Below are 115343 nucleotides of genomic sequence, written 5' to 3'. Positions count from 1 at the left end.
GGCGTGTCCGTCAACTGCATCGAGGGCATCGCCAACGGGCGCGACAACGGCTCGATCACGACCGCGCAGCGTGCCGCCAGGGCGGCCGGCGTTTCCGTGGAGCAGCTCCTGGGCGGCCTTGTCGTCGCCGACACCGACCGCTGCCCTGCGTGCGGTGCCCGGCGGGGTGACCCATGAAGCCCCGGCGGAAGGGGGCCGGACGCCCGCCTGCCGCACGACATCCCCGGAAGAAGCCGACGATGGAGGCGATCCTTGCGGAGCGCGGCATCGTCCTGGCGACGCTCGCTGGCATCCCGAAGCGCGACCGCCGCGACGTGGAGGCCGAGGTGTTGCTCAACGCCTGGAACGCCGTCCGTCGGGGGCTCTACAGACCTGACCCTCGGGACAAGCCACGCGACGCGCTGAGGAAGTGGCTCCACGGGATCGCGTGGCGCCTCGCCTCGCACTACGTTCACAGCGCGTACGTGCGCCGCGCCGTGATTCATCCGAGCCCCCTCGGGTTGCTCCGCGAGCCCGTCGGCGTCGACATGCACGCCCAGATCGAGGCGCGCGAGGTGCTGGACGCCATGACCGAGCTCCCGGACTGGCAGCGGGAGGCGCTTCTCTCCGTGGACGACCCCGAGAGCCTCGTCGCGTACGCCAAGCGGCGCCGGATGAACCCGAGCACGGCGGCGTCCAGGCTCCGCATCGCCCGCGAAGCGCTCGCCTTGAAGCTGCGGAGGTGGCGCCGATGAGCGGCCCCGGCTTCAAGAAGCGCGTGCTGAGCGACGACGACCTCTCCCTCATCGCCAGCGAGATCCCCGCCCTGGCCGACTTCCGCGGCGTGCGCCCCTGGAGCCGCGACAAGCTCTGGACCGACGTGCTCGACGCGGTCATCGACGCCAGGACCAAGAACGAGCGCGCAGCCGCCCAGCAGGCACTCGGCGCGATCCAGGCGCTCGACGCCATCGACCGCCTTTTCGTGCAGCACGACAGGTAGGCGGACCACTTCGCGCCGGATGCCGTCGCGACATCCGCGGCAGCGTGCTTGGCATGCCTGTGGAAAACTTGTTCAAAAGATGTTCGTTGCCTGTGCGTAAGTCCGGCTCCGGATGTTTCGTTCAGAAATCACCAGTTCAAACCGTTTCGACCTTGATCCTTCCAGGACGCTCTCGTACACCTCCTCGTACCGCTGAGGTCGTCCATGGGCAGGCGCGAGCAGATCATCCAGGTCGGGGCCAAGATTCAGTCGCTGCGAAGCGAACTGGCCAGGCTGGAGTACGAGCTCGATCTCCTGCTGGAGGCGGACGACGGCCCTGTGTCGCCCAGGCAGGTCCATGATCCCGCCGTGGTCGCAGCGCACGAGGCGGAAGCTAGCGCGGCCCAACGAATTGTCGGTCTGCTCGACGAGTTTTCGGACAGGGAATTCGGCGTCCTGGAGATTGCCAGGCTGCTCCAACTGGAGAACGTGCAGTCGGCTCGCTCCGCTCTTGCGAGACTTGCTCGCGCAGGCAAAATCTCGAAATCTGCTACCCGCGGTCGCTATCGCTCAGCATCGCATCTCCGCATCGCGGAAGAGGTCGACTACGCTGAGGACGACGAGGACGAACTTGGCAAGCTCGAAGGAGCCTCGCACGAGGGGCTAAACGGGGCGCCTTACGCACCGGAGGACGTAGCGGACGAGTAGCCACCCCAAATAGACTTCGGGCCGAAAGGAACGTTCCCGCGTTCCCAACGACCCGGGCCGGTCTCAACAACCGGCTTGCGCAGCACCAACCGGCCCCATGCGGGGAAGGTCAGCGGCACGCCACAACCGCCACCTTACCCGCTTGAAGGGTGCCGCGCAAGCCCCTTTTGGCGACCTTCGCGTCGCAGCGGGGATAGGTGTGCCATGCGATCAAGCGATCGCGTCTATAGAGCGTGAACGGGCGCCGGCGGTAGACACGGCCACGTGTACCGGCAAGCCCACGCACTGCGTCTTGGCGAGCAGGTCCCGCCTCGACGTACCGTGTTCACGTTTTCACAAGGAGGCCGTCATGGCCGTTGAAGAGCCCCGCCCGGGCTACAGGTTTGTGTATGTGGCGAGCTACTGGCACTATGGGCTGAAGCGTCGCGTGTACGCTTCAGAGTTTGGCTACCAGGCTATCCGGCTGGAGGTGAGGATCGACGGTCCCCGCCGCCAGCCGCCTGACCGGCAGCTGAACGCTCCCCGCGCCACCGCCGCCGCGCCGGCCCCGAGGCGGAGAACCAGCAAGACGCCGCGCCGGTAACATCGACGCGCGGCCGCACACCCGGCTGCCCCGTGGGGCCGGGTGTGCGTTTATCCAACGAGGATTCGACCATGTCTGTGCTTCTGATTTCGTACGACCTCAATTCGCCAGGGCAAAGCTACCAAAAGCTGGTCGAATACATTAAGAAATTCCCGTCATGGGCAAAGCTTGGACAGTCTGCCTATGCCGTCCTCACGTCGGAAACGCCAGCATCGGTTAGCGCCGCTATCGCCAGCATTGTAGACAAGAACGACACCTATTACGTGATCACGCTCGCGCGTCAGTATAGCGGATTTGGTCCCCCGGACGTAAACAACTGGCTCGAGAGCAACCTTCCCTACTGAGATCTCGCATTGGGTGGGTCGATCCCTTCAGGAACTGGGGCGCTGTATACTTGGACGCCCTGTCCAACGCAGTGATGCTGCGCGCATAGCGCGAAATCTATCTCGATCTCTTCTTCGCAAGGAACCCTGATAACCAATCCAGGAACCTTGTCGATGCGATTGATTGTGATTCTCACGACGTGTCCGCTCCTCCACCACAGGATGGTCGGAGTGCCTTGGCGCGCTCCGACCATCCGAACCCTTTATCGAACTGCCCCGTAGCGACGGGGACCTGTCTCGCGCGACATCTCCTAGTATGTGCTGCCGCCGATCGACAAACAAGCGGGATCACTCGTTTTCGTCGAACAGGCTCAACTGCCTCATCGGCCTAGGCTTCGGCGCTGGGGGCGGCTCCGGAGCGGGCGTAGGCGCCACAGGCGCAGCCGGCGCGGCACCGACCAGCCGCAGGAACCCGCGCCCGTTCGGCAGCGCCCGCATTGGCGCTGTAGGCGTCCCTGCGGGCGGCTCCGGCAGCTTCAACGCCTTCGGTTGCGGCGGCTCCGTGGGCGCCTCCGCGAGCGCCGCCGCGACGAGCTCGTCGATGCTCCAGATGTGGTCGGTCAGCCCGGCCTCCATGGCGGGCGTGACGCGCAGGGCCTCGTGCGGGCGACAGAAGTTGTAGAACGCCATGTGCAGCGCGACCGCTGCCTTGTGGTGCGGCAGGCGCTTGGAGAAGCCGTTGCAGAGCCGCGTGAACCGGCGGATGTGCATGCGGATCGTGAGGTTCTGCCGCTCGATGTGGCTCGTGCTGGCGCGCTTCATGTCGGGCACGCCGAAGACGGGCGTCTTGGTGATGAACGGATCGCGCGGCGGCTCGTAGCGGTGGTCGTCGTCCTTGCGGCCCTTGCGGCGGTAGTTCTTCACCACCTGGGCGTAGTCGACCGAGCCGGCGAACGACGACCCGACCGCGGCGACGTAGGGCGCCCACCCGTCGCTGTAGAGCTGCGGGACCGTCACCAGCCGCGCCCGCAGATCCTTGATGAACGCGGCGGTGTTCGTCTCGTCGCGCTTCCCCACGCGGTAGGCGATCACGAGCTTCGACGCGCTCGCCATGCCGACGAACACGTACGCCTCGCCGACCTCGGGCGAGTCTCCCGGCTGGACGCGTGCCTGCTTCTTCTGCACGTAGCTCCAGATCTCGTCGACCTGGACCGTCACGCAGTCGACGTCACGCACGAGCCGGTTGTGCAGCCGCTCGCAGCCTTCCCCCATCCGGAGCAGCAGCGACAGGATCGCCGGTTGGCTGACCTCTGTGAGCCGCGACGTGGGCCGGATGCCCGCCCCCTCGACGAGATGCGACACGACCTCGACGCGCTTCGCCATCGGCAGCACGTGTGCCATGCAGGGCCTTGCCTCTCCCCAAGCGGGGGCCCATGCTGCACGTGCGTCGTGCGCAGGGCGGGCCTACCGCTCGGCGTTCCGCAGCCCTGTCTCCGGGGACCAGCCGGGGGCAGGGCGCTTTGCTAAGTACCCTGCAAGATAGCACCGAAAGCCTATGTTTCCCGGCGTTTCGGGCCCGATGGGACAGCGCATGTCCTAGCCGGCGTGCGCGTTTACAGCCTGTTTGACGGCGTTTTCGCGTCGTCGGTCGCCAGCGCCAACGGGCAGCGCGGCGCGCGTGGCGGGGCTGCGAGGCGGGACGGCAGGGCGTGGGGCGGATGAGGGCGGAGGCCGGGCCGATGGCGCGGCTCAGGCATCGGGTCCGGCGTCAAGGTGACCGAGTGACCATTGCTCAAAATTGAGCACTACCCTGGCGACGCCCCTCCCAGCGGACTCGATCCGTTGCGCCCCCCCTGGCGACGGTAGTGCGGCCTTTTGCCTTTGGGTGCAGCACTTTGACTCCGGCCCCGTGCTGACGGGCTAAGTTCGGCCGGAAGTAGTGCAGCCCGCGTCGGCGCCAACCGACCGGGCTGCGTGGCCGAACCCCGTTCCACCCGGAGTCCGACAGTGCAGCTATACCTGATCCCACCCGACGGTGGGCAAGGCGGAGGTGCGCCCAAGCGCCGCCGCCGAACCGCCCCCAGCGTTTCCCTTACCCCGACCCAGCGCATGCGGCTTCGTGCCGCGCTGCGCCACCTTCGCGCCGCGTACGGCTCGTGGCGATGCCTCGCCGCGGTGATGGGCGTGTCCGTCGACTGCATCGAGGGCATCGCCAACGGGCGCGACAACGGCTCGATCGCGACCGCACAGCGCGCCGCCAAGGCGGCCGGCGTCACCGTCGAGCAGCTCCTCGGCGGGCTCGCTGCGGCGGCCGACCGCTGCCCCACGTGCGGCGCTCGGCGGGGTGACCCATGAGCCGCCCGCGGAAGGGGGCAGGACGCCCGCCTGCCGCGCGACACCCCAGGAAGAAGCCGACGATGGAGGCGATCCTTGCCGAGCGCGGCATCGTCCTGGCGACGCTCGCCGGCATCCCGAAGCGCGACCGCCGCGACGTGGAGGCCGAGGTGTTGCTCAACGCCTGGAACGCCGTCCGCCGTGGGATGTACCGGCCGGACCCTCGGGACAAGCCGCGCGACGCGCTGAGGAAGTGGCTCCACGGCATCGCGTGGCGCCTCGCCTCGCACTACGTCAACAGCGCGTGGGCACGCCGTGCCGTGATTCATCCGAGCCCCCTGGGGTTGCTGCACGAGCCCGTCGGCATCGACATGCACGCCCAGATCGAGGCGCGTGAGGTGCTGGACGCCATGGCCAGCCTGCCGGGCTGGCAGGTCGACGCGTTGCTCTCCGTGGACGACCCGGAGAGCCTTGCCGCCTACGCCCGACGCCGCCGCATGAACCCGCACACGGCAGCGTCCAGGCTCCGCATCGCGCGGGAAGCGCTGGCGCTGAGGCTCAAGCGCTGGCGGCGGTAGCCCGTCCCTCGCCGTCCTCATCGCGCCAACCTCTGCTTCGTCCCGCAAGCCACTGAACGCCTGTCGCTGGACGCGCGCATGGTTCCGCGCCGCATATGCCCACGGTAGTGTCCGGGCATGGTCGCCAACAATGATGCCGTGATCAGCCAAATCAACGCCGTTCTCGAGAAATTCCACGACTCGAGCAAGCGCGCTCAGTTTAGAGATCTTTCCGATAGGCCAGTAGACGAAGCGAAGCACGTCGAGACATTGATGTACGCCGCAATCAAGAGGCTCTCTCCCCCAGGCAGCGCGTACATACAGCAAGCAAACTTGATCTTGGATAGTTGTGCTCCACCAACCCCAGCTTATACAGTACTGCACCTGTGCGGCATACTGACTGCGCTGCGAGACGACTACGAATCTGGCAGGCTGATGGGGATCACAGAGCTGATTCATGCTGACCTGTTCTCTGACATGCTTTCCATGGCGCAGTACTTCGTGGAGGACGGCTACAAAGACGCCGCGGCCGTGATAGGCGGAAGCGTCCTCGAAGAGCATCTGCGCAAATTGTGCAACAAGTTCGGGGTGCCGACCGTTGACGCATCTGGCGGCCACAAGAAGGCAATGCTCATCAATGCGGAACTCAGAAAAGCCGAAGCGTACGGGCTCACCGATGATAAGGCGATCACGGCTTGGCTCGACATCAGAAACAACGCTGCGCACGGCAAGTATGATAAGTACGAACTAGGGCAAGTTCGCCTGTTGGTTGATGGTGTCCGCGACTTCATCAGAAGGCACCCGGCCTGACCAGGTTCCGTATGTAGCGGCTCTACTCGAGGCGTCCAGCGCTTGAGCAGCGGCGCCCATCAGCGCGGTCAACTCGGCGACGTTCGGCACCATTGACTCGCTCATCCGAGCAATCGCCATCTCCGCCGCAAGCCTAGCGGCGACAGCGAGCGCCTTGCTCGCATCTCTCGCGTCGCTCGTTGCGCCATCGCGATCGTGCTGAGAGTTACGCTCTACAATTCTACCCATAGCGATCTCCTCCACCGCAAGGTGGTCGGACCGACGCTATGACATACCCCGTCCTGCCGGCATCATTCCCGCACGCTTCCGAGCGGTTTTCCTCGGCAAAATCGCTATAATCAGAGGACCTTAGACGAAAACGCCCCGCTCCCAGCGGCAAACTAGGAGCAGGGCGGCAGAAGCCGAGCGGTGCGACCCGTCCGACGTCCTGGCAGACCGGATCGTGGGCCCTCCGCCGGGGAAAGGCAAGGGTCCCGTGGCGAACGTGCTCCAGGCGGAGAAGCGCCTGCGTGTGCTTGCGGCGCTCGTAGACGGCAACAGCGTGCGCGCGACCGAGCGCATGACGGGCGTCCACCAGCGGACGATCCGCCGCTTCGCGCTGGCCCTGGGGCAGGGCGCGGAGCGGCTCCACAACCGGATGGTGCGAGACCTCCGGTGCATCCTCGTCCAGGTCGACGAGATCTGGGGCTACGTCCAGAAGAAGCAGGCGAGGGTGACGCCTGCTGACCCGCCCGAGGTTGGCGAGGCGTACACCTTCGTGGCCATGGACACGCTGAGCCGTCTCGTGATCGCCTACCGCGTCGGGAAGCGCGACCAGGCCACGACAGACGCCTTCATCAAGGACCTTCGCGCGCGCGTGCTGGTCATGCCGCAGCTGACCAGCGACGGCTTCGCGCCGTACATCAGCGCCGTCGGCGCATCCTTCGGGACGTCGATTGACTACATGCAGACGGTGAAGAACTACCGCTCTGGCAGCCGTGGACGCCGGGACGACCACCGGTACGAGCCGCCCAGGGACCCCTTCATCACGAAGAGCACCATCTACGGGGCTCCGGACCCGGCCAAGGCGTCCACGGCCTACGTGGAGCGCCTGAACGGCACCACGAGGCACCAGAACGGGCGCATGCGGCGCCTGTGCTTGGCCTTCTCCAAGCGCATCGAGCACCACCGCGCGTCGGTCGCTCTGACATACGCCTACTACAACCTCTGCCACGTCGTGAAGACGCTCAGAGTCACCCCGGCGATGCAGGCCGGCTTGACCGACCACGTGTGGACGCTGGACGAGCTCCTGGAGACGCTCACGGCCGAGGAGGAGGCTACCGCCCCCGAGGCGAAGCCGCTCACTCATCGCGAGCCCTCCGCGCCAGCGAGGCCGCTTCCGAACAACCGAGGGTTCCTGCGCCTCGTGACGGAGCCGACGCCCGCGCTGAAGCAGCGGCGCCGCAGCGAGCCGCCTCCGCCGGCATCCCCGGTCCAGGTCGTTCCACCGCCCGCGCCGGATGGCCCGATCCAGTTGTCCCTGTTCGATGAGCCGCCCACCGATGGCTGAGCTTGCGATGGGGTGCGGCACTTTGCTCGCGAGCCGCAGCACTTTGGCCAAAAGGCCGCACCACCCTGGCGACGCCCCTCCCAGCGGACTCGATCCGTGGCGACCCCCCCGGCGACGCCCCTCCCAGCGGACTCGATCCGTTGCGACCCCCCTGGCGACGCCCCTCCCGACGGACTCGATCCGTTGCGACCCCCCTGGCGACGCCCCCTTCCAACGGACTCGATCCGTTGCGACCCCCCCTTCCAACGGATCCGGTCCGCCGCAACCCCCTGGCGACGCCCCCTCCCAACGGATCCAATCCGTTGCTCCCCCCCGGCGGCACCCCCAGGCCGATGGCAAAGTATCTCGGAGAACACGATCTCGACGAGATCGTCGACGATCTCCCCCTTGTGAGTGACATGCTTGTCGAGGGACATGGCCTCGGCGTGCAGGCGCTGGCCGACAGCCCGCATCGTCACGGCGTCGAGGCCGGCCTCATCGGCGAAGCGAAGCACCGCCCGAAACACCCGATCCCGCGACAGAGCGATGCGCGGGTCGGCCCCACCGCCACGCTCCTGCGCATCCATCCATCCATCGACCGAGCCTTGCGCGGCGTCCGTGGCGAGCGCTCCCGGGAGCTCGACCCAAGCCTGCTGGGTATGCCTCCATAACGCCATGACCCCTCCCTGCTTCGCCGTTGACAAGATTACACAACAAACGCATTGTCTATCGCCTCGTCACTCGAAGGCTCACACAACGCCAGCGTGCCTGTCCTTCACCAAGGCTGACGCCGCACCGATCGCCGGCATGACGGCGTTCAAAGGGCTGCACGACGTCGGGGAGAGCCGCGCTGGCGAACGCGTACTCGTAGACGTGCGCGACAAGATCGTCGTCGCCGTCATCGGCTGACGGCTCGGATTGGAGCGAGAACCATGACCATCAACTCGAAGATCCTGATCACGGCGCTAGGGGTGGGAGTACTAGGTTGGGCTTCCGTGGCGCGCGCCGAGGCTCCCTCCGCAGCACCCGAGGCGGATCGCGCTCCGAACGAGTTCGCCCCGGCCCTGCGCCGCGGGGAATGGCTCTCGTCTCTGGGGTTGCACGCTTCGCTCGGCCTCGCCTTCGGCGGCGATGAACTCGCCGAGCTCACGTACTCGGACGGCTCCACGACCGCCGTCCACGCCGGAGAAGGGATCTCCCTCTCCGGTGGACTGACCTGGACGCCTCTCTGGCTCGGAGATCGCGTGGGACTCGGTCTCGGGCTGGACGCCGGGTGGAAGTACAAGAGCACCCTCGTCGACGCCGATGGCTCGATCAAGCTGGAGCGCATCCCATTGATGGCCTCCGTCCGAAGCCTGGTGGCAGTCGACAGCTCGTGGCACGGCGTCCTGGCCGCGGGCGGGATCCTGGAGATCAACCCGCGCCTCTATGGCGACGGCGTCCTCGGCGGCGCCGATGCTCGGTTCGACGACGCCCTGGGCGGCATGCTGGAGCTGGGCGTTCTGTGGGGTCGTCCGAAGGGCTTCGGGTTCGAGATGACCGGGCGCTGGACAATCCTGAGCTACGAGTACATGGGCGAGAGCAGCAACGCCAGCAGCGGGTCCGTCAACCTGACGGTCCACTTCTTCCTCTGAAGAGGAGAGGAAAGCGCCGAGCCCGGATTCGACCGGTTCAGGGCTCCCCGGGGCGCCCCTTCGACCGGCGCTCGATCTCATCCGCGGTCGATTCCAGCGCCGCACGCAGATCGAGCACCGCCCGCTCCAGCTCCTCGACGCGCCGGCGGCTCACCGCGAGCTCCGCTGTAAGCGTCGCCTCCGCCTGCCGTGCGAGCCGATAGGCCACGAGCTGCGGGCGATTCAATCGCAGGCAGTAGACGACGTTCGCCACGTCATCGGTGCCGCCATGCGCGCGCGGGCGATGGTGGTTGACCGTCAGCGTGGCCCCGACCGCATCCTCGTGCACCCCGCAGTAGGCGCAGCGCGCTCGAAAGCCCTCCCGGACCAGCGCGCGTAACTCATCGGCCACGCGACTACGCCCTCAGCGGGCCGGGGCGAGATCGTGCCCCATGAGGCGCCGGTAGTCCTCCGCCAAGGCCGCGTTCTTCTCCCGCAGCTTCTGGAGGTAGGTGGTGGCATCTGCCAGGAGCCCTTCCTGCTCGGCCACGATGCGCGCCAGGGCGTCAGCCTGGGATTCGAGCTGTGCCTTCTGCGCCGCGAGGTGCTCCGCGCGTGCCGCTGCCAGCTCCATCGCCGGGCGCAGGGCGTCGGCCTCTTCCGCGTCGAGATCCTCGAACAGACGAGAGAGCTCCGCGCGCTCGGGGTCCGTCAACGTCCCGCGCGCCTCGGCCGCGCGGAGCGCCTGGAAACGCCGGCTCTTCTCGTCGTTCCACCGCACCCCAGGAGAATGCCACGCCGAGGACGGCGCGCCAACCTGGCTAGTTCCGCCCGGCCCGCGCCCCTCAGCGCTCCTTGTCCTTCTTGCCGCTCCCCTTCTCGCTCTTCTTCTTGGCGTCGTCGCCCTTCTTCTTCTCGTGCTTCTCGCTCTTCTCGGGCTTCGACTTCGACGCCACCTTCTTCGACTCGCCGCGGCCGAGCGAGATCTCCAGGCGATCGCCGCGCGCCTTCGCCTTGTAGGCGGGCACGCCGTCCTTGAACTGCAGGGTGACCTCCGCGCCGTGCGCGGTGTTGACCACGCGCACCGACGCGATGCGCTTGTCCTTGCGGGCGAGGCCGCTGCCCGACGACAGCGCCCGCCGATCGGGCAGCGATACCGTGAAGCCCATCGCGCCGGCCGCGCCGTTCAGCTCCTCGATCGGGCCGTCCATCTTGAGCTTCAGGACGATGGGGTTCCTCACCGACCCCTGCCCCCACTCCCGCGGCCCCTCCTGGTCGCCGTCGTCCGCCGCTTCCACCTCGTCGTCCTCGCCCGGGCCGCCCGGGACCGCCGCGCCCGGCGCGAGCGCGTCGCCGGCCAGCGCGCTCGGCTCCGCCGGCGGCGTCGGCGGCACAGGCTCCGTCGTCGACAGGGGCGTCGCGCCGAACAGCGGGACATTCGCCGTGAGCGCGCCGCCCGGCGCTGCAGCCGGCCCCGCAGCCGCCGCGAGGGCAGGCGCGCCGGAGGACGCCGACGCTGGCAGCGCCGGCGCGCCCGCGGCCGACTCGGCCCCGGCCGAGGGCGCGTCGCCGCCCCGCAGGCCCAAGAGGCGCGCCGCCCCGAACACCACGAGCACCGCCGCCAGCCCAAGGAAGCTGCCGACCGCGGCCGCCTTCTTGTTGAAGCGCGGCGGCTCCCCGCCCTCGCCCGCCGCCTCCTCGGGCTCCTCGCGCACCAGCCGGCGCCCACCGGACTTCAGCGCGCCAGCCGGCGGCGGCGCCGTCTTGCGGCGCGGGCCGCCGTCCTTGCCCGACCCGTCGCCGTCGCCTGCGCGCGCGGCGCGCCGCGCCTTGATCCTCGCCACGAGGCCCGCCATCGCCGTGGCCGCGCGCGCCCCGGCGCCGGCGAGCGCGGGCGCGATCTTGCCCGCCACCGCCTTGCCCGCCATCGCGGCCTTCTCGCCGACCTCGCGCAGCCGGCCCGGCTGCGCGTCGGCAGCCGCCTCGGCGCCCGCGTCCTCGGCCGCGCTCCCCGCGGAGGACGGCGCTCCGTCGTCCGCGGAGGGCGGGGCCGCCTCGGCGCCCGCGCGCGCCTCCCGGGCCGAGAGCGCCGGCGATACGTCGCTGTCGTGGTCGTCGTCCGCGTGGGCCGCCGCGCCGCCGCTCGCGCCCGAGGGGGCGCGCTCGCCCCGAGGCTCGGCCGGCGGCGCCGAGGACGGCCGCGCCGTCGCGCGCTCGCCCTGATGATCGCGCGCCGGAACCGTCGGCGCCGTGGAAGGCCGCGCAGCCGCGCGCTCGCTTTGATGATCGCGCGCCGGGACGGTCGGCGCCGACGACGGTCGCCCAGCCGCGCGCTCGCCCTGCGGCGGCGACGAGGGCGCCCGCGCGCCGGCGTCGTGGGACGATCGCGCCGGGGCCGGGGGAAGCGCCTCGGGCGACGAGGGCCGCGGCCGCGGCGCCCTGGCCGCGCGGGGCGCCTCGTAGGCCAGCGTGACCACGAGCTGCGGCACGCTCGTCGCCGGGTCGACCTCGACCCTCACGTGATCGATGTACGCCTCGCGGCGCGTGCCCTGATCGACCTCCTCCAGCTCGAGGGAGCGGCCCACCTTGAGGAACTCCAGGTTGGAGCCGACCTCCAGGTCGTCGAGCCCGCCGCCGCGCACGCGCGCCTTCATGGGCGAGCCCAGACCCTCGATGTGGAGCCGCACGCGGGAGCCCCGCTGCGCGGCCCCGGGCGACGCGGCCGCGGCCTGGACGGCGAGCGCCGGCGCGGGGCCCGCAGCGCCTGCGCCGCCCGCGTCGATCGACGAGCACATCGCGCGCACCGCCTCCTCCGACCCGGCGTCGAGGCCGGTGAAGCGCAGGCCGAACTCGCCGCCGCGCGCCTGCTCGGCGCGCCAGCAGACCTCGCCCTCGACGACCAGCTCCTTGCCGAGCCCGTCGAACCGGCAGATCAGGGCGTCGCCGACCCGCGGCAGGTACGCCGTGCGCAGGCGCATCCCCTCGGGGGACATGTCGATCGACTCGGCCTCGAAGCCGCCGCCCGACGTCTCGCCGACCGCGACGAGCGCCTCGACGCGGACCCGCTGCCCGGCGCCAGCGCGCCGCTCGCCGCCGCCCTCGCGCTCTCTGTCCAAGGATTCCGGCGCCTTGCGAACGCCCTCTCCCTCTGCGCCTCGACCGTTCATACGCCCATTCCTCCGCCGCGAAGCCGCGTCCGCCGTCGCGGGCCCTCCGCGGTGCAAAGGGCCCATTGGCCGGCAGTACGGCGTAAGCCGCGCGCTGGCCAAGTTTTGGAGGCCCCGGCCACGCGCCATGCGCCACGTGAATACGCGCCGCCGTGATGCGCAGCGTTGCGGCGCGGCGAGCGACGGAGCAACGGGGGCGGAGGCGGTGTGCGATGGGCGGCAGGCGGTGACAGGCGGTGACGGGCGGTGACAGGCGGCGATCGAGCGCTCGCTTCACCTGGCGCTCGGGGGGGCAAACGTGGGAAACTCTCGCGATGGGCAAGGACGAGCCCCCGCAGAACCAGGACACGCCCGCGCCCGCCGCGAATCAGGATGTCGTCTTCATCCATAGCCCCGTCGAGCAGGGAGAAGGCTTCCGGGTCATCCGGAGCCGGGAGGACCGGCTCGAGATCGGCGAGCTGCGGCCCACCGAGCACGGGCGCCCGCTGAACGGGGAGCTCGTGAAGCTGACGCAGCGGTCCGAGCACGCGCGGCTCTTCGACGTGGAGGTGCTCCTCCCGGCGGCGCGCGAGTCGTCCCGGTCAGGCCCCGCGCAGGTCGCGACCGACGCCTACCGCTCGAACTGGGAGGCGATCTTCGGCCCGCGAGAGGCGAACAAGCTCGCCAACTGAGCGCCTGCGATCGCGGGCCGTCAGCGAGGGGCCATGGCGGCGAGCTGCCGCGCCTGGCCGGTCTTCCGGAGCGCGTACGCGATCCCGCGCTGGAGCGTCCCCTGGACGACGGTCTCGCGGAGGTCGATCCCGAGGCTGACCAGCGTCTGCGACACGTGGCCTCGGATCCCGGTGATCACCGCCTCGGCGCCGAGCAGCCGCAGCGCGGTCGCGGCCCGGACGAGCGTCGCGGCGACGCTGCTGTCCACGCCCTTCACGCCCGTGATGTCCAGGATGACGACCTGCGCCGACGTGTCCGCCACGCCGTGCAGCGCCGTCTCGAGCGCCTCGTCCGCCCGCTCCGCGTCCAGGGTCCCGATGAGCGGCATGACCATGATCCGGTCGGTGATCGGGATGAGCGGCGTCGACAGCTCGGCGAGCCGCTCGCGCTGCACGCGGATGAGGTCCTCCTGGAGGGCGGCGCGCGCCCGCTCGGCGCTCTCCCGCTCGACGAGCTCCGCCTCCAGCTGCACCTTCGCCGCGGAGAGCTCCGCGGTGCGGGCGGCGACGGCCGCCTCGAGCGCGTCGTTGGCCCTGCGGAGCTCGTCGCTCGCCGCCTGGACGCGCGCGTAGAGCAGCGCGTTCTTCACGGCGATGGCGGCCTGCGCGGCAACGAGCTCGAGCACGTCGAGGCGGGCGGGCGAGAACACCTCGGGCGCGGCGTTGTTCTCCAGATAGAGGACGCCCGAGACCTCCCCCTGGCTCACCATGGGCAGCGCGAGCACCGATCGCGGCTTGCGCGCCGCGACGTAGGGGTCGCCGTCGAACCGCCCGTCCTGCGCGGCGTCGGCCACGACGACGGCGCTCCCGGTGCGCATCGCGAGCTCGATCACCCGGGCTGCGGCGGCGCCGCTCTCGCGCACGGGCGTGGACGGGCCGACGCGCACCTCGCCCTCGTCCTCGGCGACGGCCTCCACGCGCGGCCCGCCCTCGTGGTCCAGGACCAGCGCGCCCCGCTGGGCGCCGACGCTCTCGACGGCGAGCCGGAGCAGCCGCGTCATCACGCGGCCGAGGTCGATCTCGCGCGCCACCGCCTGCGCGGCGCGGATGAGCGCCGCCGCGTCGAGCAGCGCCACGCGCCGCGCGACCGTCTCGATCGTCGACGAGGCGACCGAGGTCAGGTTCGACAGGACGCTCGCGGACGCGGGCTGGCCCGCCGCCGCGCGGGGGAGCAGCTCGACGTACGCCTCCTCCATCTGCCGCAGCTTGGCCGTGGCGCCCCAGCGCGCGTAGGCCTGGTAGGCCTCGACGAGGCACGAGCGCGCGAGCCACGGCATGCGCCTCGCCGCGAGGAACCTGCCGAAGAGCTCGCTGACGAGCGCGCGGTAGCGCACGTACCCCGCCTGCTCCGCCGCGTCGCTCGCTTGCTGGTAGAGCTCGAGGATCGGCTCCAGCGCCTCCCCGGCGACGCGCGCGCGCTCCGCCCGGACGAGCAGCTCCAGGTGCCGGAGCTCGGGGCAGTCCCGCGCGAGGACGGCGAGCTTGTCGTGGCTCGACGCGAGCATCTCGGCCAGCGCGCCGCCCTCTTCCCCGCTCGCCCGAGGGCCGAGCGCCAGGATGGTGAGGCAGGTGTAGAGCGGCAGATCGACGATGCCGATGTACTGGCCCGTCACGGCGCGGGCCCGCTCGTGCGCGCGGCGCGCCATCCGCAGCGCGCCCTCGTGATCGCCGTAGAGGTACGCGAGCGCGAGCTTGTTCGTGTAGTAGAAGCCAGCGACGATCGCGAAGCCCATCCCATCGAGCTTCGGCACGAAGGCGTCCTCGTCGAAGCCGGCGTCGCTCAGCGTGCCGCGGTCCAGCGTGCGCCCCTCGAGGTTCTGGATCACCTGCAGCGCGACGGTCTGGACCGCCGTCGACAGCGCGTCCTTCGTGCGGGAGGTGAAGCGCAGGAACCCGCCGACGTCCTCGCGCACGCGCCGGAGCTCGCCTTCCAGGCTGAGCTTCATCTGGGCGACGATGTTGGAGGCCGCCGACGCGAACATGAAGTCGCCGGTCTCCATCCCGGCGACCCGCGCCCGCTGGAGGACCTCGAGCGCCTCGCGCTGCGGCCTCGAGTGGTTCATGACGACCCCGTAGTTGAAGTCGACCTTCGCCCTGATGGCATCGACCCGGTACCTCTCGTTCAGGGCGACGCCCATCCGCACGATCCTGTAGCCCTCGTGCGGCTGGCCCCAGAACGCGGCCAGGTAGAAGCCGTGGAGCGCGTACGCCACGCTGGCCATCGGCGAGATCCCGTGCCGGAGCGACAGGTTCGCCATCCTGACGGCGAGGAGCTGGGCCAGCGGCAGGTTGACGATATACGCCGAGGGCGAGCCGTAGCCGAGCATCTCCACCACGATCCTGACGCGCGGATCGGCGAGCTCCGGGCCCGCGCCGACGTCCTCGCCCCGCCGGGCGGCGAAGCCGCGCTCGGCCTCGGCGAGCTCCGCGCGGAGCGCGGCGGCGAGCGCCTCGCCGTCGGTGGGCACCTCCATGCCGAAGAGGCGCAGGCCCTGGAGCGCCACCGCGAGCGAGCCCGCCCAGCGGTGCTGCGCGTTGTAGAGGACCATCCGCATGCAGTAAACGCGCGCGCGCTGGACGTCCGAGGTGGCGCGCTCGAGGAGGGCGTCGAAGAGCGCCTCCGCGTCGTCGCAGCGGCCGGTCAGGTACGCGCACTCGGCCTTCGCGGCATGGATGTCGAAGACGTCGAAGGCGAGGCCCGGCTCGCCGGCCCATGGATCCGGGCCGAGCGCGGACGCCGCGGCGCTCAGGTAGCCGAACGCGGCGTCGTACGCGGTCGCCGCCTGCGCGCGCCGCCCCGCGGCCAGGTTGAGCCGCACGAACTCGCCGCGCTCCGGCGGATCCTCGATCGGGGCCGGGGCGAGGTTCAGGTGGCCGACGACGACGAACAGATCCTCGTCGCTCGGGTCCTCGCCGAGGCTCGCCGCGAGCAGCCGGCCGATGCGGTGGTGCAGCCGCTTCCGCTCCGGCTCGTCGATGAGCGCGTACGCCGCCTGCTGGACGCGATCGTGCAGGAACCGGTACGAGACGCGGAACGAGGGGTCCTCGAGCAGCCTGCCCGCGACCGCCGCGTCGCCGGCGTGGACGAGGCGGTACTCGGGATCGAGGGGCACGACGAGGCCCGCCCGCAGGGCCTCCCAGAGGGCCGCGGCCACCTCGCCCGGGGGCTGCTCGGCGACGAGCGCGAGCGTCCGGAGGTCGAAGCGGTGGCCCACGCAGGCGGCGAGCCGGAGGGCGCGCTGCGCGCCGGGCGCGAGCCGCCGGATCTTCGCGGCCATCAGCTCGACGACGCCCTCCGCGCCCTCCGCGCTCCGGGCGCGATCGAGGCTCCACGCCCACGCCCCCGCGGCCGGATCGAAGCGCACGATCCCCTCGCCGGCGAGGGCGTGCAGGAGCTGGTGGATGAAGAACGGGTTGCCCGCGGTCCTCTCCAGGATGAGCGCCGCGAAGGCGTCCGTGTCCTCGAGGCGACAGCGCAGGGCGTCGGCGAGGAGCCGGCGGATGTCCTCGATCTCGAGCGGCCCGAGCCACACCTCGGAGGCGGACGCGCCCGCCGCCCGCAGGCCGCCGACGAACCTCGCCAGCGGGTGGGCGTCGTCGACTTCCTGGTCGCGGTAGGCGCCGATCACGAGCATCCCGCGGACGTCGGGATCGGTCATGAGGAGCTCGAGGAGCTTCAGCGAGGCCGGGTCGGCCCACTGGAGGTCGTCGATGAAGAGCGCGAGGAGGTGCTCCTCCGTGACGGCGCGGACGAAGGTCTGGAACGCCAGGCGGAAGCGGTTCTTCGACTCGCTCGGCCCGAGCGGCTGCACGGCGGGCTGGGGTCCGACGACGCGCTCGAGCTCGGGGATCACGTCGACGACGACCTGCCCGATCGAGCCGAGCGCGGCGCTCAGCCGGGCCTTCCAGCGCGCCACGGACTCCTCGCCCTCCGACAGGATGCGCTCGCACAGCTCGCCGAACGCCCGCGCGATGGCCGCGTAGGGGGTGCGCTGCTTGAGCTGGCCGAACTTCCCCGAGACGAAGTACCCGGGCCGCCGCGCGAGCACCTTGTAGACCTCGCGGACGAGGGCGGACTTGCCGACGCCGGCGTGGCCGGAGATGAGGAACAGCTCGACGGCGCCGGCCGCCGCGCGCTCGCACGCGGCCACGATCGCCTGCGCCTCGGCCTCGCGCCCGTAGAGCTTCTCCGGCAGCCAGAGCCGGCCGCCCGCGTCGCGCTCGCCGAGCGGGAAAGGATCGACGCGGCCGTCGGCCTCGTACCTCCGGAGGCACTCCTCGAGATCGGCGCGCAGCGCCTCGGCGCACGGGTACCGATCCTCGGCGGCCTTGGAGAGGAGCTTCATGACGAGATCGGAGACGACGCGCGGGATCTCGGCCGACGCGGCGTGCGGCGGCGTCGGCGTCCTGGCCAGGTGGCAGTGCACGAGCTCCATGGCGCTCGGCGCGGTGAACGGAGGCGCGCCCGTGAGCAGCTCGTAGAGGGTGACGCCCAGGGAGTAGAGGTCCGTGCGGCAGTCGAGGCTGCGGTTCATCCAGCCCGTCTGCTCGGGTGACATGTACGGAAGGGTCCCCTCCGCGGCGCCCGGGTTCTCGGCCCTCGGCGCCTCCTGCGACAGGCGCGTTGCGATCCCGAAGTCGGCGAGCTTGACCACCAGCGGATCGAGGCGGACGAGCAGGTTGTGCGGCTTGACGTCCTTGTGAATGATGCCCGCGTGGTGCAGCGACGCGAGGGCATCCGCGACGTGGATGCCGATCCGCAGGATCGTGGCCAGGCCGAGCCTCTCGCTCCGCAGGACGATGTCGAGCGACGCGCCGCCGAAGTCCTCCAGGACGAGCACGGGCCCCCCGTCGCTCTCCTCGACGTCGAGGACGCGGAGGACGCCCGGGTGCGCGATCTCGCGCGTGATCACCTGCTCGTGGCGGAGCCTCGCGATCGCGCGCGGCGACGCCCGCCCGGCGCTCGGTCCCTTCAGCACGACGGGCTGCCCGTCCGACGCGCGGCGCGCGCGGCGCACGGTGATCATCGTCCCCTCGTGGAGGATGGCTTCCGCGGCGTAGCCATGCAGCGGGCTCGCGGATCCGGTGGCATGGTCCGCGCCGAGTGTGGTCATGCGTACAGGTTACAACTGATACGGAACCTACCGTGACGGCGTTCGACGTCGCGTCGGAGCCGCCGTGACCCAGACCGGTAGTCCAGCGCACATCCCATCGATGGTCCTCGTCGTTCCTTCTCTCGAGCTCCGCCGGTGCGCGGGCGTGCCGAATCTTGAGCCGCGGAGGCCTCCCGGGGAACACTGCTGGGCGTGGTCCAACCCCGCCGGTCGACCGTCCCGCCCTTGACAGCGGTCGCGCCCTTCACGCAAAGGCGAGGCGTGCAGGCGCTACCGCTGACGGCGACCGACGACGAGGCGCTCGCGCGCGCCGCCGCGCAGGGACACCCGGGCGCCGCGCCCATCCTCTGGCAGCGGTTCGCGCCGCTCGTGCGCCGGATCCTGACGCGCACCCTCGGGCCGGGCGACGAGGTCGACGATCATGTGCAGGACACGTTCCTGCGCTTCTTCCGCGTGGCGAAGGACCTCAGGGACCCTTCGCTGCTCTCGAGCTTCATCGTCGGCATCGCGGTGCGCGTGGCGCGCGCCGAGCTGCGGCGCAGGCGCGTGCGGCGCTGGCTCCAGCTGTCGCCCTCGGGCGAGCTCCCGGACATGGGGGGCGCGCAGCAGGATCCGCAGGGGCGCGCGGCGCTCACGCGGCTCTACCGCATCCTCGACCAGGTCGACGACAGGTCCCGGGCGCTCTTCGTGCTGCGGTTCATCGAGGGGCTCGAGCTCACCGAGATCGCCGCCGCGCTCGGCTGCTCCCTGGCCACGACGAAGCGCCACCTCGCGCGCGCGTCCCACCGGATCCTCACCGCCGCGGAGCGCGATCCCGCGCTCTCGGCCTACCTCACCAAGGCCCCGCAGGACCTCGATCGGCCCGGGACCCTCCCCGCCGACGGAGGAGATCGCGATGAATGAAGCGGAGAAGCTGAGCCGGCTCGCGGACCTCGTGCGGAGCGGCGTCCCCGCGGACGTCGACGCGGCGCACGACGCCGCCGAGCGCGCCCGCTTCGTGGAGGCGGTGAGCCGCGGCGCGGGCCGCGCGGGAGCCCTGGGCCGCGTGGGCTCGTGGCTGCGCGCCTCGCCCCTGTGGAGCGCGCTCTCCGGGTGGCCTCGGTGGAGCTTCGCGCTCGCCGGCGCGGCGGCGCTCGCGCTCGCGCTCGTCACGCTCTGGCCGGCGCGGCCGCTCGACTACGCCGTCGAGGGCGCGCCTTCCGCCGCGGGCCGGTACATCGCCGCGACGGCCGGCGGAGAGGCGCGGCTCCGCTTCACGGACGGCACCTCCGTCGCGCTCTCGCCGGGCAGCGCGATGCGCGTGGTCGACGTCGACGCGGCCGGGGCGCGCATGCTGCTCGAGGACGGCCGCGCGTCGCTGCGCGTCACGCGGCGGCCGAAGGCGCGCTGGTCCGTCGAGGCGGGGCCGTTCGCGGTGCTGGTCACCGGCACGGCGTTCGACGTGTCCTGGAGCCGCGGCGACGGCACGCTGCGCGTCGATCTGCACGAGGGGAGCGTGACCGTGCGCGGGCCGCTCGCGCCCGACGGGCTGCCGCTCCGCGCCGGGCAGCGGCTCGTGGCGCGGATGCGCGAGGGCGACGTGCAGATCTCGAGCGGCGACGCCGCGAGCGCGGCGGACCCGGCGCCGAAGGCGCTGCCGCCCGCGGGCACGGCGGCGCAGCCCCGGGAGGAGAAGACCATCGGACCTGGCGACGCCGGGGGCGGCGACGCCGGGGCCGTACGGCCGGAGGGCTCGCGGGCAGAGGGGGCGCCCGCGAGTCCTCCGACGGACGGTGCGGGGCCGGCGGCGCCGGCCGGCGCGGCGGCGGCGGCGCCGAGCTGGGCCCAGCGCGTGGCGGCGGGGGATTTCCGGGCGGTCCTGGCCGAGGCGGAGCAGCGCGGCCTCGGGGGGGTGCTCGAGCGGGGCTCGCTGGACGACCTTGTCGCCCTAGGGGACGCGGCGCGGTACGCGCGGCGCGGCGACGTGGCGCAGCGCGCGCTCTCGGCGACGCGCAAGCGGTTCCCGGGGACGAGCCAGGGCAAGGCGGCGGCCTTCCTGCTCGGCCGCCTGATCCACGACGGCGGCTCGCCCGAGGCGGCCGTCGCCTGGTACGACACGTACCTCGCCGAGTCGCCGGGCGGCCCGTTCGCGGCCGAGGCGCTCGGCCGCAAGATGGTGGCGGTCGAGCGCACGGCCGGCCGGGCGGCGGCGCGCCCCATCGCGGAGCTCTACCTGAAGCGCCACCCGCGCGGCGCGCACGAGCCCGTGGCGCGCGATCTCCTCACGCCGTGACGCCCGGCGGGTGACTCACCCGTTCTGGCATCCATCGTTTGATCCGATCGGGAGAACGTTCGGGTGGTGGGGGGCTTACCCCACCCTGCCGGAACGATGGATCCGTCAAGACGCCACAAGACGCCAAGATTCGGAGACCAGGAGCGCGCTCTGGCGAGGAGGTGTCAATTCGAGCGGCTCAGCGGGTACTTGTAGAAGTTCTGCGCCCACTCGATGGTCCAGATCGTCGGCTCCACGTACACGTTCTTGTCCGCGCCGAGGATCATGCCCCGCTTCATCTTCGCCATCGCCGTCAGGAAGACCTTGCGATCGTCCTCCATGCGCGGCCGCATCACGGTCGACGGGGGATACAGCTCCTTGACCTGAGCCACCGTCGCCGCGTCGTTGATCCACCCGTCGACCCCGTGCTCGCCCTTCGGGAGGCGCGAGCCGCCGGCGTCCAGCCAGTCGCGCAGATCGTTGTTGCCGCGGTTCATGCCGTCAGCGTGGCAGCCGATGCAGGAGCTGCCGGTGTTCAGGCGGCGGTCCTGGGTGGCGAAGCCCAGCGTGCTGTTGATCTGCGCGTCCGAGGCGGTCTTCTGGAGGCGCGGATCGCGCACGATGTTGACGAACGCGTCGACGCGGCGCTGGTTGATGCCGCCCCAGAGGGAGTACCCCTGCAGGCCGTTCGGCAGATCCCAGATCACCTCCTCCGCCGACTGCTGGAGGCCGTCGGTCCCGGTGTAGTAGCGGCAGTTGATGTAGCTGCCGCCCGCGTAGCTCGGCGCCCCGTCGCACCCCGCCGGCTCCGTGCCGTTCGGCTGAGCCAGCGTCGCGATGAAGCTGTAGTTGCTCGCCGAGCCGCCGGCCCCGCTGATGAACTTGGGGATCGGGTGCGCCCAGAAGGGGAACCGGATCTGGCCCGTCTCGTACGCCTGCTCGATGGTGGTCACGCCGTCGAGCTGCCCGGAGAAGACGTCCCACGTCTTCCAGTAGAACCCGCCGCTCTTCGTCCTGGCCCTGTAGTACATGCGGGAATCGACGGTGATGGCCTGCTTCGTGAGCATGTACTCGTACGACTTGATCCCCGCGTCCTTGATGACGCCGAGCTCGGCCTCGAGATCCTGCGCGTACCAGGGGATCGCCATGATGGCGTTGTAGACGTCCGGGCGTGTCAGCGTGTAGACGAGCTGGCTCGCCTCGATGTAATCCGTCTTGAAGCCGTTGACGTTGGGCGGCAGCACCTGGCTGTCCGTGGCGCCCTCCACGTTGCCGGCGAGGACGCGCCCCCAGACGAGCCTGGCGAAGCTCGGATCCACCTGGACCGTCGAGGTGTATCTGTACCGCTCCCTGAACGTGACGTCGGAGCCGACGGGCTCACCCAGGTAGTTGACCGAGGTCCTCCCGAAGAAGACGTCGTCGTCCGATCCGCCGAAGTGGAGCTTCGTGACCCCCTTGTTGTAGCCCCAGTAGTTGCGGGTATCGAAGCGGTAGACCATGCCCTTGCCGTTGATGTCCACCGGGTTGACGATCGAGGGGGCCCAGCGCGCGGTCGAGTTCAGGGCCTTCGACAGCCCCACGCGGGCCACGTTGAGCTCCTCTGCGCTGACGCCCGCGTTGTGGAGCTCGTGCAGCGAGGCGTACTTGATGAACTCCGCGTCCGCCGCGGCGACGGTGGCCTTGTCCGTCGCGATCCACGCCTTGACCTGGTCCTCGGTGACCTTCTCGCCGGCCGCGACGGGGCGCGGGGTGGCCGGCAGGGTCGGCGCGACGGCGTTCGCCCACGCCGTGACGGCGTTGAGCATCTGCGTGTTCGCGTCTCTGCAGCTCGTTCCGAAGCAGTTGTGCCGGTCGATGCCCATCCGGACCACGAGCTTGGAGTCCGCCGGCTTCTTGAAGTTGACGCGCGTGAGCGCGTACTCGTGGGCCAGCGCCGGATCGACGTCGGAGTGCATGGGCGCCTGGGCCTTGCCCGTCGAGCTGTGGCAGCCAGAGCAGTTGGCGGTCAAGAGCGGGTAGACCGTCGTCTTGAAGGCCTCCAGCGACGCGGCCATGTTGAAGTTCATCTCCTTCGGAAGGCAGACGGCCTCGACGTTCTTGCCGCCCTTCCCGTCCGGGATCTGGCTGTAGCCGAGCGTGCAGCCCGACGCCGGGTTGACCCCCGTATCCGCGTCGCCGCCGCCCGAGCCGCCCGCACCGCCGGAGCCGCCCGCACCGCCCGAACCACCGACGCCGGTGCTCGCGCTGCTGGAGCTGGTCGCGCTGCTGGAGCTGGTCGAGCTGCTGGAGCTGGTCGAGCCGCCAGCGCCACCAGCGCCGCCGGACCCGCCCGAACCACCGACGCCGGTGCTCGCGCTGCTGGAGCTGCTTGAGCTGCTGCTCGCGCTGCTTGAGCTGCTGCTCGCGCTGCTTGAGCTGCCCCCCACGACCTTGAACGTGAACTTCTGGTTGTCGCCGTTCGCCCAGCTGTACTGCTGGAGGCCGGCGCCATCTGCGGTCGACCGCCCGATGACGTCGAGCGCCTTGTTGCTGTTTCTGGCCATGATCCGCTGGGCGTTGTTGCCGACGTCCACGAACGAAAATTGCTGGCTCGTGGCGTTGCCGCAGCTGGATTGGACGACGGTGGCACCGTTCGCCGTCGATCCACCGTTGATCCCGAGGCAGAGGCCGCTGTTCACGTTCCGCAGCCGGAAGTATCCACTCCCCGCGGACTCCGCCCGGAACTGCTGTCGCGTGGAGCCGTTGCACGTGGCGATCTGCGCAGCCGCCGAGCTCGCCGTGCTGCCCCCGCGTATCTCGACGCACTTGTTGCTCTGCACGCCGACGAGCGTGTAGGCCGCGTTCGGGTCGATCGTGAGGCTCTCCTCGAGCGCGTCGCCTTGCTCGCTGCCGGTGTCGTCCAGACCAGCGATGCATGAGACGGCGAGAAGGCTCGTCGCGGAGGCAAGCAAGGCGCTCCTTGATGCGAATCTCATGTTGTTCTCCTCTGTCAAGTAAGAAGTACGGTCTATCTACAGCTCGACGCTGCCCTTGCGCTGGTCAGGGGCTCTCGACACGCAATGCGCGATGGAGGCTCCGGAGGGACGGCCGCGGTGGTCATCGGTCATCGCCCCCCAGGGGATCTCGATCACGAGGTGCGGAGCTGGAGGACTCGTTCGACAGGCGGTCAGGCACCGCTAAGAGGATTACTCTTGTCTCGTATCGTGTTGCGAGTCAAGCCAATCATGCGTCCCGCCGCGTCATTTGCACGTTCGTTTGCGTGGTCATTTACGTGTTCGTTCACATGGTCATTCACGTGAGCGTTCACATGATCGAACACATGATCGTTCGCGCGATCGTCAATAAATCCGCGCAAAAACGCGCGAATTTGCGCATCTCCGCGCCGGTCTCCCGCCGTCGATCCTCTTCACTTTGCCGCGCATCTGTCCATCTTGTTCAGTTTGTCGGCATTTATGAACGACTATTTACGAAGCCACGACCACGACAGTTGATGGCCAATGACCTGTGCCGCAATGTCCCACATCGACCGAGACATTTGGCTTCTCTCGCCCTCTTCGCCCGTGCCACTGAACGGGTCGAGTCTCGCCTGAACGAGAGTTGCCGCGGCACCCCTGGATCATCGGATGACCAGGGATTCGCCGTGCGTTGATTCCTGCACAAATCCAGGCAGGTCGCTCCCCCGAGGCGGTACCCGGCGGGGCACGGGGCGGATCGCCAACGGGCCAGGGCCAAGGAGAAAGCGTCAGGCGATGGTCAATATTGACAAGTTGAGAACAATTTGTCAAGTTCAGGCCTTGACGGTCTGCGCGCCGATCGCAAAGCTCGTCCGGTGCGTGAGCGAGCCACCCTGGCCGAGCGCGCTCCACCCGGAGGAGCCCACGCCTCCTCCGGCGACCAGGTCGCGGAATGGTCGCCTTCAAGGTCGTGTTCTGTCTCGCCAGGCACCGCGCCTGGCAGGAGGTCGTCCCCTCATGAACGATTCACGGCGTCGCAAAGGGCTGCGGCTCGAGCGGGCGCGCGCTTCAGCTCAGTTCAAGGACGGCAAGTTCGAGAACCCTTCGGGCGCCGGCCCCACCATGACCAAGGGCTCGACGCTGCCCGTGCTCGGCGAGTTCTTCTTCCGCCGCGGCCGGCGGGAGCCGCCCGCGCCGCTGCCCGTCGTGCGGCCCCACGAGACCTGGACCCGGCAGAGCGACACCGGACTGCGGGTCACCTGGCTCGGCCACAGCACCGTCCTCCTCGAGCTCGATGGCCGCCGGGTCCTCACCGATCCGGTGTTCGGCGAGCGCGCCTCGCCGGTCTCCTTTGCCGGCCCGCTGCGCTTCCATCCGGTCCCGGCCGCGCTCGACGAGCTGCCGCCGCTCGACGCGGTCCTGCTCTCCCACGACCACTTCGATCACCTCTGCGCGCCGACGATCGAGGCGCTGGCCCGCACGCGCGTCCCCATCGTCACGCCCCTCGGCGTGGGCGCGCTCCTCGAGGCGCTCGGCGTCGACCCGGCCCGGATCACCGAGCTCGACTGGCACGAGCGCGCGGAGATCGGCGGCGTCCGCTTCACCGCGACGCCCTCTCAGCACTTCTCGGGCCGCGGGCCGACGAGCCGCAACGCGACGCTCTGGGCTTCATGGGTCATCGAGGCGGAGCGGCGCAAGGTCTTCTTCTCCGGCGACACCGGGCTGTTCCCCGGGTTCGAGGACATCGGCAAGCAACACGGCCCCTTCGACCTGGTGATGCTCGAGGTCGGCGCGTACCACCCTGCGTGGGGGACCATCCACCTCGGCCCCGAGAACGCGCTGACCGCGTTCGAGATGCTCGGCGGCGGCACGCTCCTGCCCGTCCACTGGGGCACCTTCAACCTCGCCCTCCACGACTGGGACGAGCCGGCCGAGACGCTGCTCTCCCTGGCCACCGAGCGCGGCGCGCGCGTCGTGACCCCCGGGATCGGCGCCGCGTTCGAGCCCGAGCGCGTCGGGGCGCCGACCCCGTGGTGGCGGGCGGTCGCGGGCCCGCGGTGACGGACGGCGGCCAGCCCCGTTCCGCCGGAGGGCCGCGCCGCGCCGCGCGCGGTCACGCCGCCCGGGGCCTCGTCTCGGGCGAGAGCGGCGTGAGCTGCTCGACGGTGTAGGCGTATTCGTAGGTCTTGCGGAACTCGCGCCAGCTCCGGAGCTGCGGCATCCACTCGTCGTCCCGCAGCGCGCTGAGCAGGAGCAGGATGCGCGACTCGGAGGACAGCCGTATCACGGCGTCGCGCGTCTCCTGCGTCGCCATGCAGAGCTCGAGATCGGTCGCCGTGCGGATCCCATGCGCCTTCAGCCTCGAAAGGATGCTCGACGGCGCGTTCCGGGACGGCTCGGCCTCGTCTCGCGCGTGGAGATACAGGATCGCCTGATCCACGAGGTCGACCAGGCGCGGGGCCGGGATGCGCGTGCGCAGGATCAGCTCGATCAGGTTGTGGTGCGCGAGGTTCTCGATGTTCTCGATGCCCTCCTCGAGCAGGCGCGCCTTGTCGTAGAGCGTGATGCCCTCGAGATGGGTCAGCGGGTCGCGGTCCTTCAGGGTCGGGACGAAGAACGTGACCATGCGCGTCTTGAGCAGGTCATGGAGAACGGCGAGCCCGGTGTCCGGGACGATGCCAATGAAGAAGGCGAGCACGAGCAGCTGCCAGGGCGCGTTGTCGATGGGCGCCGCGCCGCCCGACGGCGAGGCGCCCTCGAACGTCTTGCTCATGACCCAGGCCAGGATCGTGGCGATGATGATGCGCACGGAGATGTGGCTGTACGCCTTGGGCCCGAGATCCGCCCGCACATAGCGGCGGAATACCATGTTGAGCGCGAAGAAATACGTCCCGAGGAACGCGAACGTGAAGGCGGTCCGGTTGGGGATGAACAGGGAGTGAAGCTCGACCGGCTTGTCCCCCAGCGTCTCCGCCACGGACGCCACCGTCGGCAGCGCCGAGATCACCCAGCCGACCGAGAGGAGGAACGTGCTGAGGATGATCGGGACGAAGAACAGCGGACCGCGCCGGGTGTCCAGCGCGTCCTTCATCAGCGGAGAATAGGCCCGCTCCGCCTCGTCGATCGTGCGGAGCGCGGGGTCGAGCCGCAGCACGTCGCGGTGAAACTGCTCCTTCACCACGTTCCGGCGCTGCTCCGCGAACAGAAAGAACAGGAGCGCGGGCAACGTCGCCGCGGCGCCGATGAACAGCGCAAAGAGGAGCAGCAGCGCCATGCTGCGCATCGATAACGTGAAGATCTCGTGAAGGCGCGTCTCGGCCTGCAAGAGGACCGTGGCGGCGGGGATGCCGAACCCCACCAGGCACACCGCCAGCATGCCGATCGCGCGCCAGAACTGGTCGCGCAGCATCAACGCGGTGCTGCGATGGCGATGCCGGGCCCAGCGCTCCAGCGACGGGAACACGGTGAACGCGATCATCCCGACGCCGACCGTGCCGAAGGCCAGGCGGGCCCAGCCGTCCAGCGTGACCATGAACAGCGACGTGAGCCCCCCGAGGACCAGCACCCCCGCGATGGCGGCGGCGTCGAGGCTCGGCTCCTCGGCGTGGACCGGGGCGCGCTTCTCCACATAACCACGCTCGAGCCAGACGCTCAGATCCAGCCCCTGCGCCGCCGTCTCCGTCGTGCGCACCACGTCGAAAGGCGCCACGACGAGATCGCTGCCATCGCGCCGGATGCAGATCCGGCGAGCCGTCTTGTTGACGAGCTCGATCTCCTCGGCGGGCGGCGCCTGCCGTGCGTCCCCTCGCCCGCAGGGCGGCCGCCGCGCCCGCTCTGGCCTGGAAGGAGCCTGCCCTGCCTCCGGCGAGGCCTCCTGATGGCCTGACTGCCCCTGCCGCCCCCCGGTCGTCGGGCTCACGAGCACCAGCGGACCGCCGTCGCGCTTCGAATCCGAGCCGCTGTGCTGGCGCGACGGCAGCTGCTGCAGATCCTCGAGCTCCCCATCTGCCATGGCGTTTCCCCTCGATCGGCGCGGTCGCCCCTGATCCCTGCGGCGGCGACTCGACGACAGGTTGGGGCCCAGTCGAGCTTATGCCCATCGACGCTCCTCCGCGAGAGCGCGCCGCATCGTGGAGGTCTTCCCGGTCGTGGCCCGTCCGGACGGACGCTGCGGGATCCCGTGGCTCGGCTCCTCGGGTACGTCACGGGGGCCCCATGCCCCCTCCCCTCCCCCTGCCCCTCCCCGTTCGCTGCGATGCGCCTCCACCCCCGGCTGCGATCTGATAGAGCCCTGGCGCGTGCGCTCTCTCACTCTCCTGCTCTGGCTCCTCCTCGCGTCGGCGCCCGCCGCGGCGCGGGCCGACGCGGCGCCGCCCGGCGCGCCCTCACGGAAGGCCGAGGCGGCCGCGTCACGGGTGGTGATCGTCGAGGCCGGCGTGAACGACCCGCTCGTGCTCGAGGCGGCGACGCGGCTGCGGGCCGAGCTCGGCGCGGCGGGGTTCGAGGTGGTGCGCGTCATGCGAGCGCCCGAGGGCGATCTGCGCGCAGGGCTGGAGCGCGCCGCGAAGGAGGCAGACGCGTTCGCGGCCGCGACGATCGTCCGCTCGCGGACGGGCGCGACCGCCGACCTCTGGATCGTCGATCGGGTGACGCAGAAGACGGTGGTGCGCGCCGTGGAGGCGGCCGGCGCGGCGGCGCCGTCGGTGATGGCCGTGCGCGCGGTCGAGCTCCTGCAGGCGAGCCTGCTGGAGGCGAGCCTGCAGGAGCCGCACGGGCGCGCCGCGGAGGACGGCGGCGCCGCCGTTCCCGACGACGTGCGGCGGTGGATGGCGCCGGTCCGGCAGCGGGCCGGGATGCCCCCTGCGCCGGAGCGGGCCGGGATGCTCGCGGGCGTGGGCGTGGAGGCCGGCTTCGTGGCGCTCCTGAGCGCAGACGGCGTCGGGCCGGCGCTGGGGCCCGCGCTGCGGCTGTCGTACGGGGTCGGCGCGGACGGCCGCGGCGGCGCGCTGCCCGCGGGGCTCGCGGCGCGGCTGACGTTCGCCGGGCCGACGCTGGGGCCTACGCTCGAGGGCGAGCTCGGCGCGGTGTCCGTCCGTCAGGAGATGGCCTTTCTGGAGGCGGTATGGGCGCTGGACACGGGCGGCGCGATCTCGCCTGTGCTCTCGGCCGGCGTGGGCGGAATTCACCTGTTCGTCAGCGGTGATCCCCTGCCGCCGCTGCGGAGCGCGACGGGCGATGTCTGGTCGGTCGCCGCGGCCCTGGGCGGGGGCGCCGGGCTGCGCCTGACCGACCGCGCAACCCTCCTGGTGGATGCACACGCGATCTTCGCCGAGCCCCGCGCCGTCGTGACGCTCGGCGGCGAGCGGCTCGGCACCGCGGGGAGACCGACGTTCGCCGGGTTTCTGGGGCTGCTCGTGCGGCTCTGAGCGGGCCGCGCCCGGGTGGGCCGGCGGGGGGCCGCGAACGCCGGCACAAGGCGGTTTGCCGATGTTGGAGAGGCGCCGATTCCGGTACCGTCTGTGAATCAGTCGATGGCGCGCCCGATGGGGGCACGGCCTCCTGGTTCGGGTGACAGCGATGAGAGTGCGAAGAATTGCGGCGGCTTTGCTCACCACGGTCGCCTTTTCGACGGGATTTCTCGGCTGCTCTGACGATTCCGACGACGGCGCGGGAGGCACATCGACGAGCGACGGCGCGGGCGCCGGCAGCAACGGCGCGGGCGCGGCGGGCCATGGCGGCTCCGGCGACGGCGGCTCCGGCGACGGTGGCTCCGGCGACGGCGGCTCCGACGGCAACGACGGCGGCTCCAGCGCCCAGAGCGGCGCCGGGGGCGGCGACGGCGGCTCCGGCGACGGCGGCTCCGGTGACGGAGGCTCCGGCGAAGGGCGGGGGCTCGGCGCCCGGTGCGAGAAGGACGCGGACTGCGGCCGGCGTGGCCTCTGCTTCACGGAGTCGGGCGACGAGTTCCTCGGCGGAGGCCCGGCGGGCGGGTACTGCACGACCACGTGCACCGGAGACAGCGATTGTGAGGGCGAAGGCAGCGCGTGCTTCGACGGCCTCTGTCTTCTCGGCTGCACCTCGGGCGAGCCCCCGCTCGAGACCATCGTCGACGAGCTCGATCCGGCGAAGTGCCGCGGCCGCGAGGAGCTGCGCTGCGAGGACATCGAGGATGTGTCCGTGTGCATGCCGAACTGCGGATCGGACAGCCAGTGCGGCGGCCGGGTGTGCGATCCCCGCATGAACTTTTGCGTCGACGAGCCTACGCAAGGGCTGCCGGCAGGCGCCGCGTGCGCGCTCGAAGCCGACGGCACGGATCCCTGCGCGGCGTGGTGCATCGACATCGGCGCCGACGTCGGCGTGTGCGCCGAGCTGTGCGGGATCGGCGGGGACGTCGCCAACGAGGACTGCGGAGGGCTGGAGAACGGCCTCTGCGTGTATCCTCTGGCGGAAGATCCCGGGGTTGGTGACCTCGGTCTGTGCGCGCCCGCGTGCAACAGCCACAGCGACTGCCTGCTGCCGCACGCCTCGTGTGTGTTCCTCGGAGAGGAGACCAACGGATTCTGCCTCTTCGGAGTGACGAAGTGCCCGAAGGGCCAGAGGGCCTGCGCGAACGGCGAGGTCTGCACCTTGACGCCTGAAGGCCGTTTGTGCCTCGACGAGAATTTCCCCCTGGAGGACCCAGGGACAGGTGGTGCGGGTGGTGGTGGCGGCGCCGGTGGAACGGGCGGCGCGGATGGCACCGGTGGCGCCGATGCAACGGGCGGCGCCGATGCCGCGGGCGGCGCAGGCGGCACGAACGGCGCAGGCGGCACGGATGCCTCGGGTGGCGCAGGCAGCACGAGTGGCGCGGGTGGCGCAGGCAGCACGAGTGGCGCGGGCGGCACGGATGGCGCGGGCGGCGCAGGCGGCACGAATGGCACGGGCGGCACGGATGCCTCGGGTGGCGCAGGCGGCACCAATGGCGCGGGCGGCACGAATGGCGCGGGCGGCACGGATGGCACCGGCGGCACGGATGCCTCGGGTGGCGCAGGCGGCACCAATGGCGCAGGCGGCACCAATGGCGCAGGCGGCACCAATGGCGCAGGCGGCACCAATGGCGCAGGCGGCACCAATGGCGCAGGCGGCACCAATGGCGCAGGCGGCTCCCTCGATGGCTCGTCGGTGTCCGCCGGGGGCGCCGAGTAGCGGGAAGCGCGATCAGGGCGCTGGCCGCTCCTGTCCAAGCAGCAGCGTTGTCGCTTCGGGCGCTCGCCAGTCCCTCGCGCCCGTGAAGCGGAGGGACATCCTGCCGTCCGCCTCCACCAGGAAGGTGTCGGGCAACGTCGAGACCCCGAACCGCTGCTGCACCGCAGGGGATCCGGCCCGCACGACGCCGGGAGGGACCTCGCCCCCGAAGAAGGCGCGCACGACGTCCCAGTTCTCGTCGACGCTCACGGCCACGACCTGGAGCCTCCCGGCCTTCTCCAGCTGCTGGCCGAGCTCCAGCAAGCGCGGGAGCTCGGCGCGGCAGGGGCCGCACCAGGTGGCCCAGAAGTGGAGCAGCACAGGCCGGCCGTGCAAGGCGGCGGCGCGAAGCGAGGTCCCGTCCGGTTGCTCGAAAGCAGCGTCGGGCACGCGCTGGCCGTCGTGGAGCCGCTCGACAGCGAAAGGGCGACCTGGCCGCCCGGCGCCGCGGCGGCGCTCCACGGCCCAGTAGAGCCCCACCGCGAGCGCCTGGACGAGGATCAGGACGCCCGCGGTGACGGCGATCGTGCGGAGGCGGGAGCGCGCGCGCACCGGCTACTCCGCCGCAGGCGACAGGGCCGGGCCGGCGCGCCGCGGAGGCTCGGAGGCGCCCGCCTCGCCCGCGGCGTCCGCGCGGAGCCTCCCGCCGACCACGCTGTAGAGCGCCGGCAGGACGAGCAGCGTGAGCAGCGTGGAGGAGATCACGCCGCCGATCACGACGGTCGCGAGCGGGCGCTGGACCTCGGCGCCGACACCCGTGTTCAGCGCCATCGGCACGAAGCCCAGGGAGGCGACAAGCGCCGTCATGAGGACCGGGCGGAGGCGCCGCTCGGCCGCGAGCTCGATGGCGTCCCGCACGGGCATCCCGGCCGCGGTGAGCTGCCGGATGGTCGAGACGAGCACCATGTCCCCGAGCACCGCGACGCCCGACAGCGCCACGAACCCGACGCCCGCGGAGATGCTGAAGGGCAGATCGCGAAGCCAGAGCGCGACGACGCCGCCGATCGCCGCGAACGGGACGCCCGTGAAGACGCGGACCGCATCCAGGAGCCGCCCGTACGTGAAGTAGAGCAGCAGCAGGATCAGCCCGAGCGCGATGGGCACGACGACGAGCAGGCGCGCCTGCGCCCGCTCGAGGTGCTCGAACTGCCCGCCGAAGCGGACGTAGTAGCCGGGCGGGAGCTCGACCTCCCGATCGAGCCCCGCCCTCGCCTCCTCGACGAAGGTGCCCACGTCGCGGCCCCGGACGTTCGCCTGCACGACGATCCGGCGCTTGGCCCACTCGCGGTTGATCGCGGCCGGCCCCTCGGTCGTGCGGATCTTCGCGAGCCGCGCGAGCGGGATGCGCTCCCCGCCGGCCGCGGTGACCAGGATGCGGCCGATGGAGGCAGGGTCCTCCCGGTAGCGATCATCGACGCGCAGCACCACGGGGAAGCGGCGCTCGCCCTCCTGGAGCTGCCCCACTTCCCGCGCGCCGAGGGCCTCGACGACATCCAGGACGTCGGCGGCCGCGATGCCGTGGCGGGCGATGGCGGCGCGGTCGACCTCGATCTCGAGCACGGGCTGGCCCGTCACCTGCTCGGTCACGACGTCCGCGGCGCCGGGGATCTTCTTGAGGGCGGCCTCGATCTCGCGCGCCTTCTGCTTGAGCGTGTCGAAGTCGTCGCCGAACAGCTTCACCCCGAGATCGGCCCGGATCCCCGCGACCATCTCGTTGACCCGCATCTCGATCGGCTGCGTGTAGATGACGCGCATGCCCGGCATCCCCGCGAGCTCGGACTCCATCGCCTGGACGAGCTCGTCCTGCGTGGCAGCGCGCTTCCATGCCTCCCGCGGCTTGAGCGTGATGAACATGTCGGACAGCTCGAGCCCCATCGGGTCCGTCGCCACCTCCGCGGTGCCCGTGCGCGTCCAGACGCGCTCGATCTCGTCCGGGAACCTCTCCAGCAGGACCCGCTCGAGCCGGGTGCCGTAGCGGATCGACTCGCCCGCCGAGACCCCCGAGAGCCGCACGGTGTTGGCGACGAGGGTGCCCTCACGGAGCCGCGGCACGAACTCGGCGCCGAGCCGCGTCGCGAGGAAGGCCGCGTTGCCGAGGAGCAGCGCGGCCCCGGCGAGCACCGCCCAGCGCCACCGCAGCGCGAGCTGCAGCGCGGGCCGGTAGGCCCGCTTGAGGAGGCGCACGAGCACGTTCTCGCGCTCCTTCATGCGGCGCGGCAGGAGCAGGCTCGCGAGCGCCGGCATGAGCGTGAGCGACAGGATCATCGAGCCGATGAGCGCGAAGATCACGGTGAGCGCCATCGGCCGGAACAGCTTCCCCTCCGCCCCCTCGAGGGCGAGGATCGGCAGGTAGACGATCATGATGATGAGCTCGCCGAACATCGTCGGCTTGCGGACCTCGATCGAGGCGTCGCGCACGACCTCTGTCGTGCTCCGGTCGCTCGTGTCCTCCGAGAGCCGCCGGACCGAGTTCTCGACCATGATCACCGAGCTGTCGACGACGAGGCCGAAGTCGATCGCGCCGAGGCTCATCAGGCTCCCGGCGACGCCGGCGCGCAGCATGAGGTCGAACGCGAAGAGCATCGACAGGGGGATGGCCGAGGCCACGATGAGCCCGGCGCGGAGGTTGCCGAGGAAGACGAAGAGCACCGCCACGACCAGGAGCGCGCCCTCGAGCAGGTTCTTCCTTACGGTGCCGAGCACCTTGTCGATGAGCTCGGTGCGGTCGTACACGACGGCGACGTCGACCCCTGGCGGCAGGCTCTTCTCGACCTCCGAAAGGCGCGCCTTGAGCCGCGTCGTGACGTCGTGGCTGTTCTCGCCCATCAGCATGAAGCCGAGACCGAGCACGACCTCCCCCTTGCCGTCGGCGGTGACCGCGCCCCGCCGGATCTCGCGCCCCTCGCCCACCCGGGCGACGTCGCGCACCCGGATGGGCGCCCCGCCCTTGGCGGCGACCACGATGTCCTCGATGTCGCTCACGCGCGTGGCGATGCCGATGCCCTGGATCAGGCTGGATTCGCCGGCCTGGTCCAGGTTGCCCCCGCCCACGTTGGCGTTGTTGCGCTCCAGGGCCTCGGAGAGGTCGTGGAGCGAGAGCCCGCGCGCGGTGAGCTCCGCCGGGTCGACGAGCACCTGGATCTGCCGCTCATCGCCGCCCCACGCGTTCACCTCGGCCACGCCGCGCACCGAGCGGAGCTGCGGCGCGATGACCCAGTCGTGGACCGTCCGCAGCTCGCTCAGCGACTTGCCCTTGCCCGTGACCACGTAGTGGAACACCTCGCCGAGCCCGGTGGCGACCGGGCCGAGCTCCGGGCGATGGATCCCCGGCGGCAGCGTCACGGTCTGGAGCCGCTCCATGACGACCTGGCGGGCCAGGTAGATGTCCGTGTCGTCCTCGAAGCGGGCGGTGACCTGAGAGAGGCCGAAGCGGGAGAGCGAGCGGACCTCCTCGAGCCTGGGCAGGCCCGAGATGGCCTGCTCGACGGGGGCCGTGATCTGGCGCTCGATCTCGACGGGAGAGAGGGCCGGGGCGACGGTGTTGATCTGCACCTGCACCGGCGTCGTGTCCGGGAAGGCGTCGATCGGCAGCTGACGGAACGCCAGGACGCCCGCAAGGGAGAGGCCGATCGAGGCCAGGATCACGAGGAAACGGTGGCGGAGCGACCAGGTGATGACGGCGTTCAGCATCGCGCGCGCCTCAGTCCTCGCCGCAGCAGCCGGCGCCGATGCTCTCCTTGAGGGTCTCGGTCTTGAGCAGGAAGCTCCCTTCGGTCGCGACCTCCTCGCCCGGGCGCACGCCCCTGGTCACCTCGACGACATCGCCCTCGGTCGCCCCGATCTCGACCCGCCGCGCCTCGAACTGGTCGTCCGCGAGCCGCACGAACACGAGCTTCACCGTCCTCGCGCGCTGCACGGCCGCGCGGGGCACCACGACCGCCGCGCGGGATGGGGCGAGGATGCGCGCCCTGCCGAACATGTTGGCCCGCAGCGCGCCGCCCGGGTTCGCGAGCGGCACGCGCGCCTTGGCGGTGCGCGTGGCCGGGTCGATGGCCGGCGCCACGTAGGTGATCTCCCCCTTGAGCTCGCGCCCCGCGATCCCGTCGACCTCGATGACAACGGGCTGCTTCAGCGAGACGGCCGGGAGGTCGGTCTCGGGGACGTCGAGCTCGGCCCACATGCTCGAGACGTCGACGACCTCGAACAGGGTCTCCTCGACGCCGACGAGCCTGCCCACGGTCGCCTTGCGCTCGGTCACGATGCCGGCGAGCGGCGTGGTGAGCGTGTAGCCCCCGCTGCCGCCCGCGCTCGCGCCAACGACGGCCAGGGAGGCCGCGAACGAGGAGCGCTCGGCGCGGGCGGCGTCGAGCTCCTGCTGCGCGGCGAGGACGCTCCGGCGCGACGAGATCCCCTCCTTTTCGAGCTGCTCCTCTCGCTTCAGGTTCTCCTCGGCGATCGTGAGGCGCGACTGCGCGCTGGCCAGCCGCGAGCGATCCGCCCCGACCTCGGCGCTGTCGATGACCGCGAGCGGCGCGCCCTTCTTGACCTCCGCGCCGACGTCCACGTGGAGCTGCCGGACGACCCCCGCGGCGCGGGCGTTGATCTCCGCGACCTTGAGCGCGTCGTAGGCGATCCTCGCGGTCACGGGGATGCCGCCGCCGCCCTGACGCTCGACGGCCTTCGCGGTGAGGATCCCGGCGAGCCGGGCCGTGTCCTTGGTCTTGAGCTTGACCTTCGTCCCGTCGGCAGGCGCGCCGTCGCTCGCCACGTCGGCCGCCGGCTTGCCTCCGCGCTCGGGGTGGCAGATGGGGCAGATGGACTCCGGGAGCTCGTGCTCTTTGCACCAGTCTCCCTTGGCCTGGAAGATCGGGACGAGCTTCGGGTTGCATTTCGTGCAGAGCGCCTGCAGCACGCCGTGCTCCTTGCACAAGGCGCCCTCGACGGCCGCCGCCGCTTTGGGCTTCGCCTCGGCCTTCTCCTGCGCAGCCCTCTCGGCCCCCTGCGTTTCGCATCCCGCGAGAGCAGCGAGGAGCAGGAGCACGATGACGTAGGTACGATGAGCCATATCAGCTCCCCTTCGGCGGCCTGACGATCTTCAGATCGGGGTTGCACTTCAGGCACTGCGACTCGGGCAGCCCGTGCTCCGCGCACCAGTCGCCCGTGGCCTTGAAGGCCGGGATCAGATCCGCGTTGCAGCGGGTGCACTGCGACTCGGGCACCTGGTGCTCTCCGCACCAGTCCTCGTGGGAGCCGGGCTTCACGTCGGCCGGCGCGTGCGGCGCTTGCGCCGCCTTCGCCTGCGTCTGCTCGGGCGCGGCCTTGCCGGCGCTCGGCGCCTCCTTCGAGCACGACGCAGCACCGAGGGCGAAGACGCAGATCACGAGCGAGATGGAACGAAACTTCATGGGCTTTTTCTCCTTGTTGTTCACAACGTCACGTGACGGACGAGTCTCGGGCATGCGGTCGCTCTCGCGCGCCAGCGCGCCGCCGCTCAGCGCAGCGCCACCGCCGACCTGCCCGCGAGCGTGACGCGCAAGCTGGGTAGATCAGAGCTGAACCTGCGCGCTGGAGCGGGCGCGCGACGACGCGCCGCGATCACGCCCTCCGCTCGGATCCACCAGGGCGCTGAGCCACGCCGCGATCCGCTGAGGCCACCGAGGGCGGACAAGGCCCACGTGGAGCTCGCAGAAGCGCGATCGACGGCTCGTGCCGCGAAGCGGCCATCAGCGCCGTGCTAGGCGAGGCGCCTTGGGACGTGAAGCACTTCCCGCGCCTCGGGTGACGGGGGCGCGCGCTGGGGCAGGAGCAGCAGGAGCTCCGCGGAGGACGGCGCCAGCAAGACCGGAACGCTGGGCGAGGGCGGGACCGCCGGGACTCTCGCCGCGCAGCACCCCGAGGCGCAGTCCAGGGGACAGGGGCAGTCCCCCTGGTCGTCATCGTCGGGACACGACTCGCCGCAGTCATCGACGGCCACGAAGGCGTACGCCGCGGTCAGCTGGCTCGTCACCAAGGCAAGCACGAGCAGGGAGAGCAGCCGGATGAGCCGCCGGGGCCATCGGGATCGGGGATGCTGCCTTCGCTGCCGGGTCACGAGCCGACTGAGCCTACCATGTGAACCGAGGGACGCGAGCACCAACAGACGCCGGGGCCGCCCGACGTCGGCGCCGTGCGAACGGGCGCGGCACGCGACGCTTGGAGGATCTCGGTGAGGCGCCTGCACGAGGGAGCAGCGCCGCGACCCTGGCATCCGGAGAGCATATCTGAACTGGGCCAGGAGACCCCCTCAGCAACAGCCGTGATCGCCGCGCCACGTCGCGGCGCCCTCCTTCATGACAAACGCAGCCACGAACAAGGCGGCGATCGGGTCCGCCCACCACCAGCCGAGCGCCCCGTTGAGCCCGATCCCGGCGAGCGTTGCCCACGACAGCCACACGCAGGCGGTGGTCTGGAAGGCATCCGCTTCCATGGCCCGGCTGCCGAGGTCCCGCGCCACGCGACGCTTCGCGCGCGCCAGCCAGCGCATGACGACGAGCGACAGGCAGGTGATCCCCACACCTGCCAGGGTGAACTCGGGCCGCTCGCCGTCCCGGAGCGCCTGAACGGCGTCGAAGGCGACATAGGCAGCCAGCAGGAACAACGACACGGCCACCAGCCGCTGGGCTCGGCGCTCGACGGCGTCAATCGCCTCGCTCGACAGCCGGAGCGCCGTCTCCGCGCGGAGGCGCCAGATCATCACGAAGCCCGAGGCGCACTCGACGAAGCTGTCGATGCCGAAGCCGAGGAGCGCGACGCTCCCGGCGAGGAGGGCCGCCGTCACGGCGACGACGCCCTCGACGATGTTCCAGCTGACGGTCAGGTACTCGAGCCGCAGCGCTCGCTTCACGTGCTCCAGCCGGCCTCGCTCCTCCGTCCCTGTGGAGCAGGTCGTGCAGTGGTTGCAGGTCGCTTCCTCGGTCATCTCCATCGCGGATCTCCACCTCGCAAGGATCGACGAGCCGACCCCTCCAACCTTACGCGGATGCTGGGAGCCGGGTCGCGCGGGCTCGCGGACGCCCTCGCGCGTCTCGCTGCGCCGCAGAATTCTCTGAAACGGTTGAGAGAGGAGCTCGTCGGGAGCAGAATCGGAGGTGCCATGGACTCCGACAAGCGGACCCGAGCGGCCCATGCCGTGCGCGAAGCCCTGGCGACCCAGCGCAGCGCGTTGCTGGAGAGCGTGCGGCGCAGAGCAAGGGCAGGCGTCGACGCCGAGGAGGTGCTCCAGCGCGCAATCGAACGAGCGCTGGACCGCAGCGACCAGGTGCGCGACCCCGCCCGAGCCGCGGCGTGGGTGGGGCGCGTCGTGCACAACGTCCTCCTCGACGAGCTGCGCAGGAAGCACGACGTGGTGCTACCGGTCGATGAGCTCGAGCTGGCGCCCGTCGGGGACGACGGCGTCGACTGCTGGTGCGTGCTCGTTCAGGCCGAACAACTGAAGCCCGAGTACGCGCTCATCCTGAAGCGGGTCATCGTCGATGGCATGGCTGTCACGGACGTTGCGGCCGAGCTCGGCGTGACGCCGGGCAACGCGATGGTGCGGCTGCACCGCGCCCGAAAAGCGTTAAGGGATCGCCTGAAGGAACACTGCGGGACGACGTCGGCACGGTCCTGCTCGGACTGCGGCTGTGCTGAACGAGGCTGTTGCCCGCGGTCGTGACGATTCGTAGGACGCTCACGTCGGCGGGAGATCTTCGGGCGCGCAGCTCGCCGGTTGGGCCCGGCCCGCCACCGCCCGCCGTCTTCACACCGCTGCACGCTCGTCCGAGAGCGATTGGATGCACATCCGCAGCCCCTCGCGGAGGTTCCGCAGCGTGGTCACGGCGGACAGCTCGAGGCCGAGCGACGTGATCAGCGCGGCCACCGCGGGGCGCACGCCGGTGATGACCCCCTTGGCGCCGAGCAGCTCGACCGCGCGGATGATCCGGATCACGTGATCGGCGGTCTCGCCGTCGATGCTGTCCACGCCGGTCATGTCGAGGATCGCATAGCGGGAGCCTGTCCTGACGATGGCGTCGAGCAGCTCCTCGGTGATCACCCCGGCCCTCACCCCGTCGAGCGTGCCGATCAACGGGAGCGTCAGCACGCCGTCCCACACCTGGATGATCGGGGTGGCGAGCGCGCGGAGCTCGTGCTGCTGCCGCTCGATCAACGACAGCTTGTCGCGGAGCTCCTGCTCGGTCCGCTGGAGCTCCTCGGCGATGCGGGCGCGCTCCTCGACCTCGCGCTTCAGCTTGTGCAGCGCGATGGCCAGATCCGTCTTCGTCGCCCGCTCCTCGTCGAGCAGGTGCTGCAGCCGGTCCTCCAGGCTGGTCGTGGCGGGGCGCACCGTGAACTCGTCGTGGGCGTCGCCCCGGGCGGCGAACGACGTCTGCTCGACGTCGCACTCCTCCCCGAAGAGCCGGGTGCAGAACCCGGCCAGCTTGCCCGCGATCATGCTGCTGCCCCAGCAGACGTCGAGCTCCTTCTGGTAGACCGACTCCCACCCGTTCACCACGCGGAAGCGGGCCTCCTTCCGCTCCCGGTCCAGGGAGAGCACGTGCCACACGCCCCAGCCCGCCGTGGCCGCGCCGACGCCGAGCGCCTTGAAGCCCTCCTCGAACGTCGGATAGCCGGAGATGTAGGTCCAGTCGTCGTCGATGCTGAGCCGCCCGCCGCTCTCCACGGCGAGGTTGAAGCGCTCGGTCCCCGCCATCCGCTGGAAGCCGGACATCAGCCCAACCACGCTGCTCGGCAGGAACATCGACACCGAGGGGACGCCGGCCCAGGTGCACTGCCCGTTCTCGATATCCCACTCGATCGCCATCCCCCCGACGACGACGCGGATCTTCTTGTCCAGAAGCTCAGGGCTTGTGCTCATAAATTCTCCGAGTCCACGAGCGCACCCGCCCGCCTGCCGCAGTGTACCGGCTCGACCCGGCGCGCGTCGCCCTCGACGGGCGAGCCACGACTGGCCTCGGTCCGGCCAAGACGGCGCTCTGGGGCTCGGGACGCGCTGCCGCCGCCCCACGCGCTCGTCCCGCAGAACCCCCCGCTCGTGGCCGAGAACCTGGCGCTCGTCGGTTCGTCCCTGATCTTCGCGAGCTCGGCTGGCAGTCTGGCGCGGCATGAAACCAATCTCGCAATGGCTGATGGCAGCCGGCCTGGTCACGCTGGCTGTCCCACAAACTGGGTGCAGCGGGGAGTCGCCCGCACTTCCCGAGCGGGACGAGCTCCGCGAGGAGCTCGAGCGTCGCCTCTCGGACGCGGCCGCGGCCGGGTTCTCCGGGTCGGTGTTGGTCACGGTCGACGGGGCCGAGGTGCTCGCGAGCGGCTACGGCTTGGCGGATCGAGACAACAACATCCCCAATGTCGCCGGCACGGCGTACGACTTCGGCTCCGTGATGAAGGACCTGACCGCGACGGCCATCTTCAAGCTCGAAGGCGACGGCGCGCTCGCGGTCACCGACTCGCTCGCGACCCTCTTCGATGACGTACCGGCCGACAAGGCCGAGATCACGCTCGTTCAGATCCTCCAGCACCGCGCCGGGTTCGACGAGTACCACGACACGGAGGGTGACTTCGAGCCGATGACGCGGCTCGAAGCACGCCAGCGGATCTTCGCGCAGGAGCTGCTGTTCGAGCCGGGAAGCAACGAGGAATACTCCAACTCCGGCTACACGCTGCTCGCCGACGTCGTGGAGACCGTCTCGGGACGAGCGTTCACGGACTACGTGCGTGACGAGCTCTTCGCTCCCGCCCACATGCGACAGAGCGGGTTCTTCGGTGACCCGATCTGGGAGCAGGTCGACACCGCGATCGGATACGACGCCTCGACCTTCGGGGAGAACGACCCCGCCGGATGGCCGTACACCTGGTCGCTCGTCGGCAATGGCGGGCTGGTGACGACCGTCTCCGACCTCGAGCGCTGGCTGGTCGCGGTCTGGAAGGGGGAGGTGCTCGGTCCGGCCGCATTCGAGTCGTACGAGACCCATTACCTCTCGGGCGGCGCCCACGACCTGGAGGGCAAGACGGTCTACGCCGCGGCCGGCGCCGGGGACTATGGCCTTGGAGGGGTTGCGGTCGACTGCCCGGCGGCGAACACGCGCGTGATCCTCGGGACGAACACGTACGATGTGTTCGACATCGAGGGATTCGGGATCGAGCTGGCGAAGCTGGTCCTCTCGGCCGACAGAGGCGAGCTCAGTCGGGCAGAGTGATGCCGACGGTGTTCTCCAGGAGCCGCTGCCGGACCTCTCGCGCGCGATCGCGCGAGACGGGCACGCGGAGCCCTGGACCGACCTCGAGGATCAGCTCCCCGTCGAGCCGGCCGAGCCCGTGCACGTGCGCCGGAGCGACGAGCCAGTTGCGGTGCACGCGAAGGACACGGTCGCCCAGCGTGGCCCCGAGCGCGTTGAGCGAGAGGTCCACCGAGAACACGCCGTCGACGTGGTGGAGATAGGTGAGCCGCTCCGCCGCCTGAAACGCCAGCATGCCGTCGAGGTCCAGGAAGACCAGGCGGTCGTCTCTTCGCGCGACCAGGCGCGGGTTTCCTGCGCTCGGGGACGGCGCCCGGCGTCGCTCGAGGAGCCGCGCCACACACGTGGTGACGCGGTCGAGCGTGAACGGCTTGAGGAGATAGTCGACCGCGCCCATCTCGAACCCATCGAGCGCGTGCTGCGCCAGAGCGGTGGCGAGCACCACCGCCGGCGGGCTCGCGCGATCCGAGAGGGAGCGGGCGAAGTCGAGGCCCGACGTGTCTCCAGGGCGATCGACGAGGCGGATATCGACGAAGACGGCGTCGATGCCGACCTCGATGCGATCGAGCGCCTCTCGAGCCGCCTCGACGCTCGTCACCGCGGCGATGGTCCCGAAGCTCCCGGTATCGCGCAGCAGCTCCACGAGGAAGTTGCGCGCCGGCCACTCGTCCTCGACGACGAGAGCAGAGAGCTGTTTCATGCGGTCCTCCTGGGTAGCGTGACCTCCAGGCGCGTCCGGCCGGGCTTCGAGTCGATGCGCAGCGACGCGTCGGCCGATTCCAGGGCGACGCGGCGCCGCACCAGCGCGAGCCCCCGCCCCTCCGGCGGGACAGCGGCCAGGTCGAAGCCGGGGCCCTCGTCCTCGACGGCGCAGCGCAGGTGTCCTGCCTCCCCGGTGATCTGCAGGACGACACGGCCGCGCTCCCGTCGGCGCAGCGCGCCGTGGTGCACCGCGTTCTCCAGCAGGGGCTGAAGCAGCAGCACCGGGAGCACGCAGTCGTCCACCGAGGCGTCGACGTCCCATTCGAACGCGAGCCGCCCGAAGTGCCGAGACTCCAGGATGCGCGCGAAGCCCCGCAGCCAGCTCACCTCCTCGCGGACCGTGTGATGGGATCGCCGCGATCCCTGCATGATGTCCCTCAGCAGGTCGCCGAGCGTCGCGATCAGGGCGCGAGCCTCGGCCGGCTCTTCGGTCACCAGGCCGGCGATCGTGTTGAGCGTGTTCAACACGAAGTGAGGCTCGAGCGCAGCGCGGATGTGCGCGAGCTCGACCTCCTGGCGCAGCGCGCGCCGCTCGTGCTCGAGCCTCCGCTCGACGCCGATCTGTCGAGGCAGCTCGATCAGGAGGGCCCAGAAGCCGAACAAGGCGTCGCCGTCGAAGAAGCCCACGACGGCGGTGGCCACGAGCGGCCGTCGCGGTCCTTCCGGAAACACCTCGGGCAGCGCCGTGGCGACCAGGAAGAAGATGGTGTTGGTGATGGAGCTGGCGATCCCGGCGGTGAACGCGAGCACGACGAGCTGACGCCAGATCGGCGCGCGCTGCGGTTCGATGCGGCGCGCCACCAGCGTGAGCGCGCCGAGGACCGCCGCGACCCACACCGCGGTGCCCAGCCCGCGCCAGGGCTCGAAGCTTCCATGGTCGATCCAGTCGAGGAGCCAGAGCGCGGCCGTGGTGATCACCACGGCCTTGCCGACGTGGGCCTTTCCCTCGCTCGCGGGCTCCTGCGTCACCCGTTCAACGCTAGCAGCGCCGGGCCCCCGGTGTCGGGGAAGCCGCCTCCGTGCGGTCGCGCGCCGCTCGCGCGCGATCTCGCTCCATCGCCGGCCCCCGCGCGGCGACAGATCCCCTGTCTGCCGCGCTCGGGAGCGGCGCTCGCCGCGCGCGGGCGCACCGCGGCCGCGATTGTGGCGAGTCGCTCCGCTCACGTAGACTGCGGCCCCGATGCTCCTCACGCTCACCACCACGCACCGGCCGGCGACCGACCTCGGCTACCTGCTCGTCAAGAACCCTGCGAACACGCAGTCGTTCCCGCTGTCGTTCGGCAAGGCGCACGTGTTCTATCCGGAGGCGACCGAGGAGCGGTGCACCGCCGCGCTCCTGCTCGACGTCGATCCCGTGGACCTCGTGCGCGGGCGCGGCGCGGGCGAGCCCGGGACGCTCGCGCAGTACGTGAACGACCGGCCCTACGTCGCCTCGTCGTTCCTCTCCGTGGCGATCGCGCAGGTCTTCGGCTCGGCGCTCGGCGGCAAGTGCCGCGACCGCCCGGAGCTCGCGGACGCGCCGATCCCCCTCTCCGCCACGATCGAGGCGCTGCCGTGCCGCGGCGGAGAGGCGCTGCTCCGGCGGCTCTTCGAGCCGCTCGGCTACGAGGTCGCGGCCGAGCGCCTCCCGCTCGACGAGGCGTTCCCGGAGTGGGGCCAGAGCGCCTACCTGCGCGTCTCGCTCGCGAGGACGTGCCGGCTCAGGGAGCTGCTCGCGCACCTCTACGTGCTCGTGCCCGTGCTCGACGACAAGAAGCACTACTACGTGGGCGACGCCGAGGTCGACAACCTCCTCGCCAAGGGCAAGGGGTGGCTCGCGGAGCACCCGGAGCGCGAGGCGATCGCGCTCCGCTACCTGAAGCACAGCCGGCCGCTCTTCCGGGCCGCGCTCGCGCGGCTCGTGGCCGACGACGAGGCGAGCCCCGAGGAGGCCGAGGACGAGAAGGCCGCGCCCGAGGACCGGGGCGAGGCGCGGATCAGCCTCGACCAGGCGCGGCGCGAGGCCGTCGTCGCGGCGCTCCGCCGGGCCGAGGCGAGGAGCGTGCTCGACCTCGGCTGCGGCGAGGGCAAGCTGCTGAAGCGCCTCGTCGACGAGCGCGTGTTCGAGCGCGTCGCGGGCGCGGACGTCTCCGTGCGCAGCCTCGAGATCGCCAGGAACCGGCTGCGCCTCGACGACCTGCCCGACAAGCAGCGGCGGCGCATCCAGCTCTTCCAGGCGTCGGTCACCTACCGCGACGCGCGCTTCTCGGGCTACGACGCCGCGACCCTCGTCGAGGTCATCGAGCACGTGGACCTCTCGCGGCTCGGCGCGCTCACGCGCAGCGTCTTCGAGCACGCGCGGCCGCGCGTCGTCCTCGTGACCACCCCGAACTCCGAGTACAACGCGCTGTTCGAGGGGCTGCCGCGCGGCGCGCTCCGCCACGGCGACCACCGCTTCGAGTGGACGCGGGCCGAGTTCCACGCCTTCTGCGAGGGGGTCGCGGCCGCGCACGGCTACGCCGTCGAGCACCTGCCCATCGGCCCGATGGATCCGTCGCTCGGCGCGCCGACGCAGATGGCGATCTTCACGCGCGAGGGCAGCGCGGGCGGCACGAGCAGCGCGGGCGGCACGAGCGGCGCGGGCGGCGGAGAGGCCCAGGACGGCGGCGCGGGCGGCGCGGGTAGCGCCCTCGCGCAGGCGACGGAGGTGGCGTCATGAGCGAGCAGGCCCCCCTCATCGTCCCTTCCCTCTCGCTCGTCGTGCTCATCGGCGCGTCCGGCTCCGGCAAGAGCACGTTCGCGAGGGCGCACTTCAAGCCGACCGAGATCCTCTCGTCCGATTACTACCGCGGCGTCGTGTCCGACGACGAGAACGATCAGGCCGCCAGCGGGGCCGCCTTCGAGGTCCTGCACTTCATCGCGGGCAAGCGGCTCGCGTCGGGGCGGCTCGCCGTTGTCGACGCGACCAACGTGCAGGCGGACGCGCGCAGGCCGCTCGTCGCGCTCGCGCGCGAGCACCACGTGCTGCCGGTGGCCATCGTGCTCGACATGCCGGAGAAGCTCTGCCACGCGCGCAACGCCGGCCGGCCGGACCGGCAGTTCGGCCCGCACGTCGTGCGGGGCCAAAGCCGCGAGCTGCGCCGCTCGCTCAAGGAGCTCCGGCGCGAGGGCTTCCGCTACGTGCACGTGCTCTCCTCCCCCGAGGAGGTCGCGGCGGCCACGATCGAGCGGCAGCGCCTGTGGACCGATCGCCGCGACGAGCGCGGTCCGTTCGACATCATCGGCGACGTCCACGGCTGCTTCGACGAGCTGGTCGAGCTGCTCGAGGCGCTCGGCTACAAGCTGGAGGGGCTGCCGGACGCGCCGCGCGCGTCGCACCCCGAGGGCCGGCGCGCGATCTTCCTCGGCGACCTCGTGGACCGCGGGCCGCGCTCGCCCGACGTGCTGCGCCTCACGATGGCGATGGTCGAGTCGGGCGCCGCGCTCTGCGTGCCTGGCAACCACGACGTGAAGCTGCTGAAGAAGCTGCGCGGGCGCGACGTGAAGCCGACGCACGGGCTCGAGCGGACGCTCGAGCAGCTCGAGGCGGAGACGGACGCGTTCAAGGCGAAGGCGGCGGACTTCATCGACGGGCTCGTCAGCCACTACGTGCTCGACGACGGCAACCTCGCGGTCGCGCACGCGGGGGTGAAGGAGGCGTTCCAGGGCCGGGGCTCGGGCGCGGTGCGCGAGTTCTGCCTGTACGGCGAGACCACGGGCGAGACCGACGAGTACGGCCTGCCCGTGCGGTACAACTGGGCCTCGGAGTACCGCGGCAAGGCGATGGTGGTCTACGGCCACACGCCGACGACGGTGGCCGAGTGGGAGAACCGCACGATCTGCATCGACACGGGGTGCGTGTTCGGCGGCGCGCTCACGGCGCTCCGCTACCCGGAGCGCGAGCTGGTCGAGGTCAAGGCGCGCCGCGTGTACTACGAGCCCGTGAAGCCGCTCGCGCCGCTCGCGGGCGAGACGAAGGCCGAGCCGCGCGGGCAGGCCTACGACGTGCTCGACATCGACGACGTGCGCGGCCGGCGCGCGATCCGGACGCGGGTGCACGGCATGGTGACGATCCGCGAGGAGAACGCGGCGGCGGCGCTCGAGGCGATGAGCCGCTTCGCCGTGGATCCCCGGTGGCTCATCTACCTGCCGCCGACGATGTCGCCGAGCGAGACGGCGAAGGACGGGGGCCTGCTCGAGCACCCGCGCGAGGCGTTCGCGTACTTCCGGCAGAACGGCGTGGGCCGCGTCGTCTGCGAGGAGAAGCACATGGGGTCGCGCGCGGTGCTGGTCGTGTGCCGCGACGAGGCCGCGCGGCGGCGGAGGTTCCGCCTCGACGAGGGGCCGCTCGGCGTGTGCACGACGCGCACGGGCAGGCCGTTCTTCTCGGACGAGGCGCGGAGCCGGGAGCTCATCGACCGGGTGCGGGCGGCGATGGATCGGGCGGATCTGTGGGCCGAGCTGCGCACGGACTGGGTCTGCCTCGACGCGGAGCTCCTGCCCTGGTCGGCGAAGGCGCAGGATCTCCTGCGCGGCCAGTACGCCGCCGTGGGCTCGTCGGGCCGCGCGTCGCTCGACGCGGCGGTGCGGGCGCTCACGATGACCGCCGCGCGCGACGAGAGCGCGCGGGTGCTGCTCGAGCGGCACGCGGCCCGGAAGGCGGCGATGGACGGGTACGTGGCGGCCTACCGGCGTTACTGCTGGCCGGTGCGGTCGCTGGCGGACCTCCGGCTGGCGCCTTTCCACCTGCTCGCGAGCGAGGGCGCGGTGCACGCGGCGCGGGACCACGGCTTCCACCTGCGGCAGCTCGCGCGGCTCGCCGAGGTCGATCCGGCGTTCTTCGTGGAGACCCCGCACCGCGTTGTCGACCTCTCGGACCCGCAGAGCGAGGCGCAGGCGGTGGCCTTCTGGACGGAGATGGTCGAGCGCGGCGGCGAGGGCATGGTGGTCAAGTCGTGGGAGTGGGTGGTCCGCGGCCCGCGCGGGCTCGTCCAGCCGGCGATCAAGTGCCGCGGGCCGGAGTACCTGCGCATCATCTACGGGCCGGAGTACCTGGCGCCGCAGCACCTCGCGCGGCTGCGCCACCGCAGCGTGTCGGGGAAGCGCGCGCTCGCGCTGCGGGAGTACGCGCTCGGCCTGGAGGCGCTCCACCGCTTCGTGGAGGGCGAGCCGCTCCATCGCGTGCACGAGTGTGTGTTCGGGGTGCTGGCGTTGGAGAGCGAGCCGGTCGATCCGCGGCTGTGACGGGGGTCGGCCAGACGTCTGGCGATGAATAGCCAGACGTCTGGCCGTCGAGCTCGGCGGCGACGATCCCGAGGGAGGCGCCGCGCCGGCGAGGCTCAGGGCACGGCCATCTCGAACGCCACCGCGTAGTTCGGCTGCGCGGTCCCCGTCATCGAGCCGACGAAGGGATCGGAGTCGCGCAGCTGCCCCGAGCGCCACGTCCGCCCCGAGAACGCCGTGCCGTCGCTGGTCATGGCGTAGCCGACCCAGACGCCCGTCGCGGGGAGATCGCTCCCGACCGTGATGCGCACCGTGTCGCCCGAGATCGCGACGGAGCTGATCGGGATCCTGGTGCTCGCCGTGCGGACCTCGAAGCCGCGCCCTTGCGCCCACTCGGTGAGCGCGCTCTGGTGCGGCGCGGGGAGCGAGCTGTCCCAGGCGAGCGGCGGCACGGGCACGTGGAAGTGCACCGTGATCACGCGACCGCTGCGCTCGACCCGCGTCGGCTGGAGCGGCTGCCAGTCACGGCCCTGCACGACCTTCTCGCTATAGATCTGCCCGAGCTTCTCGCCGAGCCGCTCGTAGCCGATCGCGGTCATGTGGATGTTGTCGCTCGCGTACGGGTACTGGTACTTCGGCCCCGAGCAGATGATGTCGCCCGGGCGGTCGATCCCGGCCTGCCACTGCGCGAGCGTGGCTGCCGACCGCTGGTTCGAGCCGCTCGGATAGGCGTGCTGCTGGGACACGAACATCGGGATCGACCGGGTCTGCCCGGTCAGCGGCTTGAGATCGGCGTTGTAGTCGGACCAGAGCTTGATGAGGTCGTTCTTGTAGCTGGAGCTGCCCGCGTCCGACTCGCCGTGGGTGATCACGATCGCGCCGACGCCGTACGTCTTGCCTGCCGCGCCGGCGAGGCGGGCGATGGCGGCGGCCTCGAACAGCGACGCCGCGTAGGCCCGACCCGTCGAGCCGGTGTCGGCGGCGCCCTTCCGGATGACCGACATGGCCTGTCCGCTCTCGCCGACGACGGTGTGAACGCTGATGTAATCGCCGCCCGTCGCTGCCTGCACCAGCGCCGTGATCTGGTCCCCCATGGCCGTGTGCGGGGACTCGCCATAGATGTTGCGCGGATACGCGCTCGGGTAGCCCGTGGCCAGCGCGCGGATGGGCTCGACGAGCGGCACCATCGAGAGCGAGCCGTTCCTCGGATCGAAGGGCGGCACGGAGGCATTGCCCAGCGAGAGCTTGAGGTTGTGACGGCGCTGGGTGGTCGCCCTGGCCGGCGTCCCCTGCGCCCCGACCGACAGGCTCTGACCGGTCCCGATGATGCCGGCCCAGTCCCAGCCAGGGCCCGCGCCTCCGCCGCCCGAGCCGCCGCTGCCGCCTGAGCCGCCGCTGCCGCCTGCGCCTCCGCTGCCGCCCGCGCCGCCTCCGCCAGAGCTGGCCGAGGAGCTGCTGCTGGAGCTGCTCGAAGCGCTGCTGCTCGAGCTGCTCGAAGCGCTGCTGGAGCTGCTCGAGGCGCTGCTGGAGCTCGCCGACGTCGAGCCGCCGTTCCCGTTGCCGTTGACCGACGTGATCGAGGGCTTCCCCGTGCCGTTCGCGCAGAACCCCCAGGTCGTCGACGCTCCTGCTCCCGTCGACGCTGCTCCCAGCGAGCCGTTGTAGCTCTCGTTGGTGGCGTTCAGCTGCCCGTTCGACTGCGTGATCCGCGCGTTCCACGAGCTGGACAGCGTCGCGCCGTTGAGCGCGATCGCGAGGCCCCAGGACGTGCTCGGCTTGGAGCTCGCGTTCCTCACGGTCACGTTGGCGCAGTACCCCGTCGACCACTGCGACTGGTACGACAGCTCCGCCGACATCGTCCCGTCCGAGCTGAGCAGTTCGCCCTCCAGCGACAGGATCTCTTCGTCGTCCGGAGACGCGGCGATGCAGGCGGCCAGGCAGCAAGCGATCGAGACTGAGCCCCAGCTCAGCAAGCTAGCAAAGCGCATGAATTTTCTCCTGAAAGCGGCCGAACGGGCCGCAAGCAAACTCCCCAAGATACCACGTTGGAACCGCGGAGGACACAGAGCTCCTTCGCGGGGGGCAGGGAATTCCCCCCAACCACCGAGTCGCGCTCTCGTCTGTGCCTTCTGCGCCTCGTTGATTCCTTCTCTCACGAGGCCAGGAACGAGCTACAGCCGCTCGGCGACAGAGCGCTCCGCGGCTGACTCGGGTCCGGGCTGCTCGGGCCGCGCGGGGCGCGGCGGGAGGGGGCCCGCGGGGCGCGGGCCCGCTTCGTCACGGCGACAGCGTCACGGACTTCGCGTCGAGCGCGACTTCGTAGTAGCCGTGCGGATTCCAGCTCAGCGGAACGCCGTTCTGCTTGAGCGTGCCGCCGGCGACCGTCACGCGCAGGTACTTGCCCGGCGGGAAGTTGGCGGGGAGCTGCCACGTGTAGGTCGTCGCGCCGCCGGACGTCGAGGTGGTGGCGGAGGAGACCGCCTTCTGGCCGCGCCAGTAAGCACCGACGTTGACCACGCTGTCGAGCCACATGTCGCCGAGCGCCTTCGAGTGCTTGACGTGATCGACGAAGGCCTGGAGCCCGATGGGCTGATAAGCGCCGTCGGAGCCGCCGGTGAAGCCGTGCACCAGGACGGTGCGCCACTTCTTGGCGTCCCGCGCGCTCGTGACCTGCTGGTCCAGCACCGTCGTGGAGGCGCCGGTCGGGGGGATGTAGCAGGGCAGCGTGAACGGATCGGTCGAGTCGTTCGGTCCGATGAGGTTGTTGGCCACGCCCCGGTTGATGAGGAAGCGCGTCCTGGCGATGCTCGAGTACACGGAAGAGCCGTTCGGCGCCGCCATCGTCCACACCTTGGTCCCGAACCTGCTCTCGATGAACTGCGTCGCGGCGTCCGTATCGGAGCCGCTGTCGTTGCTCGAGTGGCTCTTCGTGTGGTTGCCGAGCTCGTGCCCGTCGCTCAGCGCCCTTTGCCACACCGAATTGGTCGATTCGGTCTTGCCGGTCTGGAGGTAGAAGGTGAAGGGAACGTCGAGCGCGTTCAGCGTGTCGTAGTTCTGGATCTGGCTCGAGTTCGAGTCGTCGAACGTATACGACACGGCGCCCGTGAAGCCGGCCCAGTTGATGACCCTGAACCCGCCGGCCGCGCCGGACGGCTTCGCCACGTTGCTGGGGCCTGGGGGCGTCGGAAGGCCGGAATTGACCACCGGGCCTCCACCGCTGCCGCCCGCGCCTCCGCCGCCTGAGCCTCCGCTGCCGCCCGCGCCGCCTGCGCCAGAGCTGGCCGAGGAGCTGCTGCTGGAGCTGCTCGAAGCGCTGCTGGAGCTGCTCGAGGCGCTGCTGGAGCTGCTCGAGGCGCTGCTGGAGCTCGCCGACGTCGAGCCGCCGTTCCCGTTGCCGTTGACCGACGTGATCGAGGGCTTCCCCGTGCCGTTCGCGCAGAACCCCCAGGTCGTCGACGCGCCCGCTCCCGTCGACGCTGCTCCCAGCGAGCCGTTGTAGCTCTCGTTGGTGGCGTTCAGCTGCCCGTTCGACTGCGTGATCCGCGCGTTCCACGAGCTGGACAGCGTCGCGCCGTTGAGCGCGATCGAGAGGCCCCAGGACGTGCTCGGCTTGGAGCTCGCGTTCCTCACGGTCACGTTGGCGCAGTACCCCGTCGACCACTGCGACTGGTACGACAGCTCCGCCGACATCGTCCCGTCCGAGCTGAGCAGCTCGCCCTCCAGCGACAGGATCTCTTCGTCGTCCGGAGACGCGGCGATGCAGGCGGCCAGGCAGCAAGCGATCGAAACCGAGCCGAAGCTCAGCAAGCTAGCAAAGCGCATGAATTTTCTCCCAGGAGCGGCCGGAGGGACCGCAAGCAATATCGGTAAGATGCCACGCCGACGCGCCGCGCGCAAAGCATATGACACGGCGCGATCAACCTATCTTTGTTTCGTGTTCCGCTTCGTGTTCCGCTTCGTGTTCCGCTTCGTGTTCCGCTTCGTGGTCCCCCGATTTTCGATTTCCCATTCTCGATGCCGACCAGCGACCCTTCGATCACACCACGTACCGAGTCAAGAACAATTGATCTCTCAGCCCGCGACGGATCAAACACCATACTGTAGTTCAATGTAACGAAGCAGCACAGGGCACATCGGCGAGCCCACAGCCATCAGTGGCAACGAAACTATTCATCGACGCGATTCGTCGACATCACGTCTCCCATGGCCACCCGGGTTCCTTGAAGAGAAGCTATTTGAACCACAGGCGCACAGAGCACACGGATGCTCCTCTGTGCCCTCGCTGCCTCTGTGGTTCGTGCGCGACATCAGGGCCGCGCATCGAGTGATGCGGTAACAGAGCACCCCTCAGCCGAATCGGGCCTGGGCGTCCCGCTACCAGGCCTGCGTGAACGATGTTCACGTCCAGGTCGTCTCGTTGCCGGACGTGTCGCTCGTCGCCTCCGCGAGCACCTTCTGACCGACCCAGTAGGCCCCGACGCCGACCATCGTGTCGATCCACACGTCATTCAGCCCTTTGGCGAGCTTCATGCTATCGGTGATGCTCGCGAGCTCGACGTCGGCGTACAAGTGATCCTCGGTCGGCAGGATCGTGTGGAACAGGAAGTTGAGCCACTTGCCGTCCGACCTCGCCGAGTCGATGGCCGTGTTGAACGGCTCGGCGGTCTCGCCCCCGTTCGCCATCATCGTCGGGAGGTTCCACGGGTCCGAGTTGTCGTCCGGGCCGACCGTCCCGCCCTGGACGCCGCGGTTCTGGAAGAACCGTGACTTCGCTGGCTCGTTCCAGCCCGCGTCGCCGAAGGGAGAGGCCATCGTCCAGACGTCGCTCTCGCCGTAGTTCGAGACGAGATCGCGCTGCCGTGAGCCCGATTGGTATGTTGCTGTCCTGCCGCGCGGGAGCTCGGTTTGTGATGGCGGGGCACACCGGCGTGCCACTCTACGGGCTGACGAATCCCCTCAGCTTGTCGGCATTTTCAGCGGACAATTGAACAGGGAGGCGGGGAGACAGGGAGATCGGTGGGATTCCACTCCCCTCCTCCCCGCCTCCCTGTGAATTTTTCCGGGATTTCGAGGGAGGTTTCAGCTCTACGGGCTCATCCGCGTCGTTCGGCTCGCTGCGGCGTACCTTCGTATGCCTCCGCTTCATTGCCTGACGGCTGAGCCCGTATCCCGCGAATCTGCAAGGAGCACGAGGCGGCGGACGGCGCGCGAGCAGCGCTCCGTCCGCCGGGAGATCGCCGTCAAGCCGGGCGATCGAGCTCGTCCCAGAGGCGCACGTCGCTGCGCTCTTTCAGGAAGATCCCGCCGACGACAACGGTGATGAGCGCCACCGCGATCGGATAGAGGAGCCCCGCGTAGATGTTGCCCGTCGCGACCGTCACCGACGAGGCGATGAGCGGCAAGAGCCCGCCGAACACGCCGTTGCCGACGTGGTACGGGATCGAGAGCGACGTGTAACGCACCTTCGCAGGGAAGGCCTCGACGAGGTAGGCCGCGATCGGGCCGTAAACCATCGTGACGAACAGCACGAGCACGAACACGAGCGCGGTGAGCACGACCGGGTTGTCCGCGTTCTGCTTCATCGCCCAGAACACGGGGAAGAAGCCGATCGCGCCGCACAGGTTGCCCGCGAGCATGATCTTCTTCCGGCCGATGCGATCCGAGAGCGCGCCGAAGAACACGAAGAACGGCATGCCGAGGGCGAGCGCGGAGGCGATCACGATCGTGGCCGTGATGAACGGGACCTTGAGCGTGTTCTGCAGGAAGTAGAGGGCATAGAACTGCCCCGTGTACCAGACCACGCCTTGGCCGGCCGTGGCGCCGAAGAGGGCGATCAGGATGACCTTCCAGTTGCGCTTGTTGCCGAGGCTGTCCTTGATGGGAGCGGTCGACGTCTTCCCCGCGGCCTTGAGCTTGCTGAAGATCGGCGACTCCTTGAGGCGGGCACGCACGTAGAAGGACACGCCGACGAGGAGGACCGACAGGAGGAACGGGATGCGCCAGCCCCAGTCCTTGAAGGCCTCCTCGCCCACGAGGAGGCGGGTGCTGAGGATCACCGCCAGCGAGACGAACAGACCGAGCGTCGCCGTGATCTGGATGAACGAGGTGTAGAAGCCGCGCTTCTCGTCGGGCGCATGCTCGGCGACGTACACCGCCGCGCCGCCGTACTCGCCCCCGAGCGCGAGGCCCTGAACGAGGCGGATCAGGACGAGCGCGATCGGGGCGAGGAGCCCGATCTTGTCGTACGTCGGCAAGAAGCCGATGAGCGCCGTCGCGCCGCCCATGAGCAGCAGCGTCACGAGGAACGCGTACTTCCGACCAACGATATCGCCGATGCGCCCGAACACGAGCGCGCCGAACGGGCGGACGACGAAGCCCGTGGCGAACGTGCCGAGCGTCAGGAGGAAGGCCGCCGTCGGGTTGTCCTTCGGGAAGAAGTGGCTCGAGATGATCGCGGCAAGACTCCCGAAGATATAGAAGTCGTACCACTCGATCATCGTGCCGCCAGCGGACGCGAAGATGACCTTCCAGAGCGTGGAGCTGCTGACAACCTCACGCTCGGCCGCGGGGGCCGGGCTCGTGGGCGTCACGGCGAAGGTTTGGGGAGACGTCTGTGCCATGAGAACGGTTCCTCGGAGGAGCTCCAGCGCTTGTCGAGAGGGCCGGAGACGGGCTTGGAGGCGCGCCGAGCGGAAAGAGGCAGCCAGGGTGTTCTTCATGGCTCCTCCTACCCCGCACGCGAGGGAGGAGGAGGGGCCGGGCAGCGTGTGGGTCGATGCCCTGTCACCCCCGGCTCGCGGAATGCTGCTCTCTTTGATCTGAATATCACGCAAGCAGCCTTGAGAATACCTGTTCGTCCACGGGGCAAGCACGTTGGCGGGCTCGTTCGGCGACGTCTCGTTACGATCGGTAACACCCGACGTCCCGCGCCGACCGCTTCACCCCGCGCCCGCGAGCGGCAGCCGGACGACGACCGTCGTCCCCCGCCCCACCGCGCTCCGCAGCGTGAGGGCGCCGCCGTGATCCTCGACGATCGAGCGCGAGAGCGGCAAGCCGAGCCCCGTGCCGCTCGGGTCGCGCTTCGTCGTCACGAACGGCTCCAGCACCGCGGCGAGGAGCTCCTCGGGGATGCCGCTGCCGTGGTCCTCGACCTCGACCACGATCTGGTCCGCCTCGATCCACCCTCGGACGGCGATGAGCGCGCCGGCCTCGGACGCGTCGCGGGCGTTCGCGAGCAGGTTGACGAAGACCTGGACGAGCTCGCGCCGGTCGCCGATGACGACGAGCGACTCGGGGCAGGCCTGATCCACCCGGACGTGGGGCGCCGCGCGATCGAGCCGGATGAGCCGCACGGCCTCGGCGACCACCTCGGCGAGCGCCACGCGCCCGACCCGCGCGCGCGCGCCCTCGCCGGGCTTCGGCACGGCGCCGGTGCGGCTGTGGTCGAGCAGGGAGCGCAGGATGGCCTCGATGCGCGCCGCCTCGCCGAGGATGAGGCCCGCCCGCGCGCGGATCTCGTCGCTGTCGGACTCGGCGCGGAGGTTCTGCGCGAGGCAGGCGATGCCGGTGAGCGGGTTGCCGACCTCGTGGGCCACGCCGGCGGCGAGGCGGCCGAGCTGGGCGAGGCGGTCGCGGTGGGCGAGCTGCGCCTCGAGCGCGCGCTGCTCGGTGCGGTCCTCGACGAGGAGGACCACGCCCCCCGAGGCGGCGCGCGCGTCGAGCGGGTCGAGCGCGGCGCGGTGGACGCGCAGCGAGCGCGCGCGGCCGGCCACGTGCGCCTCGATCTCGTCCGCGCCGGCCTCGCCCGCCGAGGCGGCGCGGGCGGCGCGCGCGAACAGCTCCGCGAACGGGGCCGGCAGCCGGTCGAGCGGCGCCCCGACGAGGTCGCGCTCCTCGGCGCCGACGAGCGCCTCGAGGCGCCGGTTCACGAGGCTGATCGCGCCGTCGGAGCCCACGGCGCAGACGCCGAGGGGGAGCTGCGCGAGCACCGAGCGGAGCCAGCGCCGCAGCAGGTCGAGCTCCTTTGCGGCGCCGACGAACGTCGTCGTGGCCTCCCCGCGCGCGAGGCGCCGCTCCAGCCAGCGGAGCTCCTCGGTCAGCGCGCCGCTCGCCGCTCTGCTGCTGAACGCCCCGGGGGCGGCCTGCGCGTCCGCCTCCGCGACGGTCCTCGCGAGCACCGGGCCGACGAGCGGCGACAGGTTGCGGTGCAGGCGCTCCTGCAGCGCGTGGAGCTCCGTGGGCCGCGTCTCGTCGCGCGGGATGTCGAGCTCGATCCGGGCGCGCGTGACCTCGAGCGCGGCCGCCTCGCGGCCGAGCAGCCGCGCGAGCCGCTCCTCCAGCGCGCCCACGCTCGAGGCCACGGTCGCGCGCTCGACCGACGGGCCGATCTCGCGGCGCGTGCACAGGCGCGCCGCCTCGCGCTCCTCCTCGGCCGGGGGGCGCAGGAGCGAGACGAGCCCGAGCGTGGTGCCGTTGACGGCGAGCGACACGAACGTGGGCAGCGACCAGGTGTCCATGGCCGCCGCGTGCGCAGCGGGGCCGGCCTGCCCCGCGCCCTCGCGCAGGAGATCGAGCCACCCCGGGTCGAGCCCGGACAGCTCGGGCAGGAAGGGCGCGAGGCAGGTGGCGGTCCACGTGCCGATGCCGGCGAGGAGCCCGGCGAGGAACCCGGCGCGCGTCGCGCGCTCCCAGAAGAGCGCGGCGAGCAGCCCCGGCAGGAACTGCGCGAAGGCCACGAACGACACGATGCCGCTCTCGACGAGCAGCCCGCGGTGCGGCTGCGCGCGGTGGAAGAGCCACCCGCCGGCGAGGATGACGATCAGGAGCCCGCGGCGGAGCCACAGCACGCGCGCGTAGACGTTGCGGCGCAGCGTCCTCCGGGCGAGCGGCAGGAGCAGGTGCGTGGCGCTCGTGCTCGCGAGGGCGACGGCCGTGACCATGACCATGGCGCTCGCCGCGGAGATGCCGCCGATGAACGCGGCGAGCGCGAGCCAGCCCTGGCCGAGCAGCTGCGGCACGAGCAGCACGTAGCTGTCGGCGGGCTCGGCCGGCGCGAGGCGGGTCCCGGCCCAGAGGACGGGCAGGACGGGCAGGTTGAGCGCGAGCAGGAAGAGCGGGAAGGCCCAGGCCGCCTTGGCGAGCGCGCGGTCGCCGGCGCCGCCCGCGAACGCCATGTGCCACTGCCTCGGCAGCAGGAAGGCGGCGGCGAAGCTGATGACGAGCATCGACGTCCAGCCGCTGTCCTCGCGCACGGGGCGGCCGAGCGCCTCGACCTCGGCGGCGTGATCGCCGAGCCAGTCCGCGAGCCCGCCCGCCCCGCCGAAGGCCCCGAGCACGGCGACGAGGCCCACGGCCACGAGCACGGCGAGCTTCGCCGCCGACTCGAACGCGACCGCCGCCGCGAGGCCGTCCTCCCGCCCCTGCTCGGCGGCCGGGCGGGCGCCGAAGAACGCCGTGAAGAGCGTAAGCAGCGCCCAGAAGACGGCGCCCACGGCCTCCTCGTGCCCGGGCCCGGAGAGCACGCGGACCGACTGCTCGGTCGCGCGGAACTGCTGCGCGACGTAGGGCACGCTGGCGACGACGGAGAAGGCGGCGACGACCGCCCCCGCCGCGGGGCTCTGGAAGCGGAAGGCGAAGAGGTCGGCGAGCGAGGAGAGGCGCTGCTCGCGCGTGATCCGAAGGACGCGCGACCAGAGGAGCGGGGTGGCGATGCACGCGAGCGTCGGGCCGAGGTAGACCGCGAGAAAGACGAGGCCGTGGCGCTGCGCGAAGCCGACGCCGCCGTAGTAGGTCCACGATGAGGCGTAGACGCCGAGCGACAGGGCGAGGACGAGCGGGTGACGCGCGAGCGCGCGGGGGATCCGCTCGCGCTGCGCGGCGAGCGCGATCGCGGCGAGCACGGCGAGCCAGGCCACCGTGGCGAAGAGGAGGACGCCGACGTCGATCACGGCGGGCCTCGATCACCGGCGCCGGGCGCCGGGTCGCCGCGCTCGCGCTCGGCGCGGGCGTGATCGCCGTTTGGTAGGTCGCCGCGGTCGCCGCGGTCGGAGCGCGTCGCGAGCAGGGCGAGCGCGATCAGCGCGGCCCAGACCGCGAAGACAGCGGCCACCGCGAGCAGGCCTCGGGCCCAGAGCAGCCGCGCCGGCGACACGAGCAGCACCGTGCCCAGCAGCATGAGCACGAGCGCGCGATCCGCCGCGCCGGCATCCGCGCCGTGTCCTCCGGTCATGCGGAGAGGCTACTCAGGGCCGCAGCGGCTGAACATGCGCTGGCCCACAATGCAACGCGTCATTTCAGTGGATGATGGGGTGCGACGAGCCGGCGCTCACCCGCTCTCGGCCACGATCCCTGCGAGCAGGTTGCGCGCGTGGGCGATCACGCCCTCGTCGCCGGACTCGACGCCCCACTTCGCCGCGATCGCGGGGAACGCCGCCCAGCGCTCGCCGGCGTGGGCCGCGAGGCCCGGCCACGTCGTGCCGCCGGCCGCCTCGAAGCGCGCGATGCACGCGTCGAGCGCGGCCTTGCCGAAGGCGCCGACGAAGAGCGCGAAATCGACCGAGGGATCGCCGATGTGGGCCTCGGTCCAGTCCAGGATCCCCGTGAGCCGGCCGCCCTCGTCGAGGAGCATGTGGCCGGGGTGGAGATCGCCGTGCACGAGGGCGAGGTCGCGCGGCCAGATCGCGTCGTTCGCGAGCCAGCGCTGCCACCGGGCCCACAGCGCCTCCGGCGGCGCCAGCGCGGCGCGCGACTCGTCCATGGCCCGCGCGTGGAGCTGGCGCGCGTCGTCGATGGACTTCACGGGGACGCCCGCCGAGCGGGCCGCCGCCGCGTCCACGCGCTGGAGCGCCGCGAGCGCCTCGGCCACCGACGCGATGAACACCTCGGACGGCGCCGCCGGATCGACGCGGCTCCAGCGCGGGCCCGCCTCGGGATCGAAGGAGACGGCGGGCACGTCGCCGAGGCGCGGATAGGCGATCACGTGGTCGGTGTGCACGCGCCAGTCCGGCACGGCCACCGGCAAGCGCGGGGCTACCAGGGCCAGCACGCGGGCTTCGACGCGGGCCGACGCGACCTCCGCGAGGCGGCGCGGCGTGCGCACGACCCACGGTATGCCGTCCTCGTCGTGGGCGTGCACGACGAGAAAGGCGAGCCCGCTCCGGTCGAAGTCGGCGTGGGACGTGACGAGACGGAGCCCCTCGCGGCGCGCCGCATCGAGGAGCGCGCCGACGGAGTCGATGGGCGCGAAGGAGGAAGGAACCGTGGACGGGGTGTTGGAAGGAGCCGTGGACGGGGTATTGGTACGTTCGGTCATGATCGCGAGCCTCTCCGCGCGTCGCCGGTACAGGCGGCGGCGCGCGTGCATGGGGAAGACTCGCGGCGCGAGCTCACGACCGGCCAGGCGCGCGTTTCGTGCGCCTCCCAGGCTTCCGGGCGTGAGACTCCGCGCCCCGGTCCTCCACGTTGCGGGGGAAGACAGGGCACGGACAGGCACCCGCGCGCTCGCCGCATAGCTCCGGCCGCGCCGGGGCTACAGGGAGGACGAGGATGCCGAGCTCAGCGCAGCCGGGAGAATGCCATGACCGGAGCATCTCACGCGCCGGCCGGCGCCGCAACGGCGTTCAGGGCGGCTCCTCCGCGTCGCCACCGCGCTCCTCCTCTGCTGCGCAAGCGCTCGCAAGAGCTCTCCGAGGCGGCGGCGCGGCTCGCCATAGAGACTCGCCGTAGAGAATCGAGCCGACGCGATGTCCTCTTGCTCGACCTGAACCGTCCTACCGAGGGCCTCGGTCGCCGCAACGCGGACGCCTGGCGGCGACGGCGAGCGAGGTGGGCGGCTCGTCGCAAGCGGAGCACGGCGGAGGAAGACTACATTCTATGGCGCGAAGCCCATGCGCCCAGTCGCGCACGCTGAAGCTCTTCACGTTGCCGTGTCAACATGCGCGGTGTTATCGCTTGCTCAGGGGAATAGTCCGTCGAGCCTTCCATCGAAGCGCACGTAATTCTCACAAAATCAACTTCATCGATGCTCTACAGCGGTTTCCGCCCACCTCTGCACCATGCAGAGCAGAGCGGCGGTCTCCCGCACAGGAGACGGGCCCAGATCGGCGTTTTCGGCGCGCAAGCGCACTCCAGTGCGCTGAGCACCGAAAACGTCGAGGTGGGCCCGTCTCCGAAGCGGGTGACCGTCGCTCTAACGAAGAGGGCCGAACAATACCGGATCAGGCCAGGCACCCGAGGTGGGTGCAGCGCTGGGCGCCACATTGAATACGGGGCCTTGTCGAGATCGTGCGATCGATGGGCAGACCCTTCCCTGGCAGCCCAGGCGCACCTTAAAATCCGCAGCCTTATGCCCGTCGTCGGTCGCGAAGACCGCCGATGCGCGAGGGACCGTCGTCACGAGCCTGATCGCCGCAGCCAACAGGATCGCCAGGCCGCCTGCGAATCGCCAGCGACCCTCCGGATCGTCGCCGCTCGGCGCCTCGCCGGGGTGCACAGCAAGGGGAACAGCATCATGAGATGGATATCGAGAACATTCGTGCAAGAAACGATCGCCGTTGCGCTCGCGCTCGCGTCACACGCGTGCGACATGGAGAAGAGCGACGGAGACGCCGCCGGGACGACGGGTGCCATCCACGCGGCGCTCGCGGTCCGCGGCGCGCGACACGACGTCACGGCGATCCACTACAAGGTCGTCGACGCCGGCAGCACATGCGGCGACGCGCCCCTCGCGGAGGCGACCAGCGCCCTGGAGCCCGAGGCGCTCCCTGGCAGCGTGCTCCCCGCGAGCTCGGGGACTCACGCGGGGGCCGACGGCGTGTTCCTGCTGCCTCCCGGCAACTACCGCGTTTGCGCGACACCGATGAGCGACGCTGCGCCGTCGAGCGAGTGCGCTCCCACCGAGGGGACGGCGTACGTCGCCGCCGAAGCCACGACCGAGGTCCTGCTCGTGTCCCAGTGCGTCGGGGGCGCGAACGGCGGCCTCGACACGGTGGTCGCGCTGAACGACCCGCCGAGGATCAACGATCTCGACATCGCGCCCAGCAAGTTCATCTCCCGGTGCGAGACGGCCACGATCACCGTGGGCGCCGAGGATCCCGACGGCGACCCGATCTCCTTTGCCTGGTCGATCACCATGAGCCCGGCCGGATCCTCCCCGGTCCTTCAGGCGACCGGCGCCGCCAGCGGCTTCTCGACGGACATGCCGGGCGGCTACCAGGTTCAGGTCACGGTCTCCGACGTGTATGCCGCGTCGAGCTCGCTGACCTTTCCCGTCCACGTGTCGGCCGAGGACTGCAGCTGTACGTGCCCCGAGGGCTTCACGCAGCTCCCTGACGGCGACTGCGCGACGAGCTACGACATCGACGACGCGAGCGCCCTCATCAACCAGGACATGGACTGTGATGGGCTCGACGTACACCGGAGAGACGGGTGCAATAGCATGCCCTACGGTTTCCGGTGGACCGATGCCGGCGGCGCGCTCGGCCCCGTGCAGAGGATCGATGTCGAGCTCGAGAACGGCATGACCTGCTACCCGGGCAGTCGGTCGGTCTCGTTCAACGGCGCCACGATCGGGAGCTTCGACACCATCGGCACGTGCAGCTGCGACCCGGTCCACGGCCTCATCTCGCTGCCGGACGTGGGATTCGGCACCTATAACCAGGGCGACTACAACGCCGTCCTGATCCACGGGCCGAGCTGTGAGGGCCTGAGCCGGAGCGACGCGCTCGGCGGCGCGTTCGCGCGCGTCACCGTGACCTACAGCTGCGAAGGCGGCGCGGGTGGACCCACGTGCGCGCCTCCCGACATCGCCTGCGTCGATCCGAGCGGGGACACCGTCTGTGTGGATCCGAGCTTCCACCGAGCCCACTGCGGGAGCTGCGGCAATGTGTGCAGCGGGCAGTGCGTGGACGGCGTGTGCACCGACGCCAGCGCCGACCGCGTGCTCATCGCGGGGGTGTCCCTCATCCCAGGCTGGAACGACGACGTACGGGCGGAGCTCGCTCGCACCGGCGCGTTCTCGGCGGTCGATGTCTACGACATCGGAGAGGCGACGCCGACCGTGGAAGAGCTTCAAGCCTACGACGCGGTCCTCGTCTATGCGTATGGCTTCCCGCAGGATGGCGGTGCCCTGGGCGAAAATCTGGCCTCGTACTTCGATGGCGGTGGCAGAGTCGTGGTCGCGAACTGGGTCAGCGGCAACACCATCCTCGGCGAGCGCTGGGAATCCGAAGGCTTTGCACTCCTGGATCCCATCGGGATGCAAACGTTCACGGAGACGGCTCCTCTGGGCATCAACGAGCCCGGGAGCCCTCTGGTCGCCGGCGTGACGTCGCTCAGGGCGGCCAATGCTCCCCTGGGCAGCGGCGGCCCCATCAACGGCGGCGTCGTCGTCGCGACGTGGGGCAGCGGCGTGCCGTTGATCCTACGCGGCTTCAAGGACGGCCGCGCGCACGTGGAGCTCAATATGCTCCCGGTCTCCAGGGCGTCGAGGGACGGCTTCTGGGTCGGTGACGGCGCCGAGATCATGAGAAACGCGCTGCTGTTCAAGTAGTCACCAGGCTTACGTGGGCCGACCACAATTTGTGGTGGTAGCGAGTCTCCATGTCGTCAGGCGCTTCCCCCGGGGCCCTCCTGGCTGTCTGATGCCGTGTCCTCCGCCGCGAGGTCGAGCAGGCGCGCGAGGACGACCTCGATCCACCCCACCGTGCGCCCGCACCGCCCGCTGCCCCGCGCTGTCGGCTCGGCGGCCCGGAGCGCCTGCGCCCCGTTGGAGATGCCGCCGGGCCGCCGCCCGAGGTGCCGCGCGCAGAGGTCGCGCAGGTCGAGGCTCGGCGGGCGCCCGAGGCCCTCCTGCGCGAGCAGGTCCACCGTGAAGGAGCCCCAGGTGCCCAGCACGCCGCGATCGCCGACGAAGGCGCGGAAGCGGCTCAGGGCCGCGCCGGCGTCCTCGCCGCCCCGCAGGCGGTCCTCGGGCACCTCGAGCTGGTGCGCGACGCTCGGGCCCAGCGGCCGCCGCGGGCGCAGGAACGCCTCGAAGCGCTCGCCCGACGCGCGGAAGGCCACGAGGTGCACGAGCTCGGACGTCGGCTCGTCCGCGCCGGCGCCCGCCGGCCAGCCGGAGCTGGCCCCGCCGTCGACGAGCACCACCCTCGCCGGCTCGGCGAGGTAGGGGCGCAGCGGCGCGAGCGGCGAGGCCGCCTGCGCGCGCCGCCGTCGCGGGGCGTTGCTCCTCGCCTGGTGCTCGATCTGCCGGTCGACCATGAACGTGAAGGCCCGCAGCATCTCGTCGAAGCGCGCGGGCTCGCCCTCGAGCGCGGCCAGCGCGCTGGCCACCGCCTCGACCGTGGCGAGGCACTCGGGCCGGGGCTCCTTGCGGATGCGGTAGTTGCCCGGCGCGCGGGGCGTCACGCCGATGCGCCGCACCGAGGCCAGGCGCGGGTTCAGCGCGAGCATCTTCCTCGCCTGCCACCACGTGCCGTCGACCACGATGAGCGAGCGCACCGGCGCCCCGCCCGCCGCAGGCGCGTCGCCCCCGGGGAAGAGCACGGCCGTGGTCGGATCGCTCGCGAGGGCGGCGATCCGGGCGTCGTCCTCGAAGACCACCCCCTCGTGCAGCTCGGAGTTGGGAAGCGCCAGGTGGGCCATGCGCGCCGTGCCGATGCCAACCTTCCGCTCGCGCGGGTGCTGGAGGAGCACGACCCGGGTCCTCGTCGGCAAGGAAGGCAGGAGCGCGCAATAGCAGACCGGACGGGGGCGCCGGCAGCGCCAGCAGACGTCGCGCATGGGAGGCCCCTTGTACCGCGTCACCGCTGCTGCTGCGATCGTCGTCGCCAGCGCCACAGCCCAGGAGCGCCAGGCTCGGCGCGACCGTGCTCAGCCGATCAGGGTGTGCAGAGCACCGCCATGATGCGTTTTATCGTAAGGCCTAATCTGGCAGCCACTCGCCGTGGAGCCCCAGCGGGACGCGGCACGGCAGGCGGACGCGGGCGACGGGCGGCGACGCGAACCTCGACGCGTCGAGGACGACGAGCTCGGTCGCGGAGCCGTCGCGGCGGTGGACGAACAGGATCACCCAGGCATCGTCCTCCGCGTCGCTGCCCGGCCGCGGCGCGACGACGCACTCGCCTGGCATCGCGTCGTCCCCGAAATCGTGGACGACCGCGGCGCCGGTCTCGAGATCGTGCTGGCGCGCGATCGTCCGCGAGAAGCTGCCGTCGGCGCCGAAGTCGCAGAGCTCTATCGTGTACGCTCGGCGATGGCGGGCGCCGACGACCGCCGGGTGCACGCGCGGGAAGTCGAGGAACCGAGGATCCAGCGCCGTCCCTGCGGCGCGGCCGCTCGAGAGGTCGAACGTGAACCGGTGGAGCGCGTGCGGCATCATGATGCGCGGGGCGCGCACGGCGTCGAGCACGATCGTGTCGCCTTCCTCGAAGGCGTTGACCGTGTGGCTGATCGTGCATGGCGCGACATCGAACCACCGCATGTCCTCATCGCCGCCGTCGCGGGGCAGGACGCCGAAGCGCGCGGGGAAGTCGTCGTCCCACCGGATAGGCACCGGAGATCGCACGTCCCCGAGGAGCACGGGAAGGACATAGAAGATGACATACCGCTCGGTGATCGCGAAATCGTGCATGAACGTCATCGCAGGGACCTCGATCGCCGCGCGATGCACGACGCGGCCGGCCGCGTCTGCGCGGTAGTACGTGAGGTGCGGACGCGAGGGCCCATTGGAGAAGAACAGGAGTTCGCCGGTGCGCGGGCAGATCTTCGGGTGAGCCGTCATCGCGCCGCCGAGCGCTCCGCCGAAGTCGTAGGGCCCCACGGTCTCGAGCTCGGCGGTCACCTCCACCGGCGACCGCGTCTCGACGAGCGCGAGGATCCGCCCGGCGTGGCGGACCACGCTCGTGTTCGGCGGATAGGCGCCTGCGATCCACCGGTTCCGGTACCAGCGCGCGCGGCCGCCCTCCAGGCGTACGCCGTGGAGCATCCCTTCTCCGGCGAACCACGCCGGCGACCGACCGGCCCGAGGATTCGGCCCGTTGCGCACATACGTGCCGCGGAGGTCCGCCGGGATCTCGCCGATGACTTCGAGCTCGACGTCGGTTCGCTCCTCGTGCACGGGAGCGAAGGCGCCGGCCAGGTGGAAAGGCACCGTGTCCGGATTCGACATGTATTCACTGTATACTCCAGGAGAAAAATGTCCAGCGTGAGGAGGAAGAAAGGCGGCACTTACCATCATGGCGACCTCCGGAAAGCGCTCGTCGACGCCGCCATGCGCGCGCTCCAGCACCAGCGGGCAGAGGACCTCTCTTTACGCGCGCTGGGCCGCGAGCTCGGCGTCAGCCCCCGCGCTCCGTACCGCCACTTCGAGACGAAGGAGGAGCTCCTGGCGGCGGTCGCGGTCGAAGGCTTCCGCGCCTTCGGGGAGCTCCTGACGCCGCGCGTGGCGGCCGCCGGCGCGGACCCGATCGCGCGGCTCCGTGCGATCGCGGAGGCGTATGTCGTCTTCGCGGTCGAGCGCCCGGCGGCCTTCCGCGTGATGTATGCGCCTTATGCCACGGTGAAGGAGAGCGCCCCGGAGCTCTTGCGGGCGCGCGCCGAGAGCCATCGAGCGACGATGGATGCCATCGCGGAAGGGCAGGCCGCGGGGATCCTGCGCGGGGGCGATCCGATGCAGCTCGCCCTCGTGCTGTGGTCGAGCATGCACGGGCTTGCCGTGCTCCTGACGCAGGGGCAGCTCGGACGATACGACCGGCCCGTCGAGGCGGCGCAGCTCGCGAACCTCGCCAGCGGCCTGCTCATGGAGGGGCTGAGACCGCGTCCGGCAGAGCCTCTACCCGCGGACGAGTCTCCGGCTTGACGTGCCGCGGGCCGGGCCGCAGAGCCTGCGCACCGAAGGCCATGGGGAGCCGCCTACTCGTCCGCAAGCCGATGTCGGTCATGAACAAGGAGCTGGAGGGGGAGCACCGCCTCCGGCGCGCCCTTGGGCCGCTGCAGTTAACGAGCCTCGGGATCGGCGCCATCATCGGGACAGGCATTTTCGTACTCACCGGTCAGGCCGCGCACGACAAGGCAGGTCCTTCGCTGATGCTGTCCTTCGTGGTCGCGGGGATGGCCTGCGTGTTCGCGGCCCTCTGTTACGCGGAGTTCGCGGCGATGGTGCCGGTCGCGGGCTCGGCCTATACGTACGCGTACGCGACGCTCGGCGAGCTGCCGGCGTGGATCATCGGGTGGGATCTCGTCCTGGAGTACGCCGTCGGCGCCGCCGCCGTGGCGCACGGGTGGTCCCACTATGTCCAGGACTTGATCGGGATCTTCGGGGTAGAGCTGCCAAGAGAGCTCAGGAGCGCGCCGTTCGACTACGATCCGGCGCTCGGCGAGCTGGTGTCCACAAGGGCGATCCTCGATCTCCCGGCCATCTTCGTGACGGCCGCGGTCACGATGGTCCTGCTCAAGGGCATCCGCGAGAGCGCGACCATCAACGCCGTGATGGTCGCGCTCAAGCTCGCCGTCGTGCTCTTCGTCATCGCGGTCGGCGCGTTCTACGTCACCCCGGACAACTGGCGGCCGTTCGCGCCGTTCGGGCTCGGGGGGCTCAGCCTCTTCGGTCACACGCTATTCGGCGAGATCGGCAAGGGGGGAGAGCCGCTCGGGATGCTCGCCGGCGCCGCTACCATCTTCTTCGCCTACATCGGGTTCGATGCGGTTTCGGCGCACGCAGAGGAGGCGAAGCATCCGCAGCGCGATCTCCCCATCGGCATCGTGGCCTCGCTCGTCATCTGCACCACGCTGTACGTCGCCGTCGCGGCGATCCTGACCGGCATGGTGCCCTACGCCGAGCTGAGCATCGACGCGCCGGTCTCCGACGCCTTCGCGCGCGTCGGCCTCCCGTGGGCGCAGTTCATCATCTCCCTCGGGGCGGTCGCCGGAATCACCTCCGTCCTGCTCGTGCTCATGAACAGCCAGCCGCGCGTGCTGCTCGCCATCGCCCGCGACGGGCTCCTGCCCAGAGGCTTCTTCGGCTCGGTGCACCCGGTCTTCAAGACGCCGTGGAAGTCCACCCTCCTCACCGGGTTTGTGGTCGCCACCCTCTCGGCGGTCCTCCCGCTGCGGATCCTGGCGGAGCTCGTCAACATCGGGACGCTCCTTGCGTTCCTGTTCGTATGCGCGGCGGTCCTGATCATGCGCCGGACGGCGCCGGACGCGCCGCGCCCGTTCCGGGTGCCGCTCTATCCGCTCACTCCGATCCTCGGGATCGTGATCTGTCTCATCCTCATGTTCTCGCTGCCCACCGAGAACTGGCTGCGTCTCGGCGCCTGGCTCCTCCTCGGGCTCGCGATCTACTTCGGCTACAGCCGCAAGCACAGCGCGATCATGGAGAGCCAGTGACGCCGCGGCGCTCGCCGCGTTCGGCCCCCGCCCGCCGGCGCGAGGCAGACGGCCCAGCGGGCGGACGCCGCACGCCCCGGGGCTGCAACCCGGCCCGCCGTCACCCCTTCCCGGCCGGATCCCAGGCCTCCAGCAGCTGCCGCGCGGCGCGCAGCGGGCTGAGCGAGCCCGCCTCGACGAGGGCCTCCACGCCAGACAGGCGCTCCCGCACGCCAGCGCTGCGCAGGAACGCCTCCCGCAGGTGCCCCTCGATGAGCTCGAACAGCCAGCGGCGCGCCTGCCCCGCGCGGCGGCGCAGGAGCCAGCTGCCGGCCTGCATGTGCGCGCGGTGGCGCAGCACGATCTCCCACGCTTCGCGGACGCCGCGGCCCTCCTGGGCCGAGCAGACGGAGGCGACGGGCGCCCAGCCGTGAGGCGCCGGCGGGAACAGGTGCAAAGCGCTCTCATAGTCGCGGCGCGCTCGCGCGGCCCTGTCGACGTTCCCGCCGTCGGCCTTGTTGATGATCACGAGATCGGCAAGCTCCATGATGCCCCGCTTCACGCCTTGCAGCTCGTCGCCGGCCCCAGGCAGCATGAGGAGCAGGAAGCAATCCGTCATGTCGGCGACGGCGAACTCGGATTGCCCGACACCGACCGTCTCGACAAGGATGTTGCGGTATCCGGCCGCCTCGCAGAGCAGGATGGCCTGGCGCGTGGCCCGCGCCACGCCGCCGAGCGAGCCGCCCGACGGCGAGGGGCGGATGAAGGCCCGCGGGTCGCTCGCCAGCCGTGGCATCCGCGTCTTGTCGCCGAGGATGCTCCCGCCATGGACAGGGCTGCTCGGGTCGACCGCGAGCACGGCCACCGTCTCCTCGCGATCGCGCACGAGGTGAACGCCGAGGGCGTCGACGAACGTGCTCTTGCCGACCCCGGGCACGCCGGTGATGCCGAGGCGCGTGGCGCCGCCGGCGTGAGGCAGGCAGCGCTCCAGGACCTCCTCGGCGAGCTCCTGGTGGCGGGGGAGCGAGCTCTCGGCCAGCGTGATCGCGCGCGCGAGCGCCGCCCGGTCGCCCGCGAGGAGACCGTCGACGAGCTGCCTCGGGCTCGACCTCAACCTAGCGCGCCTCCTGCGACGAGAGGCTCCCGAGGAGCGTCCGGACGATCCGCGCCGCGGCCTCGGGAATGACCGTCCCGGGCCCGAAGATCCCCGCGACGCCGCGCTCCTCCAGATACCGGTAGTCCTGCGGCGGGATCACGCCGCCCGCCACGACGAGGATGTCCCCGCGGCCGGCCTGCCCGAGCGCGTCGATGAGCTGCGGCACCAGCGTCTTGTGGCCGCCGGCGAGCGAGGAGACCCCGACCACGTGCACGTCGTTCTCGACGGCGTGGCGAGCCACCTCGTCGGGGGTCTGAAAGAGCGGGCCGATATCGACGTCGAACCCGAGATCCGCAAAGGCGGTGGCGATGACCTTCATCCCCCGGTCGTGCCCGTCTTGACCCATCTTGGCGACCAGGATGCGCGGGCGCCGGCCCTCGAGGGCCGCGAACTCGCGGACGAGCGCCTCGACCTCTCGGCCAGCGCCCGCGTCGCGGATCTCCGCGCCGTACACGCCGCTCACCGTGCGCACCGGGGCCTCGTAGCGGCCGAAGACGCGCTCGAGCGCGTCGGAGATCTCGCCGAGCGTCGCGCGGCGGCGCGCGGCGTCGACCGCGAGCGAAAGCAGGTTCCCCTCGCCCGTCTCGGCAGCGCGGGTGAGCGCGGCGAGCGACTCGCCAACAGCAGCCTCCGCGCGGGCGGCCTTCACCTCGCGCAGCCGCGCGAGCTGGTTCTCGCGAACCGCGGTGTTGTCCACCTCGCGGAGCGCGATCGGCGCCTCTCTCTCCAGCCTGTACGCGTTGACCCCGACGATGATGTCACGGCCGGCGTCGATCCGGGCCTGCTTGCGGGCCGCCGCCTCCTCGATGCGCAGCTTGGGCAGGCCGTTCTCGATGGCCTTGACCATGCCGCCCAGGGACTCCACCTCCTGGATGAACTGCCACGCTCTCCGCGCGAGCCGGTCTGTCAGGCGCTCGACGTGGTAGGAGCCGCCCCACGGGTCGATGACCCGGCAGATATCGGTCTCCCGCTGCAAGAAGAGCTGGGTGTCGCGCGCGATCTTCGCCGAGAAGTCGGAGGGGAGCGCCAGCGCCTCGTCCAGGGCGTTCGTGTGCAGCGACTGCGTGCCGCCGAGCACGGCCGCGAGCGCCTCGATGGCCGTGCGCGTGACGTTGTTGAACGGGTCCTGCTCGGTGAGGCTCCAGCCCGACGTCTGGCAGTGGGTCCGCAGCGCCATGGTCTTCGGGTTCTTCGGGTGGAACCCTCTCACGATCTTCGCCCACAGGAGCCGCGCGGCCCGCAGCTTGGCGATCTCGGTGAAATGGTCCATGCCGATGCCGAAGAAGAACGAGAACCGCCCGGCGAAATCGTCGATATCCATGCCCGACGCGATCCCGGTGCGCAGGTACTCGAGGCCGTCGGCGAGCGTGTACGCGAGCTCCAGCTCGGCGGTCGCGCCGGCCTCCTGCATGTGATAGCCGCTGATGCTGATCGAGTTGAACCTGGGTGTCTTCTCGGCGGTGTAACGGAAGATGTCGGCGACGATCCTCATCGACGGCGCCGGAGGGTAGATATAGGTGTTCCGGACCATGAACTCCTTGAGGATGTCGTTCTGGATGGTCCCGGAGAGCAGCTCGGGGCGCACGCCCTGCTCCTCGGCGGCGACGATGTAGAACGCCATGATGGGGAGCACGGCGCCGTTCATGGTCATCGACACGCTCATCGTATCGAGCGGTATCTGGTCGAAGAGGATCTTCATGTCCTCGACGGTGTCGATGGCCACGCCGGCCTTCCCCACGTCGCCGACCACGCGCGGGTGATCCGAGTCGTAGCCGCGGTGGGTCGCGAGGTCGAAGGCCACCGAGAGCCCGGTCTGCCCTGCGGCCAGGTTGCGGCGGTAGAACGCGTTCGACTCCTCGGCCGTGGAGTACCCGGCGTACTGGCGGACGGTCCACGGGCGGACCACGTACATGCTGGTATACGGCCCGCGCAGGAACGGCGGCGCGCCGGCGGAGAAGCCGAGGTGCTCGAGCGACGCGACGTCCGACGGGGCCGCGCCCGGCTCCGGGATCTCCGTTGTGTCGCCGAGCTGCCGCATCGCCGCGCGCGCGAGGCTCCGCGCGAGCTGCTCGATGTACCAGGAGCCGGCCGCAGGGCTGTCTCGCGCGTCGAAGCGGGCCTCCTCGCGGAGGATGAGCCGGGCGTTGCCGAGCAGGCGCTCGGGCGGCGTGACGACGATGTCGTCCGCGCCGCCCGCGATGGCCGCCATCATCCCGACGATGCCGCGGAGGAGGTTCTTGTGCTCCTCGTCGCCGGGGACCACGGCCGACGGGATGACGGCGGTGATCGTGGCGCCGGGCCGCAGGCGCTCGGCCACGAGGCGCGCGGCGCGGAGGCGGGCGATCTCCAGGAAATAGCTGCATCCCATCGTGAAGCGCAGCTCCGGCGCGCCGCTCCGGAGCTCGGCGACCAGCGACGCCACGAGCGGGCCGCCCGCGGCCGGCGGGAGCGGGGGGCTGTCCGGCGCGATGATCGGCGGCACGAGGAGCCCCTCGGCGCTCGCCCAGGAGAGGTCGTCCTCGGTCTTGCCCTTGAGATCCCGGTGGAGCGCCTGCTTCCACGTCGCGAGCGCGACCGGCGCGAAATCGGCGAAGAGCCTGTCATCCATGGGCCTGCACGACCTCGATGAGGTGACCGAACGGCGCGTCATCGCGCGATCGGGGGTGCACGAAGAAGATCGTCGTGCCCCGGGAGCCCGGCCGCGGCGCCGCGTCGATGATGCGGAAGCCGCGCGCCTTGAGCTCGTCGAAGGCGGCCTGGACGTCGCTGACCCGGTAGGCGACGTGGGCGAAGCCCCCGCGACCGCCGTTCTTCTCGATGAGCTTCTGGACGGGAGACTCGGGAGAGAGCGGCTCGAGGAGCTGGACGTGGTTGTCGCTGTCGCCGATGCGGAGCATCACCTCGCGGACCTGATCCGTGCCCCGCACCTCCTCCCGGTGCACCTCGCGGAAGCCGAGCATCTCGTACGCCTTCACCTGCGCGTCGAGCTGCCCGGCGGGCACCGCCATGGCGATGTGGTCGATGAACAGAAACCCGGGAATCTGGTCCTTCATGGGCTCTCGTTGGATCGAAAGGCCGGTCGGGGCTGCAGGGGCCGGCGGTGTCGAGGGGGGCGCCATGCGTGCAGCTTGCGCCGCGAAGCGGGGCTGCGGCAAGAGCCGCGTGACGGGCTGCGGGCGTGGGCCGGCGTCGTTATAGACTCGCGATGACGCGCGAGGGCGCGATAGACTCGCGATGGCGCGAGCGCGCCCGGGGCAACACAGGGGGGGAGCGTACGACATGCAGGGACGGGGGCACGACGAGCTCGTCGCGGAACTCGAGCGGCTGCGCCTGCGCGTGAGCGAGCTCGAGAAGGACAGGAGCCGTCGCGACGCGGGGGTGGAACGGCTCGAAGACTACGTGCGACTCCTGACGAGCTACATGCCGGCGGCGGTCGCGCTGTTCGACCGCGACATGCGTTACCTGCTGACGAGCAGGCGCTGGCTCGATGACTATGGCCTCTCGCCGCGCGAGATCATCGGTCTCTCGCACTACGAGGTCTTCCCCGAGATCCCGCAGCGATGGAAGGACATCCATGCGCGCTGTCTCGCAGGGGCGAGCGAGCGCCACGAGGAAGACCCGTTCCAGCGGGCCGACGGGCGCATCGAGTGGGTGCGCTGGCAGGTCTTCCCGTGGCACGACGAGCGCGGCGAGATCGGCGGGATCATGATGTTCACCGAGGTCATCACCAAGCAGAAGGAGCTCCAGGATCGGCTGCGCGTGCAGTCTGCCGCCCTTCGCGAGCTGTCGACGCCGATCATCCCGATCTGCGACGAGGTGCTGGTCCTGCCGCTCATCGGCACGCTGGACGAGCGCCGCTCGCAGCAGCTGACGGAGGCGCTCCTCGACAAGATCTCCGACAAGGGAGCGCAGATTTGCATCGTCGACCTCACGGGCGTCTCCGCCTTCGATACGCGGGCAGCGAGCGCGCTCGCGCGGATCGCCCAGGCGGTGCGGCTGCTCGGCGTCGAGGTGGTGTTGACGGGCATCCGGCCCGAGGTCGCTCAGGCGCTGATCGGCCTGGAGGTGGAGCTCAGCAGCATCGTCACGCGCCGCGACCTCTCGCACGGGATCGCGTTCGCGATGGCGACCAGGAAGCCCTGACCACCCGACCGCTCCGGGCTCACCGGACCCGCCACGCCGGGTGCTCGTCCCCGATGGCGGGCGCCTCCACCAGGCCGTTCTCGACCGCCCCGTCGTCGCTCTCCGGTTCACACAGGTACACGGCGATCGCGCCGAGCGGCTGCTCGGTGTCGACCCGGAACCAGCCCTCGGGGGCCCGCCGGGCCTCCTCGCGCCACCGCACCGACACCTCGCCGACCCGGGCCGCCTCCAGGATCGCCCGTCCCCCCTCGGCGCCGAGCGACGCCACCCGGGCGACCTCGACGTCGTGGACGCCCCCGGCCGGCTCGACGCGGAGCCCGTGCCGGCGCAGGGCCTCGGCGATCGCCGGCGGCACGAGGTAGGCCCGCGGCCGATCCACCACCGTGGTCCCGACGAACCGCGCGTGGTGCGGGATCCGCAGGGTGACCGGCTCGCCGTCGAACGCCCGCGGGCTGCGCGTCAGGATGTCGATAGGGGTCCCGGTCGGCTCGAGGCGGTACCGGACCGCGACGCGCTCCGGCGGCCGGGCGCTCGCGGCCACGACCTCGCGGACCGCGTCGGCGTGGGCGGCGACCCAGGAGAGGGCCTCGATCTGCCACGCCGAGGCGGTCTGGACGCGCTCCTCGAACGGGAGATAGCTATAACACTCGAGCAGCAGGTCGAGCCGCCCCGTGAGCCCGCGGTAGTTCGAGCCGAACCGCGGGTGATGCGGGTAGGTCATCCAGCCGAGGCCGACGGGCGACGCCGGGTCGACCTCGCCGTCCGCGTCGAGCACCCGCTCGTCCTCGGCGAAGTTGCCGTACCAGCCGCTCTCGAAGCCGCGCCGCCGGACCGCGGCGATCACGTCGGGGACCAGGCGGTCGCGCACCATCGCGATCGGCTCCGGGCGGCCGGACTCGATGGTGTGCGGCACGTCGACCGTCATGTGGAACCGGTGCACCGACCCGTTGGTCGCGTGGTTGTCGATCGTGAGATCGGGCGCCCAGGGGATGCACACGCGCTGCTGGAGCAGGCGCATCTCGGGCGCGGCCTGGCGGAGGTAGTCGCGGTTCAGGTTGATGCCCTGGCTCTGGGTGCGGGTGCCCACGACGGGACCTGGCTGGCCGGTGAGCTTCTTGAGATCGAGGCGGCGGTTCCGCGGGTCGAGCGCGTCGTTGCCATCCGCGTTGAACAGCGGAACGACGAGGAGCACGAGCGCGTCGAGCCAGTCGGGGTGGCGGCCGTCGAGCAGATCGCGGACGAGGGCGAGGCTGGCCTCCTTGCCCTCCACCTCGCCGGGGTGGATCCCGTCGAGCATCAGCACCACGGGGCGCCCGGCGCGGCGGGCCTCGTCCGGGGATCGCACGCCGTCCTTGGACAGCACGAGCAGCGGCAGCTCCCGCCCGCCCGGGCTGGTCCCGAAGGTGTTCACGTGCAGGCGCGGGTCGTTGCGGCCTTCGAGCGCGCGGACGAACCGCATGACGTCGGCGTGCAGGGAGGTCTCCCGGAATCCGGTGGCTTCGGCGCGGGTGAGCAGCATGGGCCCGATCTCTACCCCGCCGCGCGCAGCAGGGGGCAGTGATCGGCGACGACGGCGCGACGACAGCACGCCCCGCCGGAAGAGCCCGCACGTGTGGTGGTGTGGCGGGTGTGGTGGACGAAGCGACGGAGTCCTCGTCCAGGTTGGTCAAATCGACAGGACAGGATGCGACCCGAAAGCGTGGAAGGCTCGGCAGGCGCGTCAGACACGCATGTCTTCCCTGCGCCACGGTCGCCGGCGCGCGCGGTCCGCGCGGTCCACACGCGGCGCGCAACGCGGTCCATGCGGTGACCAAACGCTCAAAGAACGGATTGTCATTTTGGCAGGATGAGCCATTGTACAGGTGGCGGACGTGTCAGCTTTGGCAGAGCGGCGCAAGAAGCCCCTCGATCCATGCGCTGGTTCCAGCGGATGGCTGCTGGCACGACGCTCGCATTCGCAGGAGTTGTCCCACAGACGCTGGCAGCGAGCGGGCGCTCGCGAACGAGGCAGGTAGCACGATGTTGAAGATCCTCCGGAAGTTGAATGAAGGGAGCCTCCTCCAGCGCACAATGATGCATATCGCGGTGCTCGTCGCCGGATCTGCGAGCGTCGTCGCTCTGACCAGCGTGCTGCTCGTGTCGACCGCGAGGACCGTGCTGCCGCGCCACGACGCGACCGAGGCCGACACCGACAAGGCGGATGAGGAGCAGAGCGCGGACTCGGATGCTGATCCGAGCTCGTCGGAGGCGGCGGCGAGCCCCGCCGGCGCGAGAGGCGCGCCGAAGGCGCTGGCGCAGATGCGCATGGCGAATCGACGCGAGAGCGCGGTCGCGCGGTGATCACCGCATCACCGCATCACGGCATGGCCTTGGCGCGAACACGCGGTGGCCGTCGCCTCGCCCCGGGGGCGTGAGCGCTCCCAGGTTCGCGACAGGACCTACGAGGGGACGAGCCCAGACTGCATGAAGCATTCGCTGTCGACCCGTCACCGGGCGCGCGGCTGGTGCTTGACAAGCCCGAACGCTTTTCGGTCTCCTTCTCTCCTCCGTGCGCCTCGTCATCACCCACCGCTGCCCGAAGCCCTGCGAGACCCCTGACCCGCGGCTCACGCCGCGCTCGGAGGAACCGGCGCGGATCACGGCGCTCGCGTCGTGACAGCGGCGCGCTGGCCAGGCTGGCTCACGCCGGAGCGGCGCGCCGCCGCGGCGCTGGTCGGGCTGGGCGCCGCCTTGCGGGCCGCCCTGTTCGCGGCGCAGCCGGAGCCGAGGGTCTGGTTCGACACCGGGACCTATCTCTTCTGCTCCCTGCCGGGCGCGGCTCCGGCGTTGGACCGGCAGCAGGGCTACTCCTGGTTCCTGCGTGGGCTCCGGGCGATCTCTCCGGATCTCCGGCTCATCCAGGTGACGCAGCTCGCCCTCGGCCTGATCACGGCGCTGCTGTTCTACGGGATCGCCCGGCGGCTCGCGTCGCGCCCGGGCTGGGCGCCGCTCGCGGCGCTCGGGCTGTGCCTGTTCTGGCCCACGAACCTGCTGCTCGAGACCCATGTGCTCTCGGAGGCGCTGTTCCTGTTCCTCGTCGCCCTCGCCGGCTACGCCGCGGCCGAAGGAGCACACCGCGGCTCCCCGTGGCTGCTCGGCGCGGCGGGCCTCGCGGCCGGCGCGAGCGCCTCGGTCCGGGTGGTGGGCCTCGCGGTCTGTGGGCTGCTCGCCGCGCTGACCCTCGCCACCGCCCTCCGCGGCCCGGCCTCCGGCGCCGGCGAGCGCGCGCGCCGCCTGCTCGCCCCCTGCGCCTTGGTCGTGGCGGCCAGCCTGATCGTGGTGGCTTACATGGGCCATTACCGGAGTCATCGCGGCGCATGGGCGATGGAGAGCTGGGCCGGAATCAACCGCTATTGCATGCTCGCTCCCCTCATCCGACCCGAGCACGCCGCCCCGGACGAGCGCTCCGTCGCTTTCCTCCGGGAGCACGGCGACGGCAACCTGCGCGGCTTCGATTTCGTGATGTGGGACGATGAATCCCCCCTGGCCATCGCCGCCCGCGAGCTCCACCTCCCGCCGCCGGCGCTCGATCGCTGGGCGAGCCGCGTCGCGCTCAGCGCGGCGCTCGACAGGCCTGCCGACGCTGGACGGGTCCTTCTCCACCACCTCCAGGAGGCAACCCTGTCGGTGGGCACACTGGACCGGCACGTCAAGCTGACCCCGGCGTCCACCGCGCACAAGGCGGTGAAGCAGATCTACGGCATCGACGTGTCGACCTGGCACGAGACGCGCTCATTCACCCTCCCCTACCGCTGGCCGCTCGCCCTGCTCAAGCCGATCCTCGCGGCGGCCGCGCTCGGGGCGCTCGTGTTCCAGCTGTCGCGACGGCATCGCCGCGGTGTTCAGCTCGCCCTCGCGGGGAGCGCGCTGCTGTTCACGGCGGCGGTGTCGATATCCATCCTGCCGGAGCAGCGGCACGTGCAGCTGGCGGAGAACCTGATGCTGCTCAACGCCGCTCTCCTTGCGGGGCAGGTGATCGAGGGGCGGCGGGCGCACGAAGGCACAGCGCGATGAACGCCCCGACCACGGGAGCTCCGCGCCAGGACGCCCGCGGCTGGATCCGCTCGGCGCGTCCGTGATAGCACCTCTGCCGATGACCCAGCCCCCGAGCCCCCTCGCCACCCCCGTCGCGTGGAACCTGGTCGCCGACGATTACGCGGCCGACATCGTCCCTTACTTCGAGAAATACGCCGCCGACGCGCTCCGGCTCGCCGGGGTCGGCCCGGGCGCCCGCGTGCTCGACGTGGCCGCCGGGCCGGGCACCCTGTCGCTCCTCGCCGCCGGGGAGGCGCGCGTGACCGCGGTCGATTTCGCCCCCGCGATGGTCGAGCGGCTGCGCGAGCGCGCCGCGGCCGCGGGGCTCGCGGTGGACGCCCGCGTCGGCGACGGCATGGCGCTGCCCTTCGAGGAGGGCTCGTTCGACGCTGCCTTCTCGATGTTCGGGCTGATCTTTTTCCCCGACCGCGACCGCGGCTTCCGCGAGCTCCTCCGGGTGCTGCGCCCCGGCGGCCGCGCGGTCGTCGCGAGCTGGGTGCCGATGGACAGGACGCCCCTCCTGGGCGAGCTCTTCTCGGCGATCGGCGCCGAGCTCCCCGGGCTGCCCTTCGGCGAGGGCAAAGCGCCGCTCGGAGACCCAGGCGAGTTCCGCGCCGAGATGGCGGCCGCCGGGTTCCGGGACGTCTCGGTGCACGAGGCGGAGCACTCCCGCGAGTCGCCCTCGACCGAGGAGTTCTGGCGCTCGGTGAGCAGGAGCAACGCGCCGCTGGTGCTCCTGCGCGACAAGCTGGGCGACGAGCGCTGGGAAGCGCTCGGCAAGGCGATCCTCGGCAGGCTGCAGGCGCGGTTCGGCGACGGTCCTCAGCAGCTCTCGATGACCGCCCTCCTGGGCGTCGGCGTGCGGTAGCGACGCCATCGCAAACTGCGCCATGGGCCGCGTGGCGCGGTGGGCCCCGCGAGGGCCCACGACGACCGCCCATTCCAGCGCAGCGACGCGGACTACGGAGCGACGCGGAGCGTCCGCGACGCCACGAGCGCGCGGCAGAGGGCGACCCGGTCGTCCAGGTCGAGCCCGGGCAGCTCGCGCACGTAGAAGATGCCGTGCCGGGCGATGAAGCGCAGCGCGGGCTCGCCCCAGGCGTCGACGCGGACGAGCACCGCGTCGCCGTCGACGAGCTCCGCCTTGCCGTCGCTCAGCCGGACCGACACCTCACGATCGCGGACCACGCGGCGCGGGCCGCAGACGGACGAAGCGTCGCTCCACGGCTCGGGCGGCGGCTCGCCGTACAGGGCGCTGTACGCGGCCGCGAACTCGTCCCACGTCGCCTCGCGGCAAGCGTGCGTGACGGGCGCATTGCCCGGCGCGTGGTGCAGGAAGCGCCCGAAGAAGCGCTGGCAGAAGTCGGCATATTCGATCGTGAAGAGGACGAACTGGTGCCAGGCCTCGTCGACGCACAGCGAGAACATCGGGTAAGCGCGGGAGCGGTCGGAGTCGACGAGCCAGAGATAGCGCACGAGCTCCCGGAACAGCGCCTCTGCCTCGCGCTCGGTGGCCACGGTCTTGTTCATGAGCAGCTTGCTGATCACGAACGGCGCCCGGTAGGCAAAGAGATCAGGCCGCCTGGGCGCGCCCGGTGTCACGGCGTCTGTTTGCGTGGGCTGCGTGGGCTGCGTGGGCTGCGTGGGCTGCCTGAGCTGCGTGGATTGCATGGGTCAGTTCTCCTGGGCTTCGAAGGGCTGAAAGGTCCCCCAGTCGACGAGGGCGCGGGCGAGCGCGAGCTGCTCCGCCTCCGCGAGGCCGGGGATGTCGCTGGGGCGGAGCTCCCGGGCGGCCGACACCGCGCGGAGGGCGGGCCCGGCCCACGCGTCGACGCGGAGAAGGATCTGGGCACGCCCGCCGCACCGCGCGACGAGCTCGGCGCGGCCCGCGCGGGGCGCCACGTCGAGATCCACGCCGGGCCAGCGGCGCGCGAGGACGGTGTGCGCGCCGAGGTCCTCGGTCCGGCCGAGCGCCCGGGCGGCGCGCCGCCGGGTCCCCGCGTCACCGCGGGTGTGAAGGCGCGCGAGGAGCGCGGCGCCCTGGGGGCCCCGGCGATCGAGGGCGTCGATCTGCGCCCGGCGAACGCACTCCCGCTCGTGCGCGAGGAGCGCCGCCGAGAGCGCGTCGTCCGGCTCGGCCCGGGGCGCCATGGGGGTCAGGCCCTCGATGGGGCCCACCTGCGCCTCGATGACCGGACCGTCGTGAGGGCCGAACAGGTGCAGCGAGATGGACCAGCTCCCCGTCGGGTTCCGCGGGTCGTGGATGCACGGCCCGTAGATGTGACCGACCCGCCCGGCCTCCGCGGAGAACAGCCGCTTCGGCACGAGCCGCCGCGCGCGGGCCGTCGCCTCCCAGTCGAAGGTCGCGACATCGAGCGTGTTGTGGACCACCGCCGTGACCGTCCAGTCCGAGTGCTCGTGAGCGCCGGCCGCGCGCCCGGGCCGCCAGTACGCGAACGCGAGGCGCACGCCGAGCTCGGGGAGGACGTGAAACGGCGCGAGATCCGGCGCGCCGTCGCGACGCTCGATCTCGAGCGCGAAGAGGTCGAGCAGGAGCTCATCGTCCGAGAGCCCGGCGCGGACCGCGCCCTCGACCGCGCGGACGTGATCGCGCGGCGGACGGCCGCGGCCCTCGGGGCCCGGAAAATCGAGCCGCCCGAAGAGGGCGGTGAGCTCGGCGAGCCTCATGGCGCGATCCGGAGGAAGTCGCCCTTCACGAGCGGACGGCAGAGCGCCACGCGCTCGCCGTCCTCGAGGCCGGGGAGCTCGCGGACATAGAAGTGATCGCAGTCGACGATGAACTGCAGCGCGTCCTTCGCCCACGCGTCGATGCGCAGGAGGACACGCGGCGGCTCCAGCGACCACACGAGCTCTGCCCTACCCTGCTCGACCCGCACGAAGATGGGGCGGCCGAACGTGACGCGGATGAGCCGGGTGTCGGGCGTCACGGCGAGCTCGTCGCTCCACGCCGCGGAGACGGGCCCGAAGAGCGCCTCGTACTCGGCGCGAAACTCGGCGCGGGTCATCTCGGGGCGCGATCCGGGGCCGCCGCGAGGAGCCGTGTTGGCGGTGTGGTGGACGAACTCGCCGAAGAAGCGGTGTCCGAAGGCCGCGTACTCCTCGGTGAAGAGGACGAGCTGGTGCCAGACCTCGTCGATCCTCCGGGAAAACATGGGGACTTGCCGGGTCCGGTTCGCCTCGCAGAGGAAGAGGTATTTCTTTACCTCGTCGAGGAGCCGCGCCGCCTCCTCGCAGGAAGGGACCACCCGGTCCTTGACGAGCTTCTCTTCGAGCCACGGCGCACGGAAGGAGAGCAGTTCGGGGATGATTGACGTGTCCATCACCGCCCGTGCGTTGCGAACCTCGTGCCGAGCGGCGCTCACCCGCTTCGGATACGGGCCCATCTCGACGTTTTCGGTGCTCAGCGCACCGGAGTGCGCTTGCGCGCCGAAAACGCCGATCTGGGCCCATCTCCTGTGCGGGTGAGCGCCGCTCGGGGACGCCATCGCGTGCACCGGGGCTGACCCGATCGGGAAGGGTGATGCCAGACGGATTTCCCCAATTGGGAAAGGGGTTGCTCAAGCGCGGCCGATACCGCGCCAAAGCGGCCGATACCGCGCCCAAAACGGCGTGGCACGGTCACTGCAATAGCCCTCCTCGCGGGACGTCGAGTCCCCGAATGAAATAACCAACCCATCCACGGAGCAATCGCCATGAACGAGCAGATCAAGGTCGAGGTCGAGGTCGAGTCGAAGCAGGAGACCGTCGAGGAGCGCCCTGCGCGCCTGACGGTGGAGGTCCCCACGGAGCTCCAGGCGGGCGTCGGCCCGGCCGTTTGCACCTGTCCGCCCGGCTGCTGCGGCAGCGGCAACTGAGCGGCCGTCGAGGCGCCGAATGCCGCAGCCCGCGGCGACCGGCTCCTCGAACCTGACGACACGACCGCGGAGGCCCGCGCTGCGATGAGCAGCGTCGGGCCTTTCGCGTTCAAGACGCACGATGCGCTGGCGAGGCCGGCCGTTCAGGCCGAAGGCTCACAGATCGAAGCGACCGGACGCCTCGGGCTGATAGACGATGCGCTCGATCCGGAGCCGCCGGGTGCGGCTCGGCGTGGGCCACTCCACCTCGTCGGCCTCTCGACAGCCGAGCAGCGCGAGCCCCATCGGCGCAAGCACCGAGATGCGGCCGCTCTTCACGTCGGCGATCCCGGGAAACACCACGGTCACGCAGAGCCGCTCCTCTGTGTCGAGATCGAAGAGCTCGACCCTGGAGTTCATGGTGACCACGTTCGGCGGGATATCCGCCGGCTTCACGACGTCGGCGCGCTCGATCTCGATCTCGAGCGCCTCCAGGTTCGGGGAGTCTCCCCCGGGCCGCGCGCGCAGCGCCTCGAGCAGCCGCGCGAGGCGATCGCGATCAAAATCAGTGAGGACGATGGGGTTCGTGTGAGGTGCCATGAGCTGGGATCTCCTTGTGTCGTCGGTGCGATCCGGGCTCGGCCGAAGGTCCGCGCCGGCGAGCTGGACGGCGTGAGTGCTCGCCCAGGTCGCCCGCTCAGGCGCCCTCGACGCCAGGCCCGCTTCCTTCCGGGAGCGGCCAGCGAAAGACGCCGGAAGGCCGCTCCCCTACGAGCGTGCGGGCGACCTCCGGCAGAGGAGCCGGGATCGCAGGGGAATGAGCGCGCTACGCGCGCCGCGGCAAGGCCACGAACGCGACGCGACGGGGTGCAGGCAGGCGCTCATTCCATGGCATCGTAACACGACGGTCCCCCCCAGCGCCATGACAAGGGGAGGCGCGCCCGGGAAGCGGTCCTCATTTGCCGCTGTCGTTCCCCCCGACCTTGCATCACCCCCAGGCGGGCTCGGCCATTGACCGGGTTGGTGCTGAGCTGGTCGAAGCACCGATTCGCCTCGCCCTCTCCCGCCGATTCATCGCAGATCCCACCCACGGGCTCGGAGACCTTGTCGATAAAGCGTCACTTTTCCTGGAGGGATGCGGATCGCGCAAGGTTATCTATGTCAACCAGCGCGCGCAGCGTGGCTGTGCGCACGGAACTAGCGATGTGCCTGCCGACCAGCGCTCACGCTGGCGACAACACCCCTAGGTCGAGGCCGTCCTCCGCTCCCTCACGTTACGCTCACGGGTGCGCGATGACGATCAGCGCCGGCGCCCGCTCCAGCACGGCGCCGACGCACTCGCGGGCGGTGAGCGGATCCAGCGCGCCGAAGCTCTCGTCGAGGATCACGGCGTCCGAGCGCTGGAGCAGCGCGCGCGCCAGGAACAGCCGGCTCCGCTCGCCGTGCGAGAGCTGCCACCCCGTCTCGCCCACGACCTGATCGAGCCCCGAGGGCATCCTGTCCAGCAGCGGCCCGAGCCCCAGCTTGCGGCACACGACCTCCGCCTCCCGCCGGTCCTCGGGCGACGCGGGCCACGCGCGGCCCATCAGCAGGTTGAACGCGAGCGTCCCGGAGAGAACGTGGTTGTCGTGGAACTGCGGCGCGCTCGCCACGCGGCTGCGCCACGCCGCCCCGCCCAGCGTCCGCCGGTCGAGGCCGCGCAGCAGCACGAGCCCCGACGACGGCGCGTGAAGGCCGCTGAGCACGGCCGCGAGCGTCGACTTGCCACCTCCGGAGCGCCCCTCCAGCAGCAGCCGGTCGCCCTTCGAGAGGACCAGGTCGCAGCCGCGGAGGACGGGCTCGCCGCGCTCCCCGTCGTAGCGGAACGACACGCCCCGCGCCTCGATCACGACGTCCGACGCCGCGGGGCGCCCGAGCACGGCCTGCGGGATCCCGGCGGGCTCGCGCCCCTCGGCCGCCACGAAAAGCCGCGCGATCGAGCGCCACGAGACGGCGGCGGAGAGCAGCGCGCCGAGGCTCGTCGCCAGCGTCGCGAACGCGGCCTGCGCCTGGAGGATGCCGCCGGTCGCGACGACGAGCGGACCCGCCCCCACCCCGCCCAGGACCGCCGGGACCAGGCCGAGCAGCCCGAGCGCGAGCCACCCGCGCGCCGGGAGCGACGCAAGGAGATCCCCCACGCGATCCATCCCGCGCGCGGCGCGGTGGTAGCGCTCGAGCGCCGCGTCCTCCTCCAGGTGGTGGAGGTGCGAGGCCTGCTGGGCGACGCGCGTCCGGTGCCCGACGACGTGCTCCACGAAGCCGCTCGTGATCGCGAACCGCTCGCCCGTCCACGCCGCCCGCTCCCGGGCGAAGCGGCGCCCGAGCAGCGCCACGGCGAGCGTCCACCCGAGGAGCAGCGCGACGTGGAGGCCGCCGCCGGCGCCGGCGGCGAGGACCGCCGCGGCGCTCGCGAGCTGCACGAGCGCGACGATCGCCCCGAGCGCGCCGCCGAGCCCGGCCGTCTCGACCGCCTCGGACTCGGAGACCATCGCCAGCAGCTCGCCCGAGCCGCGCGCCCGGATCGTCGCCGGATCCAGGCGGAGCGCGCCGCACAGCAGGCGCTGCTTGAGGAGCGCGGCGACGTCGATCGTGAGCATGCCCCCCGTGAACGAGGCGAACAGCTGCACGAAGAGCGCCGAGAGCGACAGGAGCACCCACGCGAGCAGCCACCCCGGCTGCACGTCGCCGTCGAGCGCGCCCGCGCCGATCAGCCACCAGGCGAAGACGCCGAGCGCGATCTGCAAAGCGGCGGCCGCGAGGAAGATCGCGCCCCGGCGGAGCACCCCGCGCCTCGAGAGCAGGCGCCGGAAGCTCGACCCTGGATCGGGGCGCAGCAGCCACACGCCGTCGATGGGGCGATCCGCGACGAGCTGGGCGAGCAGCTCGTCGCGCGCCCGCGCGGCGCGCCGCGGCGGGACGCGCGCCGCGGCGAGCCACTTGTCGACGTGCGACGCGGGGCGATCCTCGAGGTGGGCGGTGAGCGCCCGGCGCACGGTCTCCAGCGGGATCCGCATCGGCGTGAGCGCCGGCGTCAGAACCGAGAGCCCCCGCCGGCCCGCGGACATCACCGCGAGGTAGCCCTGCTCGACGCGGACGATCGAGGGGCCGAGGGACGGGAGCGCGCGCGCGAGCTCGGCGAAGCTGCACTGGACGGCCTCCGCCTCGACGCCCATGCACCCCGCGTACGCCTCGATCCACGCGGTGGGGTCGCCCTCCGGCGGCGCGCCGGGCGACGGCGCCGCGCCGCTCGCGAGCCCGCACGCGGCCGTGAGCGCGCTCATCGCGTGGCCGAGCGCGGACGGCTGCCACGCGAGCCCGCCCAACGTTGCGGCCTGTCCGGCCTCGCCCGCCTTCACGCCGCCCCCTGGAGGAGCCGGCCGCCCTCCATCGTCGCGCTCCGGAAGCGCTCCTTCGACCAGACCTCGTCGCGCGCCCGCGCGTCCGCCTCGGCGAGCGCGCGGTAGCGGCTCCGCGGGTCGTCCATGAGCTCGCGCGGCGCGCCGTCCTCGACGACCCTGCCCCCCTCGACGACCAGCACGCGGTCGAAGCCGAGCGTGTCCATGACGTCGTGGCTGACGAGGACGAGCGTCGAGCGCCCCCAGTGCTCCCGCGCGCGCGCGAGCAGCTCCCGGCGCCGCTCGCGCTCGAGCCCGCGGAACGGCTCGTCGAGGAGCACGAGGCGGGCGTCGCCCTTCATGAGCGCCCGCGCGAGGCGGACGCGCTGCCCCTGCCCGCCCGACAGGCGCGCGCCCCCCTCGCCGATCGCCGCCTGCAAGCCGTCGGGCAGGCTCTCCAGGACGCCGGTGAGCTCGGCCTGGCTCATGGACAGGGGCACGCGCGCGAGGGCGTCGCCGGCGTGGCCGAAGGTGATGTTCTCGAGGAGCGTGCGGTTCCAGAGCTGGATCGCCGGGTCCACCCACGCGGTCGCGCGGCGCAGGCGCTCGACCGCCGCGTCGTCGAAGGGGCGCCCGTCGACGAGCACCTCCCCCGCGGACGCCCGCAGCCACCCGAGGAGCAGCGAGAGAAGCGACGATTTCCCCGCGCCCGACGCCCCCACGATCGCGACGTGCGCCCCCGCCGGGACGCTCAGCGAGACATCGGACAGGAGCGTGTGCCCTCCCGCCTTCACGCTCACGCCCCGGAGGTCGATCGACGTGGCGCACGCGGCGGCCAGCGCGGCGCCCTGCGCGGCGCGCGCCGCGCCGACGGCGTCCTCGGCGGGCGCGCGGGGCAGGTCCATCTCCGGCGCCGCGAGCGGCGCGAAGAGGCGCACGGACGCGTTGCGCACGTTCTTCCAGCCGAGCAGCGCCGCGACGAGCTCCTGCGCCGCCGCGGGGAGGCGGAGCGACCAGAACACGAGCAGGAGCAGCGCCGCCGCCGGGCCGCCGGAGGCGACGTAGCCGCCGACGATCGCGACCGCCACGGCCGTGCTCGCGATCCCCTGGGCGGCCTGCATGGCGGTGGACTGCGCGTGCACGAGCCGGCCGGTGCGCGCCCACTCGACGAGCAGCGCCTCGTGCTCGCGCCGCACCGCCCGCTCCGCGCCGTGGACGCGGATGGGCACGACGCCGAGAAGGGCATCGAGGTAGAACCTTTCGAGCGACGCCGCGTGCGTGCGCAGGCGCATGAGGCTCTCCACGAGCGGCCTCCGCGCGAGGTACGGCGCGGCGAGCGCGACCGCCGCCGCCACCAGCGACAGCCACGCGCCGCCCGGGTAGAGCCAGACGACCCCGAGGAGCGTCGCGGCGAACGACAGCGCCGCGCGCGCGATGCGGGCGAAGAGCGCCGGGGCCTCGCGCATCAGGTGCATCGCGTGGCCCCGCGCGGTCATGTCCGAGGTCGGCCGGCTGCGCAGGTAGCGATCCTCGAGCCGCGGCAGCTTCTCCAGGAACGCGGCGCGGAAGCGCACCTCGAGGGCGCGCCCGAGGCGCGAGACGGCGTGGGCCACGAAGATCTCGAGCGCCAGGCCCCCGGCGGCGAACGCGACGAGGGCGAGGAGCCCGAGCGCGCGCTGGTACTCGACGGTGACGCTCTTCACCGCGTCGAACAGCCCGCGGAGGATGACCACGTCGATCGCCGCGATGGCCGCGCTCGCCGCGAGCGCGACCCCGACGAGCGCGAGCGCCCCGCCCGCGTCCGCGCGCAGCATCCAGAAGAACAGGCGCGAGGGGGACGGCGTCGGCAGCTCGAGCTCCCGGCGAACCGACGCCGGCAGCGCCGCGGTCGCGGTCGCGCGCGGCGCGGGCCGGTCCGGCGCGGCCGCGCGCGCGGCCTCGGGCGCGGCGCTGCCGCGGTAGCTCGGCGGCGGCGCGACAGCCGAGCACGCAGGCGCGGGCGCGGCCGCGCTGGCCCGGCTCGCGCCGCGCTGACGCGGGCCGACGTGGACGATGACCGCGCCATGCACGAGGAGCTTCCCCGGCGCCTTGCCCTCCGTGGCCCAGAAGAACCCCTTCGGGATGGCGCCCGCCTCCCCGGCGAGGGCGCGCTCGAAGACGCCCTCGAGCACGCGCTGCGCCTCGCCCCCGCGCGCGATCGCGCCGCCGCGGACGAGGCGCGCCACCATCCGCACGGCGGCGTCGAGCGCCGCGAAGGGCCGCCACCCCGGGTCCGCGTCGGCCCGGGCGATCAGCGCCTCCCCGTCCGCTCGCAGCGCGCGCAGCTTCGCGCGGAGCGGGCCGAGCGAGTCCGCGGACGACGCCCACCGCCGCCACCGCTCGATCGAGATCGGGATCGGGAAGTGCGGCATGTCCTCCATGAAGCGCGCTGAGCGCACCCAGCGGCGCCCGCTGCCGGGGTCGAGGATCTGCACGAACGGCCCGAGCCGGCGCCAGACGACCACGAAGTGGAGCGCGCCGCCCGCGCCGCGCTTGACCACGATCGCGGGGAGGCAGTCGGCCTCTGGCAGGAGGAAGCTGTCGTGGGGGACCACCACCTCGGCGGTCGCGAGCCCGAGCTCCTGCCCGAGCGCGGCGAGCGCGTCGATCGACGTCCCGTCCACGTCCGTCTGGCAGCGGTCGCGGAGCCACTCGTAGTGCACGTCGACGCCGAACCCCTGCAGCACCGCCTTGAGCGCGGCGGGGCCGCAGTCCATGAGCGACGCCTGCAGCACCTCGGGGACGAGGAAAGCGCGCTTCATCGCGCACCTCCCGGCGCCACGGCGCGCAGGAGGAGCGCCCACGGAGAGACGCGCTCCACCTCGACCTCGGCGGTCCCAGGCATCCCGTGCTGCACCGGGATCGACGCCGCGCTCTCCGGCCGCACGAGCAGCTCGACGCGGATCGCGCCGTCGTACGGCTCGCTCGCGACGTGGGAGACCTCCCCCTCGATCATGCCGAACTGCGTCCACGCGAACCCGTCGAGGCGCATCCGCGCCCTCTGCCCGGGGACGACGCGTCCCACCGCGTCGGACGGCGCGAAGAGGGCGACGGCGTGGAGGTCGTCGCCCGGGACGACCGTCGCCACGAGGTCGCCCGGCTTGAGCACGTCCCCCACCTGGAGCGCCGCGATGTTCCCGAGCTTCCCCGCGATGGGCGCGCGGACCTTGCGCCGCTCGATCTGCGCGAGCGCGGTGTGCACCGCCGCGTCGGCCGCCTGTTGCTCGGCCACCAGATCCCCGAGCGCGCGCCCGAGCTCGGCGAGGCGGGCCGCCGTCTGCCGCTCGTCGTGGCGCCCCGCGACCGAGAGCCGCCGGAGATCGGCGCGCGCCCCCTCCGCCTTGAGCTGCTCGTCGGCGGCGCGGCTCTTCGCCTCGAGGTGGTCGGCCGTCGACGCGAGCCGCTCGTCGTGCAGGCGCTCGGACATCGCGCGCAGCTCCTCGCCGTGCGCGGCGGAGAGATCCCGCTGGCGCAGGTCGATCCTGGCGCGCGCGACCGAGGCGTCGGACAGCTTCACCTGCCACGCGCGCACCTCCTCCTCGACCGCGATCTGGTGCTGCAGCGCCTCGATCTTCGGCGCGAGCGCGGCCGCCCTCGTGCGCTCCTCCTCCAGGCGCCGCTCCTCGACGGCGGCGTCCAGCTCGACGAGCACCTCCCCTTGCTCCACGTGGCGGCCGAGCGAGACCTGCACCACCGACACGCGCCCGGCCTCGACGGCGGCCACGCGGTGGGCCATCCGGCTGACCTCCAGGCGCGCCTTCCCGGTCGTCGCGTAGACCGAGACGCGCGCCGCGTGCATCCAGACCGCCCAGGCGCCGAGCACGGCGAGGATCACGGCGAGGCGGATCCACGTCCTCGGACCGCGCTCGATCTCGAGCGACCGCATCGTGCGGAAGAACGGCGAGGCCACGTCAGCACTCCTCCAGCGCGACCTTCTTGCGGGGCCGCGCGATGCCGTACGTGTTGAGCTTGTTGGTGAGCGTGCGCCGCGACACGCCGAGGAGCTCGGCGGCCCGCGTCTGGTTCTGGCGGGACTGCGCGAGCGCGGCGACGATGCGGTCTCGCTCGAAGGAGCGCAGATCGCCCTTGATCCCGGCCTCGACCGGCGCCCGCGGCGCCTCCAGCATCAGGTGGTCCGCGCCGATCGGCCCGCCCTTCGACATCACGACCGCGCGCTCGACCACGTGGCGCAGCTCCCGGACGTTCCCCGGCCAGGCGTGCGAGAGGAGCGCGGCCGTCGCCTCCTTCGCGAGCGGCGGCGCCGGGCGCGCGAGCCGCTGCGAGAGGCGCGCCGCGAAGAGCTCCGCGAGCGGCAGGATCTCGGAGGTGCGGGCCCGGAGCGGCGGGATCCGCAGGGTGATCGCGTTGAGGCGGAAGTAGAGGTCCTGGCGGAAGCTCCCCTCCCGCACCATCTGCTCGAGATCGCGGTGCGTCGCCGCGATCACGCGGACGTCCACGCGGCGCGGGCGCGTGCTCCCGACGCGGACGATCTCGCCGTACTCCAGCGTGCGGAGCAGCTTCGCCTGCGTGCGCGGGGACAGCTCCCCCACCTCGTCGAGGAAGAGCGTGCCCTCGTGGGCGGCCTCGAACAGCCCTTCGCGCGGCGCCACCGCCCCGGTGAACGCGCCGCGCTCGTGGCCGAAGAGCTCGCTCTCGACGAGCGACTCCGACAGGCTCGCGCAGTTGACCTTCACGAAGCGCTCGCGCGGGTGCCGCGACATGCCGGCGATCCACTCCGCCACCACCTCTTTTCCCGTCCCGGTCTCGCCGAGGATCAGGACCGGCAACGGCGTGGGCGCCACGGTCTCGAGGGCCTCGCGCAGGCGCCTCATCTCCGGATCGAGCGCGAGAAAACCGCTGGAACAGCCATCCACCATGTAAGCTCCCCCTCGCGCCGATGGCGCGGGACGGCGTGTCGCAGGTGCGACCGAGTTCAGGGGCGAGCCGAAGCAAGTCGGTGGCCAACACGCCGATCCATCGATGAACGGACTGGCCTGGATGCCCGCGTGCTCCGTGGCGGCGCGAGGCACCGCCGAGGAGAGCGAGCAGGACGCGCAGGATGTCCCGCGCGGAGGCTGCGCGTCGAGGCTCGCCGTGCCGCCTGGAGGCCGGAGCCTCCACCTGATGGCGGGAGCCGCCATCAGGAAGGAGCGAGGCGCTCACGGCGCGGGCGCGCCGCTGTCATGGACTGTCGTTGCGTCGAGCGTCGATCTGGCCGGCCGGCCAGCGCGGGCGCCGACGTCGAGGGCAGCCGCGCCACGTCGGCGCGACTTGCGCAACATCGGCACGTCGCGCGCCACGCCAACGCGGGCACCGGGGCGTGTGGTCCTCGCCGGAGACCGAGCGCGTGTTCGTCCGCGCGGGGGCGCCCCGTGGGCCGCCAGGGTACCGCCAGCAGCCTCCGGCCGCGGCGGGTGTTATCGCAGGATGCCGAGGGCGGTCTCGATCTGGTTGCGGGCGACGACGCCGTGATCGTCGATCGAGTAGTCGTCGGCCTCGAGCCGGAAGGTGCGCGTCGCGGTGACGTCCGCCCGGCCGCTGAAGCGGTACGGGATGACGGGCGACGAGAGCGTCTCACGGAGCAGCTGGAGGCCGAGATCGACGGGGACGCTGACGGGGACGCGGACCTGGGTCGTGCGGTCGGAAGCGAGCCATACGCCGTCGCCGTCGGCCCGGAAGTCGACCGCCAGCGGGTAGCGGCCGGCGAGCACGACCTGACCGCGCACCGCGCGGACAGCGACGTCGTACGAGTTCGGGTTGTGGACGTTGACGACGATCGTCATGAGGATGCCGAGGCTCGGCGGGAAGGCGATGCGGATCCCTGTGATCTCGGCGTGGTCGAGCTGCATCGTCGGCTTGCTGACGCACGCGGCGCCGGCGATCGCCGTCAGCGCTGCGAGCGCGAGCGCGGGCAGGCGGCGCACGGGGTTGGTCTTCCGGGGAAACGGCACGAGCGCGAGCTTAACCGCGCAGGGCCGCGCCGTCACCTCGCGGCGTGGCGGGGCGGGCGCGGCGAACGACGGCGGGCCACCGCGCTCCGCTCGCGCCGGCGATGCCCGTCGGCGCGCCGGCCCCGCGTTCGCCGGGATCGTCGGACGCCGGTCAGGACGAGCGGGAGCTGGCGGAGACGCTATCGTGCAGCACCTCGCGTGCCCCGGCGCCGGCGACGAGCAGCCATGTCTGGAGCGTCTTCAGGTCGTGCGTGGCCTCCACGGCGGACCGCAGCGCCGGCGCCACCTCCAGCGGCCGCCGGGGGTCGTCGATCGCCTGTCGGAGCGCGCGTCCGCCGCGCGCCGCCCATAGGCCGGATCGGCAATCCCTGACGTATTGGGGCCCTCGCCTGAGCGGTAATGCATGCAGGGAGTAGGCGCCGCGAGGCGGCCGCCGGCTATCACGTCGCGGGCTTTACGGCTGCTGCGCCATTCGCGGCGGTCATGTCGCCAGCCAGGCGGGCTTGAGCAGCAGGAGGAGACCGAGCAGCACCATGATCGCTCCGCTCAGCAGCTTGAGCCATCGTCCCTCTTTTTCCTGCAGCTTGCGGCGGCTCAACGTCGCCACCGCGATGCCGATCATGACCATGTCGTCCGCCATGTAGGCCACGTTATAGAGCCCGAGATAGGCATAGTGCTTCCACGCGGGGAGGCGCGCCTCGGCGAGGAGCTGGGTGTAGAGCGCGGGCAGGCCCGCGGTGCAGAGGAGCTCGACGACGTTGACCATGACGGCGAGGAGGCATGCGGCGGCGAGCGCGGAGGGCAGGCTCTCCGCCCTGACGACGGCCCGCATCCTCGCGTAGATCCCTGGCTTCACCGACTCAGGGATGCTGAGCGACACGCCCCGCTTCCATGCGAAGAAGTCCTTGACGTGGACCGAACCGGCGAGAACGGCGATCGCTCCCAGCGCGATCTGCACGGCACGCGAGGCGCCGACCAGGAGAAAGAAGTTCAGCCAGGCGGCCATGAAGGAGAAATAAGCGAGACCGCTCACGAGCACGAAGATGCCGGCAATCAGCAGCATCTTGGCCCGGCTCCGCAGCGTGGCGAGGAAGGAGAGGAGAAAGAGGAGCACCCACGTGGCGCACGGGTTGAAGCCGTCCACGAGCCCCAGGAGGACAGTGAACGCCGGCAGGCCAAGATCGCGGACGTCCAGTCGCCCGAAGACGGGCACGTCGACAACCCCCGCGCTCGGCCCGGCGCCGTCAGCCGGGCACGGTGGCTGCTCCGGCGCGAGCGGACACGACGCATCAGACTCGCCGGCCGCGGTGGACGGCGGCGGCGCGTTGTCGAGCAACGCCTCGATCCGCCGGCCCGTGGCGTCGCGCCCCGCGTACCCAACGACGAGCATCCCGCGCACATAGAACGCGGGGACGCTCACGGCAGCGGTCGACTGCCCCTGAGCGATCGCCCTCAGCCGGTCGAGCGCCGTGCGGTCCTCGACGACATCCGCGACGATCGTGCGCAGGCCGGGTCGACGGCCCTCGAGCTCGGCCACGAAGCGCTTGGCCTCGTCGCAGCGAGGGCACCCCTTGCGCGTGAACAGCTCCACGTCGGCGCGCGGCTCGATCGGCGCAGCTCGCCCGGAATCGCTCCAGAGCAGCGAGAAGGCGAGCACGCACGTCACCAGCGCTCGCGCGACGACGGCAGGTCGCATGCGGAGCGGCTGTCGCACGATGCATGCTCAGCGGGATCATGTGATCAGTCCACAAGTGCACCGAGCGGCCTCGTACGTGGCTCGTGATGCATAGCGCGCGTTGACAGGGCACGGTGATTGCTGGGTCTGGCGGACACGGTAGTACGCGCCAAGCCGGTTCACCTCGGCCATGACACCTGGACCAGACCTGCAAGGAAGCAGCATGCAGCCTATTCACCGGATCCTGGTCGCCGCGGATCTCTCGGAGCTATCGGCCAAGGCGGTGAGAGCCGCCCTAGAACATGCGCGCTCCTGGGGCGCCGAGCTCCGGGTTATCCACGTCGCTGCCTCCAGGCAAGCGCAGCCGGGAGCTGCGGACGCGCTGCTCGGTATCGTGGCCGAGCTCGGTAGCGACGTTCACATCGTCCCGGTCGTCCGGGTGGGATCTGCCGCGGAAGAGATCGTCAGGACAGCCTCGGCCCTTGGGCCTGCGAAGACGGCCGCGGCGTGGTCGTCGGATGCATCCATCTGGTGGAGAAGACAGGGCGCTGTCAGATGCGGTGAACCTCCGCCGTGATTGGGAGTCGCAGCGATCCTGCAGGCAGTTTCCATGGTGTCCCAGCGCGACGCACCTGGACCCGAGCTGCCGTCCCCGAGGAGCGGTGCGCTCGTCGTGTCGACGCTCGCCGGCTTGCTGGGCGGGGCCGCGGCGCACCTCGAAGGACACACGCGTCTAGGAGACATGCTCTGGGCGGCCGGCGCGGTGATCGCGCTCGCCCTCGTGGGCGCGCGCATCCTGGCGGACGTGCTGAAGAAGCGGGCCGGCGTCGACGTCATCGCGCTCCTCGCCATCGGCGGCGCGCTCTTGCTCCGGGAGTACCTGGCCGGCGCGATGATCGGCGCGATGATGGCGACCGGAAGCGCCCTGGAGGGGTACGCGGCCGCGCGCGCGCGGCGCGAGCTCTCCGCCCTCCTCGCTCGCGCTCCCCGCACCGCGCACCGCCGCGAGGGGGCCGACGTCACGACCGTCCCGATCGGCGCCGTCGCCCCCGGCGACCTTCTGCTGGTCAAGGCGGGCGAGATCGTGCCAGTCGACGGGCTCGTCGTGGGCGCGCGGGCGCTCCTCGATGAATCGGCGCTGACCGGAGAGCCGCGGCCGGTGGAAAAGGCGCCCGGCGACCGCGTGGGCAGCGGGACCACGAACGCCGGCGCGGCCTTCGAGCTCCGCGCCGTCGCGAGCGCGGACGACCCGCGGCCCTGCAGGCCGTGCTCGATCAGCTGCGCGGGGACGTCATTTCCCTCTCGTATTGACCCAGGCGCGACACCGGGGCGGCGGTCGCCGCGCGCTCGGCGCGAGAACCATCGCTCGCTCAGCTACTTCTCCGAGCCTCCGCGTGCACCGCGTCGTCGCGGCGATCGACTGCGGCACGCTGGTCAACCTCGATCCGGCTCGTCCTCTGGGCGTGGGGCGCGTGGAGCCCCGCCCCGGCTGGATGACGCCGGTGGCCGCGCCGTCGCAGGCATCGGGGCTGTCGGCCCTGGCGATGCTCACCATCGACCCCTCGAACGACGGTAAGACGTATGTCGACGGCGACCTCGTGGCCGACGCTGCAGCGGTATTGCCGGGGTGCGCGAGGCCCTGCCGCGCCCGGACGGAAAGCCCATGTCAGCGGACCTCGTGTCGGCCTCGACGACGAGAGTCGCGTGGTAGGACATCGTGGTTGCGTCGAAGGGAACAGCCTCTATGCTTTCGCGCCAGTGTTCGACACGGGGGGTGGGGGGATGTTCACACGACGTCAGTTCTTCAAGATCGGAGCGGGGGGCACGACCCTCCTCCTCCTCGACAGGATCGGCGGCTCCGTTCGCACGGCGTGCGCGGCGATCCCCGGCGGCACGCTCGACCCGCTGGGCGTGGACAAGTACGTGACGCCGCTGCTCGTCCCGCCCGCGATGCCGCGAGCCGGCAAGATCACGCTCCACGGCGGCCGGTTCATCGACTACTACGAGATCGCCGTGCGGCAGTTCGCGCAGCAGATCCTGCCTCCTCCCTACCCGGCGACGACCGTGTGGGGATACGGGCCGAAGGTCGCCCAGGGCGGGCCCCGGATCTTCCACGCGCCGTCGCTCACGATCGAGGCTGATCACGAACGACCGGTGCGGATCAAATGGATCAACGAGCTGGTGGACGCCGGCGGCAACTACTTGCCTCATCTCTTGCCGGTCGACCAAACCTTGCACTGGGCGAATCCGCCGGGAGGCAGGGAGGGCCGCGACATGCGCCCAGAGTTCGAGGAGCCGCAGGAGACGCCGGGACCTTACACCGGCCCCGTGCCCATCGTCACCCACGTGCACGGCGCCGTGAACGTCGGCGACGAGAGCGACGGTTACGCCGAGGCGTGGTATCTGCCCGACGCCGCCAACATCCCACCGGGGTACGCGACCAGGGGGACCTGGTACGATTTCTTCGCGGCGAAGGCGCTCGCCAAGTTCGGCGTGACCTGGGGGCCTGGATTCGCGATCGCCCAGTATCCGAACGCTGGTCGGGCCTCCACCGAATGGTATCACGATCACACCCTGGGGATGACGCGCGCGAACGTGTACGCCGGTCCGGCGGGCTTCTACCTGGTCCGCGGCGGCCAGAGCGACCTGGTGCTCGACGCGCGCACCCACAGGCCGGCCGTGCTCCCCGGCCCGGCCCCTTCGCGGGGCGACGCCCCCAACATCCACTATCGCGAGATCCCGATCGCGATCCAAGATCGCTCGTTCAACTCGGATGGGTCGCTGTTCTACCCGGACACCCGGGCCTTCTTCGACGGCATCAAGGGTCCGTTCATCCCGCAAACCGACGTCTCGCCGATCTGGAATCCCGAGTTCTTCGGCAACATGATCATGGTGAACGGCAATACCTGGCCGTTCCTGGCGGTCAAACAGCGCCGCTACCGCTTCCGCTTCCTCAACGGCTGCCAGTCGCGTTTCTTGATCCTGGATTTCAATCAGATCCCGGGTGTAGAAGTCTGGATGATCGGAAACGAGGGCGGCTTTCTGGATTCGCCGGTGAACCTCACCGCGACCAACGGCAACAGGCTGCTCATGGCGCCGGCCGAGCGCGCGGATCTCATCGTCGACTTCGGCCGTGTCCCGAAGGGCCGCCACATCCTCGCCAACGTCGGCCCGGACGAGCCGTTCGGCGGCGGCGCGCCAGGCGTCGATTTCGACCCGGCGGACCCGGCCTCCACCGGGCAGATCATGGCCTTCGACGTGATGCACACGCGGGGATGTGATCACAGCACACCGCCGCGCTTCCTGCTGTTGCCGCCCGCTCCGCCGCTGCCGCCCGAGGACAGGACGCGACCGCTCGTCCTGAGCGAGGTCATGTCGGCGCACTTCCCGGATGCGCCGGCGGCGGCGCTGCTCGGGAGGATCGAGGACGGCGAGGTCGAGCTGCTGGCGTGGGAGGACGATGTCACCGAGAATCCGCAGGTGGGGGACACGGAGGTCTGGGAGCTCCACAACTTGACGGGCGACGCCCATCCCATCCACATCCACGAGACCCTGTTCGAGGTGGTCAATCGGCAGGCCCTGGACATCGAGGCCTCGCCGGGAGGGCAGATGCCGCCGCTCGTCGGCGCTGCACGCCCGCCGGAGCCGTGGGAGACGGGCTACAAGGACACGGTGATCGCCTATCCAGGCGAGGTGACGCGCATCCGGGCGCGGTTCCTCACCGCCGGCCAGTACGTGTGGCACTGCCACATCCTCGAGCACGAAGACAACGAGATGATGCGGCCGTACCGCATCGGCCCCGTCCAGCCGGGACAACCGACCTGAGGGACGCGACGAGGGGCGATGCCTTCCGCGCGCAGCCGCGGGATCGCAGGACGAAGGGGGCCGCGGCTCATCGCGAGAACCATCGCTCGCTCAGGTATTTCTCCCCTTCGTCCGGGAACAAGGTCACCACGTTCCTCAGGGCAGGGCTCTTCTCCTTGACCCGCCTGGCGGCCAGGAGGTTCGCACCGGAGGAGACCCCGACGAAGCAGCCGTGCACACGCGCGATCCGCCTCGCCTCCTCTATCGCCTCTCCGTCCTCGACCCGGATGACGTCGTCGATGAGCTCGATGTTGTCCTCGATGAGCGGAGGCACGAACCCCTCGCCGATGCCCTCGATCCGGTGGGGCCGGCACACCTCGGGCCGGCCGCGCAGGCGCCCGTAGACGAGGGCGCACCGGGCAGGCTCGACGCCGAAGACCTGGACCTCCGGGTTGACCCGCCGGAAGGCCCTCGCGAGGCCGATCAGGGTCCCTCCGGAGCCGATCGCGGCGACGACCGCGTCGATCCGCCGGCGCCCGGAGGCGCGAAGGATCTCCCCGCCGAGGTGCTCGTCGTGGTCTTGGGCGTTCCAGGGGTTTGCGAACTGGTTCACATGGAAATGACCCTTTTCCTTCCCCAGGGCGCTCGCCCTTTGCACGGCGATATCCATCCGATCCCGCGGGACGGTCCGCACGTCGGCGCCGAACGCCCTCATCATCTTGTAGCGCTCCTCGGAGAGGCCCTCGGCGATGAAGATCGTCACCTTGTAGCCTTTCACGGCGCCGACCATGGAGACGGCAGCTCCCGTGTTTCCGGACGATGCCTCAACGATCGTGGCGCCCTTCTTCAGGAGCCCTTCCTTCTCCGCCTTCTCGATGATGTACCTGGCGAGCCTGTCTTTGATGGAGCCAGAGGGGTTGAGGTACTCGCATTTTACGTGAACGCCGTCGAACCTCAGCAGGGGAGTTTCGCCTATCGCATCGAGTATCGTCTTCATGTCCACGGCCCCGCGTTGTCCAGCGCGTGTACCGGCGCGACGGCCTCGCGCCGCGCTCCCCTTGCGCCGCTCTGCTGGCTGGCGGTGCACGAGCTGGGCCGCTCGGCTGCGTCACCGCCGTAATCGCTCGCGAGGCGTGATGTCTCCAGCCGCGGCGCGTCGCGCCGCGTCATGCCTTCTCGTCGGCCCCGCGGCGAGGCGCTCAGCCGCTCGAGCGCCGTCGTGTCCGCGGGGCGCTCACGGCGCCTCCTCCCCGGCCGTGCCGGTCGCCCCCGCGGCCGCCTCGAGCGTGGACAGGTCGCCCTCGGGCAGACCGAGCTCGCGCGCCCGGAGCAGCCGCCGCATGATCTTGCCGCTGCGCGTCCGCGGCACCGAGCCGGCGAAGGCGATCTCGCGCGGCGCGACCGCCGGCCCGAGGTGCTTGCGCGCGAAGCCGATGAGCTCCCGCTCGATGTCCGGGGACGGAGCGTGCCCGGGCTTCAGCGCGACGAACGCCTTGACGACCTCGCCGGCGATCGGATCCGGCCGCCCGATGACGGCGGCCTCGGCCACGGCGGGGTGCATGAGCAGCGTGCTCTCCACCTCGAAGGGACCGATGAGGTGCCCGGCGCTCTTGATGACATCGTCGTCGCGCCCGACGAACCAATAGTATCCATCCTCGTCTCGCCTGGCGAGATCTCCGCTCAGGTACCAGCCGCCCGCGAAGCACTTCGCATAACGCTCGGGGTTGTTCCAGTAGGCGCGAAACATCGATGGCCAGCCGGGGCGCAGCGCGATCTCCCCCTCCACGTCAGGCTGCTCGATCACCTCGACCCCCCCCTCGGGTGTGCGGCGGACGATCGCCGCCTCCACACCAGGCAGCGGGCGCCCCATGGATCCCGGGCGGACATCCACGGAGGCGAGGTTGGCGATCATGATCCCCCCCGTCTCGGTCTGCCACCAGCCGTCATGGAAGGGGCGACCAAACACCTCGTTGCTCCATGACACCGCGTCCGGATTCAGGGGCTCGCCCACGCTGGCCATGAAGCGGAGCGCGCGGAGGTCGCGGGCGCGAAGCGGCTCCACGCCGGCTTTCATGAGCATCCTGATCGCCGTCGGCGCGGTGTACCAGACCGTGACGCGCTCTCGCTCGAGGATCTCGTACCAGCGCTCGGCGTCGAAATCGGCCTCGTCGACGACCAGGGTCACGCCGTTCGTCAGCGGCGCGAGGATGCCGTAGGAGGTGCCTGTCACCCATCCCGGGTCCGCCGTGCACCAGAAGATGTCGTCCGGATGGAGGTCGAGGGCGAGCCTCCCGGTCACATGGTGCATCAGCACGGCCGCGTGGACGTGGAGGGCGCCCTTCGGCGTGCCCGTCGTCCCGCTCGTGAAGTGCAGCAGGGCCGGCGCTTCCGGGTCGGTCGGCGGGACCAGCGCCGCGGCGGGCGCCCCGTCGAGCAACCTCCGGTAGGAGAGCGTCCCCGGCGCCTCGCCGTCCACGAGGATCACGTGCTCGAGCCACGGCAGCTCGCCGCGGATCGGCGCGACCCTGCGCGCGTAGAGCCGCGAAGTGGTCACCAGCACGCGCGCCTCGCCGATGCTCATCCGCGCGCGCAGCGGCTCGGGGCCGAAGGCCGAGAACAGCGGACAGAAGATCGCCCGGTGCCTGAGCGCGCCGAGCGCGGCGACGTAGAGCTCCGGCGTTCTGCCGAGCAGCGTATAGACGCGATCTCCCGGCCGGACCCCCAGGCCGGCGAGCGCGCCGGCGAAGCGGGCCGTGAGCTCGGCGAGCTCTCCGTAGCGGATGTCCACCCGCTCTCCGTCCTTGCCGAGCCAGCGGATCGCGACGCGATCCCTGCCGGCGCCCGCGGCATGGCGGTCCACGGCCTCGTAGGCCATGTTGAGCCCCTGTCCGCCGGGCAACCCGGTCAGCTCGGCCCGCGCCTCCGCCCACGAGAAGCGGCGGCACGCCTCCGTGTAGTCGGCGAGGTTCGGCGGCGGCTCTCCCGCGCCGCGAAGCTTCGTGATCGGTCTGGGCGCCTGCATCGTCGCCTCCCTGACCGGCACGCAACGACCGTACCGGCGCGGGCTCTTGCCGTCGGCGCTGAAGTGGCGACAAAGAGCCCGCGCCGCCCAGGCGGCCGCGTCTGCTCCGCGCGCTGCTCGCGCAGCGCACGCACTCGGGCGCGGCTGACGCTACGCCGCGCGCTGCGCGAGCGTCTTCGCCAGGTAGTCGGTGCACCCGCGGACCGTCGCGATCCGCCGGTAATCCGACTCGGGCACGCCCACGCCGAGCGCCGCGTCGAGGGCCGTCACGAAGCGAAGGAAATCCATCGAATCGATGTCGAGCTCCTCGCGGACGTCACGGTCCGGGCCGAGCGCCCCGATGTCCGCCTCCGGCGCGATGCGCTGGAGCTCCCGGCGCACGACGGCCTCGATCTCGTCCTTGTTCATCGGTCAAAGTCCCTCCGGTCGTTGCAGGAGCGCGTCGAGCGAGGCGAGGTAGGCGGCCGCGCGGTGGCCGTCCGTCACCCGGTGGTCCGCGGCGAGCGTCGCGTTCACGAGCGGCCGCGGCACCACGCGGCCCTCGACGACCCACGGCCGCTCGGCGATCTTGCCGAACCCGACGATGGCCACCTGCGGCGGAAAGATGACAGGAAACACCGTCTCCACGCCGCGCTCCCCGAGGCTCGTGACGGTGATCGTGGGGTCGCTCATCTCGGAGCTGCGGAGCGTCCCGGCCCGGGCGCGCTGGACCAGGTCCTTCAAGGCGGCCATCAGCTCGCTGAGCGGCAGCCGGTCCGCGTCGTGCAGCGCCGGCGCCACGAGCCCGCCGCCCCGGAGCGACACCGCCACGCCGAGGTGGATCCTCGGGGCGGGCGGCGCCTCATCCCCCTCCCAGCGGGCGTTCAGCTCGGGGACGTCGCGCAGGGCGAGCGCCGCCGCTTTGAGAAGGAGCGCGCCCGGCAGGAGCCGCCCGGCCACGTTGCGCTCCGCGTTCTCCCGCTCGACCCAGGACATCGCCGTGCGGAGATTGATGGTCGTGCCGAGGTAGAAGTGCGGCGCCTCGCGCTTCGATCGGGCCATCGCCGCCGCGATCGCCCGGCGCATGCGGGCCGACGCCTCCTTCGTCATGGAATCGGCCGCCGCCTCCTTCGTGCCGGCCGCCGCCGCCCGCTCGATATCCACGGCCTCGACGGCGCCGTCCGGTCCCGTCCCCTGGACCCGCGCAGGGTCGACCCCGAGCTCCTGCGCCCGCCGCCTCGCGCGGGGAGACACGCGCGGCCCCCGCGCGAGGGCCGCGGGCGGCGGCGCGGCCTCCTGCGGCGCCGCGGCGGCCGCCGGGGGGGGAAACGGCGGCGCGGGCGCGGCGGGCGCGGCGGGCGCGGCGGGTGGGGGCGCGCCGGCCGCAGCCTCACGCCCCTCGAGGATCACGGCCATCGGCGTGCCGACGGGCACCTTCTGCCCGGGCTCCACGAGGAGCCGATCGATGACGCCGCTCGTGAACACCTCGACCTCCACGAGCCCTTTCTCTGTCTCGACCTCGGCGATCACGTCGTCGCGCGCGACGCGGTCCCCCACCGCGCGGCGCCACTTCACCAGCGTCCCGGCCTCCATGTCCGCGCCGAGCGAGGGCATCAGGAACTCAGACATCGCGCCGCACCGTCCTCTCCACGGCGGAGACGATGCGCGGGACCTGCGGCAGCGCCGCCTCCTCGAGGTGGCGCGCGTAGGGGATCGGCACCTCGGCGCTGCACACGCGCGCGACGGGCGCGTCGAGCTCGTAGAACGCGCCCTCCATGATCCGCGCGCTCACCTCGGCGGCGAGGCTCCCGCTCCGCCACCCCTCGTCGACGAGCACGGCGCGGTGCGTCCGCCGCACGGTCGCGAGGATCGCCCCCTCGTCGAGCGGCCGCAGGCACCGGAGGTCCAGCACCTCGGCCTCGACGCCGCGGCCCGCGAGCTGCTCGGCCGCGGCGAGCGCCTTCGGGACCGAGCCGCCGTGGGCGATCAGGCTCACGTCGCGGCCCGCGCGCCGCACCTCCGCGCGGAAGGGAGCCGCGGGGGGCGCCTCGTCGTCGAGCTCGCCCTCCATGGGGTAGAGGTACTGGTGCTCGAAGACGACCACCGGGTCTGGATCGTCGAGCCCGGCGAGCAGCATGTCGCGCGCGTCCTGCACCGTCGCGGGCGCGAGGGCCTTGAGCCCGGGCACGTGCGCGTACCAGTTCTCGAGGCTGTGCGAGTGCTGCGCGGCGAGCTGGCGGCCGCCCCCCGTGGCCATGCGCACGACGAGCGGGATCGTGAACTGGCCGCCGGCCACGATGGCGTAGCCGCCGTAGAAGCGCCGCTCCGCGCAGAACAGGTGCATCGACCCGCCGCGCCCGAGGGCGCAGCCCGTCGCCTTCCCGTACATCTCGGCCATCGCCGCGGCGGGCGAGACCCCGCGCTGCAGCGCGTGGCCGTGCTCGCGGTAGGCGGCGACCACGGCGTCGTCGTCCTCGAGCGCCCGCATCGCCCCGACCACGACCGCCTCTTCACCGATGTACAGGTGGAGGAAGCCGCGGATCTTCTGGAGCGTGTACAGCTCGGCGCACCGCTCCTCGAAGCGGCGGATGAGCAGCATCGCCCGGAGGACGGCGAGCGCCTCGGCAGCAGGGATCCCGACCGGGGTCACGCGGGCTCCTTCGAAGATCGCAGCCTCCTGCTCGGCACGGGCGCCTCCATCCAGCACACCTCCGCGACAGCGCTCGGCTCGAGCAACGATCGTACCGGCGCGAGAACCGGGGCTCAGGGGACGAGCCCCTCGCGGCGCCGCACCTCCGCGGCGGCGGCGCGCTGCCGCTCGGCGAGCACGGGAGAGCGCTCGACCGGATAGGACGGCGTCGCGCCCAGGCCCAGGAGCTCCGGAGGCAGCGCCGCCATCTCCTCGCGGTGCAGGGCGCGCAGCTCCGCGAGCGGGGGCATGGGGAGCGCGCGGCCGCCCGAGAGGATCGGCTGGAGCAGCGGCTCCCACGAAGGGCCCGGCGCGGGCTCGTCGCGCGCGGCGATGCGATCTCCGAGGTAACGCCCGTCGGCTCCGCGGCGCCTGTACACCTGCTTGGGCCCCACGAGCGTCTCCTTGCCTTCGCTCAGCTTGAGGCAGGGAGCCCCGTCGTGCTCGACGATCTTGTAGGCCATGTCGAGCACGGGCGCGTCCGCCGACATCCCGAGGCGCGTCCCCACGCCGAAGGCGTCGATCGGCGCGCCCGCCGAGCAGAGCGACGCCAGCGCCTCCTCGTCGATCCCGCCGCTCGCGACGACGCGCACCGCGTGGAGGCCCGCGTCGTCGAGCAGGCGCCGCGCCTCCCGGCTCAGCGCGAGCAGATCGCCGCTGTCGAGGCGCACGGCGGCGACCTCCTGCCCCCGGGCCGCGACCTCCCGGGCGACCTCGACGGCATGCGCGACGCCCCGGAGCGTGTCGTACGTGTCCACGAGCAGCGTCACCGGGCCGGGGAAGGTCGCCGCGAAGGCCCGGAACGCGTCGATCTCGCGCGGGAAGATCTCGATGAACGCGTGGGCCACGGTGCCCGAGACCGGGACGCCGAGCCGCGCTCCGGCCAGGAGGTTGCTCGTCGCGGCGAAGCCGCAGAGCCAGGCGGCCCGCGCCACGGCGACCCCCGCCTCGACGCCGGGCGCGCGCCGCAGGCCGAAGTCGACGAGCGCCTTGCCGCGCGCGGCGGCGACGCAGCGCGCCGCCTTGGACGCGACCAGCGTCGGGAAATGGATCGCGTTGAGGAGGATCGTCTCGACGACCTGCGCCTCGACGAGGGGCGCCTGCACTTCGAGGATCGGCTCGTCGGCGAACACGGCCCGGCCCTCGCGCACCGCCCACACGTCGCCGGTGAACCGCAGGCGGCCGAGCGCGTCGAGCGCGTCCTCGCGCACGGCGCCGGTCGAGCGCAGGTAGTCGAGCGCGGCGCCGTCGAACGCGAACGCGCGCAGGCGGCGGGCCGCCTCCTCGATCCCCGCCGCGATCAGGTACGCGCGCCGCGGCGGCAGCCGCCGCGCGAAGAGGCTGAAGGTGGCCGTCCCCCCGACGCCGAGCGCGAGGTAGCTCGCGGCCATGGTGATCTCGTAGAGATCCGTGCAGAGCGCGACCTCCGCGCCCTCGCCGCTGCCCGTCCGCGCGCCCCCGTCGTCGATGCCGCTCATGGGTCCTCCTGCTCGGGTGCCGGCTCAGCGCGGAGGGCTCGCGGCCTCGCCGCGCGCGAGCAGCGCCTCCAGCGACCCGCCGTCGTGAAGGAGCCGGATGGCCTCGGCCAGCAGCCCGTCCAGACGGACGAGCTCGACGGGGATGGCCGCGCCCATGGCGGCAGCGACGCTGTCGGTCACGAGGAAACGGCGCACCGGGAGCGCGGAGAGCCGGGCCATCGCCGGGCCGACGAAGAGGCCGTGCGTCGCGATGACGGCGATGTCCGGCGCGCAGCCCGCCGCGAGCAAGGCGTTCACGGCGGCCTCGATCGTCCCGCCGGTGCTGATCATGTCGTCGACGAGGAGGGGCGACCGTCCCCGGACCTCGCCCGAGATGGCGTGGACGCTGACGTCCTCGCCGCTCAGGCGGGTCTTGTGCACGACGGCGACCGGCAAGCGGAGGAGCCGGGCATGGCGATCCGCGAGCTTCGCGGCGCCCAGGTCCGGCGCCACGATGACGCTGCGTTCGGAGACAAACGGTCTCGCTGCGTCCGAGAGCAGCGGCGCGGCGCTCAGGTGCTCGAGCGGGATGGAGAAGAACCCCTCGAGCGCGGCATTGTGGAGGTCGACGGCCACCACGCGCGAGAGACCCGCCGTCCTGAAGAGATCGGCGACGAGCCGGGCCCCTACCGGCTCCCTCCCCGAAGCGCGGCGGTCGTGGCGGGCATAGCCGAAATACGGCACGACGGCCGTCACGCGCGGAGCCCCTGCGCGGCGACACGCGTCCGCGAGGAACAGGAGCTCGGCGATGTGCTCGTCGACCGGTGGGCTCGTCGGCTGGAGGAGAACCACGTCCCGCCCTCGCACGCTCTCCCGGATCTGCACGTGAAGCTCGCCGTCCGCGAAGCGGCGCACCAGGGCGTCGCCCAGGCCGACGCCGAGGCGCTCCGCCACGGCCCGTGCGAGAGGGAGGTTCGCGTTGCCCGCGAAGAGGCAGATCTCCATGGCTGCTCCGCTGCGCCGCCTTCCGTGTCGTGGGGGCTCATGGCGCTGCTCATTCGAGCTGTGACCGCTCTCCAGATGCAACCCCAGGGCCTGATCTGTCCAGTGACGTCCGCCCGCCTCCGCGTCATCACGCCTTTCCGCCTGATCTGTCTGATCTGTTTGCTCGCCACGTGCCATAGGAGCGCACCGGCCTCCATGCCCCTTCGGGCATGGGCTTCCCGGAGCCGACGCCGGCTCCATGGAGCGTTCGTTGGGAGGAATGCCGTGACAACTGCGGGGGAGCTCTGCAATCGGCGCGTCGTCACCATCGGCAAGACCGAGACCGTGATCGAGGCCGCCCGCCGCATGCGGGCGCATCACGTCGGCAGCCTGGTCATCGTCGACGAGCCCGCCGGGAGGACCGTGCCTGCCGGTATCATCACCGATCGCGACATCGTGGTCGGCGTGGTGGCGAACGCGAGTCCCTACCTGGAGTCTCTCCAGGTGGCGGATGTCGCGACCGAGCCGCTGATCACAGCGCGAGAGCAGGAGGACCTCCTGGACGTCCTCGGTAGGATGCGCGCCGAGAGCATCCGCCGCGTGCCGGTGGTGAACGACGAGGGGGTGCTCCAGGGAATCATCGCCTTCGACGATCTCCTCGAGTTCCTGTCGGACGAGCTCTCCGAGCTGAGCGCGCTGGTGACGAGGCAGCAGCGGCGGGAAGCGCAGAGGAGGATCTGAGGGCCGGGGAGGATCTGAGGGCCGGGTGTGTCAGGGGCGAGGACGTCACGGTCAGCACGCGACCGGAGGAGGGGCTTCATGCTGTTTCGAGATCGCGTTGATGCAGGGCGCCGCCTGGCCTTCGCGCTGGGTCGCTACCGCGACGACACGCCCCTCGTGCTCGGGCTCCCGCGCGGCGGCGTCCCGGTCGCCTACGAGGTCGCCCGGGCGCTCAAGGCGCCGCTCGACGTCTGGGTGGTGCGCAAGCTCGGCGCTCCGGGGTACGAAGAGCTGGGCATGGGCGCCATCTCGGAGGGGGGAGAGGTGTACCTCAATGAGGAGGTGCTCGCGGAGCTCGGCGTCCCCCAGGAGGAGGTCGCGGAGATCGTGGACCGCAAGGCCGCCGAGGTCGAGTCGCGCGTGCAGCGCTTTCGGCGCGGCCGGCCGCCGGTCGACGTCGAGGGCCGCACCGTCGTCGTCGTCGACGACGGCATCGCGACCGGCGGGACCGTGCGCGCCGCGCTCCGGGCCATCCGGCGGCGCGGACCGAGGCGCCTCGTCCTCGCGGTCCCGGTCGCGTCGGCAACGACGCTCGAATCCTTGCGCCCCGAGGTCGATGAGGTGGTCTGCCTCGACGCGGATCCGCAACTGCTCGCGATAGGCGCCTATTACCAGGACTTCCGCCAGACCACGGACGAGGATGTCGTGGAGCTGCTCGAGCGGGCGCGCACCGGCGACGCGGGCGCGGAAGGCGAGGAGGGGCCGGCGGGCCCGCCCGAGCCGGCAGAAGACCTCCCCGTCGAGCTCGCGCTCGATGACGGCGCGCGCCTTCAGGGCAGCCTGACGATCCCCGCCGGGGCGACAGGCATCGTCCTGTTCGCCCACGGGAGCGGCAGCAGCCGGCATAGCCCGCGCAACCGGTACGTCGCCGAGGTGCTCCAGAGCGCCGGGCTGGCCACGCTGCTCTTCGACCTCCTCACCGGCGAGGAAGAGGCGGTGGATGAGCGGACTGGCCACCTCCGGTTCGACGTCGAGCTCCTCGCGGGGCGGGTCATGGGCGCGGCCCTGACCACGCGCGAGCAACCCGAGACGAGCGCGCTCCGGATCGGCTACTTCGGCGCGAGCACCGGCGCCGCGGCCGCGCTGATCGCCGCGGCGAGGCGGCCAGATCTCGCGGACGCCGTGGTGTCGCGGGGCGGGCGCCCCGATCTCGCCGGCGCGTACCTCGAGCAGGTCCGCGCACCCACGCTGCTCATCGTCGGGAGCGCGGACACCGAGGTGCTCGCGTTGAACCGGCAGGCGCTCGCGCTCCTGCGCGGACCGCGACAGCTCGCGATCGTGGAAGGAGCGACGCACCTGTTCGAGGAGCCAGGGACGCTGGAAGAGGTCGCGCGCGCGGCCAGCGCGTGGTTTGCTCGCTACCTGGTGCTCCAGGTGCTCGAGGCGACCGCGTAGCTGCACGAGGGCAGCGGCGCGGTGCTCGCGGAATCAGCTCCAGCGCAGCAGCAGGCTGCCTTCCTCCCCGAGCTCGACGCTCGTCCCGAACCGCGCGCCCTCTCGGCTCAGCGCGTCCCTCAGCCAGAGCGCGTCCTCTTGCGCGGCGCGGTGGAGGCGAAATTTCCTCATCCGCAGCGGCACCAGCTCCAGGCGGGCGAGCTCCCCGGTCCCCGCGCGCAGCGTGGCAAAGTACATCATGGCCAGATCGCCTCGATAGGCCTCGTGTCCGCTGATGCCTTCATAGTCGTTCACGAAGTCGCCACAGCCGTAGAGGATCAGCCGCCCCGCGTGGACCTCGATCGCCTTCGGATGATGCGAGGAGTGCCCGTGAACCACGTCGACGCCGGCGACGTCGACGAGGGCGTGGGCGAGCGTGACCTGCTCCTCCGGGACCTCGTACCCCCAGTTCGGGCCCCAGTGGATCGAGGCCACGACGATGTCGCCCTCCCGCCTGGCCGCCCGCACCGCGCCCAGCACGCGACCGACCTCCGCGGGAGACGACTCATCGACCAGGTGAATGCCCGGGCGGTCCACCGAGGCGCCCCAGCGCCGCGGGACGCCGCTCGTCTCCGAGCCCAGCGAGAAGATGAGGACCCTCCCCTCGCCCTCGATCTCGATGAGCGCCGGCGCCGCCGCCTCATCGAGGTCGCGGCCCGCGCCGGCCGTCGTCACGTTCGCCGACCGGAGCGCGGCGATCGTGTCGATCAGCCCGGCAACTCCCCAGTCGAGGACGTGGTTGTTGGCCAGCGCGCAGCAGCCGATCTGCGCCGCGGTGAGGCACGAGACGTTCCCTGGGTGCATCCGGTAATTGATACCCTTGAGACACGGCTCATCGCTGGTCGTGATCGCCGTCTCGAGGTTGACCAGCCGGACGGCGGGCGCCCGCCGGCTCCACGCGTCGAGCGCGGCCCCCCAGACGTACGAGGAATCGACGGGCCGGGGAATGGGGCCGCTCGTGCGCTCGGCGAGCTCGATGTAACCCCTCGCGTCCTCCACGGCCAGCTCGTACAGCACCGGATCGCTGGGGCACGGCAGGATCTGATCGATCCCCCGGCCGGTCATCACGTCACCGCAGAGAGAGATGGTGACAGCACCCGCAGTCGACGTGCCCTGGGTCCGCTCCCTCGCCGCGCCTTGCATCATGGGTCGCCGCTCCATCGAGCTGCACGAGCTGCAAGGGAGAGACCAGGTGGCTCACGCGGGCGGCGCGGCGCATCGAAGGATCCACTGGTCCGCGAGTTGCACCGAGCGCGGAGCGAGATGCCGTTGCCCAGGATCCGCGCCACCAAGCTCATGACCGAGAGCCCTCGGACCGTGCGGGTCGACGACCCCATCGGCGAGGCGGTGGACGTGCTCCAGACGACGGACTTCCGCCACCTGCCGGTCGTCGACGAGCTGGGTGAGCTGGTCGGGATGCTCAGCGATCGCGACCTGCGCGCGCTATGGGTGCCCTACGCGGAGGACACCGCGGCGGTGGACGCAGCGCTACAGAAGGCCCGCGTGCCGGTGTCCGTGATGATGAGCAGCAATATCGTGAGCGTCGGCCCGGACGCGGACGTGACCGAGCTCATGGAGCTCATGCTCGACAACAAGATCGGCGCGGTCCCGGTCGTCGACGGAGAAGGTGTGTTGCTCGGTATCGTCAGCTATGTGGACGTCTTTCTCGGGATCCTCGGGGAGGCGTGATGATCCGTCGAGGCGTATCGAGGGGACTGCCGTCGGCCGCTACCCGGAAGACCGGTACGATGGGGATCGCGGGGATTCGCTCGGTCACCGTGGCCAAGTCTCACGATCGCGTTCGGGGCGTATTACTTCCCGGAGGATCGCTGTCAGAGCAGATGAATCGATTCACCGGTCATCAACAAGGGGCTCCCGATCGCTCATCCAGCCGATGACAGCGAGGCGTCGCGCCTGCGCCGGCCGATGAGCTCGAGGAACTCCGCGCGAGGCGCCGTGTTCGCGATGTCCGCCCCGGCGCACCAGCCCCGCCGCGCCTGATCGATCCCGTGGCGCATGAAGTCGAGCTCCCCCACGGCGTGCGCGTCGGTGGCGACCACGAGCTTCGCGCCGGCCTCGCGCGCGAGGCGGATGTGGACGTCGCACAGGTCCAGGCGCTCGGGCTGCGCGTTGATCTCGAGCAGCACGCCGAGCTCGCGCGCGGCGCGCGCGATCCGCGCGACGTCCAGCGCGTACGGCTCGCGCTTGCCGAGGAGGCGTCCGGTCGGGTGGCCGAGGGCCGTGACGAACGGGCTCTCGAGCGCGCGAATGATGCGACGCGTCATCGCGGACTCGGGCATCGTGAGCTTCGAGTGCACGCTGGCGACGACGTAATCGAGCGCCGCCAGCGCCGCGTCGTCGAGGTCGAGCGACCCGTCCTCGAGGATGTCGACCTCGGCGCCGTGCAGGATCGCGATCCCGCCGATCGTCCGGCGGAGCCTGTCGACGGCCCTCGCCTGCTCGCGGAGCCCGCGCGCGTCGAGCCCGCGCGCCACGCGGACCGCCTGCGTGTGATCGGTGATCGCCACGTAGTCGTACCCGCGCGCCTTGCACGCCCTGACCATCGCCTCGAGCTCGTCGCGCCCGTCCGTGTACGTCGTGTGCACGTGCAGGTCACCCCGGATGGCGCCGACCTCGACGAGCTCGGGCAGCCGGCGCTCGCGCGCGGCCTCGATCTCGCCGGCGTCCTCGCGCAGCTCGGGCGGGATCCAGGGCAATCCCACCGCGCGAAAGACGTCCACCTCCGCCTGGCCCGCGATCCGCCGGTCGCGCCGGAAGACCCCGTATTCGTTGATCTTCAGCCCGCGACCCACGCCCAGCGTGCGGACGGCGATGTTGTGGGCCTTCGAGCCGGTGAAATAGTGGAGGGCCGCGCCGTAGGACTCCGGCGGCACGACGCGGAGGTCGATCTGGAGCCCGGACCGCAGGACGACCGAGCACTTCGTCGCGCCGTGGGCGAGCACCTGCTTGATCTGCGGGTACGCCATCAGGCGCGCCGCGACGGGCTCGCCCTGCCTCGCGGACACGAGGATGTCGACGTCGCCCACCGTCTCCTTGCGGCGCCGGAGGCTGCCAGCCACCTCGACCGCCAGGGCCTCGCGCGCGGCCCGGAGGTGCCTGAGCAGCGGCTCGACCTGCGCCTCGGCGTCCGCGAGCCGCACGCGCCCGGCGGTCGCCCGCCGCTTCACGCAGCCGTCGAGGATCGTCGCGGCGAGCTTCTCGCCGAAGCCGCGCACCTCGAGGAGGCGACCCGACCGAGCGGCCTGCTCGAGCTCGTCCGCCGTCTTGATGCCGAGCCTCTCGTACAGCAGCCGCGCGCGCTTCGGCCCGAGCGACGGGATCCGCATCATCTCGACGAGGCTCTCGGGGGTCTTCGCCGCCAGCTGCTTCAGCAGCGGCAGCTCGCCGGTCTCGAGGAGCTCGACGATCTTGCCCGCGAGATCCTTGCCGATTCCAGGCAGCGCGGTGAGCGCGCCCGCGCCCGCGCGCTCGACAATCCCGGCCACGGGCTCACCGAGCGCCGCCAGCGTGCGCGCCGCGGTGCGGTAGGCCCGCACGCGGAACGGGCTCTCGTCCTGGATCTCGAGCAGATCCGCCACTTCCTCGAAGATGCGCGCGATGTCGACGTTCTCCATGCGCCCCCCGTTCACGCCTGGACGAGCTTCCGGAACTCGCCCTCCGTCAGCAGGGCGACGCCGAGCGCCCTTGCCTTCTGGAGCTTTTCGCCGGGGCTCTCGCCCAGCACGACGTAGTCCGTCGACGCTCCGACGCTTCCGGACGCGCGTCCGCCGGCGCGGCGGACGAGCTGCTCGGCCTCGGGGCGCGTCATCGACGAGAGCGCGCCGGTGAACACCACGGTCTTTCCGGCGAGCGGGCTGGCCGCTGCGGCGGGCGCGGCGCCCGCGCGGCGGGGCCGGTGCGCCGGACGGACCCCGCGCTCGAGGCAGCGCGCGATGACCCGCCGGTGCTGGGGGCGCCCCAGGAAGCCGGCGATGCCGGCCGCAACGTTCGGTCCGATCCCCTCGACCTGCTGCAGCGCGCGCTCGTCGGCCGCCATCGCCGCCTCGATCGATCCGAAATGATCGGCGAGATCCTGCGCCGTTCGCTCGCCCACGCCGGGTATGCCGAGCGCGTGCAGGAAGCGCCACAGCTCGGTCTGCTTCGCGCGCTCGATGGCGCGCACCAGGTTCTGCGCGGATCGGGCCCCGAAGCGCGGGAGCCGGAGCAGATCCTGCTCCTTCACCGCGAAGAGGTCGGCGACGCTCTCGACGAGGCCGCCCTCGATCAGGGCCGTCACGGTCTCCCGCCCGAGGCCGCGGATGTCGAGCGCGCTGCGCGAAGCGAAGTGGCAGATCGACCGCTCCAGCTGGGCACGGCAAGCCAGGCCGGCAGGGCACCGATCGAGCGGCCCGTCCTGCTCCACGACCGCCCCGCACGCAGGGCACCGCGCCGGCATCGCGAACGGCGGGCCCCGCCGCTCGCCCGCCCGGGGAATGCGCTCGATCACCTCGGGGATGACATCTCCGGCGCGGATCACGCGCACGGTATCGCCGACCCGCAGGTCCTTGCGCCGGAGCTCCTCGCGGTTGTGGAGCGTCGCGCGCGCCACGGTGACGCCGCCGATCGAGATGGGCGCGAGCACCGCGACCGGCGTGAGCACGCCCGTGCGGCCGACCTGGACCACGATGTCCTCGATCGTCGTCGCCTCGCGCCGCGGCGCGAACTTGAACGCGAGCGCCCAGCGCGGGTGACGCGCCGTCGTGCCGAGGCGCTCGCGCGCGAGGAGGTCGTCGAGCTTGACGACGATGCCGTCGACCTCGACGCCGAGCGCGTCGCGGCGCCGATCCATCTCGCGGTGGTACCGGAGGATCTCCTCGTCGCTCTCGACCTGGCGGTTGTGCGGGCTGACGCGGAGGCCCCACCCGCGGAGGGCCTCCAGCCGCTCCCGGTGCCTCGTGAGCGCCGGGCCGCCCGCCATGGCCAGCACATCGTAGAAGACGATCTCGAGCGGGCGCGCGGCGGTGACGCGCGGATCGAGCTGCCGGAGCGATCCCGCGGCGGCGTTGCGCGCGTTGGCGAACAGCGGCTTTCCCTCCCTCACCAGCTGCTCGTTGAGGCGGCGGAAGGCGGCCGTGGCCATGAGCACCTCGCCGCGCACGGACAGCCGCTCCGGAGGCGGCCGGCCGTCATCGACGAGCCGGAGGGGCACGGAGCGGATCGTCTTCACGTTGGCGGTGACGTCCTCGCCGCGCTCGCCGTCCCCCCGCGTCCCGGCGCGGACGAGCGCGCCGCGCTCGTACACCACCTCGATCGACGCGCCGTCGAGCTTCGGCTCTGCCACGAACGCGGGCCGGCCCTGGCCGAGCGCCTGGCGAAGGCGGTCGATGAAGCGCCGCACGTCCTCCTCGTGGACCACCGAGTCGAGGCTGAGCATCGGCGCCAGGTGGCGGACCTCGGGGAACGCCGGCAGCGGGGCTCCGGCCACGCGCTGCGTCGGCGAGTCCGGGGTCACGAGCTCCGGATAGAGCCCTTCCAGCCGCTTCAGCTCGTCGAGCCGGCGATCGTACTCGGCGTCCGAGACGACCGGGCGATCGAGCACATAATAGAGGTGGTCGTGGACCCGGATCTCGCGGCGCAAAGCCTCGATCCGACGGCGCGTGTCCTCGCGCGGTTGGCGCGTAACCCCGGCCGGCGATGCCGTGCTCATGCGTCGGATCCCTTCCAGCCGGCGGCGCGCTCGATCGCTCTCGCCGCCGTGCCGTTCACGGAGGCAGGCGGTGTGCCACGAGGCCGGCCCGCGCGGCCGCTGCGCCCTGTCGCCGGGGCGGTTCCGAGCTCCTCCGGCGGCGCGGCTCATCGCGGGATCCGCTGGTCCGCGAGTTGCCCTGAGCGAGGAGGAGATGCCGTTACCCAAGATCTGCGCCGCCGAGCTCATGACCGAGAACCCCCGGACCGTGCGGGTCAACGACCCCATCGGCGAGGCGGTGGACGTGCTCCAGACGATGGACTTCCGCCACGTGCCGGTCGTCGACGAGCAGGGTGAGCTGGTCGGGATGCTCAGCGATCGCGACCTGCGCGCGCTCCAGTTGCCCTACTCGGAGGACGCCGCGGTGGTCGACAGGGCGCTGCGGAAGGCCCGCGGGCCGGTGTCCACGATCATGAGCGGCAATGTCGTGAGCGCCAGTCCGGACGCGGACGTGACCGAGCTCATGGAGCTCATGCTCGACAACAAGATCGGCGCGCTCCCGGTCGTCGACGGAGAAGGTGCGCTGGTCGGCATCGTCAGCTATGTGGACGTCTTTCGCGGGCTCCTCGAGGAGGAGTGACCCGTCGTCTCCTTGGCGCGCAGGACGCGCACAGACAGCGCGAGGTGCGGGTGGGGTGAGGCCGGGCACGGCGATTGCTGCGATCGGTGGATACGACGCGCACAGCGCCGGTCCCACGGCTATGGGACATGGACCAGCGGGGGCAGCATGCAGCCTGTGCAGCGGATCCTGGCCACCACGGATCTCTCGGAGCTCTCGATCGCGGCCGTGAGGGTCGCCCTGGAACAAGCGCGCTCCTGGGGCGCCGAGCTCCGGATCCTCCACGTCGCAGCGCCCGCGCAAGCGCAGCCGAACGCGGCAGACGCGCTGCGCCGTTTCGCGTCGGAGCTCGGCAGCGGGGTTCGCATCGTCCCGCTCGTCCGGGTGGGGTCTGCAGCGGAGGAGATCGTCAGGTGTGCTGAGGAAGACGACGTCCAGCTGATCGTGATGGGCCGCCACGGGCACACCGGCACCACGGCCGTGCTGATGGGCAGCGTCGCCGAGCGCGTCGCGCGGACCTCGAGCTGCCCCGTCCTCATGGTGCCCCCGGAGAAGGAGGCCCGCGGGACCGGGGTGATCATGGGACCGCCGCCGTACGCCTCGCGGTTTCGCTGCCTGCGCTGCGGCGTGCACTCGGAGTACCAGTTCTGCGCCGCGTGCCGCGCCCATTTCCGCATGTTCGACGTGCCCGCAGGAGGGGGGCCTCCGGAGGGTCCTGCGGCGGGCCCCCTCAGCGCGGAGCGGATCGAGGCGCTCCTCGAGCGCGGCGCCTTCGGCCGGCTGGGCTGCCACGCCGAAGGACGAACGTACGTCGTGCCGATGGGCTACGCGTACGAGAAAGGCCGCCTTTACCTGCGCTCGGCGGAAGGCACGAAGGTCCGGATGATGCGTATAAATCCGGAGGTCTGCTTCCAGGTCGATCACATCCAGAGCCTCGCTGACTGGGAGAGCGTCATCGTGTTCGGGGTGTTCCGCGAGCTCACGGCGCAGGAGGCGGTCGAAGGCCTACAGCGCATCCACGCGCGGCTGGCGTCCCTCCTCGCCGAGGAGGACGCCTGGCCCCGCCCGTCCGAGGCGTCCGCCGACGACTGGCTTGGCCATCGGGCCTACGTAGGGGCGCGGGGCGCGGTCATCGGTTGCATCGAGCCCGTGGAGAAGACGGGGCGCTATCAGATGCGCTGAACCTCGGCGGCTCGTCGCGGGAGCTGATGGCGCCGCTCATTCGAGCGGGGGCCCGGCCGCCCGTTCCCTCGCCGCCGGCTCGGGCACATCGGTCAACGTCGCCTCCGTCAAGAGCAGCACGCTCGCCACCGACACGGAGTTCTCGAGCGCGACGCGCACCACCTTGGTCGGGTCGATGATGCCCGACTCGACGAGATCGACGTAGGTGCCGTGCGCCGCGTCGAACCCGAGATTGCCGCTGCCGGCGCGCATCCGCTCGACGACGACGCCGGCGTCGACGCCGGAGTTCTCCGCGATCTGCCGCGTCGGGGCCTCGAGCGCGCGGCGCAGGATGCGCACGCCGGTGCGCTCGTCGCCGTCGCAGCGCTGCTCCTCGTGCTCCACCGCGACGCCCGCGCGCAGGAGCGCCAGCCCCGCGCCGGGCACGATGCCCTCGGCCACCGCCGCCTTGGTCGCGCTGATCGCGTCCTCAAAAGCCTCTTTCCGAGACTTCATCTCCGTTTCGGACGGCGCCCCGACCCGGACGACCGCCACGCCCCCGACGAGCTTCGCCAGGCGCTCCTCCAGCTTCTCGCGATCGTAGTCGCTCTTCGTCTCCCTCCTCTGCCGCCGGAGCAGCTCGACCCTCGTCTGGATGGCGTGCGGGTCGCCGGCGCCGCCGATAATCGTCGTGCTCTCCTGCTTCACGACGACCCGCGCCGCCCGCCCGAGCTGGTCCCGCGTCACGTGCTCCAGCTTCACCCCTGCTTCTTCGGCGATCACCTGTCCCCCGGTCAGGATCGCGATGTCCTCGAGCATCGCCTTGCGTCGGTCTCCGAAGCCGGGCGCCTTGACCGCGACGCACGCGAGCGTGCCGCGCAGCTTGTTCACGACGAGCGTGGCCAGCGCGTCGCCCTCGACCTCCTCCGCGACGAGCAGGAAGCTCTGCCCCTCTTTGGCGACCTGCTCGAGCAGGGGGAGCAGGTCTTTCATCACGCCGATCCGCTTCTCGTGGATCAGGATGAGCGGCTCCTCCAGCACGCACTCCATGCGCTCCGGGTCCGTCACGAAGTAGGGTGAGAGATACCCGCGGTCGAACTGCATGCCTTGCACGACCTCGACCGCCGTCTCTGTCCCCTTCGCCTCCTCGACGCTGATGACGCCCTCTCCACCGACCTTCTCCACCGCGTCGCCGATGAGCTCGCCGATGGCCGCGTCGTTGTGCGCCGCGACCGTGGCGACCTGGATCTTCTCCTGGCGGCTCTGCACAGGGCGGGAGAGCGACCGCACCGCTTCGACGGCCGCGTGGAGTCCCCGCTCGATGCCGCGCTTGAGGTCGATCGCGCTCGCGCCCGCGGCGATGTTGCGGAGCCCCTCCGCGAAGATCGCATGAGCCAGCAGCGTGGAGGTCGTCGTGCCGTCGCCGACCGCGTCGCCCGTGCGCTCGGCCGCCTCGCGGATGATCTGCACGCCGACGTCCTCTTCCGGGTCCTTGAGGCTCAGCTCCTTGGCGATCGAGACACCATCGTTGCACACGGTGGGGCGCCCCCACGCGCGTCCGATGAGCACGCTCTTCGACTTCGGGCCGAGCGTCACGCGGACCGCGTCGGCGAGCGCCGTGGCGCCGCGCAGGACCTTCTCGCGAGCAGCGGCGTGGAAAAGGAGTTGCTTGTGGGGCATCGCGGAAGACCTCCTGGACGAGCGCGGCCGACCTTCTGTGGCCGCCCTCCAGGATGCAACCTCAGGGCCTGCTTTGTCGGGTGCCAGTCGCGCGCTCCGGTCGTCGTCTCACGAGCGCCGGAGAGATCGACGGCTCGCCTGAGCCTGTGGTGCCAGCTGCCGTGATTCCGGTCGGACGCGCCATGAGTGCACGGGCTCATCCTCGGATACCGCGACCCGGCCCACCCTGGTACACGCCTCCCGAGCACGGATCCTGCACCTCCATCCTCGGCAACAATCGCACGAGCCGATCGTCCAGCATGAGGCTGGCTCTGTCGCGCGGGTGAAGGCGCTCCGGGCGTGTGAGGCTCTGCGTGTTGCAGGTTAACGAGGAAGGTCGTCTGGATTTCGAAGGAGGTCACCCATGACGCTGCTGGCACGTTGGCGAGAGCCCCGTAGAATCGCATCGATGATGCGCGCGCTCGACCCGGAGCGCATGATGCGCGAGATGTTGCAGTGGGATCCGTTTGCGGAGACGGCTCCTTTCGCCCAGCTCCGCCAGCCGGAGGGCTGGTTTTCACCGGATATCGATCTCAAAGAAACGAAGGACCGCTTCGTGTTCCGCGCCGACCTGCCGGGCGTGAAGGAGAGTGACGTCGACATCTCGGTGAGCGGGCGCCAGCTGACGATCAGCGGCAAGCGCGACGAGGAGCGGGAGGAGCGGGAAGGCGAGCGCTTCTACACGTATGAGCGCGCGTGCGGCAGCTTCTGCCGCTCGTTCACGCTGCCCGAGGGCGTCGATCTCGACAAGATCCAGGCAGAGCTGAAGCACGGCGTGCTCGAGATCGTCGTACCCAAGGCAGCCGAGGTCCAGCCGAAGCAGATCCCGATCAAGGCCGCCAAGGAGCCGAGCGCCGAAGGGGCGGCTGAGGCGAAGAAGGGCGAGGCCAAGAAGGCCGCCTGAAGAGCCGTTCAAGCGACGGCCGCCGGCGTCCGACTCGCCGGGCTGGGCGGTGTCCGCGCGGTCACGGTGGGCCTGTCCGTGTCCTCGGCGCTGCTCGGCGCGATGCTCGCTGGCAGGCTGGCCGACCGCGCTGGTGTTCGTCGTGGCCTCCTCCTCGAGACGAAGGGCAAGGAGCCCGCGAGATGTGATGTGCGCCCGCCTGGCGAGAGGAGATGTGTGTCAGCGAGGTGCGGGAATCTCCGCGCCCAGCCGATCGAAGCAGCGGAACGGGTCCTCCAGCATCTCGCGCACGGTGCGCGCCAGCACGCTCGCGTGGAGGCCGTCGATGAAGCGGTGATCGAACGTGGCGCTCACGCGCATCACCTT

Annotated in this window: 91 protein-coding genes (2 of these 91 cut by a window edge); 40 read left to right on the top strand and 51 right to left on the bottom strand. The window is 71.5% G+C overall.

Features of this window, described 5'->3' with window-relative positions; all coding sequences use genetic code 11:
- The 5 genes from WMF39_RS15335 to WMF39_RS15315 form a co-directional block, all read left to right on the top strand.
- Positions 1–177, top strand: partial view of a transcriptional regulator gene (locus WMF39_RS15335; RefSeq protein ID WP_437746255.1) — the 3' portion only. Its footprint begins 174 nt before the window's first position; only the last 177 of its 351 coding nucleotides appear in the window; its start codon lies off the left edge, out of view; its stop codon occupies positions 175–177.
- A complete protein-coding gene (locus WMF39_RS15330) occupies positions 174–734 on the top strand; it encodes an RNA polymerase sigma factor (RefSeq protein ID WP_437746254.1) in 561 nt (186 codons plus the stop codon). Before WMF39_RS15335 ends, WMF39_RS15330 begins: the two co-directional genes overlap by 4 nt.
- Positions 731–979, top strand: coding sequence for a hypothetical protein (locus tag WMF39_RS15325; protein ID WP_437746253.1), 249 nt, complete (start codon positions 731–733; stop codon positions 977–979). Before WMF39_RS15330 ends, WMF39_RS15325 begins: the two co-directional genes overlap by 4 nt.
- A gap of 204 nt (positions 980–1183) precedes the next feature.
- Entirely contained in the window at positions 1184–1666 is a 483-nt protein-coding gene (locus tag WMF39_RS15320) for a hypothetical protein (RefSeq protein ID WP_437746252.1), read from the top strand.
- A 654-nt stretch (positions 1667–2320) separates the two neighbouring features.
- Positions 2321–2593, top strand: coding sequence for a hypothetical protein (locus WMF39_RS15315; protein WP_437746251.1), 273 nt, complete (start codon positions 2321–2323; stop codon positions 2591–2593).
- 327 nt (positions 2594–2920) lie between these two features.
- Here WMF39_RS15315 and WMF39_RS15310 read toward each other — a convergent pair whose 3' ends face one another.
- Complete coding sequence (locus tag WMF39_RS15310; RefSeq protein ID WP_437746250.1) at positions 2921–3973, bottom strand: IS1 family transposase; 1053 nt, start codon at positions 3971–3973, stop codon at positions 2921–2923.
- Between the two features lie 708 nt (positions 3974–4681).
- Between WMF39_RS15310 and WMF39_RS15305 the strand changes: the two genes are divergently transcribed.
- The 7 genes from WMF39_RS15305 (at position 4682) to WMF39_RS15275 (ending at position 9435) form a co-directional block, all read left to right on the top strand.
- Positions 4682–4927 carry a transcriptional regulator gene (locus WMF39_RS15305; RefSeq protein ID WP_437746249.1) on the top strand — a complete coding sequence of 82 codons (246 nt, stop codon included), beginning with the start codon at positions 4682–4684 and terminating at the stop codon, positions 4925–4927.
- Positions 4924–5484 carry a sigma-70 family RNA polymerase sigma factor gene (locus WMF39_RS15300; RefSeq protein WP_437746248.1) on the top strand — a complete coding sequence of 187 codons (561 nt, stop codon included), beginning with the start codon at positions 4924–4926 and terminating at the stop codon, positions 5482–5484. Before WMF39_RS15305 ends, WMF39_RS15300 begins: the two co-directional genes overlap by 4 nt.
- 117 nt (positions 5485–5601) lie before the next feature.
- Positions 5602–6273 (top strand): hypothetical protein, encoded by a 672-nt coding sequence (locus WMF39_RS15295; RefSeq protein WP_437746247.1) that lies wholly within the window; start codon positions 5602–5604, stop codon positions 6271–6273.
- 475 nt (positions 6274–6748) lie between these two features.
- Entirely contained in the window at positions 6749–7822 is a 1074-nt protein-coding gene (locus WMF39_RS15290) for a transposase (protein ID WP_437746246.1), read from the top strand.
- Between the two features lie 332 nt (positions 7823–8154).
- Positions 8155–8472: a hypothetical protein gene (locus WMF39_RS15285; RefSeq protein WP_437746245.1), complete on the top strand. Its 318-nt coding sequence runs from the start codon at positions 8155–8157 to the stop codon at positions 8470–8472.
- A gap of 4 nt (positions 8473–8476) precedes the next feature.
- Positions 8477–8710, top strand: coding sequence for a hypothetical protein (locus tag WMF39_RS15280; RefSeq protein ID WP_437746244.1), 234 nt, complete (start codon positions 8477–8479; stop codon positions 8708–8710).
- 23 nt (positions 8711–8733) lie between these two features.
- Positions 8734–9435: a hypothetical protein gene (locus WMF39_RS15275; RefSeq protein WP_437746243.1), complete on the top strand. Its 702-nt coding sequence runs from the start codon at positions 8734–8736 to the stop codon at positions 9433–9435.
- Between the two features lie 37 nt (positions 9436–9472).
- Here WMF39_RS15275 and WMF39_RS15270 read toward each other — a convergent pair whose 3' ends face one another.
- The 3 genes from WMF39_RS15270 to WMF39_RS15260 form a co-directional block, all read right to left on the bottom strand.
- Complete coding sequence (locus WMF39_RS15270) at positions 9473–9826, bottom strand: HNH endonuclease (RefSeq protein ID WP_437746242.1); 354 nt, start codon at positions 9824–9826, stop codon at positions 9473–9475.
- Between the two features lie 12 nt (positions 9827–9838).
- Positions 9839–10195 (bottom strand): hypothetical protein, encoded by a 357-nt coding sequence (locus WMF39_RS15265; RefSeq protein WP_437746241.1) that lies wholly within the window; start codon positions 10193–10195, stop codon positions 9839–9841.
- 64 nt (positions 10196–10259) lie between these two features.
- Positions 10260–12530 carry a PilZ domain-containing protein gene (locus tag WMF39_RS15260; RefSeq protein ID WP_437746240.1) on the bottom strand — a complete coding sequence of 757 codons (2271 nt, stop codon included), beginning with the start codon at positions 12528–12530 and terminating at the stop codon, positions 10260–10262.
- A 365-nt stretch (positions 12531–12895) separates the two neighbouring features.
- Between WMF39_RS15260 and WMF39_RS15255 the strand changes: the two genes are divergently transcribed.
- Positions 12896–13252 (top strand): hypothetical protein, encoded by a 357-nt coding sequence (locus tag WMF39_RS15255; protein WP_437746239.1) that lies wholly within the window; start codon positions 12896–12898, stop codon positions 13250–13252.
- Between the two features lie 20 nt (positions 13253–13272).
- Here the strand turns inward: WMF39_RS15255 and WMF39_RS15250 are convergent, their stop codons facing one another.
- Complete coding sequence (locus WMF39_RS15250; RefSeq protein ID WP_437746238.1) at positions 13273–18405, bottom strand: AAA family ATPase; 5133 nt, start codon at positions 18403–18405, stop codon at positions 13273–13275.
- Positions 18406–18666: 261 nt separating this feature from the next.
- Here WMF39_RS15250 and WMF39_RS15245 point away from each other — a divergent pair, with 261 nt between their 5' ends.
- Together WMF39_RS15245 and WMF39_RS15240 are read left to right on the top strand one after the other, a co-directional pair.
- Positions 18667–19308, top strand: coding sequence for an RNA polymerase sigma factor (locus tag WMF39_RS15245; RefSeq protein ID WP_437746237.1), 642 nt, complete (start codon positions 18667–18669; stop codon positions 19306–19308).
- On the top strand, positions 19301–20677 hold the full coding sequence (locus WMF39_RS15240; RefSeq protein ID WP_437746236.1) for a FecR domain-containing protein: 1377 nt from the start codon (positions 19301–19303) through the stop codon (positions 20675–20677). The genes WMF39_RS15245 and WMF39_RS15240 overlap by 8 nt, the downstream gene beginning before the upstream one ends.
- A gap of 164 nt (positions 20678–20841) precedes the next feature.
- Here WMF39_RS15240 and WMF39_RS15235 read toward each other — a convergent pair whose 3' ends face one another.
- A complete protein-coding gene (locus WMF39_RS15235) occupies positions 20842–23631 on the bottom strand; it encodes an RICIN domain-containing protein (RefSeq protein ID WP_437746235.1) in 2790 nt (929 codons plus the stop codon).
- Positions 23632–23915: 284 nt separating this feature from the next.
- Between WMF39_RS15235 and WMF39_RS15230 the strand changes: the two genes are divergently transcribed.
- Entirely contained in the window at positions 23916–24305 is a 390-nt protein-coding gene (locus WMF39_RS15230; RefSeq protein ID WP_437746234.1) for a hypothetical protein, read from the top strand.
- Positions 24306–24627: 322 nt separating this feature from the next.
- Entirely contained in the window at positions 24628–25671 is a 1044-nt protein-coding gene (locus WMF39_RS15225; protein ID WP_437746233.1) for an MBL fold metallo-hydrolase, read from the top strand.
- A 52-nt stretch (positions 25672–25723) separates the two neighbouring features.
- Here WMF39_RS15225 and WMF39_RS15220 read toward each other — a convergent pair whose 3' ends face one another.
- Positions 25724–27622 (bottom strand): hypothetical protein, encoded by a 1899-nt coding sequence (locus WMF39_RS15220; RefSeq protein ID WP_437746232.1) that lies wholly within the window; start codon positions 27620–27622, stop codon positions 25724–25726.
- Between the two features lie 286 nt (positions 27623–27908).
- Here WMF39_RS15220 and WMF39_RS15215 point away from each other — a divergent pair, with 286 nt between their 5' ends.
- Complete coding sequence (locus WMF39_RS15215) at positions 27909–29036, top strand: hypothetical protein (RefSeq protein WP_437746231.1); 1128 nt, start codon at positions 27909–27911, stop codon at positions 29034–29036.
- 151 nt (positions 29037–29187) lie between these two features.
- Entirely contained in the window at positions 29188–30795 is a 1608-nt protein-coding gene (locus tag WMF39_RS15210) for a hypothetical protein (protein WP_437746230.1), read from the top strand.
- A gap of 12 nt (positions 30796–30807) precedes the next feature.
- On the opposite strand, the gene WMF39_RS15205 is transcribed toward WMF39_RS15210, so the two are convergent.
- From WMF39_RS15205 to WMF39_RS15180, 6 genes are all read right to left on the bottom strand, one after another.
- Positions 30808–31386 carry a TlpA family protein disulfide reductase gene (locus WMF39_RS15205; RefSeq protein WP_437746229.1) on the bottom strand — a complete coding sequence of 193 codons (579 nt, stop codon included), beginning with the start codon at positions 31384–31386 and terminating at the stop codon, positions 30808–30810.
- A 3-nt stretch (positions 31387–31389) separates the two neighbouring features.
- Complete coding sequence (locus WMF39_RS15200; RefSeq protein WP_437746228.1) at positions 31390–34524, bottom strand: efflux RND transporter permease subunit; 3135 nt, start codon at positions 34522–34524, stop codon at positions 31390–31392.
- Between the two features lie 10 nt (positions 34525–34534).
- Positions 34535–35899 (bottom strand): efflux RND transporter periplasmic adaptor subunit, encoded by a 1365-nt coding sequence (locus WMF39_RS15195; RefSeq protein ID WP_437746227.1) that lies wholly within the window; start codon positions 35897–35899, stop codon positions 34535–34537.
- 1 nt (position 35900) lies between these two features.
- Positions 35901–36239: a hypothetical protein gene (locus tag WMF39_RS15190; RefSeq protein WP_437746226.1), complete on the bottom strand. Its 339-nt coding sequence runs from the start codon at positions 36237–36239 to the stop codon at positions 35901–35903.
- Between the two features lie 329 nt (positions 36240–36568).
- Positions 36569–36841, bottom strand: a complete 273-nt coding sequence (locus WMF39_RS15185) for a hypothetical protein (protein WP_437746225.1) — start codon at positions 36839–36841, stop codon at positions 36569–36571.
- A 276-nt stretch (positions 36842–37117) separates the two neighbouring features.
- A complete protein-coding gene (locus WMF39_RS15180; RefSeq protein WP_437746224.1) occupies positions 37118–37798 on the bottom strand; it encodes a cation diffusion facilitator family transporter in 681 nt (226 codons plus the stop codon).
- Between the two features lie 168 nt (positions 37799–37966).
- On the opposite strand from WMF39_RS15180, the gene WMF39_RS15175 reads away from it, so the two are divergent.
- Entirely contained in the window at positions 37967–38527 is a 561-nt protein-coding gene (locus WMF39_RS15175; RefSeq protein WP_437746223.1) for an RNA polymerase sigma factor, read from the top strand.
- Between the two features lie 84 nt (positions 38528–38611).
- Here WMF39_RS15175 and WMF39_RS15170 read toward each other — a convergent pair whose 3' ends face one another.
- Entirely contained in the window at positions 38612–39727 is a 1116-nt protein-coding gene (locus WMF39_RS15170) for an STAS domain-containing protein (protein ID WP_437746222.1), read from the bottom strand.
- A 247-nt stretch (positions 39728–39974) separates the two neighbouring features.
- On the opposite strand from WMF39_RS15170, the gene WMF39_RS15165 reads away from it, so the two are divergent.
- Positions 39975–41066 (top strand): serine hydrolase domain-containing protein, encoded by a 1092-nt coding sequence (locus tag WMF39_RS15165; RefSeq protein WP_437746221.1) that lies wholly within the window; start codon positions 39975–39977, stop codon positions 41064–41066.
- Here the strand turns inward: WMF39_RS15165 and WMF39_RS15160 are convergent.
- The gene (locus WMF39_RS15160; RefSeq protein WP_437746220.1) at positions 41050–41805 is read right to left on the bottom strand and encodes a LytR/AlgR family response regulator transcription factor; all 756 of its coding nucleotides are present in this window, start codon (positions 41803–41805) and stop codon (positions 41050–41052) included. The genes WMF39_RS15165 and WMF39_RS15160 overlap by 17 nt on opposite strands.
- The gene (locus WMF39_RS15155; RefSeq protein WP_437746219.1) at positions 41802–42836 is read right to left on the bottom strand and encodes a sensor histidine kinase; all 1035 of its coding nucleotides are present in this window, start codon (positions 42834–42836) and stop codon (positions 41802–41804) included. Before WMF39_RS15155 ends, WMF39_RS15160 begins: the two co-directional genes overlap by 4 nt.
- A gap of 211 nt (positions 42837–43047) precedes the next feature.
- Here WMF39_RS15155 and WMF39_RS15150 point away from each other — a divergent pair, with 211 nt between their 5' ends.
- Together WMF39_RS15150 and WMF39_RS15145 are read left to right on the top strand one after the other, a co-directional pair.
- Positions 43048–44565, top strand: a complete 1518-nt coding sequence (locus tag WMF39_RS15150) for a 3' terminal RNA ribose 2'-O-methyltransferase Hen1 (protein ID WP_437746218.1) — start codon at positions 43048–43050, stop codon at positions 44563–44565.
- The gene (locus WMF39_RS15145; RefSeq protein ID WP_437746217.1) at positions 44562–47129 is read left to right on the top strand and encodes a polynucleotide kinase-phosphatase; all 2568 of its coding nucleotides are present in this window, start codon (positions 44562–44564) and stop codon (positions 47127–47129) included. The genes WMF39_RS15150 and WMF39_RS15145 overlap by 4 nt, the downstream gene beginning before the upstream one ends.
- A gap of 95 nt (positions 47130–47224) precedes the next feature.
- Here WMF39_RS15145 and WMF39_RS15140 read toward each other — a convergent pair whose 3' ends face one another.
- The 7 genes from WMF39_RS15140 to WMF39_RS15110 form a co-directional block, all read right to left on the bottom strand.
- Complete coding sequence (locus tag WMF39_RS15140; protein WP_437746216.1) at positions 47225–49096, bottom strand: cellulose binding domain-containing protein; 1872 nt, start codon at positions 49094–49096, stop codon at positions 47225–47227.
- A gap of 289 nt (positions 49097–49385) precedes the next feature.
- Entirely contained in the window at positions 49386–50930 is a 1545-nt protein-coding gene (locus tag WMF39_RS15135) for a cellulose binding domain-containing protein (protein WP_437746215.1), read from the bottom strand.
- Between the two features lie 576 nt (positions 50931–51506).
- Positions 51507–51920: a hypothetical protein gene (locus WMF39_RS15130; protein ID WP_437746214.1), complete on the bottom strand. Its 414-nt coding sequence runs from the start codon at positions 51918–51920 to the stop codon at positions 51507–51509.
- 428 nt (positions 51921–52348) lie between these two features.
- Positions 52349–53728: an MFS transporter gene (locus WMF39_RS15125; protein WP_437746213.1), complete on the bottom strand. Its 1380-nt coding sequence runs from the start codon at positions 53726–53728 to the stop codon at positions 52349–52351.
- Between the two features lie 318 nt (positions 53729–54046).
- Positions 54047–57055, bottom strand: coding sequence for an ATP-binding protein (locus tag WMF39_RS15120; protein WP_437746212.1), 3009 nt, complete (start codon positions 57053–57055; stop codon positions 54047–54049).
- Positions 57052–57336, bottom strand: coding sequence for a hypothetical protein (locus tag WMF39_RS15115; protein ID WP_437746211.1), 285 nt, complete (start codon positions 57334–57336; stop codon positions 57052–57054). The genes WMF39_RS15120 and WMF39_RS15115 overlap by 4 nt, the downstream gene beginning before the upstream one ends.
- A 96-nt stretch (positions 57337–57432) precedes the next feature.
- On the bottom strand, positions 57433–58419 hold the full coding sequence (locus tag WMF39_RS15110) for a macrolide 2'-phosphotransferase (RefSeq protein WP_437746210.1): 987 nt from the start codon (positions 58417–58419) through the stop codon (positions 57433–57435).
- A gap of 1221 nt (positions 58420–59640) precedes the next feature.
- On the opposite strand from WMF39_RS15110, the gene WMF39_RS15105 reads away from it, so the two are divergent.
- The gene (locus tag WMF39_RS15105; protein WP_437746209.1) at positions 59641–61656 is read left to right on the top strand and encodes a hypothetical protein; all 2016 of its coding nucleotides are present in this window, start codon (positions 59641–59643) and stop codon (positions 61654–61656) included.
- A 56-nt stretch (positions 61657–61712) separates the two neighbouring features.
- Here WMF39_RS15105 and WMF39_RS15100 read toward each other — a convergent pair whose 3' ends face one another.
- Together WMF39_RS15100 and WMF39_RS15095 are read right to left on the bottom strand one after the other, a co-directional pair.
- The gene (locus WMF39_RS15100; protein WP_437746208.1) at positions 61713–62888 is read right to left on the bottom strand and encodes a DTW domain-containing protein; all 1176 of its coding nucleotides are present in this window, start codon (positions 62886–62888) and stop codon (positions 61713–61715) included.
- A 142-nt stretch (positions 62889–63030) separates the two neighbouring features.
- On the bottom strand, positions 63031–64275 hold the full coding sequence (locus WMF39_RS15095; protein ID WP_437746207.1) for a carotenoid oxygenase family protein: 1245 nt from the start codon (positions 64273–64275) through the stop codon (positions 63031–63033).
- A gap of 36 nt (positions 64276–64311) precedes the next feature.
- Here WMF39_RS15095 and WMF39_RS15090 point away from each other — a divergent pair, with 36 nt between their 5' ends.
- The gene (locus WMF39_RS15090; protein WP_437746206.1) at positions 64312–64965 is read left to right on the top strand and encodes a TetR/AcrR family transcriptional regulator; all 654 of its coding nucleotides are present in this window, start codon (positions 64312–64314) and stop codon (positions 64963–64965) included.
- A 41-nt stretch (positions 64966–65006) separates the two neighbouring features.
- A complete protein-coding gene (locus WMF39_RS15085; protein ID WP_437746205.1) occupies positions 65007–66494 on the top strand; it encodes an amino acid permease in 1488 nt (495 codons plus the stop codon).
- A 100-nt stretch (positions 66495–66594) separates the two neighbouring features.
- On the opposite strand, the gene meaB is transcribed toward WMF39_RS15085, so the two are convergent.
- Genes meaB through WMF39_RS15070 form a run of 3 tightly spaced genes read right to left on the bottom strand, consistent with a single transcriptional unit; the run spans position 66595 to position 70682 of the window.
- Positions 66595–67587, bottom strand: a complete 993-nt coding sequence (meaB, locus tag WMF39_RS15080; protein WP_437746204.1) for a methylmalonyl Co-A mutase-associated GTPase MeaB — start codon at positions 67585–67587, stop codon at positions 66595–66597.
- A gap of 1 nt (position 67588) precedes the next feature.
- Complete coding sequence (gene scpA / locus WMF39_RS15075; protein ID WP_437746203.1) at positions 67589–70237, bottom strand: methylmalonyl-CoA mutase; 2649 nt, start codon at positions 70235–70237, stop codon at positions 67589–67591.
- The gene (locus tag WMF39_RS15070; protein WP_437746202.1) at positions 70230–70682 is read right to left on the bottom strand and encodes a VOC family protein; all 453 of its coding nucleotides are present in this window, start codon (positions 70680–70682) and stop codon (positions 70230–70232) included. Before WMF39_RS15070 ends, scpA begins: the two co-directional genes overlap by 8 nt.
- A gap of 226 nt (positions 70683–70908) precedes the next feature.
- Between WMF39_RS15070 and WMF39_RS15065 the strand changes: the two genes are divergently transcribed.
- Complete coding sequence (locus WMF39_RS15065; RefSeq protein ID WP_437746201.1) at positions 70909–71772, top strand: PAS domain-containing protein; 864 nt, start codon at positions 70909–70911, stop codon at positions 71770–71772.
- 19 nt (positions 71773–71791) lie between these two features.
- Here WMF39_RS15065 and WMF39_RS15060 read toward each other — a convergent pair whose 3' ends face one another.
- Positions 71792–73291, bottom strand: coding sequence for a M14 family metallopeptidase (locus WMF39_RS15060; RefSeq protein ID WP_437746200.1), 1500 nt, complete (start codon positions 73289–73291; stop codon positions 71792–71794).
- Between the two features lie 500 nt (positions 73292–73791).
- On the opposite strand from WMF39_RS15060, the gene WMF39_RS15055 reads away from it, so the two are divergent.
- The 3 genes from WMF39_RS15055 (at position 73792) to WMF39_RS15045 (ending at position 76714) form a co-directional block, all read left to right on the top strand.
- Positions 73792–74112, top strand: coding sequence for a hypothetical protein (locus WMF39_RS15055; protein WP_437746199.1), 321 nt, complete (start codon positions 73792–73794; stop codon positions 74110–74112).
- 312 nt (positions 74113–74424) lie between these two features.
- Complete coding sequence (locus WMF39_RS15050) at positions 74425–75825, top strand: hypothetical protein (RefSeq protein WP_437746198.1); 1401 nt, start codon at positions 74425–74427, stop codon at positions 75823–75825.
- A gap of 79 nt (positions 75826–75904) precedes the next feature.
- On the top strand, positions 75905–76714 hold the full coding sequence (locus tag WMF39_RS15045) for a class I SAM-dependent methyltransferase (protein WP_437746197.1): 810 nt from the start codon (positions 75905–75907) through the stop codon (positions 76712–76714).
- Positions 76715–76806: 92 nt separating this feature from the next.
- Here the strand turns inward: WMF39_RS15045 and WMF39_RS15040 are convergent, their stop codons facing one another.
- The 3 genes from WMF39_RS15040 to WMF39_RS15030 are packed head-to-tail and all read right to left on the bottom strand — an operon-like array spanning position 76807 to position 79187.
- Positions 76807–77517: a glycine-rich domain-containing protein gene (locus WMF39_RS15040; RefSeq protein WP_437746196.1), complete on the bottom strand. Its 711-nt coding sequence runs from the start codon at positions 77515–77517 to the stop codon at positions 76807–76809.
- A 3-nt stretch (positions 77518–77520) separates the two neighbouring features.
- Positions 77521–78534, bottom strand: coding sequence for a hypothetical protein (locus tag WMF39_RS15035; protein ID WP_437746195.1), 1014 nt, complete (start codon positions 78532–78534; stop codon positions 77521–77523).
- On the bottom strand, positions 78531–79187 hold the full coding sequence (locus WMF39_RS15030) for a hypothetical protein (RefSeq protein WP_437746194.1): 657 nt from the start codon (positions 79185–79187) through the stop codon (positions 78531–78533). The genes WMF39_RS15035 and WMF39_RS15030 overlap by 4 nt, the downstream gene beginning before the upstream one ends.
- 372 nt (positions 79188–79559) lie before the next feature.
- Between WMF39_RS15030 and WMF39_RS15025 the strand changes: the two genes are divergently transcribed.
- Positions 79560–79721 carry a hypothetical protein gene (locus WMF39_RS15025; protein ID WP_437746193.1) on the top strand — a complete coding sequence of 54 codons (162 nt, stop codon included), beginning with the start codon at positions 79560–79562 and terminating at the stop codon, positions 79719–79721.
- Positions 79722–79877: 156 nt separating this feature from the next.
- Here WMF39_RS15025 and rnk read toward each other — a convergent pair whose 3' ends face one another.
- The 7 genes from rnk to WMF39_RS14990 form a co-directional block, all read right to left on the bottom strand.
- Complete coding sequence (gene rnk / locus WMF39_RS15020) at positions 79878–80300, bottom strand: nucleoside diphosphate kinase regulator (RefSeq protein WP_437746192.1); 423 nt, start codon at positions 80298–80300, stop codon at positions 79878–79880.
- Positions 80301–80980: 680 nt separating this feature from the next.
- Positions 80981–83020 carry an ATP-binding cassette domain-containing protein gene (locus tag WMF39_RS15015; protein WP_437746191.1) on the bottom strand — a complete coding sequence of 680 codons (2040 nt, stop codon included), beginning with the start codon at positions 83018–83020 and terminating at the stop codon, positions 80981–80983.
- Positions 83021–83091: 71 nt separating this feature from the next.
- A complete protein-coding gene (locus tag WMF39_RS15010; protein WP_437746190.1) occupies positions 83092–85875 on the bottom strand; it encodes an ATP-binding cassette domain-containing protein in 2784 nt (927 codons plus the stop codon).
- Positions 85872–87023 carry an HlyD family secretion protein gene (locus WMF39_RS15005; RefSeq protein WP_437746189.1) on the bottom strand — a complete coding sequence of 384 codons (1152 nt, stop codon included), beginning with the start codon at positions 87021–87023 and terminating at the stop codon, positions 85872–85874. The genes WMF39_RS15010 and WMF39_RS15005 overlap by 4 nt, the downstream gene beginning before the upstream one ends.
- A gap of 1 nt (position 87024) precedes the next feature.
- Positions 87025–87990 (bottom strand): sigma-54 interaction domain-containing protein, encoded by a 966-nt coding sequence (locus tag WMF39_RS15000; protein ID WP_437746188.1) that lies wholly within the window; start codon positions 87988–87990, stop codon positions 87025–87027.
- 540 nt (positions 87991–88530) lie between these two features.
- Positions 88531–89064 carry an LEA type 2 family protein gene (locus WMF39_RS14995; protein WP_437746187.1) on the bottom strand — a complete coding sequence of 178 codons (534 nt, stop codon included), beginning with the start codon at positions 89062–89064 and terminating at the stop codon, positions 88531–88533.
- A 481-nt stretch (positions 89065–89545) separates the two neighbouring features.
- Positions 89546–90778: an NrdH-redoxin gene (locus tag WMF39_RS14990; protein WP_437746186.1), complete on the bottom strand. Its 1233-nt coding sequence runs from the start codon at positions 90776–90778 to the stop codon at positions 89546–89548.
- 184 nt (positions 90779–90962) lie between these two features.
- On the opposite strand from WMF39_RS14990, the gene WMF39_RS14985 reads away from it, so the two are divergent.
- The 3 genes from WMF39_RS14985 to WMF39_RS14975 all read left to right on the top strand — a co-directional run bounded on the left by WMF39_RS14985 (position 90963) and on the right by WMF39_RS14975 (position 94564).
- Positions 90963–91316 (top strand): universal stress protein, encoded by a 354-nt coding sequence (locus WMF39_RS14985; protein ID WP_437746185.1) that lies wholly within the window; start codon positions 90963–90965, stop codon positions 91314–91316.
- 33 nt (positions 91317–91349) lie between these two features.
- On the top strand, positions 91350–92315 hold the full coding sequence (locus tag WMF39_RS14980; RefSeq protein ID WP_437746184.1) for a hypothetical protein: 966 nt from the start codon (positions 91350–91352) through the stop codon (positions 92313–92315).
- Positions 92316–92521: 206 nt separating this feature from the next.
- Positions 92522–94564 (top strand): multicopper oxidase family protein, encoded by a 2043-nt coding sequence (locus tag WMF39_RS14975; RefSeq protein ID WP_437746183.1) that lies wholly within the window; start codon positions 92522–92524, stop codon positions 94562–94564.
- A 67-nt stretch (positions 94565–94631) separates the two neighbouring features.
- Here the strand turns inward: WMF39_RS14975 and WMF39_RS14970 are convergent, their stop codons facing one another.
- The 7 genes from WMF39_RS14970 to WMF39_RS14940 all read right to left on the bottom strand — a co-directional run bounded on the left by WMF39_RS14970 (position 94632) and on the right by WMF39_RS14940 (position 102695).
- Positions 94632–95540, bottom strand: a complete 909-nt coding sequence (locus tag WMF39_RS14970; protein ID WP_437746182.1) for a PLP-dependent cysteine synthase family protein — start codon at positions 95538–95540, stop codon at positions 94632–94634.
- Positions 95541–95777: 237 nt separating this feature from the next.
- The gene (gene acsA, locus WMF39_RS14965) at positions 95778–97565 is read right to left on the bottom strand and encodes an acetate--CoA ligase (protein WP_437746181.1); all 1788 of its coding nucleotides are present in this window, start codon (positions 97563–97565) and stop codon (positions 95778–95780) included.
- 150 nt (positions 97566–97715) lie between these two features.
- Positions 97716–97973: an acyl carrier protein gene (locus WMF39_RS14960; RefSeq protein ID WP_437746180.1), complete on the bottom strand. Its 258-nt coding sequence runs from the start codon at positions 97971–97973 to the stop codon at positions 97716–97718.
- A 3-nt stretch (positions 97974–97976) separates the two neighbouring features.
- Positions 97977–99173 carry a dihydrolipoamide acetyltransferase family protein gene (locus tag WMF39_RS14955; protein WP_437746179.1) on the bottom strand — a complete coding sequence of 399 codons (1197 nt, stop codon included), beginning with the start codon at positions 99171–99173 and terminating at the stop codon, positions 97977–97979.
- Positions 99166–100194: a transketolase C-terminal domain-containing protein gene (locus WMF39_RS14950; protein ID WP_437746178.1), complete on the bottom strand. Its 1029-nt coding sequence runs from the start codon at positions 100192–100194 to the stop codon at positions 99166–99168. The genes WMF39_RS14955 and WMF39_RS14950 overlap by 8 nt, the downstream gene beginning before the upstream one ends.
- 113 nt (positions 100195–100307) lie before the next feature.
- Complete coding sequence (locus WMF39_RS14945) at positions 100308–101711, bottom strand: nicotinate phosphoribosyltransferase (protein ID WP_437746177.1); 1404 nt, start codon at positions 101709–101711, stop codon at positions 100308–100310.
- Between the two features lie 24 nt (positions 101712–101735).
- On the bottom strand, positions 101736–102695 hold the full coding sequence (locus tag WMF39_RS14940; protein ID WP_437746176.1) for a ribose-phosphate diphosphokinase: 960 nt from the start codon (positions 102693–102695) through the stop codon (positions 101736–101738).
- Between the two features lie 264 nt (positions 102696–102959).
- Here WMF39_RS14940 and WMF39_RS14935 point away from each other — a divergent pair, with 264 nt between their 5' ends.
- Positions 102960–103415: a CBS domain-containing protein gene (locus WMF39_RS14935; RefSeq protein ID WP_437746175.1), complete on the top strand. Its 456-nt coding sequence runs from the start codon at positions 102960–102962 to the stop codon at positions 103413–103415.
- 78 nt (positions 103416–103493) lie between these two features.
- On the top strand, positions 103494–104849 hold the full coding sequence (locus tag WMF39_RS14930) for a phosphoribosyltransferase family protein (RefSeq protein ID WP_437746174.1): 1356 nt from the start codon (positions 103494–103496) through the stop codon (positions 104847–104849).
- 33 nt (positions 104850–104882) lie between these two features.
- Here the strand turns inward: WMF39_RS14930 and WMF39_RS14925 are convergent, their stop codons facing one another.
- Complete coding sequence (locus tag WMF39_RS14925; protein WP_437746173.1) at positions 104883–106034, bottom strand: CapA family protein; 1152 nt, start codon at positions 106032–106034, stop codon at positions 104883–104885.
- A gap of 117 nt (positions 106035–106151) precedes the next feature.
- On the opposite strand from WMF39_RS14925, the gene WMF39_RS14920 reads away from it, so the two are divergent.
- Positions 106152–106577, top strand: a complete 426-nt coding sequence (locus tag WMF39_RS14920; RefSeq protein WP_437746172.1) for a CBS domain-containing protein — start codon at positions 106152–106154, stop codon at positions 106575–106577.
- A 194-nt stretch (positions 106578–106771) separates the two neighbouring features.
- Here WMF39_RS14920 and polX read toward each other — a convergent pair whose 3' ends face one another.
- Together polX and ligA are read right to left on the bottom strand one after the other, a co-directional pair.
- Positions 106772–108523: a DNA polymerase/3'-5' exonuclease PolX gene (polX, locus tag WMF39_RS14915; protein WP_437746171.1), complete on the bottom strand. Its 1752-nt coding sequence runs from the start codon at positions 108521–108523 to the stop codon at positions 106772–106774.
- Between the two features lie 11 nt (positions 108524–108534).
- Positions 108535–110595, bottom strand: a complete 2061-nt coding sequence (ligA, locus tag WMF39_RS14910; protein ID WP_437746170.1) for an NAD-dependent DNA ligase LigA — start codon at positions 110593–110595, stop codon at positions 108535–108537.
- Between the two features lie 193 nt (positions 110596–110788).
- On the opposite strand from ligA, the gene WMF39_RS14905 reads away from it, so the two are divergent.
- Both WMF39_RS14905 and WMF39_RS14900 read left to right on the top strand, forming a co-directional pair.
- Complete coding sequence (locus WMF39_RS14905; protein WP_437746169.1) at positions 110789–111214, top strand: CBS domain-containing protein; 426 nt, start codon at positions 110789–110791, stop codon at positions 111212–111214.
- Between the two features lie 147 nt (positions 111215–111361).
- Positions 111362–112375, top strand: coding sequence for a universal stress protein (locus WMF39_RS14900; RefSeq protein WP_437746168.1), 1014 nt, complete (start codon positions 111362–111364; stop codon positions 112373–112375).
- A 36-nt stretch (positions 112376–112411) separates the two neighbouring features.
- Here the strand turns inward: WMF39_RS14900 and groL are convergent, their stop codons facing one another.
- On the bottom strand, positions 112412–114034 hold the full coding sequence (gene groL, locus WMF39_RS14895) for a chaperonin GroEL (protein WP_437746167.1): 1623 nt from the start codon (positions 114032–114034) through the stop codon (positions 112412–112414).
- Between the two features lie 448 nt (positions 114035–114482).
- Between groL and WMF39_RS14890 the strand changes: the two genes are divergently transcribed.
- Entirely contained in the window at positions 114483–114977 is a 495-nt protein-coding gene (locus WMF39_RS14890; protein WP_437746166.1) for an Hsp20/alpha crystallin family protein, read from the top strand.
- A 219-nt stretch (positions 114978–115196) separates the two neighbouring features.
- Here the strand turns inward: WMF39_RS14890 and WMF39_RS14885 are convergent, their stop codons facing one another.
- Positions 115197–115343, bottom strand: the final stretch of a protein-coding gene (locus WMF39_RS14885; RefSeq protein ID WP_437746165.1) for a 2-oxo acid dehydrogenase subunit E2. It continues 711 nt past the right edge of the window; the window shows 147 of its 858 coding nt (coding positions 712–858); its start codon lies off the right edge, out of view; it ends in the stop codon at positions 115197–115199.

Source organism: Sorangium sp. So ce1504, assembly GCF_051521635.1.
In the GTDB taxonomy this organism is placed as follows: domain Bacteria; phylum Myxococcota_A; class Polyangia; order Polyangiales; family Polyangiaceae; genus Sorangium; species Sorangium cellulosum_B.
Note: the sequence above shows the minus strand (reverse complement) of the source record. Positions and strands in the feature narration are given on the sequence as shown.

Bases quoted from the DNA above. Each gene is read 5' to 3' on its own strand.
- WMF39_RS15330 (WP_437746254.1), top strand. From the start codon at position 174: ATGAAGCCCCGGCGGAAGGGGGCCGGACGCCCGCCTGCCGCACGACAT.
- WMF39_RS15325 (WP_437746253.1), top strand. From the start codon at position 731: ATGAGCGGCCCCGGCTTCAAGAAGCGCGTGCTGAGCGACGACGACCTC.
- WMF39_RS15320 (WP_437746252.1), top strand. From the start codon at position 1,184: ATGGGCAGGCGCGAGCAGATCATCCAGGTCGGGGCCAAGATTCAGTCG.
- WMF39_RS15315 (WP_437746251.1), top strand. From the start codon at position 2,321: ATGTCTGTGCTTCTGATTTCGTACGACCTCAATTCGCCAGGGCAAAGC.
- WMF39_RS15310 (WP_437746250.1), bottom strand. From the start codon at position 3,973: ATGGCACACGTGCTGCCGATGGCGAAGCGCGTCGAGGTCGTGTCGCAT.
- WMF39_RS15305 (WP_437746249.1), top strand. From the start codon at position 4,682: ATGCGGCTTCGTGCCGCGCTGCGCCACCTTCGCGCCGCGTACGGCTCG.
- WMF39_RS15300 (WP_437746248.1), top strand. From the start codon at position 4,924: ATGAGCCGCCCGCGGAAGGGGGCAGGACGCCCGCCTGCCGCGCGACAC.
- WMF39_RS15295 (WP_437746247.1), top strand. From the start codon at position 5,602: ATGGTCGCCAACAATGATGCCGTGATCAGCCAAATCAACGCCGTTCTC.
- WMF39_RS15285 (WP_437746245.1), top strand. From the start codon at position 8,155: ATGGCAAAGTATCTCGGAGAACACGATCTCGACGAGATCGTCGACGAT.
- WMF39_RS15280 (WP_437746244.1), top strand. From the start codon at position 8,477: ATGACCCCTCCCTGCTTCGCCGTTGACAAGATTACACAACAAACGCAT.
- WMF39_RS15275 (WP_437746243.1), top strand. From the start codon at position 8,734: ATGACCATCAACTCGAAGATCCTGATCACGGCGCTAGGGGTGGGAGTA.
- WMF39_RS15255 (WP_437746239.1), top strand. From the start codon at position 12,896: ATGGGCAAGGACGAGCCCCCGCAGAACCAGGACACGCCCGCGCCCGCC.
- WMF39_RS15250 (WP_437746238.1), bottom strand. From the start codon at position 18,405: ATGACCACACTCGGCGCGGACCATGCCACCGGATCCGCGAGCCCGCTG.
- WMF39_RS15240 (WP_437746236.1), top strand. From the start codon at position 19,301: ATGAATGAAGCGGAGAAGCTGAGCCGGCTCGCGGACCTCGTGCGGAGC.
- WMF39_RS15235 (WP_437746235.1), bottom strand. From the start codon at position 23,631: ATGAGATTCGCATCAAGGAGCGCCTTGCTTGCCTCCGCGACGAGCCTT.
- WMF39_RS15225 (WP_437746233.1), top strand. From the start codon at position 24,628: ATGAACGATTCACGGCGTCGCAAAGGGCTGCGGCTCGAGCGGGCGCGC.
- WMF39_RS15220 (WP_437746232.1), bottom strand. From the start codon at position 27,622: ATGGCAGATGGGGAGCTCGAGGATCTGCAGCAGCTGCCGTCGCGCCAG.
- WMF39_RS15210 (WP_437746230.1), top strand. From the start codon at position 29,188: ATGAGAGTGCGAAGAATTGCGGCGGCTTTGCTCACCACGGTCGCCTTT.
- WMF39_RS15200 (WP_437746228.1), bottom strand. From the start codon at position 34,524: ATGCTGAACGCCGTCATCACCTGGTCGCTCCGCCACCGTTTCCTCGTG.
- WMF39_RS15195 (WP_437746227.1), bottom strand. From the start codon at position 35,899: ATGGCTCATCGTACCTACGTCATCGTGCTCCTGCTCCTCGCTGCTCTC.
- WMF39_RS15190 (WP_437746226.1), bottom strand. From the start codon at position 36,239: ATGAAGTTTCGTTCCATCTCGCTCGTGATCTGCGTCTTCGCCCTCGGT.
- WMF39_RS15180 (WP_437746224.1), bottom strand. From the start codon at position 37,798: ATGGAGATGACCGAGGAAGCGACCTGCAACCACTGCACGACCTGCTCC.
- WMF39_RS15175 (WP_437746223.1), top strand. From the start codon at position 37,967: ATGGACTCCGACAAGCGGACCCGAGCGGCCCATGCCGTGCGCGAAGCC.
- WMF39_RS15170 (WP_437746222.1), bottom strand. From the start codon at position 39,727: ATGAGCACAAGCCCTGAGCTTCTGGACAAGAAGATCCGCGTCGTCGTC.
- WMF39_RS15165 (WP_437746221.1), top strand. From the start codon at position 39,975: ATGAAACCAATCTCGCAATGGCTGATGGCAGCCGGCCTGGTCACGCTG.
- WMF39_RS15160 (WP_437746220.1), bottom strand. From the start codon at position 41,805: ATGAAACAGCTCTCTGCTCTCGTCGTCGAGGACGAGTGGCCGGCGCGC.
- WMF39_RS15150 (WP_437746218.1), top strand. From the start codon at position 43,048: ATGCTCCTCACGCTCACCACCACGCACCGGCCGGCGACCGACCTCGGC.
- WMF39_RS15145 (WP_437746217.1), top strand. From the start codon at position 44,562: ATGAGCGAGCAGGCCCCCCTCATCGTCCCTTCCCTCTCGCTCGTCGTG.
- WMF39_RS15140 (WP_437746216.1), bottom strand. From the start codon at position 49,096: ATGCGCTTTGCTAGCTTGCTGAGCTGGGGCTCAGTCTCGATCGCTTGC.
- WMF39_RS15135 (WP_437746215.1), bottom strand. From the start codon at position 50,930: ATGCGCTTTGCTAGCTTGCTGAGCTTCGGCTCGGTTTCGATCGCTTGC.
- WMF39_RS15130 (WP_437746214.1), bottom strand. From the start codon at position 51,920: ATGGCCTCTCCCTTCGGCGACGCGGGCTGGAACGAGCCAGCGAAGTCA.
- WMF39_RS15125 (WP_437746213.1), bottom strand. From the start codon at position 53,728: ATGGCACAGACGTCTCCCCAAACCTTCGCCGTGACGCCCACGAGCCCG.
- WMF39_RS15115 (WP_437746211.1), bottom strand. From the start codon at position 57,336: ATGACCGGAGGACACGGCGCGGATGCCGGCGCGGCGGATCGCGCGCTC.
- WMF39_RS15110 (WP_437746210.1), bottom strand. From the start codon at position 58,419: ATGACCGAACGTACCAATACCCCGTCCACGGCTCCTTCCAACACCCCG.
- WMF39_RS15100 (WP_437746208.1), bottom strand. From the start codon at position 62,888: ATGCGCGACGTCTGCTGGCGCTGCCGGCGCCCCCGTCCGGTCTGCTAT.
- WMF39_RS15095 (WP_437746207.1), bottom strand. From the start codon at position 64,275: ATGTCGAATCCGGACACGGTGCCTTTCCACCTGGCCGGCGCCTTCGCT.
- WMF39_RS15085 (WP_437746205.1), top strand. From the start codon at position 65,007: ATGGGGAGCCGCCTACTCGTCCGCAAGCCGATGTCGGTCATGAACAAG.
- scpA (WP_437746203.1), bottom strand. From the start codon at position 70,237: ATGGATGACAGGCTCTTCGCCGATTTCGCGCCGGTCGCGCTCGCGACG.
- WMF39_RS15070 (WP_437746202.1), bottom strand. From the start codon at position 70,682: ATGAAGGACCAGATTCCCGGGTTTCTGTTCATCGACCACATCGCCATG.
- WMF39_RS15065 (WP_437746201.1), top strand. From the start codon at position 70,909: ATGCAGGGACGGGGGCACGACGAGCTCGTCGCGGAACTCGAGCGGCTG.
- WMF39_RS15060 (WP_437746200.1), bottom strand. From the start codon at position 73,291: ATGCTGCTCACCCGCGCCGAAGCCACCGGATTCCGGGAGACCTCCCTG.
- WMF39_RS15055 (WP_437746199.1), top strand. From the start codon at position 73,792: ATGTTGAAGATCCTCCGGAAGTTGAATGAAGGGAGCCTCCTCCAGCGC.
- WMF39_RS15045 (WP_437746197.1), top strand. From the start codon at position 75,905: ATGACCCAGCCCCCGAGCCCCCTCGCCACCCCCGTCGCGTGGAACCTG.
- WMF39_RS15040 (WP_437746196.1), bottom strand. From the start codon at position 77,517: ATGCAATCCACGCAGCTCAGGCAGCCCACGCAGCCCACGCAGCCCACG.
- WMF39_RS15035 (WP_437746195.1), bottom strand. From the start codon at position 78,534: ATGAGGCTCGCCGAGCTCACCGCCCTCTTCGGGCGGCTCGATTTTCCG.
- WMF39_RS15030 (WP_437746194.1), bottom strand. From the start codon at position 79,187: ATGGACACGTCAATCATCCCCGAACTGCTCTCCTTCCGTGCGCCGTGG.
- WMF39_RS15025 (WP_437746193.1), top strand. From the start codon at position 79,560: ATGAACGAGCAGATCAAGGTCGAGGTCGAGGTCGAGTCGAAGCAGGAG.
- rnk (WP_437746192.1), bottom strand. From the start codon at position 80,300: ATGGCACCTCACACGAACCCCATCGTCCTCACTGATTTTGATCGCGAT.
- WMF39_RS15015 (WP_437746191.1), bottom strand. From the start codon at position 83,020: ATGAGCGCGCTCACGGCCGCGTGCGGGCTCGCGAGCGGCGCGGCGCCG.
- WMF39_RS15010 (WP_437746190.1), bottom strand. From the start codon at position 85,875: ATGAAGCGCGCTTTCCTCGTCCCCGAGGTGCTGCAGGCGTCGCTCATG.
- WMF39_RS15000 (WP_437746188.1), bottom strand. From the start codon at position 87,990: ATGGTGGATGGCTGTTCCAGCGGTTTTCTCGCGCTCGATCCGGAGATG.
- WMF39_RS14985 (WP_437746185.1), top strand. From the start codon at position 90,963: ATGCAGCCTATTCACCGGATCCTGGTCGCCGCGGATCTCTCGGAGCTA.
- WMF39_RS14980 (WP_437746184.1), top strand. From the start codon at position 91,350: ATGGTGTCCCAGCGCGACGCACCTGGACCCGAGCTGCCGTCCCCGAGG.
- WMF39_RS14975 (WP_437746183.1), top strand. From the start codon at position 92,522: ATGTTCACACGACGTCAGTTCTTCAAGATCGGAGCGGGGGGCACGACC.
- WMF39_RS14970 (WP_437746182.1), bottom strand. From the start codon at position 95,540: ATGAAGACGATACTCGATGCGATAGGCGAAACTCCCCTGCTGAGGTTC.
- acsA (WP_437746181.1), bottom strand. From the start codon at position 97,565: ATGCAGGCGCCCAGACCGATCACGAAGCTTCGCGGCGCGGGAGAGCCG.
- WMF39_RS14960 (WP_437746180.1), bottom strand. From the start codon at position 97,973: ATGAACAAGGACGAGATCGAGGCCGTCGTGCGCCGGGAGCTCCAGCGC.
- WMF39_RS14955 (WP_437746179.1), bottom strand. From the start codon at position 99,173: ATGTCTGAGTTCCTGATGCCCTCGCTCGGCGCGGACATGGAGGCCGGG.
- WMF39_RS14945 (WP_437746177.1), bottom strand. From the start codon at position 101,711: ATGAGCGGCATCGACGACGGGGGCGCGCGGACGGGCAGCGGCGAGGGC.
- WMF39_RS14940 (WP_437746176.1), bottom strand. From the start codon at position 102,695: ATGGAGATCTGCCTCTTCGCGGGCAACGCGAACCTCCCTCTCGCACGG.
- WMF39_RS14930 (WP_437746174.1), top strand. From the start codon at position 103,494: ATGCTGTTTCGAGATCGCGTTGATGCAGGGCGCCGCCTGGCCTTCGCG.
- WMF39_RS14925 (WP_437746173.1), bottom strand. From the start codon at position 106,034: ATGATGCAAGGCGCGGCGAGGGAGCGGACCCAGGGCACGTCGACTGCG.
- WMF39_RS14920 (WP_437746172.1), top strand. From the start codon at position 106,152: ATGCCGTTGCCCAGGATCCGCGCCACCAAGCTCATGACCGAGAGCCCT.
- polX (WP_437746171.1), bottom strand. From the start codon at position 108,523: ATGGAGAACGTCGACATCGCGCGCATCTTCGAGGAAGTGGCGGATCTG.
- ligA (WP_437746170.1), bottom strand. From the start codon at position 110,595: ATGAGCACGGCATCGCCGGCCGGGGTTACGCGCCAACCGCGCGAGGAC.
- WMF39_RS14905 (WP_437746169.1), top strand. From the start codon at position 110,789: ATGCCGTTACCCAAGATCTGCGCCGCCGAGCTCATGACCGAGAACCCC.
- WMF39_RS14900 (WP_437746168.1), top strand. From the start codon at position 111,362: ATGCAGCCTGTGCAGCGGATCCTGGCCACCACGGATCTCTCGGAGCTC.
- groL (WP_437746167.1), bottom strand. From the start codon at position 114,034: ATGCCCCACAAGCAACTCCTTTTCCACGCCGCTGCTCGCGAGAAGGTC.
- WMF39_RS14890 (WP_437746166.1), top strand. From the start codon at position 114,483: ATGATGCGCGCGCTCGACCCGGAGCGCATGATGCGCGAGATGTTGCAG.